At 41.1% G+C, this 115,343-nt stretch carries 108 protein-coding genes, 4 tRNA genes and 1 pseudogene (2 of these 113 only partly in view); 68 read left to right on the plus strand and 45 right to left on the minus strand.

What is annotated here, in order from left to right; translation table 11 throughout:
* Positions 1 to 105, minus strand: partial view of a nicotinate phosphoribosyltransferase gene (gene pncB / locus QS795_RS05645; protein WP_286272626.1) — the 5' portion only. 1,110 nt of this gene lie to the left of the window's left edge; the window shows 105 of its 1,215 coding nt (coding positions 1–105); the start codon lies at positions 103 to 105; its stop codon lies off the left edge, out of view.
* A 456-nt stretch (positions 106 to 561) separates the two neighbouring features.
* Here pncB and pepN point away from each other — a divergent pair, with 456 nt between their 5' ends.
* From pepN to QS795_RS05660, 3 genes are all read left to right on the plus strand, one after another.
* Positions 562 to 3,180 carry an aminopeptidase N gene (gene pepN / locus QS795_RS05650; protein ID WP_286272628.1) on the plus strand — a complete coding sequence of 873 codons (2,619 nt, stop codon included), beginning with the start codon at positions 562 to 564 and terminating at the stop codon, positions 3,178 to 3,180.
* A 305-nt stretch (positions 3,181 to 3,485) separates the two neighbouring features.
* Positions 3,486 to 4,496 (plus strand): quinone-dependent dihydroorotate dehydrogenase, encoded by a 1,011-nt coding sequence (pyrD, locus tag QS795_RS05655; RefSeq protein WP_286272629.1) that lies wholly within the window; start codon positions 3,486 to 3,488, stop codon positions 4,494 to 4,496.
* Positions 4,497 to 4,796: 300 nt separating this feature from the next.
* A complete protein-coding gene (locus QS795_RS05660; protein ID WP_154604232.1) occupies positions 4,797 to 5,342 on the plus strand; it encodes a cell division protein ZapC in 546 nt (181 codons plus the stop codon).
* 195 nt (positions 5,343 to 5,537) lie between these two features.
* On the opposite strand, the gene QS795_RS05665 is transcribed toward QS795_RS05660, so the two are convergent.
* Complete coding sequence (locus tag QS795_RS05665) at positions 5,538 to 6,659, minus strand: YcbX family protein (protein ID WP_154604231.1); 1,122 nt, start codon at positions 6,657 to 6,659, stop codon at positions 5,538 to 5,540.
* A 98-nt stretch (positions 6,660 to 6,757) separates the two neighbouring features.
* On the opposite strand from QS795_RS05665, the gene rlmKL reads away from it, so the two are divergent.
* The 6 genes from rlmKL (at position 6,758) to rmf (ending at position 14,777) form a co-directional block, all read left to right on the plus strand.
* On the plus strand, positions 6,758 to 8,866 hold the full coding sequence (gene rlmKL, locus QS795_RS05670) for a bifunctional 23S rRNA (guanine(2069)-N(7))-methyltransferase RlmK/23S rRNA (guanine(2445)-N(2))-methyltransferase RlmL (protein WP_286272633.1): 2,109 nt from the start codon (positions 6,758 to 6,760) through the stop codon (positions 8,864 to 8,866).
* A gap of 12 nt (positions 8,867 to 8,878) precedes the next feature.
* Entirely contained in the window at positions 8,879 to 10,786 is a 1,908-nt protein-coding gene (locus QS795_RS05675) for an ABC transporter ATP-binding protein (RefSeq protein ID WP_318627022.1), read from the plus strand.
* 34 nt (positions 10,787 to 10,820) lie between these two features.
* A complete protein-coding gene (gene pqiA / locus QS795_RS05680; protein WP_154604228.1) occupies positions 10,821 to 12,095 on the plus strand; it encodes a membrane integrity-associated transporter subunit PqiA in 1,275 nt (424 codons plus the stop codon).
* Positions 12,092 to 13,741, plus strand: coding sequence for an intermembrane transport protein PqiB (gene pqiB / locus QS795_RS05685; protein WP_181478305.1), 1,650 nt, complete (start codon positions 12,092 to 12,094; stop codon positions 13,739 to 13,741). The genes pqiA and pqiB overlap by 4 nt, the downstream gene beginning before the upstream one ends.
* A complete protein-coding gene (gene pqiC / locus QS795_RS05690) occupies positions 13,741 to 14,295 on the plus strand; it encodes a membrane integrity-associated transporter subunit PqiC (RefSeq protein ID WP_286272637.1) in 555 nt (184 codons plus the stop codon). The genes pqiB and pqiC overlap by 1 nt, the downstream gene beginning before the upstream one ends.
* A 311-nt stretch (positions 14,296 to 14,606) precedes the next feature.
* Complete coding sequence (rmf, locus tag QS795_RS05695; RefSeq protein WP_036951696.1) at positions 14,607 to 14,777, plus strand: ribosome modulation factor; 171 nt, start codon at positions 14,607 to 14,609, stop codon at positions 14,775 to 14,777.
* 123 nt (positions 14,778 to 14,900) lie between these two features.
* Here rmf and fabA read toward each other — a convergent pair whose 3' ends face one another.
* From fabA to QS795_RS05710, 3 genes are all read right to left on the minus strand, one after another.
* Positions 14,901 to 15,419 (minus strand): bifunctional 3-hydroxydecanoyl-ACP dehydratase/trans-2-decenoyl-ACP isomerase, encoded by a 519-nt coding sequence (fabA, locus tag QS795_RS05700; protein ID WP_036951692.1) that lies wholly within the window; start codon positions 15,417 to 15,419, stop codon positions 14,901 to 14,903.
* Between the two features lie 96 nt (positions 15,420 to 15,515).
* Positions 15,516 to 17,252: an AAA family ATPase gene (locus tag QS795_RS05705; RefSeq protein ID WP_286272641.1), complete on the minus strand. Its 1,737-nt coding sequence runs from the start codon at positions 17,250 to 17,252 to the stop codon at positions 15,516 to 15,518.
* 197 nt (positions 17,253 to 17,449) lie between these two features.
* Positions 17,450 to 17,626, minus strand: a complete 177-nt coding sequence (locus tag QS795_RS05710; protein ID WP_071992149.1) for a GhoT/OrtT family toxin — start codon at positions 17,624 to 17,626, stop codon at positions 17,450 to 17,452.
* 172 nt (positions 17,627 to 17,798) lie between these two features.
* On the opposite strand from QS795_RS05710, the gene matP reads away from it, so the two are divergent.
* On the plus strand, positions 17,799 to 18,260 hold the full coding sequence (gene matP, locus QS795_RS05715; RefSeq protein WP_154604226.1) for a macrodomain Ter protein MatP: 462 nt from the start codon (positions 17,799 to 17,801) through the stop codon (positions 18,258 to 18,260).
* Positions 18,261 to 18,378: 118 nt separating this feature from the next.
* Here matP and ompA read toward each other — a convergent pair whose 3' ends face one another.
* Positions 18,379 to 19,452 carry a porin OmpA gene (gene ompA, locus QS795_RS05720; protein ID WP_036951685.1) on the minus strand — a complete coding sequence of 358 codons (1,074 nt, stop codon included), beginning with the start codon at positions 19,450 to 19,452 and terminating at the stop codon, positions 18,379 to 18,381.
* 355 nt (positions 19,453 to 19,807) lie between these two features.
* On the minus strand, positions 19,808 to 20,374 hold the full coding sequence (gene sulA, locus QS795_RS05725) for an SOS-induced cell division inhibitor SulA (protein WP_286272644.1): 567 nt from the start codon (positions 20,372 to 20,374) through the stop codon (positions 19,808 to 19,810).
* A 251-nt stretch (positions 20,375 to 20,625) separates the two neighbouring features.
* Between sulA and QS795_RS05730 the strand changes: the two genes are divergently transcribed.
* Complete coding sequence (locus QS795_RS05730) at positions 20,626 to 21,228, plus strand: TfoX/Sxy family DNA transformation protein (RefSeq protein ID WP_181478311.1); 603 nt, start codon at positions 20,626 to 20,628, stop codon at positions 21,226 to 21,228.
* Positions 21,229 to 21,295: 67 nt separating this feature from the next.
* On the opposite strand, the gene yccS is transcribed toward QS795_RS05730, so the two are convergent.
* On the minus strand, positions 21,296 to 23,446 hold the full coding sequence (gene yccS / locus QS795_RS05735) for a YccS family putative transporter (protein WP_286272645.1): 2,151 nt from the start codon (positions 23,444 to 23,446) through the stop codon (positions 21,296 to 21,298).
* A 123-nt stretch (positions 23,447 to 23,569) separates the two neighbouring features.
* Between yccS and helD the strand changes: the two genes are divergently transcribed.
* Complete coding sequence (gene helD, locus QS795_RS05740; protein WP_286272647.1) at positions 23,570 to 25,624, plus strand: DNA helicase IV; 2,055 nt, start codon at positions 23,570 to 23,572, stop codon at positions 25,622 to 25,624.
* A gap of 103 nt (positions 25,625 to 25,727) precedes the next feature.
* Here helD and QS795_RS05745 read toward each other — a convergent pair whose 3' ends face one another.
* Positions 25,728 to 26,186, minus strand: coding sequence for a methylglyoxal synthase (locus QS795_RS05745; RefSeq protein ID WP_132494534.1), 459 nt, complete (start codon positions 26,184 to 26,186; stop codon positions 25,728 to 25,730).
* 130 nt (positions 26,187 to 26,316) lie between these two features.
* Between QS795_RS05745 and QS795_RS05750 the strand changes: the two genes are divergently transcribed.
* Entirely contained in the window at positions 26,317 to 26,730 is a 414-nt protein-coding gene (locus QS795_RS05750) for a CoA-binding protein (RefSeq protein ID WP_154628385.1), read from the plus strand.
* Positions 26,731 to 26,805: 75 nt separating this feature from the next.
* Here the strand turns inward: QS795_RS05750 and hspQ are convergent, their stop codons facing one another.
* A complete protein-coding gene (hspQ, locus tag QS795_RS05755) occupies positions 26,806 to 27,126 on the minus strand; it encodes a heat shock protein HspQ (protein ID WP_006813539.1) in 321 nt (106 codons plus the stop codon).
* Between the two features lie 217 nt (positions 27,127 to 27,343).
* On the opposite strand from hspQ, the gene QS795_RS05760 reads away from it, so the two are divergent.
* Positions 27,344 to 27,622, plus strand: coding sequence for an acylphosphatase (locus QS795_RS05760; protein ID WP_286272652.1), 279 nt, complete (start codon positions 27,344 to 27,346; stop codon positions 27,620 to 27,622).
* Between the two features lie 7 nt (positions 27,623 to 27,629).
* On the opposite strand, the gene QS795_RS05765 is transcribed toward QS795_RS05760, so the two are convergent.
* Positions 27,630 to 27,959 carry a TusE/DsrC/DsvC family sulfur relay protein gene (locus tag QS795_RS05765; protein WP_036951672.1) on the minus strand — a complete coding sequence of 110 codons (330 nt, stop codon included), beginning with the start codon at positions 27,957 to 27,959 and terminating at the stop codon, positions 27,630 to 27,632.
* A 194-nt stretch (positions 27,960 to 28,153) separates the two neighbouring features.
* On the opposite strand from QS795_RS05765, the gene QS795_RS05770 reads away from it, so the two are divergent.
* From QS795_RS05770 to QS795_RS05830, 13 genes are all read left to right on the plus strand, one after another.
* Positions 28,154 to 28,241: transfer RNA gene (locus tag QS795_RS05770), tRNA-Ser, on the plus strand.
* 164 nt (positions 28,242 to 28,405) lie between these two features.
* On the plus strand, positions 28,406 to 29,617 hold the full coding sequence (locus QS795_RS05775) for a tyrosine-type recombinase/integrase (RefSeq protein WP_286272654.1): 1,212 nt from the start codon (positions 28,406 to 28,408) through the stop codon (positions 29,615 to 29,617).
* A 217-nt stretch (positions 29,618 to 29,834) separates the two neighbouring features.
* On the plus strand, positions 29,835 to 30,752 hold the full coding sequence (locus QS795_RS05780) for a hypothetical protein (protein ID WP_265693607.1): 918 nt from the start codon (positions 29,835 to 29,837) through the stop codon (positions 30,750 to 30,752).
* A 116-nt stretch (positions 30,753 to 30,868) separates the two neighbouring features.
* Positions 30,869 to 31,087, plus strand: coding sequence for a helix-turn-helix transcriptional regulator (locus QS795_RS05785; RefSeq protein WP_036951665.1), 219 nt, complete (start codon positions 30,869 to 30,871; stop codon positions 31,085 to 31,087).
* Positions 31,087 to 31,482, plus strand: coding sequence for a hypothetical protein (locus QS795_RS05790; protein ID WP_286272660.1), 396 nt, complete (start codon positions 31,087 to 31,089; stop codon positions 31,480 to 31,482). Before QS795_RS05785 ends, QS795_RS05790 begins: the two co-directional genes overlap by 1 nt.
* Positions 31,483 to 31,494: 12 nt before the next feature.
* Entirely contained in the window at positions 31,495 to 32,190 is a 696-nt protein-coding gene (locus tag QS795_RS05795; protein ID WP_286272662.1) for a Rha family transcriptional regulator, read from the plus strand.
* Position 32,191: 1 nt separating this feature from the next.
* Entirely contained in the window at positions 32,192 to 33,283 is a 1,092-nt protein-coding gene (locus tag QS795_RS05800) for a host cell division inhibitor Icd-like protein (protein ID WP_318627024.1), read from the plus strand.
* Positions 33,280 to 33,474: a hypothetical protein gene (locus tag QS795_RS05805; RefSeq protein WP_036983497.1), complete on the plus strand. Its 195-nt coding sequence runs from the start codon at positions 33,280 to 33,282 to the stop codon at positions 33,472 to 33,474. The genes QS795_RS05800 and QS795_RS05805 overlap by 4 nt, the downstream gene beginning before the upstream one ends.
* Positions 33,471 to 33,650, plus strand: a complete 180-nt coding sequence (locus tag QS795_RS05810) for a hypothetical protein (RefSeq protein WP_318627025.1) — start codon at positions 33,471 to 33,473, stop codon at positions 33,648 to 33,650. Before QS795_RS05805 ends, QS795_RS05810 begins: the two co-directional genes overlap by 4 nt.
* Complete coding sequence (locus QS795_RS05815) at positions 33,647 to 33,856, plus strand: hypothetical protein (RefSeq protein WP_004906529.1); 210 nt, start codon at positions 33,647 to 33,649, stop codon at positions 33,854 to 33,856. The genes QS795_RS05810 and QS795_RS05815 overlap by 4 nt, the downstream gene beginning before the upstream one ends.
* On the plus strand, positions 33,853 to 34,326 hold the full coding sequence (locus QS795_RS05820) for an ORF6N domain-containing protein (protein WP_318627030.1): 474 nt from the start codon (positions 33,853 to 33,855) through the stop codon (positions 34,324 to 34,326). The genes QS795_RS05815 and QS795_RS05820 overlap by 4 nt, the downstream gene beginning before the upstream one ends.
* Positions 34,327 to 34,393: 67 nt before the next feature.
* Positions 34,394 to 35,562 (plus strand): IS3 family transposase gene (locus QS795_RS05825; protein WP_166685554.1). Its coding sequence is split into 2 segments (ribosomal slippage): positions 34,394 to 34,643 and positions 34,643 to 35,562, totalling 1,170 coding nucleotides; the frame shifts between segments, so codons are not numbered across the junction.
* Positions 35,492 to 36,511, plus strand: coding sequence for a hypothetical protein (locus tag QS795_RS05830; protein ID WP_318627031.1), 1,020 nt, complete (start codon positions 35,492 to 35,494; stop codon positions 36,509 to 36,511). The genes QS795_RS05825 and QS795_RS05830 overlap by 71 nt, the downstream gene beginning before the upstream one ends.
* A 1-nt stretch (position 36,512) precedes the next feature.
* Here the strand turns inward: QS795_RS05830 and QS795_RS05835 are convergent, their stop codons facing one another.
* A complete protein-coding gene (locus tag QS795_RS05835; RefSeq protein ID WP_286269179.1) occupies positions 36,513 to 36,875 on the minus strand; it encodes a hypothetical protein in 363 nt (120 codons plus the stop codon).
* Positions 36,876 to 37,326: 451 nt separating this feature from the next.
* On the opposite strand from QS795_RS05835, the gene QS795_RS05840 reads away from it, so the two are divergent.
* Positions 37,327 to 37,719 (plus strand): terminase small subunit, encoded by a 393-nt coding sequence (locus QS795_RS05840; protein WP_036983508.1) that lies wholly within the window; start codon positions 37,327 to 37,329, stop codon positions 37,717 to 37,719.
* Positions 37,720 to 37,982: 263 nt separating this feature from the next.
* On the opposite strand, the gene QS795_RS05845 is transcribed toward QS795_RS05840, so the two are convergent.
* Complete coding sequence (locus tag QS795_RS05845) at positions 37,983 to 38,615, minus strand: hypothetical protein (RefSeq protein WP_286269182.1); 633 nt, start codon at positions 38,613 to 38,615, stop codon at positions 37,983 to 37,985.
* A 57-nt stretch (positions 38,616 to 38,672) separates the two neighbouring features.
* Entirely contained in the window at positions 38,673 to 39,092 is a 420-nt protein-coding gene (locus QS795_RS05850) for a hypothetical protein (protein WP_286269183.1), read from the minus strand.
* Positions 39,093 to 39,889: 797 nt separating this feature from the next.
* Here QS795_RS05850 and QS795_RS05855 point away from each other — a divergent pair.
* The 3 genes from QS795_RS05855 to QS795_RS05865 all read left to right on the plus strand — a co-directional run bounded on the left by QS795_RS05855 (position 39,890) and on the right by QS795_RS05865 (position 41,547).
* Complete coding sequence (locus QS795_RS05855) at positions 39,890 to 40,078, plus strand: hypothetical protein (protein ID WP_036960459.1); 189 nt, start codon at positions 39,890 to 39,892, stop codon at positions 40,076 to 40,078.
* A gap of 425 nt (positions 40,079 to 40,503) precedes the next feature.
* Positions 40,504 to 41,118, plus strand: coding sequence for a hypothetical protein (locus QS795_RS05860; RefSeq protein WP_286269184.1), 615 nt, complete (start codon positions 40,504 to 40,506; stop codon positions 41,116 to 41,118).
* 243 nt (positions 41,119 to 41,361) lie between these two features.
* On the plus strand, positions 41,362 to 41,547 hold the full coding sequence (locus tag QS795_RS05865; RefSeq protein ID WP_286269185.1) for a hypothetical protein: 186 nt from the start codon (positions 41,362 to 41,364) through the stop codon (positions 41,545 to 41,547).
* A 62-nt stretch (positions 41,548 to 41,609) separates the two neighbouring features.
* Here the strand turns inward: QS795_RS05865 and QS795_RS05870 are convergent, their stop codons facing one another.
* Positions 41,610 to 42,173, minus strand: coding sequence for a hypothetical protein (locus QS795_RS05870; protein WP_286269186.1), 564 nt, complete (start codon positions 42,171 to 42,173; stop codon positions 41,610 to 41,612).
* 892 nt (positions 42,174 to 43,065) lie between these two features.
* Here QS795_RS05870 and QS795_RS05875 point away from each other — a divergent pair.
* From QS795_RS05875 to QS795_RS05885, 3 genes are all read left to right on the plus strand, one after another.
* Positions 43,066 to 43,611, plus strand: coding sequence for a GNAT family N-acetyltransferase (locus tag QS795_RS05875; protein WP_286269189.1), 546 nt, complete (start codon positions 43,066 to 43,068; stop codon positions 43,609 to 43,611).
* A gap of 59 nt (positions 43,612 to 43,670) precedes the next feature.
* Positions 43,671 to 44,135 carry a GNAT family N-acetyltransferase gene (locus QS795_RS05880; protein WP_286269191.1) on the plus strand — a complete coding sequence of 155 codons (465 nt, stop codon included), beginning with the start codon at positions 43,671 to 43,673 and terminating at the stop codon, positions 44,133 to 44,135.
* A gap of 532 nt (positions 44,136 to 44,667) precedes the next feature.
* The gene (locus QS795_RS05885) at positions 44,668 to 46,083 is read left to right on the plus strand and encodes an NAD(P)/FAD-dependent oxidoreductase (RefSeq protein ID WP_036951608.1); all 1,416 of its coding nucleotides are present in this window, start codon (positions 44,668 to 44,670) and stop codon (positions 46,081 to 46,083) included.
* Positions 46,084 to 46,221: 138 nt separating this feature from the next.
* On the opposite strand, the gene QS795_RS05890 is transcribed toward QS795_RS05885, so the two are convergent.
* Positions 46,222 to 46,719, minus strand: coding sequence for a hypothetical protein (locus QS795_RS05890; RefSeq protein WP_286269194.1), 498 nt, complete (start codon positions 46,717 to 46,719; stop codon positions 46,222 to 46,224).
* A 201-nt stretch (positions 46,720 to 46,920) separates the two neighbouring features.
* On the opposite strand from QS795_RS05890, the gene QS795_RS05895 reads away from it, so the two are divergent.
* The 3 genes and pseudogenes from QS795_RS05895 to QS795_RS05905 all read left to right on the plus strand — a co-directional run bounded on the left by QS795_RS05895 (position 46,921) and on the right by QS795_RS05905 (position 48,720).
* A complete protein-coding gene (locus tag QS795_RS05895) occupies positions 46,921 to 47,247 on the plus strand; it encodes a hypothetical protein (protein WP_286269196.1) in 327 nt (108 codons plus the stop codon).
* Between the two features lie 176 nt (positions 47,248 to 47,423).
* A pseudogene (gene can, locus QS795_RS05900) lies at positions 47,424 to 48,106 on the plus strand (carbonate dehydratase).
* Between the two features lie 185 nt (positions 48,107 to 48,291).
* Positions 48,292 to 48,720, plus strand: coding sequence for a TOBE domain-containing protein (locus QS795_RS05905; protein WP_272521226.1), 429 nt, complete (start codon positions 48,292 to 48,294; stop codon positions 48,718 to 48,720).
* Positions 48,721 to 48,768: 48 nt separating this feature from the next.
* Here QS795_RS05905 and QS795_RS05910 read toward each other — a convergent pair whose 3' ends face one another.
* On the minus strand, positions 48,769 to 49,368 hold the full coding sequence (locus QS795_RS05910; RefSeq protein ID WP_286269203.1) for a TetR/AcrR family transcriptional regulator: 600 nt from the start codon (positions 49,366 to 49,368) through the stop codon (positions 48,769 to 48,771).
* Between the two features lie 2 nt (positions 49,369 to 49,370).
* The gene (locus QS795_RS05915) at positions 49,371 to 49,925 is read right to left on the minus strand and encodes a dihydrofolate reductase family protein (RefSeq protein WP_286269541.1); all 555 of its coding nucleotides are present in this window, start codon (positions 49,923 to 49,925) and stop codon (positions 49,371 to 49,373) included.
* Between the two features lie 271 nt (positions 49,926 to 50,196).
* Here QS795_RS05915 and QS795_RS05920 point away from each other — a divergent pair, with 271 nt between their 5' ends.
* The 6 genes from QS795_RS05920 to QS795_RS05945 all read left to right on the plus strand — a co-directional run bounded on the left by QS795_RS05920 (position 50,197) and on the right by QS795_RS05945 (position 56,462).
* The gene (locus QS795_RS05920) at positions 50,197 to 50,463 is read left to right on the plus strand and encodes a DUF2798 domain-containing protein (protein WP_154604212.1); all 267 of its coding nucleotides are present in this window, start codon (positions 50,197 to 50,199) and stop codon (positions 50,461 to 50,463) included.
* Between the two features lie 61 nt (positions 50,464 to 50,524).
* A complete protein-coding gene (locus QS795_RS05925) occupies positions 50,525 to 50,848 on the plus strand; it encodes a YnfA family protein (protein ID WP_154604211.1) in 324 nt (107 codons plus the stop codon).
* Positions 50,849 to 51,199: 351 nt separating this feature from the next.
* Entirely contained in the window at positions 51,200 to 54,247 is a 3,048-nt protein-coding gene (fdnG, locus tag QS795_RS05930; protein ID WP_154604210.1) for a formate dehydrogenase-N subunit alpha, read from the plus strand.
* Between the two features lie 11 nt (positions 54,248 to 54,258).
* Complete coding sequence (fdxH, locus tag QS795_RS05935; RefSeq protein ID WP_165906918.1) at positions 54,259 to 55,146, plus strand: formate dehydrogenase subunit beta; 888 nt, start codon at positions 54,259 to 54,261, stop codon at positions 55,144 to 55,146.
* Entirely contained in the window at positions 55,139 to 55,795 is a 657-nt protein-coding gene (gene fdnI / locus QS795_RS05940; protein ID WP_154604209.1) for a formate dehydrogenase-N subunit gamma, read from the plus strand. The genes fdxH and fdnI overlap by 8 nt, the downstream gene beginning before the upstream one ends.
* A gap of 133 nt (positions 55,796 to 55,928) precedes the next feature.
* Entirely contained in the window at positions 55,929 to 56,462 is a 534-nt protein-coding gene (locus QS795_RS05945) for a GNAT family N-acetyltransferase (RefSeq protein ID WP_286269215.1), read from the plus strand.
* Between the two features lie 10 nt (positions 56,463 to 56,472).
* Here the strand turns inward: QS795_RS05945 and QS795_RS05950 are convergent, their stop codons facing one another.
* Positions 56,473 to 56,910 (minus strand): GNAT family N-acetyltransferase, encoded by a 438-nt coding sequence (locus tag QS795_RS05950; RefSeq protein WP_286269217.1) that lies wholly within the window; start codon positions 56,908 to 56,910, stop codon positions 56,473 to 56,475.
* Positions 56,911 to 57,147: 237 nt separating this feature from the next.
* Here QS795_RS05950 and agp point away from each other — a divergent pair, with 237 nt between their 5' ends.
* Positions 57,148 to 58,401: a bifunctional glucose-1-phosphatase/inositol phosphatase gene (gene agp, locus QS795_RS05955; RefSeq protein ID WP_154604206.1), complete on the plus strand. Its 1,254-nt coding sequence runs from the start codon at positions 57,148 to 57,150 to the stop codon at positions 58,399 to 58,401.
* A 224-nt stretch (positions 58,402 to 58,625) separates the two neighbouring features.
* Here the strand turns inward: agp and QS795_RS05960 are convergent, their stop codons facing one another.
* Both QS795_RS05960 and QS795_RS05965 read right to left on the minus strand, forming a co-directional pair.
* Positions 58,626 to 59,063, minus strand: a complete 438-nt coding sequence (locus tag QS795_RS05960) for a universal stress protein (protein WP_036951577.1) — start codon at positions 59,061 to 59,063, stop codon at positions 58,626 to 58,628.
* Positions 59,064 to 59,281: 218 nt separating this feature from the next.
* The gene (locus tag QS795_RS05965; protein ID WP_154604205.1) at positions 59,282 to 59,884 is read right to left on the minus strand and encodes a tetratricopeptide repeat protein; all 603 of its coding nucleotides are present in this window, start codon (positions 59,882 to 59,884) and stop codon (positions 59,282 to 59,284) included.
* 732 nt (positions 59,885 to 60,616) lie between these two features.
* On the opposite strand from QS795_RS05965, the gene QS795_RS05970 reads away from it, so the two are divergent.
* The gene (locus QS795_RS05970; protein WP_286269222.1) at positions 60,617 to 61,945 is read left to right on the plus strand and encodes an SLC5/6 family protein; all 1,329 of its coding nucleotides are present in this window, start codon (positions 60,617 to 60,619) and stop codon (positions 61,943 to 61,945) included.
* A gap of 108 nt (positions 61,946 to 62,053) precedes the next feature.
* Here the strand turns inward: QS795_RS05970 and QS795_RS05975 are convergent, their stop codons facing one another.
* The 7 genes from QS795_RS05975 to ttrS all read right to left on the minus strand — a co-directional run bounded on the left by QS795_RS05975 (position 62,054) and on the right by ttrS (position 70,343).
* Positions 62,054 to 62,461, minus strand: coding sequence for an acyl-CoA thioesterase (locus tag QS795_RS05975; RefSeq protein WP_154604203.1), 408 nt, complete (start codon positions 62,459 to 62,461; stop codon positions 62,054 to 62,056).
* Between the two features lie 140 nt (positions 62,462 to 62,601).
* The gene (locus tag QS795_RS05980; RefSeq protein ID WP_318627044.1) at positions 62,602 to 63,408 is read right to left on the minus strand and encodes a PhzF family phenazine biosynthesis protein; all 807 of its coding nucleotides are present in this window, start codon (positions 63,406 to 63,408) and stop codon (positions 62,602 to 62,604) included.
* 145 nt (positions 63,409 to 63,553) lie between these two features.
* Complete coding sequence (locus QS795_RS05985) at positions 63,554 to 65,086, minus strand: peptide MFS transporter (protein ID WP_286269227.1); 1,533 nt, start codon at positions 65,084 to 65,086, stop codon at positions 63,554 to 63,556.
* 378 nt (positions 65,087 to 65,464) lie between these two features.
* Positions 65,465 to 66,688: a multidrug efflux MFS transporter MdtG gene (mdtG, locus tag QS795_RS05990; protein ID WP_286269229.1), complete on the minus strand. Its 1,224-nt coding sequence runs from the start codon at positions 66,686 to 66,688 to the stop codon at positions 65,465 to 65,467.
* A 167-nt stretch (positions 66,689 to 66,855) separates the two neighbouring features.
* On the minus strand, positions 66,856 to 67,803 hold the full coding sequence (locus QS795_RS05995) for a Kdo(2)-lipid IV(A) acyltransferase (protein WP_286269231.1): 948 nt from the start codon (positions 67,801 to 67,803) through the stop codon (positions 66,856 to 66,858).
* Between the two features lie 67 nt (positions 67,804 to 67,870).
* Positions 67,871 to 68,467, minus strand: coding sequence for a tetrathionate respiration response regulator TtrR (gene ttrR, locus QS795_RS06000; RefSeq protein WP_181478365.1), 597 nt, complete (start codon positions 68,465 to 68,467; stop codon positions 67,871 to 67,873).
* 130 nt (positions 68,468 to 68,597) lie between these two features.
* Positions 68,598 to 70,343, minus strand: a complete 1,746-nt coding sequence (gene ttrS / locus QS795_RS06005) for a tetrathionate respiration histidine kinase TtrS (RefSeq protein WP_154639122.1) — start codon at positions 70,341 to 70,343, stop codon at positions 68,598 to 68,600.
* Positions 70,344 to 70,604: 261 nt separating this feature from the next.
* On the opposite strand from ttrS, the gene ttrB reads away from it, so the two are divergent.
* The 3 genes from ttrB to ttrA are packed head-to-tail and all read left to right on the plus strand — an operon-like array spanning position 70,605 to position 75,452.
* Positions 70,605 to 71,342, plus strand: coding sequence for a tetrathionate reductase subunit TtrB (ttrB, locus tag QS795_RS06010; RefSeq protein ID WP_154604198.1), 738 nt, complete (start codon positions 70,605 to 70,607; stop codon positions 71,340 to 71,342).
* Positions 71,342 to 72,370: a tetrathionate reductase subunit TtrC gene (gene ttrC, locus QS795_RS06015; protein WP_286269237.1), complete on the plus strand. Its 1,029-nt coding sequence runs from the start codon at positions 71,342 to 71,344 to the stop codon at positions 72,368 to 72,370. Before ttrB ends, ttrC begins: the two co-directional genes overlap by 1 nt.
* The gene (gene ttrA / locus QS795_RS06020) at positions 72,363 to 75,452 is read left to right on the plus strand and encodes a tetrathionate reductase subunit TtrA (RefSeq protein WP_286269238.1); all 3,090 of its coding nucleotides are present in this window, start codon (positions 72,363 to 72,365) and stop codon (positions 75,450 to 75,452) included. The genes ttrC and ttrA overlap by 8 nt, the downstream gene beginning before the upstream one ends.
* Before the next feature lie 267 nt (positions 75,453 to 75,719).
* Here ttrA and QS795_RS06025 read toward each other — a convergent pair whose 3' ends face one another.
* Entirely contained in the window at positions 75,720 to 76,235 is a 516-nt protein-coding gene (locus QS795_RS06025) for a DUF4760 domain-containing protein (protein WP_286269239.1), read from the minus strand.
* Between the two features lie 371 nt (positions 76,236 to 76,606).
* Between QS795_RS06025 and trhO the strand changes: the two genes are divergently transcribed.
* Complete coding sequence (gene trhO, locus QS795_RS06030; RefSeq protein WP_154604194.1) at positions 76,607 to 77,653, plus strand: oxygen-dependent tRNA uridine(34) hydroxylase TrhO; 1,047 nt, start codon at positions 76,607 to 76,609, stop codon at positions 77,651 to 77,653.
* 46 nt (positions 77,654 to 77,699) lie between these two features.
* On the opposite strand, the gene QS795_RS06035 is transcribed toward trhO, so the two are convergent.
* The 7 genes from QS795_RS06035 to QS795_RS06065 form a co-directional block, all read right to left on the minus strand.
* The gene (locus QS795_RS06035; RefSeq protein WP_154604193.1) at positions 77,700 to 78,293 is read right to left on the minus strand and encodes a LuxR C-terminal-related transcriptional regulator; all 594 of its coding nucleotides are present in this window, start codon (positions 78,291 to 78,293) and stop codon (positions 77,700 to 77,702) included.
* 240 nt (positions 78,294 to 78,533) lie between these two features.
* Positions 78,534 to 78,788, minus strand: a complete 255-nt coding sequence (gene bssS, locus QS795_RS06040) for a biofilm formation regulator BssS (RefSeq protein ID WP_154604192.1) — start codon at positions 78,786 to 78,788, stop codon at positions 78,534 to 78,536.
* Between the two features lie 218 nt (positions 78,789 to 79,006).
* A complete protein-coding gene (gene pyrC, locus QS795_RS06045; RefSeq protein ID WP_286269257.1) occupies positions 79,007 to 80,056 on the minus strand; it encodes a dihydroorotase in 1,050 nt (349 codons plus the stop codon).
* Positions 80,057 to 80,246: 190 nt separating this feature from the next.
* Positions 80,247 to 80,322, minus strand: a tRNA-Asn gene (locus tag QS795_RS06050).
* 307 nt (positions 80,323 to 80,629) lie between these two features.
* Positions 80,630 to 80,705: transfer RNA gene (locus tag QS795_RS06055), tRNA-Asn, on the minus strand.
* A gap of 326 nt (positions 80,706 to 81,031) precedes the next feature.
* Positions 81,032 to 81,107: transfer RNA gene (locus QS795_RS06060), tRNA-Asn, on the minus strand.
* A 136-nt stretch (positions 81,108 to 81,243) separates the two neighbouring features.
* Entirely contained in the window at positions 81,244 to 81,747 is a 504-nt protein-coding gene (locus QS795_RS06065; protein ID WP_286269259.1) for a YlaC family protein, read from the minus strand.
* Positions 81,748 to 82,226: 479 nt separating this feature from the next.
* Here QS795_RS06065 and cspE point away from each other — a divergent pair, with 479 nt between their 5' ends.
* The 3 genes from cspE (at position 82,227) to mgtA (ending at position 86,470) form a co-directional block, all read left to right on the plus strand.
* On the plus strand, positions 82,227 to 82,439 hold the full coding sequence (gene cspE / locus QS795_RS06070) for a transcription antiterminator/RNA stability regulator CspE (RefSeq protein ID WP_004909801.1): 213 nt from the start codon (positions 82,227 to 82,229) through the stop codon (positions 82,437 to 82,439).
* Between the two features lie 483 nt (positions 82,440 to 82,922).
* Positions 82,923 to 83,621, plus strand: a complete 699-nt coding sequence (locus QS795_RS06075) for an MgtC family protein (protein ID WP_036951537.1) — start codon at positions 82,923 to 82,925, stop codon at positions 83,619 to 83,621.
* A gap of 146 nt (positions 83,622 to 83,767) precedes the next feature.
* On the plus strand, positions 83,768 to 86,470 hold the full coding sequence (gene mgtA / locus QS795_RS06080; protein WP_286269266.1) for a magnesium-translocating P-type ATPase: 2,703 nt from the start codon (positions 83,768 to 83,770) through the stop codon (positions 86,468 to 86,470).
* Between the two features lie 91 nt (positions 86,471 to 86,561).
* Here the strand turns inward: mgtA and QS795_RS06085 are convergent, their stop codons facing one another.
* Positions 86,562 to 86,873: a DUF5339 domain-containing protein gene (locus QS795_RS06085; protein ID WP_006657479.1), complete on the minus strand. Its 312-nt coding sequence runs from the start codon at positions 86,871 to 86,873 to the stop codon at positions 86,562 to 86,564.
* Positions 86,874 to 87,897: 1,024 nt separating this feature from the next.
* On the opposite strand from QS795_RS06085, the gene fliZ reads away from it, so the two are divergent.
* Complete coding sequence (fliZ, locus tag QS795_RS06090; protein WP_154639126.1) at positions 87,898 to 88,410, plus strand: flagella biosynthesis regulatory protein FliZ; 513 nt, start codon at positions 87,898 to 87,900, stop codon at positions 88,408 to 88,410.
* Positions 88,411 to 88,790: 380 nt separating this feature from the next.
* On the opposite strand, the gene putA is transcribed toward fliZ, so the two are convergent.
* A complete protein-coding gene (putA, locus tag QS795_RS06095) occupies positions 88,791 to 92,774 on the minus strand; it encodes a trifunctional transcriptional regulator/proline dehydrogenase/L-glutamate gamma-semialdehyde dehydrogenase (protein WP_286269272.1) in 3,984 nt (1,327 codons plus the stop codon).
* 493 nt (positions 92,775 to 93,267) lie between these two features.
* Between putA and putP the strand changes: the two genes are divergently transcribed.
* Entirely contained in the window at positions 93,268 to 94,752 is a 1,485-nt protein-coding gene (putP, locus tag QS795_RS06100; protein ID WP_211885191.1) for a sodium/proline symporter PutP, read from the plus strand.
* A 103-nt stretch (positions 94,753 to 94,855) separates the two neighbouring features.
* Here the strand turns inward: putP and cycA are convergent, their stop codons facing one another.
* Both cycA and QS795_RS06110 read right to left on the minus strand, forming a co-directional pair.
* A complete protein-coding gene (gene cycA, locus QS795_RS06105; RefSeq protein ID WP_154604186.1) occupies positions 94,856 to 96,256 on the minus strand; it encodes a D-serine/D-alanine/glycine transporter in 1,401 nt (466 codons plus the stop codon).
* A 350-nt stretch (positions 96,257 to 96,606) separates the two neighbouring features.
* Positions 96,607 to 97,038 carry a type II toxin-antitoxin system HicB family antitoxin gene (locus QS795_RS06110; RefSeq protein ID WP_286269274.1) on the minus strand — a complete coding sequence of 144 codons (432 nt, stop codon included), beginning with the start codon at positions 97,036 to 97,038 and terminating at the stop codon, positions 96,607 to 96,609.
* A 1,641-nt stretch (positions 97,039 to 98,679) separates the two neighbouring features.
* Here QS795_RS06110 and flhD point away from each other — a divergent pair.
* From flhD to QS795_RS06170, 12 genes are all read left to right on the plus strand, one after another.
* On the plus strand, positions 98,680 to 99,030 hold the full coding sequence (gene flhD, locus QS795_RS06115; RefSeq protein WP_318627057.1) for a flagellar transcriptional regulator FlhD: 351 nt from the start codon (positions 98,680 to 98,682) through the stop codon (positions 99,028 to 99,030).
* Positions 99,027 to 99,617: a flagellar transcriptional regulator FlhC gene (gene flhC / locus QS795_RS06120; protein WP_154604184.1), complete on the plus strand. Its 591-nt coding sequence runs from the start codon at positions 99,027 to 99,029 to the stop codon at positions 99,615 to 99,617. The genes flhD and flhC overlap by 4 nt, the downstream gene beginning before the upstream one ends.
* A 96-nt stretch (positions 99,618 to 99,713) precedes the next feature.
* Positions 99,714 to 100,601 (plus strand): flagellar motor stator protein MotA, encoded by an 888-nt coding sequence (motA, locus tag QS795_RS06125; protein ID WP_181478378.1) that lies wholly within the window; start codon positions 99,714 to 99,716, stop codon positions 100,599 to 100,601.
* A 6-nt stretch (positions 100,602 to 100,607) separates the two neighbouring features.
* On the plus strand, positions 100,608 to 101,543 hold the full coding sequence (gene motB, locus QS795_RS06130; protein WP_154604183.1) for a flagellar motor protein MotB: 936 nt from the start codon (positions 100,608 to 100,610) through the stop codon (positions 101,541 to 101,543).
* A 92-nt stretch (positions 101,544 to 101,635) separates the two neighbouring features.
* Positions 101,636 to 103,840, plus strand: a complete 2,205-nt coding sequence (gene cheA, locus QS795_RS06135; RefSeq protein WP_286269281.1) for a chemotaxis protein CheA — start codon at positions 101,636 to 101,638, stop codon at positions 103,838 to 103,840.
* A 16-nt stretch (positions 103,841 to 103,856) separates the two neighbouring features.
* Positions 103,857 to 104,354 (plus strand): chemotaxis protein CheW, encoded by a 498-nt coding sequence (gene cheW, locus QS795_RS06140; RefSeq protein ID WP_006662059.1) that lies wholly within the window; start codon positions 103,857 to 103,859, stop codon positions 104,352 to 104,354.
* 120 nt (positions 104,355 to 104,474) lie between these two features.
* Positions 104,475 to 106,160 carry a methyl-accepting chemotaxis protein gene (locus tag QS795_RS06145; RefSeq protein WP_286269284.1) on the plus strand — a complete coding sequence of 562 codons (1,686 nt, stop codon included), beginning with the start codon at positions 104,475 to 104,477 and terminating at the stop codon, positions 106,158 to 106,160.
* Between the two features lie 112 nt (positions 106,161 to 106,272).
* Positions 106,273 to 107,838: a methyl-accepting chemotaxis protein gene (locus tag QS795_RS06150; protein WP_286269285.1), complete on the plus strand. Its 1,566-nt coding sequence runs from the start codon at positions 106,273 to 106,275 to the stop codon at positions 107,836 to 107,838.
* A gap of 158 nt (positions 107,839 to 107,996) precedes the next feature.
* Complete coding sequence (locus tag QS795_RS06155; protein WP_154604179.1) at positions 107,997 to 108,836, plus strand: CheR family methyltransferase; 840 nt, start codon at positions 107,997 to 107,999, stop codon at positions 108,834 to 108,836.
* Positions 108,833 to 109,900 carry a protein-glutamate methylesterase/protein-glutamine glutaminase gene (locus QS795_RS06160; protein ID WP_154604178.1) on the plus strand — a complete coding sequence of 356 codons (1,068 nt, stop codon included), beginning with the start codon at positions 108,833 to 108,835 and terminating at the stop codon, positions 109,898 to 109,900. Before QS795_RS06155 ends, QS795_RS06160 begins: the two co-directional genes overlap by 4 nt.
* 42 nt (positions 109,901 to 109,942) lie before the next feature.
* Positions 109,943 to 110,335 carry a chemotaxis response regulator CheY gene (gene cheY, locus QS795_RS06165; RefSeq protein WP_036951481.1) on the plus strand — a complete coding sequence of 131 codons (393 nt, stop codon included), beginning with the start codon at positions 109,943 to 109,945 and terminating at the stop codon, positions 110,333 to 110,335.
* Positions 110,336 to 110,359: 24 nt separating this feature from the next.
* Positions 110,360 to 111,004: a protein phosphatase CheZ gene (locus QS795_RS06170; protein ID WP_154604177.1), complete on the plus strand. Its 645-nt coding sequence runs from the start codon at positions 110,360 to 110,362 to the stop codon at positions 111,002 to 111,004.
* A gap of 117 nt (positions 111,005 to 111,121) precedes the next feature.
* On the opposite strand, the gene QS795_RS06175 is transcribed toward QS795_RS06170, so the two are convergent.
* The 5 genes from QS795_RS06175 to yajD all read right to left on the minus strand — a co-directional run bounded on the left by QS795_RS06175 (position 111,122) and on the right by yajD (position 113,398).
* Positions 111,122 to 111,430, minus strand: coding sequence for a CcdB family protein (locus QS795_RS06175; protein WP_318627064.1), 309 nt, complete (start codon positions 111,428 to 111,430; stop codon positions 111,122 to 111,124).
* Positions 111,430 to 111,666 carry a type II toxin-antitoxin system CcdA family antitoxin gene (locus QS795_RS06180; protein WP_286269290.1) on the minus strand — a complete coding sequence of 79 codons (237 nt, stop codon included), beginning with the start codon at positions 111,664 to 111,666 and terminating at the stop codon, positions 111,430 to 111,432. Before QS795_RS06180 ends, QS795_RS06175 begins: the two co-directional genes overlap by 1 nt.
* 143 nt (positions 111,667 to 111,809) lie before the next feature.
* Positions 111,810 to 112,310: a GNAT family N-acetyltransferase gene (locus QS795_RS06185; protein ID WP_286269543.1), complete on the minus strand. Its 501-nt coding sequence runs from the start codon at positions 112,308 to 112,310 to the stop codon at positions 111,810 to 111,812.
* Positions 112,311 to 112,331: 21 nt separating this feature from the next.
* The gene (locus tag QS795_RS06190; protein ID WP_286269292.1) at positions 112,332 to 112,604 is read right to left on the minus strand and encodes a type II toxin-antitoxin system TacA family antitoxin; all 273 of its coding nucleotides are present in this window, start codon (positions 112,602 to 112,604) and stop codon (positions 112,332 to 112,334) included.
* Between the two features lie 446 nt (positions 112,605 to 113,050).
* Entirely contained in the window at positions 113,051 to 113,398 is a 348-nt protein-coding gene (gene yajD / locus QS795_RS06195) for an HNH nuclease YajD (protein ID WP_006657500.1), read from the minus strand.
* Between the two features lie 284 nt (positions 113,399 to 113,682).
* On the opposite strand from yajD, the gene flhB reads away from it, so the two are divergent.
* Complete coding sequence (gene flhB / locus QS795_RS06200) at positions 113,683 to 114,834, plus strand: flagellar biosynthesis protein FlhB (protein ID WP_286269295.1); 1,152 nt, start codon at positions 113,683 to 113,685, stop codon at positions 114,832 to 114,834.
* Positions 114,827 to 115,343, plus strand: partial view of a flagellar biosynthesis protein FlhA gene (flhA, locus tag QS795_RS06205; protein WP_154604172.1) — the start only. It continues 1,580 nt past the right edge of the window; only the first 517 of its 2,097 coding nucleotides appear in the window; its start codon is at positions 114,827 to 114,829; its stop codon lies off the right edge, out of view. Before flhB ends, flhA begins: the two co-directional genes overlap by 8 nt.

Below are 115,343 nucleotides of genomic sequence, written 5' to 3' on the forward strand. Positions count from 1 at the left end.
AACGGGAACTTGGTTGTAGCGGTGAAAAACGGCTTGCTGCATATGAAGCTTATAAGCATCGGTATCCAGCAGTGATGTAATAATCGGTGTTACGTCTAAATTCATGCGCGCAGAGTTCCTCGCGGAGCTGACTAATTGCTAAATCGTTAAAGTTGAAAAAGTATACCCGCTTTAACAAAAGATAGAAGTTTTATTCTATCTGTATGTTGTTGGAAGATAATTCAACTTTAATCCACCCAATTAACTGTTGAGTTAAACGCGTTCAACGTGGTCATTATTCTAAACGAATCTTCATTTACTGTTCGATAACATACTCAGAACAATAATCACCGAATGATACTAACATGTAAATTTAGATTTAATAGATCTATAGCACCAACAGGCAAACCGCTCGCCCACAAAGTTGGATACTACTCTCATAAATTTGATGGGGAATAATAGAAAAACATCGCAATTTGTGATGAAAATGTTTCTCAAGTCGATTCACATTAGTTCATCTTATAGTATTGTATACAGTAGAAAGAGACTATGACACGGATATAACGAATAAAAAGGTTACCTATGACTCAGTTAAGACAAGCGAAATATCGTCAAGATTATCAAGCACCTGATTATACAATTACAGAAATATCCCTTGATTTTGACCTTGATCCCGCCAAAACCAAAGTGACCGCTATCAGTAAGGTAAAACGCCTTAATCCGCAATCTTCTACCTTAGAATTATTTGGTGAAGATTTAACTCTTATTAGCCTTGAAGTCGATGGTAAAGCGTGGACAAACTATAAAGAAGAATCCGGCAAGCTTATCATTGAATCGCTACCAGATGCGTTTACACTGAGTATTATTAATGAGATTAGCCCTGAAAAAAACAGTGCATTAGAAGGTTTATATGTTTCTGGTGAAGCTTTGTGTACTCAGTGCGAGGCTGAAGGTTTCCGCCACATTACTTATTACCAAGATCGCCCTGATGTTTTAGCGCGTTACACCACCAAAATTACAGCAGACAAATCCCGCTATCCTTATTTACTTTCTAACGGTAACCGCATCGCGGAAGGTGAACTGGATGATGGTCGCCATTGGGTAAAATGGGAAGACCCATTCCCGAAACCAAGTTACTTATTTGCATTGGTCGCCGGGGACTTTGATGTTTTACGTGATGAGTTTGTGACTCGTACTGGTCGCAAAGTCGCATTAGAGCTGTTTGTTGATAAAGGCAACCTAGACCGTGCGCCATGGGCAATGAAATCCCTGCAAAATGCAATGAAATGGGATGAAGAGCGTTTCGGTTTAGAATATGACCTTGATATCTATATGATTGTTGCTGTTGATTTCTTCAACATGGGCGCAATGGAAAATAAAGGCCTGAACGTATTTAACTCGAAGTACGTTTTAGCAAAAAGCGAAACCGCCACCGATAAAGATTATCTGAATATTGAATCTGTGATTGGTCACGAATATTTCCATAACTGGACAGGCAACCGAATTACTTGCCGTGACTGGTTCCAATTAAGTTTAAAAGAAGGGTTGACCGTCTTCCGTGATCAGGAATTTAGCTCTGATTTAGGCTCACGTTCAGTTAACCGTATTAATAATGTTAAAGTGATGCGTGCGGCGCAGTTTGCAGAAGATGCAAGCCCGATGGCTCACCCGATCCGACCTGAAAAAGTGATCGAAATGAACAACTTTTATACACTAACAGTGTATGAAAAAGGATCTGAAGTCATCCGCATGATCCACACTTTGCTTGGAGAAGAGATGTTCCAAGCTGGGATCCAGCTGTATGTTCATCGCCATGATGGCAGCGCAGCAACGTGTGATGATTTCGTACAGGCGATGGAAGATGCATCGAATGTGGATTTATCCCTATTCCGTCGCTGGTATAGCCAATCAGGAACGCCAGTGCTGACCGTTCGTGATGAATACTCGCCAGAGAAGCAACAATATACGCTGCATGTTAGCCAAATGACGCCACCAACTGCCGACCAAGCAGAAAAACAGCCTCTGCATATTCCATTGGATATCGAACTGTATGGTGAAGATGGTGCGGTGATCCCGCTTAAACGTGATGGAAGTTTGGTGAACTCAGTCTTAAATGTCACTCAAGCGTCACAAAGTTTTGTATTTGACCATGTGACTTCTCGCCCGGTGCCTTCTTTATTACGTGAGTTTTCTGCGCCAGTAAAACTGGATTATCCATACACGGATGCACAACTGGCATTTTTAATGCAGCATGCGAGCAATGAATTTTCTCGCTGGGATGCGGCGCAGCAACTGATTAATAACTATGCCAAAATTAACGTAGAAAAACTGCATAAAGGGGAAGCGCTAGTTCTGCCTGAGCATGTAGTGGATGCATTCCGCGCGGTATTACTCAGTGACAATATTGACCCTGCATTAGCCGCTTTAATTTTGACTCTGCCTTCAGAAAATGAAATTGCGGAGCTGTTTACGGTTATTGATCCTGTGGCAATCCATAACGCGATTGATTTTATCCACTCAACGCTAGCGAATGAAATGCACGATGAGTTCTTAACGGTCTATCGCTCGATTAATATTGATGGATATCGTGTTGATCACGGAGATATTGCGCTGCGTTCACTGCGTAATACTTGCTTGCAATATTTAGCGGCAGCGGACGACCGTGAGTTGGCGAATAAGCTGGTAGAAGCGCAATACCGCAGTGCGGATAATATGACGGACTCACTCGCGGCATTAACCGCTGCAAATGAAGCGGGCTTGCCATGTCATGCAACGCTTATGGCAGATTTTGATGATCGCTGGCACCATGATGGCTTGGTGATGGACAAATGGTTTACGCTGCAAGGTACCAATCCAGCTAAAAACACACTGGCAAAAGTCCGTGAATTATTAAATCATCGATCATTTAGCATGACTAACCCGAACCGTGTCCGTGCACTAGTGGGTTCATTTACGGCGGGTAATCCAGTGAACTTCCACGCGGAAGATAGCAGCGGTTATCAATTCCTGTATGAGATCTTAGTGGATCTGAATACCCGTAACCCGCAAGTGGCATCGCGATTAATTGAGCCATTAATCCGTTTTAAACGTTATGATGCGAAGCGCCAAGGTTTAATGCGCGAGGTTCTAGAAAAACTGAAAGGGTTAGAAAATCTCTCTGGGGATCTGTTTGAGAAGATAACCAAAGCGCTAGAAAGTTAATTCTTAGGATAGTAGGCAGTTAATTCTTAGAATAAATGCATGTAAGCCCTTAGATTTTCGAGTCTAAGGGCTTTTTTATGGTAGAAGATCAAAACAATTAGCACTTTTAGTGATATTTTCATGGATTATTACCCCACAGTTGGGGTAGCATATGTGCCGTTTTATCAAGCCAATCTCACTTGTATACTCACAAACCCTATTTGGTAAAACAGGTTTGGGGGTATTTTTGCACGCGCTGAGTTTGAGTGTGTCGTGTAGAGAAATGCATATTCAATCGTACTTAGACAGAAAGTAGGTTAATAGCTATGTTATATCACCTTGCCCGAAAGGCACTGTTTCAGCTCGACCCTGAAAAGGCCCATGAATTAACGTTTCGTCAGCTTCAGCGTTTAAACCACTCTCCTCTCCAATTCCTTCTTCGTCAATCCATTGCAACCAAACCCGTTACCTGTATGGGACTCTCCTTTAAAAATCCATTAGGCTTAGCCGCAGGACTCGACAAAAATGGCGAGTGCATTGATGCGTTTGGTGCAATGGGATTTGGTTTTGTCGAAATTGGAACCGTTACACCACGTCCTCAAGATGGAAATGACAAACCAAGATTATTCAGAGTTGTTGAAGCGGAAGGGATTATTAACCGCATGGGTTTCAACAATAAAGGGGTTGATAACCTGGTTGAGAACGTTAAAAAATCAACTTACGGCGGGATTATCGGGATTAATATTGGTAAAAATAAAGATACGCCCGTTGAGCATGGTAAAGACGATTATTTAATTTGTATGGATAAAGTGTATGCCCACGCAGGGTATATCGCGATTAATATTTCATCACCAAACACCCCTGGATTACGCACATTACAATATGGGGAAGCGCTGGATGATTTATTAAGTGGCATTAAAGAGAAGCAATTAGCACTGCAATCACTCCATCAGAAATATGTCCCTGTTGCGGTTAAAATTGCACCGGATTTAACTGAAGAAGAAATTGTGCAAGTTGCTGACAGTTTAGTGAGACATAATATTGATGGCGTTATTGCGACGAACACCACATTGGATCGCTCTTTAGTTCAAGGTTTAAATTACTGTAATGAAGCGGGTGGTTTAAGTGGTCGTCCGGTACAATTAAAAAGCACCCAAGTCATTAAACTTATTTCCCATGAATTAAATGGAAAGTTACCAATTATTGGTGTTGGCGGTATTGATTCATTAACTGCAGCCAGAGAAAAAATGGAAGCAGGGGCATCATTAGTCCAAATTTATTCTGGTTTTATTTACCACGGACCAAAGTTAATAAAGGATATTGTTAATCACATCTAAAAAATGGTGATTAATTATACAAGGGGGTTTATTTATTCCCCCTTTTATCCTATATTAAGATTGAACATAAATTATATCCATTAAATGACAAGTTATACGTGTAGTTGTGCGGCATATAGTTCACGCTCATCTGATTAATTCGTTATTAAAAAGTCGACATTGATGTTTGCTTATATTGATCAGTCTGTCGTGTATCTTTTTCTTTTAAGCTTTAGGATATAACAGAGATATGTTTAAAGGGATCTTAATAAAGGATCCAAACAAAGCTTATTTGCTTATAACATCGCTAAAGGATCGTTTATGAATATTAAACCTGATGATCATTGGCGTTGGTATTTTGATCGTGACCATGACAGAGTGATGTTAGATCTCGCCAACGGCATGATATTTCGGTCTTGTTTTCCAGCTAAAATGTTGACTGTTTCTGCACAAAATGAAATGCCTTTTAGTATTGAAGATGCAGCAGAGTTTTATTTATTTGATGAGCAAGCCAAGAGATTAAATATTAGTTATGAAGAGAGAGCGGAATTAGTCTTAAATAGCCTAGTTGCTTACCGCTTTTTAAAGCCGCAAATGCCAAAAAGTTGGTATTTTTCCAGTTTCCATTTTATGAGTGCACCAGAACGTGGTCAGTTAATTCAAGTGTGCTTAGAAAATAGCAATGTTTATTCAACATTTATTATTGCAGAAGCGGGCCATTCAGCAAGCTTGTGTTTATTAGCAGAAGCATCATTAGAATTACCGGATCGTACTTTGCGATTCTGTGATCCAATTAAGATCATGAACGATCGGATGATGCATTATCAGTCGAAAACCAAGCGCCTATTATATGGAAATGCCATGTAATTGATCACTGATGATCATATTCGTATTTTGATTGCTTTTATACTGAATAAAGTTTCCATGCAAAATAAATAAAATGAAAAAATAGGCATGATAAAATTTATACGATAAATGTAGCTGAAGAATATGAGATGAATTTATCTTTAATTAAGAGCCTCAACTAAAAAATTATTTTCTTAGTTGAGGCTTTATTTCTATTTAATCGGCTTGATTAAATGCAAGTTTGAGCGCAGTTTTTGGAATACAGCTACAAGCCAAAATATCCCCATTATCTTTGATAGCGCTTTGCTTTAGTGGAGTGACTTCCCCTTCAAGCAGTGAAATTCGGCAACGTCCACAAATTCCTGCACGGCATGAATAAGGGATTGAAAGCCCGTGAGATTCAAGCTGTTCAAGGATCACATGCTCTGTGTTTCCGATATATTCTATCTCTTCAAAAACCAAATTCACGGCAGTTGGAGTCGGTTTTGTGGTCTGGATAACAGGGGCTTCTCTATCGCGTAATGGATATTGTTTTGGCTGCTTAGTTTCTAATACGGTGAGAGTATCTCCTACGCGGATGATCCCCGTATTTTCAATTAATGCATTTTGCCCAAAGTCCACATCACCAGTGTCATCCATACGGAAAGTTTGCAGCGTAGCGAGCGGTTCTGCGTGTGGGTGCTTGATCCCTTTCTCTGGACTGACGGTGGTCAAAATACAGCGGCTACAAGGTTTATCTAAAGTGAAGATCACATCACCAATTTGAATGCGTTTCCAGCTATCTTCTTCGAACGGCTTAGCACCGGTAATAATTAAGTTACCGCGAAATTGTTCGAGTTTTACGCTGGCTGGGCAGCGGCGTTGTAGCTCTTGTACGGAGGCTTCATTGATAAGCAAAAATGGGTAGCCATCGGCAAAAGATAAGGGAATGTCTTGGTGCTTTTTGACTCGACGAGATAATTCAGGACTTAGCCATCTCAGTTGGACTGGCTCGTCAAAAAAGCTGCTTAACCAACTATTTATCTCATCAGGTGCAATAAGTGCATGAAAATGATTGCCCCAAACTTCTGTAGGACTCTGTTTCTCATTAAAGTCCTGATACAATACGGTGGCGCTTTCACCATTAGGTGCTTTTAGATAAAGCCCATTATTGAGCATAGCCGGGGTAAATAATAACATCTGCGGATATTTACGCGCAGTGATAAACTTACCTTCTAATGTGGTGACCATAAAGTTACGATCAAACGTCAATCCGCTGATATCAGCGTAACCATGAGATAGACGAATGCCCCTCATTGACTTGACTGGGTGTGTATACAGGCGCGAAAGCGTAATCATTTTTTAATCCTATAATTGTTGTGCAGCAACTTTATGACAAGTGCATGAGATTAGCTATAATGCGCAACAATTTTTCATCGAAATCGGTAATAAATACTATGAATTTTCTGTTTGCCAGCACAGCTCGAGGCCTGGAAGAACTACTGAAAACTGAATTGGAAGCGCTAGGCGCTAGCCAGTGCAAAGTGGCACAAGGGGGCGTCTATTTTCAGGCTGATGACCGTGTGATGTATCAAAGTCTGCTGTGGAGTCGACTGGCATCCCGTATTTTATTACCGCTGAATGATTTTGATGTCTATAGTGACCTTGATTTATATCTGGGTGTCCAAGCGATTGATTGGTCTGAAATCTTCGATGTGAATGACACATTTGTAGTGCATTTCACGGGAACCAATGAAGAGATCCGTAATAGCCAATACGGTGCATTAAAAGTGAAAGATGCCATCGTCGACAGCTTTGTGCGTAAGTTAGACCAACGCCCGAATGTTGCTCGCCAAGAAGCCGATATTCGCATTAACGTTTACCTAAATAAAGAACGCGCAAGCGTGGCACTCGACTTGAGCGGTGATTCACTGCACATTCGTGGCTATCGCGATTTAGCGGGTCAAGCACCACTAAAAGAGACGTTAGCGGCAGCAATTATTAGCCGTTCAGGTTGGCAGAAAAATACCCCAATGGTCGACCCAATGTGTGGTTCTGGGACACTATTAATTGAAGCGGCAATGATTGCAGCGGATAGAGCGCCGGGATTATATCGCCAGCATTGGGGATTCAATGCATGGCTGAAACATAACCCTGAATTATGGCGTGAAGTTGTTACTGAAGCTCAGGTACGTTTCCGTCAAGGCTTGAAAGATACCACTTCCCGCTTCTATGGTTTTGATATTGATAAGCGTGTGCTGGATATGGCGCGTGCCAATGCTCGTCGTGCAGGATTGCAAGATTTAATCACTTTCAATCATGGTGATGCTGCGGCGCTGGAAAACCCAGTCAAAACGGATATCAAGGGAACCATTATCAGTAACCCGCCATACGGCGAACGTCTAGAAAGTGAACCGGCATTAATCGCATTACATAGCCAATTTGGTCGTATTGTTAAAGCACGTTTCCCAGGCTGGCGTTTATCGATTTTCAGCGCATCTCCTGAATTATTAAGTTGCTTACAATTACGTTCTGAACGTGAATTTAAAGCGAAAAATGGTCCATTAGATTGCGTACAGAAAAACTATCAGTTAGCGGAAACGCCATCAGAAACCATTGCGGAAATTTCCCCAGATTTTGCTAACCGTTTACGTAAAAATCAGAAGAAACTGGCGAAATGGGCGAAGCAGCAAGGTGTCGATTGCTACCGTCTGTATGATGCGGATTTACCTGAATACAATGTGGCCGTGGATATTTATGGCGACAAAGTGGTTATTCAAGAATATGCACCGCCAAAAACTGTTGATGAGCGAAAAGCGCGTCAGCGCCTGTTCGATGTGATCACCGCGACAATGAATGTCCTTGAGTTAACGTCGAATCAATTAGTACTGAAAACCCGTCAGCGTCAAAAGGGTAAACAACAGTACGAAAAATTAGCGCAGAAAGATGATTTCTTCTTAGTGAATGAATATAACGCTAAATTGTTAGTTAACTTAACTGACTATCTGGATACTGGGTTATTCCTCGACCACCGTATTGCTCGCCGTATGTTAGGTGAAATGAGCCGTGGTAAAGACTTCTTAAACCTCTTTTGCTACACCGGTACTGCCACCGTTCACGCTGGGTTAGGTGGTGCTAAGAGCACAACCTCTGTAGATATGTCTCGTACCTATTTAGAGTGGGCAGAGAAAAACTTGCAAGCCAACCAGCTTACAGGTCGTCAGCACCGTCTAATGCAAGCGGATTGTTTGAATTGGTTAGCCAATACCGATGAGCAATTTGACTTGATTTTCATCGATCCACCGACGTTCTCAAACTCGAAACGTATGGATGGAACCTTTGACGTTCAACGTGACCATGTGCAATTAATCACCCATTTGAAACGCATGCTGCGTCGTGGTGGAACCGTGATGTTCTCCAACAACAAGCGCGGATTCAAAATGGATCTCGAAGCACTGACTGTACTTGGTTTAAAAGCACAAGAAATCACCGCTAAGACACTGTCAGAAGACTTCGCACGTAACCGTCAAATTCACAACTGCTGGTTAATTAGCCACGCAGAGTAAGGAACAGAATTAATGGCTTTAATTAATTTATCGGGCGCATACCTCGCGTTTAGTGATGCGCCGCTGTTAGACAATACTGAAATTCATATTGAAGATAATGAACGTGTCTGTTTAGTGGGTCGCAACGGGGCAGGGAAATCGACCTTGATGCGTGTCTTGACGAAAGAGCAGCCACTGGATGATGGTTCATTAACTTATGAACAAGATTTGATTGTTGCTCGCTTACAGCAAGATCCGCCGCGTAATGTGGAAGGCACTATTTTTGACTTTGTGGCAGAAGGTGTTGCTGAACAAGCACAATATTTAAAAGATTATCACCACGTTGCTAAGCTGGTGGAATCTGATCCAAGCGAGAAAAACTTAAATAAGCTGGCAGATCTTCAAGAAGTTCTGGATAACTTAAATCTCTGGTTATTAGACTCGCGTATTAACGATGTCCTGAAGAAACTGGGCTTACCAGCAGATGCAGAGTTATCTTCATTATCTGGTGGTTGGTTACGTAAAGCGGCATTAGGACGTGCTTTGGTCTGCAATCCTCGCGTGCTGTTCTTAGATGAGCCGACGAACCACTTGGATATTGAAACCATTTTATGGTTAGAAACCTTTTTGAAAGATTTCCAAGGTAGCATCGTCTTTATTTCCCATGACCGTTCTTTCATTCGTAATATGGCGACCCGTATTATCGATTTAGACCGCGGTCAGCTCGCTTCTTGGCCGGGTAATTATGATGATTATCTGATCAATAAAGAAGAAGCGCTGCGTGTTGAAGAGATGCAAAATGCGGAGTTTGATCGCAAATTAGCACAGGAAGAAGCCTGGATCCGACAAGGGATCAAAGCGCGCCGTACCCGTAATGAAGGGCGTGTTCGTGCGCTGAAAGCATTACGAGTAGAACGCTCAGAGCGCCGTGAAGTGATGGGTACTGCTCGTATGCAAGTGGGCGAAGCCGCGCGTTCCGGTAAAATTGTATTTGAGTTAGAAAACGTTAATTATCAAGTTGATAATAAAGTTTTAGTGAAGGATTTCTCTGCGCAAGTGATGCGTGGCGATAAAATTGCATTGGTAGGACCTAACGGTTGTGGTAAAACCACACTGTTACGTTTAATGCTCGGTGATTTGCAAGCAGATAGTGGACGCGTTCACTGTGGGACTAAACTTGAAGTTGCATATTTCGACCAGCACCGCGCTGTACTTGACCCAGACAAAACCGTGATGGATAACCTTGCGGAAGGTAAGCAAGAGGTCATGGTTAATGGTAAACCTCGTCATGTACTGGGTTACCTGCAAGACTTCATGTTCCCGCCAAAACGTGCGATGACGCCTGTAAGAGCGTTATCCGGTGGTGAGCGTAACCGCTTATTATTAGCGCGTTTGTTCTTAAAACCAAGTAACTTACTGATCCTCGATGAACCAACCAACGACCTCGATGTTGAAACATTGGAGTTACTGGAAGAGCTGGTGGATGGGTATCAAGGTACCGTTTTACTAGTTAGCCATGATAGGGAATTTGTGGATAACAGCGTAACAGAATGCTGGATTTTCGAAGGTAATGGCGAAATTAACCGCTTTGTAGGTGGCTATAAAGATGCTCAGCAGCAAAGAGCACAAACCGTACGTCTGAAATCGGAGCAAACCAGTAAAGTAGCTGCGTCAGAAAAAGAGGCTAAGCCAAAAGAAGCCCCTAAACGTGCAAATAAACTTAGCTATAATTTATTGCGTGAATTAGAGCAATTACCGGCGAAATTAGAGCAACTTGAAGGGGAAATTGAAACTCTTCAAGCACAAATTGGCGATGCAGATTTCTTTAATCAGCCACATGATGTGACTGAGCAAGCATTGACTGCACTTGCCGTTAAAGAACAAGAGTTAGAACAGGCGTTTGATCGTTGGCAGGAGCTAGAGCTGTTGAAAAACGGTTGATATGACGGCTTGAATCAAAAGGAGAGAAAACACCTTGTGTTCTCATGAGCCCCATGAACATGTGCTCTGTCCACAGTGCGACATGATGGTTGCTGTTCCTGAATTGGAACAAGGTAGTAAAGCCACATGTCCGCGTTGTGAAACAACACTCATATCCAAATGGCGTTATCCTTACAGGCAACCCGCAGCATATGCATTTAGTGCATTGATTATGCTGGTGATTGCCTGTCTTTTCCCATTTGTAAAAATGAGTGCAGCAGGCATTGAAAATGAAATCTCCATGTTTCAAATCATCGAGATTATTATGGGGACGCGTTACAGCGGTTTAGCGCTGTTTTTTCTCCTCTTTTCTTTGATTATCCCCGCGTTTTGCATGGTGACTATCATCTTGTTAGGACTGCGGGTTCACCTTCCCAAATCAATAAAAGTGCTTATAACCCGAATTCTCTTTCAGATGAAATCGTGGTGTATGGCGGAGATTTTTTTGGCGGGGGTATTAGTTAGTTTTGTTAAGTTAATTGCTTATGGTGATATTGGCATTGGGATGAGTTTTCTCCCTTATTGTGCATTTTGTATGATGCAAGTGCGAGCGTTTCAGTGCCTAGATCGACATTGGTTATGGAACCGAATTGAAGAGGCGCCCAAACTCAATAAGTCGCTGATTGTTGGGCAAACAGGGATTAGCCAAGATGTGCGTTTATGTCTAGTTTGTACGGCAATTTTGCCTGCAGACCAACATGAATGTCCGCGTTGCCATGCCCATGGTAGCGTACGTAAAAAGCAAAGTTTGCAGTGGACTTTGGCATTATTGTTAACTTCTATTTTGCTTTATATTCCCGCAAACGTTCTGCCGGTGATGACAACAAATGCGATAGGCAGTGAGCTACCGTCAACAATTATGGATGGGGTTATTCTTCTCTGGGAAGATGGTTCATTCCCTGTCGCTATGATTATTTTTATTGCCAGTATTATGGTGCCTTCCTTAAAAATGATTGGTATAGCGTGGCTATGCCTCGACTCTAAAGGGTTTGGTAACCGAGATCCTCATCGAATGCATTTTATTTATGAGCTGGTGGAGTATGTTGGTCGCTGGTCAATGATCGACGTGTTTGTGATTACCATTTTGACTGCACTGGTTCAAATGGGGCAACTGATGAGCATCGTACCGGCTCAAGGGGTGATATTCTTCGGTGTAGTGGTGATTTTAACGATGTTTGCCGCTATGACATTTGATCCTCGCTTAACATGGGATCGTTGTGAAAAGAGAGATGCAGTTAAGACTGTTGAACAAGAAGGAGCCGCAGGGTGACAGATCAAGAAACACCACAGGCCAATGCTAAAGTGAGTAAGTTAAAGAGCTGGTCACCGGTTTGGGTGATCCCGATTGTGACTCTACTCATCGGTGCTTGGATCATGTTTTACCATTTCAGCCATCAAGGCCCAGAAGTGACGCTAATCACTTACAGTGCGGAAGGGGTTGAAGCAGGTAAAACCAAAATTAAAAGTCGTAGCGTGGATATTGGGGTGGTTGAAAGCGTCACCCTCGATGCTAATTTTAGCCGCGTGATTATTAAAGCGCGCTTGAATCCTGAAATGGAAGGCTTACTACGCTCGGATTCTGCCTTTTGGATAGTGAAACCCACGATTGGCCGTGATGGGGTAACAGGGCTAGGTACTCTGTTATCCGGGGCTTATATTGAATTACAACCGGGCGTGGCTAAAAAAGAACACTTTGAATTCACGCTATTAGATACTCCACCTTTAGCCTCGCCAGATGCCAAAGGTAAACGCATTATTTTAACCAGTGACAAAGCTGGGCAGTTAAATGCTGGCGACCCTGTATTATTCCGTGGTTATCGTGTTGGCTCCGTTGAAACCAGTAATTTTGATATGGATAAACGCGATATGCGTTATCAGCTATTTATTAACGCGCCATATGACAAGCTGATCAGCACAAATGTGCGTTTCTGGAAAGATAGCGGTATTGCATTTGATATGTCCTCTCAAGGCGTCCACGTTTCCATGGGGTCAGTGGCGACATTATTGACTGGCGGTGTGAGTTTTGATGTCCCTGAGGGCTGGGTACCAGGTGAAGGTGTAAAAGAGAATGCAGAATTTGAACTCTTTGATAATCCTACCAGCATTCAAGATTCTCTATATACCAAATATCAAGATTTTGTGCTGTTCTTCTCTGACTCTGTGCGCGGTTTACAGCCGGGGGCACCAGTCGAATTCCGCGGCATTCGCTTAGGTACAGTGGCACAAGTGCCATTCTATACAGCGGGTCTGGATCAATCACTGGATAATAACTTCCGCATTCCTGTTCTTATTCATATCGAACCAGAGCGTTTTTCTAAGGATGTCGGTAAAGACTTTAACTTGAAAAATGAACTGAATCTGGCGATGAAAAATGGGTTAAGAGCCTCGTTAAAATCCGGTAATTTATTAACGGGTGCACTGTATATCGACCTCGACTTTATTCCAGATGTACCAGAGTATAAAGGCCCTTATGTGATTGCAGGCTATAAAATTATTCCAACACACAGTGGTGGTTTAGCGCAGATCCAACAGAAAGTGATCGCCGTGCTGGATAAAATCAACAATATGCCAATTGAGCCTATGTTAAAGCAAACAACTCAAACATTGGCTGAAGGTCAAAAACTGGTTCAAGAAGCGAATGTGATGTTCACGCAGTTGAATAAGTTGTTGTCGAGCAAAGAGTTCCAAAACTTGCCGACTGATATGCAAAAATCACTGCAAGAGATGAACAAAACCATGCAAGGCTTCCAACCGGGCTCACCAGCTTATAATAAGATGGTTGATGATATGCAGCGTTTAGATCAAGTACTGCGTGAAGTACAACCACTACTGCGTACGCTGAATAATAAGAGCAATGCACTCGTATTTGAAGCTGAGCCAAGTAAGGACGTTGTGCCTAAAGGAGTGAAAAAATAATGAGATATCTATTAGCCATAGGCGTTTTTTTACTGGCGGCTTGTAGTAGCAGCCCAGAGAAAATGTACTATCAATTACCTATGAAGGCCCCTGAAGTTCAATCTGTGGCCGTGATGGATAAAGGCCAAATCTGGCTGCAGCGTATTACGCTGGCGGATGTGCTGACATCAAACGGGATCACTTATCAAACGTCCGATGTGGCTTATTCAAACGCAAGTGCGCATTTATGGGCTAGTCCATTAGAGCAGCAATTGGGGCAATCAATGGTGCGAGAGCTATCTTCTGCGTTGCCAGATAGATTTATCTCTTTACAACCTTTGCAGAACTCACCTGAAACGTTAGATATCACTCTAACGGCATTTAACGGTCGTTATGATGGGAAAGTGTTAGTGCAGGGATTTTGGACATTGATGCGTGGCGACACAGTTGTACGCCGCAACTTTGATATCCAATTAGAACAGCAAGAAGATGGTTATCCTGAATTAGTCAGAACATTAGCGAGTGGTTGGCAGAAAGTGGCGGCAGATATTGCCCAAGAGATAAGTAAGCCATAATTTGATAATGATTTTGTTGTGAAATGAATGCACTACCGTAAAACGTAGTGCATTTTTTTGTTATTTTACAATTCAAAAAGAGGATAATAAAAAAACTTAATTAACTGATAAATAATGAATTTATTTTTAATCATTTGAATATCAGTAGGTTGTGATTATCTCGAAATGTAGGTCACATTTATCATAATTATGACAATAATATGAAATTCTTTACTTGCATTTCTTATGGACGGGCGTTATTTGTATAGTGTATCTATTAACAAAAATAGATGCTGTTTTCTTTTCCATTTAAATGATGAGGGAAGTAAGGCATGAAAAGACAGAAGCGAGACCGTTTAGAAAGAGCGTTATCCAGAGGTTATCAAGCAGGTTTAACTGGACGTTCCAAAGAGTTATGTCCTTATCAGGCTGTAGATGCCCGTTCGCATTGGCTAGGTGGTTGGCGAAAAGCGATGGAGGACAGAGCGGCAGTAGCCGTTTAATTGGTCATTCACGAGGATAATTAGATTAACTTGCGGAAATTATTCAACGCATAATTTAATATAATCCCCAAAAAATTAGAAACCTCCGCATTTGCGGAGGTTTGCATTTAAGGCAAGCTACGATTAGAACGCGCTTGTATCCTTAAATAAGCCGACTTTCAGGTCTGTTGCAGCATAAATCAGTTTGCCGTCTACCAGTACTTCACCATCCGCTAATCCCATAATTAACTTACGGTTAATCACGCGCTTAAAATTAATACGGTAAGTGACTTTTTTTGCAGTCGGTAATACTTGTCCAGTGAATTTCACTTCACCAACACCTAACGCACGACCTTTACCTTCGCCGCCTAACCAGCCGAGGTAAAAACCAACCAGTTGCCACATAGCATCAAGGCCTAAGCAACCAGGCATAACAGGGTCATTCGTGAAGTGGCAACCAAAGAACCATAAATCTGGATTGATATCCAGTTCAGCTTCAACGTAGCCTTTATCAAATGTACCGCCATCTTCGGTCATTTTGATGATGCGATCCATCATCAACATATTACCTGATGGCAATGGAGGACCATTTTCCCCAAATAATTCGCCTCTTCCAGAAGCCTCTAAATCTTCTTTCGTATAGGATTCGCGTTTATCAACCATGATCTTCAGATAGCCTTTATTATGTGTAGGTCAACAGAATAGCTTACACTTGTACGCTGAACAACTCCGATCAGCAAATATTTACTCAATCTTTACTTAGCCCATCCACTTTAAAAACCAAGGTAATCTAGACTTATCCGGTGAATTTGCTTGGTTTATGCGTTCTTGAATTAAAGCTAACAAGTGTACGTTATCACCTTCTACTTGTTGTTCAAAGTAAGGTTGTTTCGTTAGGATAGAAATTGCTTGAGCAACGTGTTCGACAGGCCAAATATGGAATTTCTCTTCTTTGACTGCCTCGATAACTTCTTGTTTCAAACATAGATGGCGCACATTAGACATTGGGATGATGACACCTTGATTACCTGTGAGCTCACGCTTATCGCAGATATCAAAAAATCCTTCAATCTTTTCGTTAACGCCGCCAATAGGTTGAACATAGCCAAATTGGTCAACAGCGCCAGTGACGGCAATTTGTTGGTCGATAGGCTGCAATGATAATGCGCTGATTAAGGCACACAGTTCAGCTAATGATGCGCTATCACCATCAACTTCACCATAAGACTGTTCAAATACAATAGAGGCAGAGAAGGGCTGCGGCTGCTCTAATTTTAATTCATAGTTAAGGTAGGCTTGCATAATCATCATGCCTTTTGCATGAATATTGCCACCTAATTCTGCCTTGCGCTCGACGTCAGTAAACTCACCATCGCCCAGATGTGCTACGCAGGTGATCCGTGATGGTTCACCAATTGTGTCAGGGTAGCCAGGATACTGTAAGACGGATAACCCGTTAATTTGCCCGACAACTTCCCCTTCAGTTTTAATCAAAACTTGCTCTTGCAGAATGTCGTCTTGATTACGCTCAACAAGGAAGGAATGGCGCCATAAACGATTTTCTTCGGCTTGAGAGAATGATTCCGCCGTTAAATGACCTTCGTTAGCGTATTGAGCTGCATTGGTTAATTTGCGAGTTAACCAATTAATATCAAGAGGTAAATTGTATTTATCTTCGCAACAACGTGTCGCTTGCAAAATAAACTCAGGCCAGCCGTCAGCTGCAATTTCAGGTAGCTGATTACTGTTCACTATGAATTTAATGAAATTCATCCATAAGCTTAATTGTTCTTCGTCTTCGAAAAACATGAGAGGCTCATATTCTGCATATATTGAACAGTCAAACAGCTCAGGAGCTGCAAATTCAAATTCTTCTAATATGAGTCTATCACCGACAACAATCACTTTAAGTTCAAGCGGCTGAGGCTCAATTTCAATTGGTAGTGTTTGATTTTCATTATGTGGCAGCCACTCTAACTGACGGCGAGTCACCATATTTTTTAGACGAGTCCACATTAATGGCTGAGTGACCAACGCAGTTGCAGAAATAATGAGGACTCCACCGTTAATTTGGTGTAGTAAACCTGGGACTAAATTTTGATTTGGCGTGATATAGCCAAACAGCTGTTCGGGTTCAATCCAGTGGCGGTAAGCAATTTTTTCATGTGAGGAAAAACGACCGGTAACATCGTTTTGCCACTGATATCGTTGCTTATCTTCAGATAATTGATAATCACCATTGATAGATTGGGTTTTATCCAATAGCGGGGTGATAGTGTCAGTAAATAGTTTGAGATACTCTTCACTTTCGTCAGACTTGATGAACATAAAGCGCGTTTGAGCATATTCACGAATGAAATGCTGCATCCCATCGAATAATCTTGGTTGAATATCAGTCAGTGTTGATGGAGTCAACGTCGCTGAAGAGACAAATTTTGTCTGAAAAGACGATAAGTTAGGAGTTAGGCCTTGCCATGTTAATTCTTGACTGATCACTATAATTATCTGCTATTAGTATGGTTATCAATAAATGCCTGCCAATCAGCAGGTCGCATGTGCCTGAGTTTATTTCTGTACCGTCTGTTTTATATACAATTTCAGGCTAATTTATTACCTTAAAATATCTTCGGCTTAAGAGTGTTATATTAGCCTCTGAGCGCTAATCTTGCAGCAATATTTGTCGAAATATCGAGTTAGAATAAAGAAAACATGAGGGCAACGGGTAAACTTAGTGGCCATGTAAAGCCAATCAGAAGCGCGCTCAATAATCTCATGCAAAAACTAGGATCTTTGGTTACTAGCAGGGCGAATAACGCTGAACATACTCCTCCAATCCCATAGATAAGAAGTATGTGTTCAAAAGTGGACATGCGATTTTAGTGGTTTGTTAACGTGTGGATGCGAATTGTACACTATTTTTTTATTTACTGTTATTTTCTTTGTGTTAATCAACAGATAATCGATTAAATAAAATCCACCTTGAGCATTTTTCCTATATTATTGCTAATATAATGATAGGTACGATTTTCTTCGGGAAAAAATATGAAATATCAGCAACTTGAAAATCTTGAATGTGGCTGGAAATGGGAATATCTAGTCAATAAAGCGAGAAGCGGGGAGCCTATTACCCGATATATAGAAAGAAGTGCGGAGCAAGAGGCAATTGAGCAGCTGTTAAAGCTGGAAAATACGCCAGTGGATGTATTGAAGTGGATTGCAGATCATATGTCCCCTCAATTGGATAACCGTATGAAACAGAGTATTCGTGCGCGTCGAAAACGACACTTTAATGCTGAGCATCCACATACTCGGAAAAAGTCGATCGATTTAAATTATTCGGTTTGGCAGCGACTATCTAATTTGGCAGTAAAACGGAATAAAACTTTATCAGAGACAATTATTCAGCTAATTGAAGATGCGGAACATAAAGATAAGTATGAGAGCCAAATGAGCTTATTGAAGCATGATCTTCAAGCGATCTTAGGTAAGTCGGAGAAAGAGTAACGATCTTTAGTTGACCAAATAGAAGATTGTGACGACCTTTCTTTCTGAGGATGAAAAAAAAGCCCCAATAAATTGGGGCTTTTTATGTTCAGTTCGAAATTCAAACTAGGGCTATAAATTAAGCGCCTGGTTGAGTTACAACTTCAGTTGTACCTTGGATTTCGATTTCAACGCGACGGTCTGGCGCTAAACACTCGATCAGAGCTGCACGGCCTTTAACTGCGTCACATTTGTTACCAGTTACTGGATCTTCTTTACCACGACCTTCAGCAGCGATTGCGCTTGCTGGAACGCCTTTAGATACTAAATAGTCTACTACTGACTGAGCACGTTTTTGTGACAGTGGCAGGTTGTAGTTTTGTGAACCGATACGGTCTGTGAAACCAACTACCAGCACGCGACCTTGAGTTGGGTCGATGTTGCTCAGTTCGTTGTACAGTTCGTTCAGTGCTTGCTGACCTTCTGGTTTCAGAGTTGCTTTGTTGAAGTTAAACAGAACGTCTGAACGCAGAGTGAAGCGTTTGTTTTCAACAACTGGAGCTGCTGGCTCAGCAACTACTGCTGGAGCAACAACTGGAGCTGCTTCTTGACCGAAACGGTATGCTAGACCAACGCTCAGCATGCCGTTGTCTGGGCTAACACCGATGTTGTCTTTGTCACCCATGCGGCTAACCCACTGGTAGTCTAAACGAGTAGCTAATTCTGGAGTGATAGCATACTCAAGACCCAGTGCGTAAACTGGAGAAACGCCAGTGTCAGTTTCTTTACCAACGCCGTTAACTTTAGCTTCTGTACGGTAAACCATACCACCCAGACGAGTATAAACGTCTAAGTCATCCATGATTGGATAGCTCAGTTTGGTAGTCAGAGAAACGCCCATTGAAGAAACGCTACCTGCGTTGTCACCTTTGTACTTCATTTTACCAAACCAGTCATAGCCCATTTCGAAGCCCATGTACTGGTTGTATTGGTAACCTGCGTACAGACCCGCACCTAATTGGTCACGAGTTTTTTTGCCAGTACCAACTGAAGTTTCATCTCCAGCAGCATCTTCAAAAGTAAATTTAGCGTGCTCGTAGTGAGACCAACCTAATTTACCACCAGTGTACCAAGTGTTATCTTTTGGAGCTGCTTGTGCAACAGTTGCAAATGCTGCCACTGCCACTGCTACCGCGATAGCTGTCTTTTTCATTTTTACGCCTCGTTATCATCCAATATTGGCTTGGCTTCGTGAGCCTTATTATTTGCCATTGGTTCAATTTAATTGCTAGGTTCAGCTGACATTATCCACAAAAATTTACGAAAAGTAAAAAAATAATGTCATAAGCTTAACAGGCTAAAGTCTACAACGAACTCCAAAAGATACAAGTATGGTAAGCAATAAAGGTTAAAAAAAGTCTTTTTTTGCCGTTGAAATCAGAGAGATAAATATATTACTCATTTTGTTGTTAATAAATGTATCTAATTGATTTTAAAGTATTTAAGTGTTTTTTATTTATAATTATCTTTATGAATGTAAAATTTCGTAAGAAAAATCTTATTGTTGTTTAGTGAATGTTATTGGAGTGAATCTTTAAAAGGTTTCGATGTCTAATATCCGCTGAGCTTGTATTATATGTTTTTTCTGGCCTCATAATGAATCCCATCGAATGACCTGCTTCTGCTGCATTTTGTAAAAGAACAAAATCTTGCTCGTTTATTTCTGGCAACCATCCTAATACGACACTGTAATTACCACTTCTTAATGCTTTTTCCATGGCATCAATGGTCGTAATTGAATTAACTTGATTAAGTTGCATGATTTTATTAACGGGTAAACCGGCTTGTTCTAACCAGTGTTTACTCAGTTTTTTATCTGGGCTCAACCATAATAGCCAACGTGATTGAATACCGAATTGGCGCAACATGGGTAGCAAGATGTAATCCATAATTGGATGTTGCTCGTTATAAACTAACTCGCTCACCATACCTTGCTGCATTAAGCCATTTGCAAAACTCATTGTTGAGTTTGCATCGCTTAAATTGCCATGTGTAAGACGGTCATGCGTGAAGCTATCATTAGTAAAATGATTAAGAGAATGTTCCGCTGCGTTGTTCCAAGAATAGATACTCATAATTCACCTCGCTACAATATTACATGGAGACAAGTGCTGTATGAACATACAGTAACTGTATATTTATACAATATCAAGGCTATTTTTACAAAGCGCTTCGCAACTTTGTGGTTTTTATGCGAGTTATACTTGGCATTTTTAACTGAAACTTTAAAATCAATTAAGCATAATTATATGTAAAAACAGTTGTTTTTTTATTGCTTGAGCTTCAAGGACGATTGTATTTTTTTTATTCATAAGGAGATGGAAAAGTGTCATTACAAAATGAAAGAAGTTCCCTTTTACAGCAAATTTTGGGTCAGTTTGGTGCACTGAAAAAGAAAAACCACTTTGGTGGATATTGCTTGTGTATTGATAATGCACTTGTGGGATTGGTACTGGATGGGCAATTTTATGTTCGTGGATGCCTATTTTCTCGTAGTTATTTTGAATCAGTTGGGTTTGAGCGGTTGGTATACAGTAAAAGAGGCATCCCGTTAGAGATGCGCTACTACCAACTTCCGGAAGAGGCTTGGTGTGACCCATTAATATTGAGTCACATCATTGAATTAGCGTACCGTTCAGCCATGGAAGAAACTCAACAAAGAGAGTCGGCGGCGGTACGCATCAAGGACTTGCCAAATATGAATATGGCAATGGAGAGGGCGCTTGGGAAGATTGGAATTTTCCATGCAGAAGATCTCATTATGATAGGTGCTAAAGCGTGCTTCTTGAAACTAAAACAGCATGGGAAGCTGATACCAAGTGTAAAACAGTTGATTGGATTGGCTGCGGCTATCGAGGGTTGCCATAGTGAAGTATTACCTTCTCGAACTCGGCAGGAGCTCATTAACTGGTTTAACAGTATGAATTAATTTTTTATTCTTTCAAATCAGCGGGCATGGCCATTTATAGGTTTTAATGCCCGCTCATCAGTTTATTTTATGACAAGCTAATTTGTTTAATCATTGATTTTATTTCAGGAATTAATTCAATCAGCAATTTAGTCTGTTCCATGATCAGTACGGTTTTCTCATCGTCATCGCTGGAGGCATGGTCAATGCGGTTCAGTAGGCTCACCCTTAGGCGCTCTGATTTTTCGTCAATCATTGCGGGATCTAAAGATGTGATTTGAATAGACGATTCGATATAGCAGATTGCATCATTTAATAAGGCAAGATTAGCTTCGTTTTGCATCTGCTCTCTATGGGCGCCGAGGGCTGAAATATAGCTCAGTAATGTATGGTTTAAACACAGTAAGCGGAACGCTTGTTCCTGCGTGATTTGGTATGACTTAGGATCCGATGCCATATTTGAAACAATTGAAGCGAATTCTGCGTCATTATTGTGGGCGTCACGTCTCGCAACACGGTACTCCAAGCTATTATCTTTACCTTGATAATATTGCTGTAAAATAGCATCCAAATAACGGCAGTTGCTATCCATCGTTTTCTGTACCACTTGCGGTAATTGTCGAAACTTCCAGTCAGGCCAAATAAAACTGACCGCCAGTAATGCGATAAAACAGCCAATGAGAGTGTCGATAATTCGAGGTAGTGCAACTTCGAAGCCTTCGCCGAGTAAATTGAAGCAAAATAGCACCAGCAATGTAATAAACAGCGTTGCTTGGGCATATTGGCTGCTACGGAACATGAAGAACAGGAGCCCGGTGATCACGATCAGCGTGAGTTGTCCCTCAATGGATGGCACGATATTGAGTAAAGGTAAGCCGATGGCGATCCCTAACAAAGTGCCTGTAATACGCAATGCTAGGCGGCGCTTAGTCGCATTATAGTTGGGTTGGCAAACAAATAAGCTCGTGAGTAATATCCAATAACCGCGTTCCAAATCAAACAGTTGAATAATCAAATACCCAGTACAAAGCAAGGCTGACATTCTCACTGCATGGCGAAACAGCGAGGATTTTGGGGTTAAATGATGTTTGAATCGAGCAAATACATCGCGAATACCAGAGACGGATTCATCAGATAACTGTTCAATTTGCTTATTATTCTGCTGCCAAGAGGCTTGACCGAGGCTCAAGCCTTTGAGTTGCACATCAATCCCTTTGAGATTTTTTAGCAAGTTTCGTAATGCTTTGATTTCATGTAATTCAGGAGATTGTTGCTGGAGTAGCTGCAAGGAGTTTTCAATATACGTAAATGTGCGCTCAAAGCGCGGATTATGTTGATATTGTTTGCGCCATAAGACGGATTGAGCGACCTGCTGGCAGGCTCTGGCCTGCATGGTTAATAAGCGTTGAAAGCGAAATAAAATATCACAATGGCGCAAACGGCGGCTAAGCTGTTGATATTGAATATGTGATGAACTAGCTCGTTCATGAATGTCTTGAGCGACAAAGTAATATTGTAATGTATTACGTGTGCCTCGCTGGCCTCTATCGCCTTTCAATCGGCTGAGTAGCGATATTTTTGCCTGATTCATCGTACTGACTAACGTACTGTTTACTAAGGCTAAATCATAGACTGACTGCTGATAGTCATCTTCGAGGTCAGGGTCAAATAAGTTTGCCTTTGCATCAAGATAAGCTGAAAGCTGCTGATAACATTGCGTAATGGCATCTTGTAGTGGGCGAACAGGGAAAAGGATATGCCCGATGAGAGTGAGAATGTTGTACCAAATGGCACCAGTTAATAAGAGCGCAGGTTGGATGTACCAAGTATCAAAAATAGGTACGCCAAGCATGGTGTATATTGCAATTAGCAGAGCACCGAAAGCGATAGTGGCATAGCGTTGCCCTAATGCGCCAAGTAAGATAAAACCGCAGGTTGAGAATGCTAACCCAAAAAAGAATAAAACAGGGTAAGGAAAAAGTAATTCAATAGAGACTGAGGCAATTAAAAAACAGAATAAAGTGATAATTAAATTTTTTATTCTGCCAGTCAATCTATCATCTAAGTCAGTGAGTGCGGCAGCGACAACGCCTAGAGTTAAAGGGATCGTGACTTTAGGCTCTAAGCCTAAAAGCCATGGAACCAAGGTTGTGCCTGTCAGCGCAATTAAGATTCGGATATAATATAAAATATGGCTGTTATAGAGCACACGACGATAACTGGTTAGCAGCGTTAGCACAAAGTACCTCAGTGGTAAGACAAATCCTTATCTATATAGAATAACGTGTTTACGTAGAATAAAAAACTATTAGCAATTATGCTTTGATTATTTTCACGAATGATTCACACAGGTGCAGAACGTATGGAACTGAAATCGACACAGATTGGACAGCGCCTGGCTCAGCATCCCTATAATCGGGTTCGCTTACTTAATGCAGGCATCGAAGTTAGTGGTGAAAACCATCAATACCTTATTCCCTTCAATGAGCTAGTAGATATTCGCTGTAAGCGTGGGATCGTCTGGGGAGAATTGGAATTTGAAATTTTAGATGAACAAGTCGTTCGTTTGCACGGTACAGAGTGGAAACAAACTCAGCGTTTCTACCATTTTTTGAATGAAAAATGGCAGCAATGGAGCGTTGAAATGAGCGAGGTCAGTGCTCAAGTATTGACGTCTTTAACTCAGTCGATTTTACAACAAACTCAGCAAGATGCGTGGTTAAGTTTACGTAGCTTGCAATCGATAAAAGAAAGGATCACTCAGCAGTTTTCATCACTTCCTTTACCCCTCGTTCGAATGCCTTTATTTGAAAACTGTGCCGCACATTACCAATTTTGCAGGCAGTGGCTAACGAATAGCGAACAATGTCGCAAACAAAATAACCAAAATTGGTGCCAGTCAGTTTTAACGCGCTATGATGATTTTTTCCAACATATTGAATCCTCTCCATTAAATTATTCTCAATCATTATCCGTCATTAATGGTGAAGATAATGTTTTAGTTTTAGCGGGAGCGGGTAGCGGAAAAACATCGGTGCTGGTTGCAAGGGCAGGATGGCTTCTATTAAGAGAGCTGGCTAAACCTGAGCAAATCTTATTATTGGCGTTTGGACGTAAAGCTGCGGAAGAGATGAATGAGCGGATTCAATCTCGTTTACAACAAAAAGAGATCGAGGCGAAGACATTTCACGCACTTGCATTGCAGATTATCCGCGAAGGTAGCAATAAGTCACCAATAATTAGTGCGCTAGAATCGGATACCGAAAAGCGCCAATCTCTCTTGTTGAATGAATGGCGAGAGCAGTGCTCCAGTAAAAAAGCCCAAGCGAAAGGTTGGCGAGAGTGGCTGTCAGAAGAATTGCAATGGGATATTCCTGACGGTGAATTTTGGAATGATGAAAAAATTAGTCGCAAACTAGTCGTTCGACTAGAGCGCTGGTTGAGTTTGATCCGCTCTCATGGCGGTAGCCAAAAAGAGATGATTGACAATACACGGGAAGAAATTCGTGCACTATTCCAAAAACGAATTCGTTTAATGGCTCCGCTATTGAAAGCTTGGAAGAGTGCTCTCAAAGATGAAGGCGCGATTGATTTCTCCGGCCTCATCCATCAAGCGGTCAACATTATTGAAAAAGGGCGCTTTATTAGCCCGTGGAAACATATTTTAGTTGATGAATTCCAAGATATTTCACCACTGAGAGCCAAATTATTACATGCATTACGCCAACAAAATAAGCAAACCTGTTTATTTGCAGTCGGTGATGATTGGCAGGCAATTTATCGCTTTAGTGGCGCTGAATTGGATTTGACTACGTCATTTAAAACGCATTTTGGTGAAGGGGATTTATGCGCATTAGATACAACATACCGGTTTAATGAGCGCATCGGTGATATTGCGAATCGCTTTGTATTACAGAACCCAAGTCAGTTAGATAAGCCATTAAATAGCCTGATAAAAGGTAATAAAAAATCTGTCGTTTTATTGTATGAAGATGCGCTAGAGCGTTTGCTGGATAAAATGAGCGGTTATGTTTTAGATGATGAAAATATCTTAATTTTGGCTCGTTACCACTATTTAAAGCCGGAAATTCTAAAGAAAGCGGAAACACGCTGGCCAAAATTGAAAATTCAATTTATGACCATGCATGCATCGAAGGGCCAACAGGCGGATCATGTCATTATTTGTGGTTTAAATGGTGGCAAAGAGGGATTCCCAGCGCCTGCTCGGGAGTCGATTATTGAAGACGCTTTATTGCCACAACCTGAACATTTTGAACATGCGGAAGAACGACGACTATTTTATGTGGCGTTGACGAGAGCGAAGCAGCAAGCATGGTTATTGTATAACCCTGATAATCCGTCTGAATTTGTTGAAGAGCTAAAGCAAATGGGTGTACCTAGGCAGAAAAAGCCTTAAAACTCGCGTATTAAAATTCAATTCATTAAAAATGAAAACTGCGCCATTGAGTATATCGATGGCGCAGTTTTTTATTCATTTACGGCTATTTTTCGGCGTACTATTAATTAGTGCGTTTATTTAAATAGCTTTGATAATCAGGGATCACAATATCAATTTCCCCATCAAAGAAAGGGGAGGTAATCAGAAAATCAGCGGTGGCAGGGTTGGTGGCCACAGGGATATTCCAAACAGTGGCTAATCGCAGAAGCGCCTTGACATCAGGATCGTGAGGAACGGCATTTAACGGATCCCAAAAGAAAATGAGTAGGTCGATTTTCTGCTCTGCAATCATGGCGCCAATTTGTTGGTCACCACCCATTGGGCCGCTCAACATACCGGTAACAGGTAAACCAGTTTCTTTATTAACCAAGCTCCCAGTGGTACCTGTTGCAAACAGTTTGTGTGAGCTTAATTTCGTTTTATTTTTGGTTACCCAACCGAGTAAGGATGATTTACAGTGGTCATGGGCAACTAAAGCAATATTTTTTGAAGCTGCGATTTTTCGGGTGGTAGATTCCATGAGGTTCCCTTAAACAAGATTGGCATCACAAATAGATAGCTGTCACGCATCTTAAAAATTGAGTGAACAAAGATGTACAACATATATCATAATGCATATGAATAGTTTACTGATTTTGGGAGATATTTTGATGAGAGATCAAGAAATTGCTGAAATTCTAACGAGCGTTAAGACAATTGCATTAGTTGGCGCGAGTGACCGTACAGACCGCCCAAGCTATGAAGTCATGGAATACCTCTTACACCAAGGGTATCAGGTTATTCCGGTGAGCCCGAAGCTCGCGGGACAATCATTATTAGGGCAGCGAGTTTATGCCCAACTGAGTGAAATCCCTAACCCTGTTGATATGGTTGATGTTTTTAGAAATGCTGATGCTGCAGTCGGTGTTGCTCATGAGGCCGTCGCTATTAAAGCTAAAGTCTTATGGCTGCAAAAAGGGGTTATTAGTGAAGAGGCGCAAAGAATTGCTGTGAATGCGGGGTTACAGTGCGTGATGGATAAATGCCCTAAACAAGAAATTCCAGCGTTAGGTTTGGAAAAATAAGTATCGCGTGTTCATCGACGGTCATGTAAAAAAATAAAGCAGCTGGTGGGCTGCTTTACTGGATTGCGTTCATGATCAGTTACGTAGACGCGGAGCTTGTAGTTGGGATCTTATCGATTCTGCTAACTCATCCATAGACGGTTGTTCTGGATGGTCATCAGTCATCTCATAAGTAATCTGTGCTTCTGCTAAATAAGTATGAACCGCTTCCCCATTATCATCTTCCATGACGACATGATACCAAGGCAGATCGCGTAATGTACTGTTGGATGCAATGTCATCATCATGTGGTTGGTCGAGCGAGTATTCAGGGTCAACATCAACAACTACCCCAAGGTAGCCGAGAAGTTTGTGTCTGACTTGTTGCCCGATTCCATATTTACTGGTGATCATCATAGCGACCTCCTTAAAAGCCTTGCTTGTGCTGTAAACTACATGTGGGCAGTGCTGTGCGTTTTCAAGCCAATGTGTGGACAATTACTCATAACGCAATACACTGTCTTTAAGTAATAACGAAAAGCAGTGCCTCAATAATCAGATTATCTGCTGAATGAATAAAAAACAACTGCGCCAGAGGGTTTTAATTGATTAAGTAATGACATCGGAGGCTTATATGGTAGCAACAGGTCGTTATTTCTATATTTATGGACGAGTCCAAGGTGTTGGGTTTCGGTACCAAACCTATCATTGGGCGAATCAAAATGGGATCAAAGGTTTTGTTTATAACCGGGATGATGGCAGTGTGAAACTGGCTATTTATGGTTCCGAGCAGGATATTGAATTTGTCGATGACTGGCTGAAAGCGGGCGGGCCTCCGGGGGCTAAAATCGACCACTACTTTAGTGAAAATTGGCATACGGAACCAATAGCGGATTTTTCCGTCCGCTATTAGTGTGTTCTTAAATACATTTTACGGGTTTAGGAAGACCTGCAAGTTTTGTCGCTTGCTTCGCAGGACCTTGAGGAAACAGTCGATATAAATAACGGCTGTTGCCTTTTTCTTCCCCAAACTGCTGAGAAACCGCTTTAACTAACATTCTGATCGCTGGTGATGTATTAAATTCTAAATAGAACGCACGAACGAAACGGATAATTTCGAGATGCTCATCAGTGAGTTCAATTTCTTCTTGCGCAGCGAGTAGCGGAATAAGATCTTCGCTCCATTGTTGGCTATCAAGTAGGTAGCCTTGCGAGTCTGTTTCAATTTCTTGATTATTAAAAACCAACATACTTAATTTCTATCCAAACAAAAGTAGACCGCAAATTTAGCAAAAAACCAGCAATAACCCAAGTAAACCCTGTTGGAATAGGAAAAAATGTTGATAATTTCATCCATTGAATCAATGTGCGTCTATTTTTAAAGCGAACGAACAAATTAGGGGTTTACATTGAAAGCGCAGATGATTATAGTGCTCGTCATTGCGGAGGGGTGGCCGAGCGGCTGAAGGCAGCGGTCTTGAAAACCGCCGATGGGAAACCATCCGAGAGTTCGAATCTCTCCTCCTCCGCCATATTCACTTCCAATCAAGTCTACTAAAGTCTCTCAATCCCAAGTAAATAAAACATTCAAGCTAAATCCCATTATTCCAACGTCTACTATCGTCTATTGAAAACTACCCCCTTTAGGTGGTACATATGGGGGTACATTTATACCCCATGATTTGAGTACCCCCAAATGAAGCTAACCGTTAAGCAAATTGATTCCAGCAAGCCTAAAGAAAAAGACTACAAACTATCTGATGGTGGTGGGCTGTACCTATTGGTTAAAACGAACGGCGGAAAGTATTGGCGGTTAAAATACCGAATCGATGGTAAAGAGAAGCTTTTAGCTATTGGAATTTATCCAACTGTTACACTCGCTGATGCCAGAAGAAAGCGTGATGATGCAAAGAGATTGCTGGCGGATGGAATTGACCCAAACCAACAACGCAAAGAACAAAAGCAAGCCTCAAAGATTGACAGTGTAAACACCTTTAAAAATATCGCCCTTGAATGGTATGGGGGAAGAAAGGATCGCTGGTCTGTTGGTTATCGTGATGACATGATGGACGCATTCGAAAAAGACGTCTTTCCTTATATAGGTAATCGCCCGATTGCCGAAATCAAACCAATGGAATTACTTGAAGTGCTTTCTATTATGGAAAAGCGCGGAGCAACCGAGAAGCTAAAGAAAGTGCGTCAACGTTGTGGTGAGGTATGGAAGTACGCCATTATTACTGGTAGGGCTGAGTATAACCCCGCGCCAGATTTAGCCAGTGCCTTTGTTCCACATAAGCGTGAGCATTACGCCCACCTTTCAGTAAGTGAATTACCAGAATTTCTTTCTTCTATTGATAAGTACATGGGAAGCCAGATTGTAAGAGTGGCATTAAGAGTGCTTATATTAACTGGAGTTCGACCAGGTGAATTGAGAAAGGCGGAATGGTCAGAAATTAACTTTGATACTGGGGTATGGGAAATACCGGCTGAAAAAATGAAGATGCGCCGCCCTCATATTGTACCGTTATCAGAGCAGGTTATTGATTTGCTGAAACAAATACACCCCATCAGTGGCAGTTATCAATATATATTCCCTAGCCGTACTGATTATAGAAAGCATATATCAGATATGGCATTGAATACGATGATTAGGCGCATGGGCTACAGTGGTAGAGCCACAGGTCACGGATTCAGGCATACAATGAGCACCATCCTACACGAACAAGGCTATAACACCGCATGGATTGAGACACAGCTAGCGCACGTTGATAAGAATTCTATCCGTGGAACGTATAACCATGCTCAGTATATTGATGGACGCAGAGAAATGCTTCAGTGGTATGCTGATTACATGGGGGCATTAGAGAACGGGGATAATGTTGTGCACGGTAACTTTAAACGTGCTTAAGTAGCCAGCGATCGAACACTGAACCAGACAGTTAAATGTCTGGTTTTTTTATGTTGGAACTGCTTGTTATTACAAAAAATATTTAAAATATTACAGAAGTTATCCACAATTACTATCTAATTAGTACACTTGATAATAAGCAGATATACGATAGACTTTACTTTAGTATTATTTAGTGGACGGTAATAGACCACATGGAAACTCAGGGAGATGAGGCGTGGACATATCTGCATATCGTGAATGGTTAAGCTATTCAGAAATAGTGACGCTTTTAGCGGATAAACAGGATATACAAGTATCTATTGGTGATATCGCAAGGCTCGTCGCAGACGAGGCAATTTCCCCATCTATATATTTTCAAGCCCCCACCCCCGCAAGAAAAGTTTCATTGAAAACTGTTCCATTATCGGTAGCACTTGATGATCCTGACGCATTGATAAAGGCTAATTTAGAAATGCTGAATACCGACGCAGTAATGCCAGAAACTTTAATTCAGCATGCAATACCAATAAATAATGAGATAGTTAGAATTGATGGACTGTGGGATGCTATGTTTTGCGGTGTAATTAAACACTTCAATGAATGCCTTTATAGCCAGGGTGTTGGGCTTAATGAACCACTGAGAAGTTTATATGGTGTAAGAGGGATTGTATTAATCAAGGGTAATGACTTGTATCAGGTATTATCCCCAGTTGATATTAGTGAGTCTCTAAAAATAGTAGAGGCTATGAAATTAGCGCATGCAGATCGTTTGAATCCCTTAGTTGACAAGCATATAGCGCAATTAACACATCTTCTCAATTTAGTTAACAATGGCGATTACGCTCATCAGCTTATGCCTTGCACAAGCGTTCCGAGTGGCGCATTGCCCGTAATTAAAAAATCTAATATTTTAAAATTAACAAATAAAGGTGCCTGTAAAGCAGATAAAAAAGAGTCTCCTAAGACTATTAATGCTATGGCTCAATATATATATGGATTAACTTGTGTGAGATACGGAAAAGATATTGCAGATAACCCTCGCTCTCATATTGAAAGTCCAGTAGGGGTAATAAGAAAAGATTTTGATGCTCAAGGTCTTCCTTTGCCTAGTGGAAATACAGTTTCTGGCTGGCTTAAAAATATTGATTCGTAATATTACGAACTATTTTTGTCATATTACGAAAACCTCCAACCTAAAAAAGTATATTCCCTCTTGAGATCTACGGACGTCTACTAAGGCGTATCATTAACTAGATAACAGGGGGCATCATGCCAACAGTAACAACCTTAAAAGAAAACCTCATTCGCTTACCTGAAGTTATGCGCCGTACTGGCTATGGTAAAGCGTGGATTTATCGCCTCATTGAAACAGGTCAATTCCCTAAATCAGTAAAAATCGGCACTCGTTCTATTGCTTTCGTTGAGTCAGAGGTGGATGAGTGGGTAGCAAATAAGATTGCTGAATCACGCACTGGTGAGGTGGCATAATGGAAAAGAAAAACCACCCGTCACAGGTGGCTTCTCAGAATAACGTAGCACCGTCTATTCTATCAAAGAACCCACCGAAAAAACACCGCGCCCGTTTATATATGTTAGGCACAGGCATTAATGGATTTACAGAGAATGAAATATTAATTCATTGTCGTTTATCGTCAGGTCGTAATTATCCAAATGAATTGGAACGTTTATTAAATATCGAACTGGAACGCATTGATGAGCTCAATCCTGATGGTATCGGGTCACACTACCGTTACCGCTTTAAGACGGCTCAGGATGCGCAGAAGGTTATCAATTTAATCAATGAACGCGCTGAACAAGGTAATTACCAGACGCTAGATAAAGCACTCGTAAATAACATTTTAAGCCTCTACCCGACAAAATAACGGAATAAGAAAATGAAACCAAAAAATTACAGCTTAATTGCTGGCGGATTCGCTCACCCTGAAATCAGCGACGAACCTATTTTAATTCAACACAGAACCGAGCCAAGAATAGATAGCCGCCTGTTTGCTAAACGTATCGGAATTAAACATAAGAACCTTTTTGAATTAATTAAAAAGCACATAAAACAGCTAAGAGAGTTCGGCTCACTGCCTACGTTTGAAACGGAGTCAGTGAAAGAAGTAGGGGCGCGAGGTATTAAACACAATCGTTATTACCTACTCAATGAAAACCAATTTGATTTTATGTGCCGTATTGTCCGTGGGCGTAATCATGAGCAGATGACACAATTCAAGATGGACGTAACCAAAGCATTTAGTAAGAAGCGCGCTGCTGAACCTATCCGTCGTGAATATCTGCCCCATTACCATGAGTCACGCGACGCACTCAGAGACTTGGGCGCAGAAAAATATCATTACATCAATCTAGCCCGTACAGAGAACCGATTAACAGGGTTGCTCACTGGCGAACGTGCCAGCGCAGACGAGCAACAATTAGGTTTATTAGTCTGTATGCAGAAAATCGAACAGGCAGCGTTTCAGGATGCTATTGATTCGGGTTTATCGGCTACTCAGGCATTGCGTGAAGTCAGTAAACGCATTGAGCAGTTCGCTAGCTTAATGAGTCCTACGGTGCGGATTGGTGGCTAATATGATGAATATCGCAGCTAATGCCTACCAAGTGAATGATTCCCTACTGGCAGGTAATAACGTATGTTCAACTTACACTAATCAGCCGATTACCGTAGCTTTAAACTACGGTATTACTGACAACCAATCAGACAAACTTTCGTCCGATCACTCGGTCAATATTTTGGCTCAGCAATCAGCTAAAACTTTAGCCGATGTATCAGCGAAAATTTACGCCAATCAATCGCCCAAATTTACGGGAAATCAATCAGGGAAATATTTCCTAGGTCAATCAGCAAAACATTTTGCCAATCTAAAACGTGGGGAATTTACACCATTTGCGAAAGGTGACTTTTCTCATCTTTCTAAAGAGGCTAATTATCCTCATTGGCAAGGTTTAATCGGGGTCACTACACAAGACAGAATTGAGTTTTGTCAGTCCATAAAAAAAGAACAAATTGAGTTTTTTGAGTCCATAAAAAAGGGCAGCCAATCGGCTACCCTTGGAAACGTCGATATTGAATACCGAGCAAGTGAGAACTATGAGGATAGTATTCATCTTGTTATCGGTAAAGATAATAACCTTGAGTTAATACAAAAATGTGCAATACATCACTTGCGCTTATGGGTAATTGTTGGCTATAGTAAAAACGCACTAGCAAAATCTAGTGTCAGGATTTGCACCCTGAACCCGTACAAGGCGACACATGACGCGCCTAGCGTCTTTTTTTGTGTCTATGCCTACGCATACCTACGATTTACGGTATTATATCGCCCAAATTCAATGGTGATGCTGGCAGGGCAACCGAAAGGTTGGCTGGTATCCTTGTACGCCAGTAGTGCAAACCCTGTCAGTGTCACCACCCCTATAGAGATTTGCACCTCTGGTGGTGACTCCTTAGCACAGTACAAGGAGATCATCGTTATGATGGCAACCCCTACCCAAACTCAATTCAAATTCCTGTTTTTGAGCATTAAGCGCTCAGATACTACTGCTAAACCTTGTCGCATTGCTGTTACAGCATCGAACGAACACGATGCAAGACTCATGCTTGTACGTGATTACATTCTGTCATTCGCTGGTCGCTTACCTGCTCAGGAGGTGACAGCATGAGCGCAGATATCACTATCCATCAAGCAGCTGAAAAAGCACAACAGCTAGAACTGATTAGCCTGATGCTTCCTAATTATCCTCGCAATTTTACGCCAAGCGATATCGTCGCTATTTCCTCACTTATGACGGAATTATCCGGTGATGTAGCGGCATTCTTGAACGATGTGGCAGCACAGGAGTGTAAGGAATGAGCAAGCCAATTTCTTTAGATGTAGCCGCATACAAGGCACAGCAAGCCAATTCATTAATCACAACGATATTAGAACAGGCTCAAGGGAACTGTTCGAGTGAGTTAGTGGATCTCATTTCTATTGCTTGCGATTTAAGCGGTGAAATATGCGAATCCCTCGAGGAGGCGACCAAATGAAAACAATCAAATTAAAAGTTGGTCACTTATCTACCTTGGAAGAGGTTGAGCATATCAACGAAGAACTCCAAGCATTGTTAATCCCACTGTTAACGGCTGTAGAGAATGAAGCTGATACAGATACACATTTTCTACTTAGAGCAGTTAATCGCCTTGTACATGCTCAAGGGAAAGAAATTACTCGGTTAGCGGAGGTGATGAAATGAGACAGGTCACTATCAATGCCACCAGCTTAAGCCCATTCATGTATCAAGGTAAGCGAGTAGTTACCTTTGCCATGATTGACAAGGTACACCAACGCCCGAAAGGTACAGCAAGGCGCACATTCACTAAGCATAAACGCCATTTTATTGATGGAGTTGATTACTTTTTGTTAGGTCAGGACGTATTACGTCCATACCTTGATGAAAATATCACCAAGTACACACCAGAAATAATGGTGTTGGCTGAATCTGGTTATCTCATGTTGGTTAAGCCATTTACCGATGATTTGTCGTGGCAGGTTCAGCGTTCAATGGTTAACAGCTACTTTCGTCTGTCTGAGTTTCCCGAAATTAAACATATTCAAATCCCCACGCTGGCGGAACTTGAGGCCATGCCAATTGGTGAGGCTCAGAACTTAATTAGCCGTTTAGAAGCTGACTCTTATCAAGGTCACGGTAGACGCGGTATGTAGTGGTTTAATAAATTTGGCCACCTGAACAGAGGTGATATGCTCACCTCAGAACAACACAGGTGCCTTAATGAAAAAACGAAATTTCAGTGCAGAATTCAGACGTGAATCAGCCCAGCTGGTTGTGGATCAGAACTATACAGTTGCAGATGCCGCGAAAGCCATGAATGTCGGGCTTTCCACCTTGACGCGGTGGGTAAAGCAATTACGGGACGAACGGGCAGGCAAAACACCGAAAGCATCCCCTATCACGCCGGAACAAATTGAGATACGTGAGCTGAAGAAAAAAATTCAACGTATTGAAATGGAAAACGAAATATTAAAAAAGGCTACCGCGCTCTTGATGTCAGACTCCCTGAACAGGTCTCGGTGATCGGGAAACTCAGAGCGCATTATCCTGTGGCCACTCTTTGCTGCGTGTTCGGAGTTCACCGCAGCAGCTATAGATACCGGGAAAACCGGCCTGACAATCCGGACGGCAGGAGAGCCGTATTACGTAGTCAGGTTCAGGAGCTGCACGGCCTCAGTCATGGCTCAGCAGGTGCAAGAAGTATCGCTGTAATGGCAACACACAGGGGCTTCCGGATGGGACGATGGCTTGCCGGACGGCTAATGAAGGAGATGGGGCTGGTGAGCTGTCAGCAGCCTGTTCACCGGTATAAACGTGGCGGTCATGAACACATTGCTATCCCGAACCACCTTGAGCGACAGTTCGCAGTGACAGAGCCCAATCAGGTATGGTGCGGCGACGTAACGTATATCTGGACCGGTAAACGCTGGGCATACCTGGCCGTTGTACTCGACCTGTTCGCAAGGAAACCCGTGGGCTGGGCAATGTCATTTTCTCCGGACAGCAAACTGACAACCAAAGCGCTGAAAATGGCATGGGAAATACGAAATAAGCCATCCGGGCTCATGTTCCACAGTGATCAGGGTAGCCACTATACAAGCAGGCAGTTCCGACAGTTACTGTGGCGATACCGGATAAAACAAAGTATGAGTAGGCGTGGTAACTGCTGGGATAACAGCCCGATGGAGCGCTTCTTCAGAAGTCTGAAAAATGAGTGGGTGCCGGTGACCGGCTACATCAGCTTCAGTGAAGCAGCCCATGCAATAACGGATTATATCGTCGGGTATTACAGCGAAGTCAGGCCGCATGAATATAACGGTGGATTACCACCAAACGAATCAGAAAACCAATACCGGAAAAACTCTAAAACCGTGGCCAATTTTAGTTGACCACTACACAACATGGGATGCTTTCGAAAGAGCCTTACAAGGTGATGGAGATGCTTACTGGAAAGATGGCAAGTGGATTGATAACCGTGGAAAAGGAAACGGGCAGTTATTATCTAGCGATACATTGGATATACCCACAGGTGACGCAACTAGGGATGCTTTAGCGGCTAAGGTTTCCCGTGGGGAGCTTTCACTTGATCAGGCTAATGAAAAGTTAGCTGGTAACAAGAGTGATGACAACAGTGTTTCATCGACGCATGGAGAGCGAGGACTAAGGTATAATAGTCCGCTAAATTTGGCCTATGCAAAACAGAATGGCGCATCAAATGATGGTGACGGATGGGCTAAATTTGATAGTCCTTATGATGGAATAAGAGCTAGTTCTAGGCAGCTAATGATGTACTACAATGGCACATCAGCAGCCGCGGAGTATAAAAAGTTACAGACCGTCTGGGATATTATCCATAAATGGGCACCAAAAGGTCATGGTAAGAATGATCCAGCGTCATACTCAAAAACCGTAGCTGGCAGAATGGGGGTAGATGTTGATTCTGTTTTAGATTTGAATAATCCGGCGGTCATGTACTCATTGATTAAAGAAATGTCTAAAGTAGAGAATAATAATAAATATCCATATTCTGAGGCTCTATCCATGGCGGCCATTCAAGGTACTGGCGACCCTATGCAGAACGCCATTAGCAATATTCAATCATTCAACAAGCAGATATCGACACCTTTTGCAGCGGGTGTGAATGGCTTAGCTAAGGGATTCTTAGATCAATCTAATGCGCTTAAATCACAAGCCCAAACAGTCAACAATAACCGCACGGATATTAACGTCGGCGGGGTGAGTGTAACCACAACCGCAGCAACCTTGACAGGGGTTAGTGAGGACGCAGTAGGCGCAGCCATGAGGCAGGTGTACCAATTAGTGCCGACACTTAGTTAGCTTACTTGCAAGAAATTGGGTTTGTTACTGGATCCCCTGGGTTTTCTGGGGTTCCATTTTCTCTTAGTTTGAATTTTTGGTGAGTGGTAATTTTAGTGTCACCTGAATTATAGAGCCTAGTCACGGTCTGATTGTTCGGGTAACCATATAGAAAATAGGTATCAACATTATTATTAACATTGACCTTATGGCTGGCAATTACCAATTTAGTCGGTTGATCATTAACTCTTACTTCATCAATCATCCCATTCGTATCATAAACTTGAATGAATTCATTACCACACGTAAGTGTCATCATGTTAGCTAATGATAGAGATGGAGCGATTAAAATTAATAAGGGTACTAAAGGAGATTTAAGGGGCATTATTCTTCTTCTTTCTCAAAAAAACAGAAAAGACATGATAGCTTAGTTTACAGATTAACTCATCAATGTTGACATATAGAGATAATCCTCATGGGGGCTCATGCAGCAAAGCATTAAGAAAAAACGCAATCGCTACTTTAACGGCACGCCGACAACGCGCTTAATCGTAACGTGTGAGCAATCCGTTATTGACGCAGTAGATGAGCATATATTGATAAACTATATCAGGGCTGGCAATCGTGCAGAGTTCGTGAGACAGGCGATAATTGAGAAGTTACAGCGTGAACTTTGATGATTAATGGAGAAGTACGCGCGCGCGCGAGGGAATGATGATTTTCGGGCACGTTATAGGTTATTTATTCGTATCGTAAAAAGTAACTTTGATGATTAAAGGAGTCCATAAAAAAGGGCTGAATTAGCGACAAATATAGACATTAAATGAGGGGGCTAGATGCTAACAACTAAACAAGAAAATTTCTGCCTTGCCTATATTGAAACGGGCAACGCAAGCGAAGCCTATAGAACGGCATACGACACGGCAAAAATGAAGCCTGAATCAATCAACAGGAAAGCTAAAGAGCTATTGGACAACGGCAAGATTACGGCAAGGGTGAACGAGCTACAGCAAGATATTAGAACAAAGCACGATATTACCGTTATGATGTTATTGGATGAGCTGGAAGCGGCTAGATTGAAAGCCCTGAATGCTGACACGCCTCAAGCATCGGCAGCAGTAGCGGCAACGATGGGGAAAGCCAGATTGACAGGGCTGGATAAGGTTCTGGTTGATTTAAGTGCCAATGTGAAAGTAGAGACACGCTCAATCAAGGATATTTTTGATTAAAACCTAAGAAATCCTAAGATTATTACTGGTTGGATATTAACAATTGTAAGCGTTCAGATGCTTACATTTGCTAACGTTACCAGATGGTAAGGCTTTTTGTTTAATTCGGGGCAAAGTAAAACAAAAAATAGCTTTGAATATACTATTAACATAGATGTTTTATATATTAACTACATGTATAAATTGTAACCAAATACGGAATGGATGGTGCGAAATTTGAGCTGGTTAAATGCCTCACCTTTCATGTATAGGTATCATTACAATTACTCGTTACATTTAGCTGGTTGCCATGAAAATCTATTTATATCATTCAGAGCAAAATCTCCGCAGTAATAAACATCCTTAGGAAATTGGCTTGTTCGTATTTCGTTAATAGAGTTAGATAATTTATGCCAAAAACCTGATTTTTTTGAGGCATTAATAGTGCTTAGTTTTAAATCCATTATTTTTTTAGTTAATGAAGCGAAGGTATTACAATCAGTATTTTTTTGAAAATTAATACCGTCGAGGCAATAACCAGTCATCATATGACAATTATTTTTCCTTATATGGTATTCGATTGTTTGGTTATGTATTTCAAGCGCTCTGCTTACTGCGTCCTTAAAGTAAATAACTTCACCATCAAAGCAAGGAGTGTAGATATTGATACCAGTTCGTAATGGGATATCTTGTTTGTATGCTCCGAAAAGGAATTTTTTAGTGGAAACTAAATTGATAGTGCCGTCGCCATATAACTCTATAACTTTATCATCGCCAACATATATGCCCGAGTGTTCAACAATAAGAGCCAATTTAACCACGACAGGACATCCAGGTACTAGGTCAACTTCATCTTTTAAAAAATTCCTTGTGAAAGAAAGTCTTGATTTATCATCGTAATAAGTGGTTATTGTCATTTGTGCACAGCATCCTATGTAAAATAAATTTAGTTCGGTAGTTGTTAATTTTAACAATTAATCAGCTAACTTATGGCAAATATCTTTATGACGCTTCCACGCTGAATAAATATCTTTATCCCACGCTTTACCACCTTTAGTTTGATATCCAGCCTCATTAATTCGCTCAGCAATAATGCGCCCGTTATCTATCCCCTCTGATAGCACCAAATTAACCACAGAAACGACAGCAGACTCATTATAGGTATAAGGTGGGATATCTGCCTTACCAGCAATCAAAGATGCTACAGACGATTCTAGGCGTTCCACCAGCGACAGCATACGAGCGTCTGGATTACTGTCTGGGCGGTTTAACTTCTCTTTGATAGCTGAGACTATCCACGCCGTTTTATCAGTACCTGAGTTCGATACAGCATCATTAAATAGGGCTTGCAGCTCAGCAGGTAAACGAAAGGCAATAAGATTAGATTTACTCATGATAATAGTCCGTTATTAACTCAATGATTGCTTATTATATCAGCGTATAACGGTGTTATACAGATTTGAAAATGTAAAATTGCTGGCGGATTTAACGAGTAATTCTATAACTTAAAGTTAGGGTAACTTTTTGTAGAATAAGCAAAGCTCAAAACTGCGCTTTGTACTGGGAGGATTATTCCCATAGTTGGAAAAGGTGACAGTTGAAATGCTACCCTTGATACTAAGGACGGCCTGAAATGAAGCTCTCATATCAAAACCACAAATTAGTGCCTTTAGCCAAAATAGCTAACCTATAAGAAAACACGGTGTAGTTATTTGATATCAAAAAGAATCGCATTAATAACGTACCAAAATGGTACTGGAATAAACCACGGTGGTGCTATGGTGTTGCTATAGTGATTGTAAGGTATCCGCTTTGGTATCCACCGAAAGGCTATATTTTACTGGATACTTCATCCACTGAATGTTGACAATTGTTGACATCAGAACCAGACAAAACCAGACATGAGAACAAAGTAAATGTTGTTAATTGTTGTGGACGAAAACTTGTCAAAACTTGTCATCGTGTCAAACAAATTTATAAGCCCGTCCAAAATTAAATAGGTACGCAGTAGGTATGTGTTTAATTCTCGCATTTCGCTATAATCAAATAAAATCATGATGTTGTGTAAAAGTACGCAGAATGGTACGCAGCAAAACAACATGTTTTATGCTAGTGGAATGATGGGCTTTGATTGTTCCAATTCAGCACAATCAAGGTATAGCGATAATCACAACACCTTTGAGGTATAGCCATGTTACAACGTGAAGCAATAGAAGCCGTTATGATGGAGTTAGCCCACCAGCAAGGTCAATCACTCAATGGACGCGATAGGTTAGCCATCAGAACAGGTGTAGCGCAGACAATACAGGCTAAAGAACGCCACAGACGAAGAATGACAGCACCAACCTACCAATGGACGAAGCCAGCACCAAAACGGTGATGCGAAGATAATCGCAATGGTCAAATATTAAGCGATGCAAGAAAAAGTGCGACGGTATACAGGCTATAGGTTCCCTTGAAATCAAGGAGTCATGAGGCTCTGAAATTGGAGGCTCGTCACTGGCTGGCAATATTCTAGTAATGACCATGAGATAAAAGTAACCACCAAAAGTAACCACAGGACAAATTTGTCCTCTGGGAATTAATCCCACAGTGCAAATAAGCACTCTGAATAAATATCAACAAGTTACTGTGACGCAAATATGCGTTACCTATGAAATCAAGCGCTTACATTGTGCTACCTTCATTAGTGAGGGAACCAAATTAAATGTTACCAATCAATCGTATTTTGGTTATAGAATTAAGTATGACAAACTTCCTGTAATTACTTTGCGTTATTTGGTTATGCTCCAAAAGGAAAATTAGATGATTCAATGGATTAAGGAGTCTTTAAAATTTAGTGATTTATTAATTCAAATCACTGCAATTTTAGGGATATTAGCGACCCTACGGGCAGCATATATTACACTTAGGAGTAAAAACATTAATGAACAGAGAATTATTTGGCGAGAGCATATACGAAAGTTGGCATTAATTGTTGCAGGGAATGGTAGCATAAAAAGTAAACAGGACGCATTGAATGAGCTGAGCACAAGACTTAACCCCTGTGATATGTTTGATAAACAAATTTTAGAAAAAGCTCATATTTTAGCTGCAAATAAAAATGGATCGCATAAAGATAAAAATGAATTTATCAACCTTGTTAGTTTGTTACTTAAGCATGACTGGGAAAGGTGTAAACGTGAAGCTGAATTCATTCCTTGGTGTTACGAAGTAGTAATAATGGATAGAAATAAAAAAGAAACTTTAACTTTAACTGAGAATACCACTCTAATAGAGGTACGCCTTAAATTGCGAGTTATGTTGCTATGCGGTGTTTGCAAAAACATTATTTTAGCATCAGTTATTTGTATTTTGATTACAATAGCTTTAGCGTGTATTTTATGGATTTTGAATACATTGGGTAGTTATACTATGTAACTTCATGATGCGGGATTATCCCGTATCATCATGGATAAATTAACGTTTAGATCTCATTAGAAATTGGAACTATTATCTTATTTTCCTGAATCTCACCAGCATTTTATTTTAATCAGTAGCTTATATTACGATGGTATTAAGATGAATAAACCAGATATGAGAAAAGCAAAATCAATTAGGATCACCACGTCAGGAACAGTAATAAAAGCCCCTGAGAGAGTTAAAACAGCCACAGGTAAAGTTATGGCTACAATGACTATTCAGGCGGAGAGTGACAAGCGTAGCCCGTACCCATTAAAGATAGTAGCATTCGATATTAACGCGTTGGAGCTTATGACCTACCAGAAAGGAAACAAAGTCACGGCTACAGGTCGCTATGAATGGTTTAATGGTTATCAGCTAACAGGGGCGCAGCTAGTTACTTGTTAGTAAATTTGAGATAAATGCCACATATGGGTGGCACTTAGTATAATTGCTTGTTCAATTGCGTTCTAATTTTTGGGTTTGTATACACCAAAAACTACTATTGGTAATACAGCCAATCCAACATTAGTTAAGCCCCAATAGTTGCGACCTTGGTTCCTGATAAAATTTGCACAACCTAACCTTTCGAGATTTTGAAGAAGCGATTGGGTATCTTCTATAGTAATGCTTAAGGATGTTGCGATATTCTCAATAGTTAAGCTTGGAAGAGGATTTAAACCTAAATACGTCAAAACACCTTCTAATTGATTGTTTTCTTTAATGCTTGCAGCTATTTCATCAATATTTATTTTGGGCGAGGCTTTTTCCACTTGTTTTGTAGCCTCCTGAATGTCTTGCATTACCGTTGCGCCAATTTCAAGTTTAGCACCAGGTAATCCAAGTTTAATATTTTGTACTATCTGTATTTTAGGAATTAAAATTCCTAGCACCCCAGTTATGACAGAAATTGCCATTTGCATCGGTTTATCGAAATATCCAAATAGGGATGAAAGTACAAATAAACAAAATATGGATAAAATTAAAACTATAGTATCAGTCCATTTTGAATCAATGTTATTAATGCCGTTCATTTTTCATACTCTCATTTGCTTAAGGGGTTAGATAGCTAATAATAAGGATATTATAATACATAATATTATATTCAGGTTTACCTAAGAGCCTATCTCAATAGGAGATAAATTCATGACCTTACCCATCCATATTAATGCTTAAAAGTTAGGCTGTATAAGGTTTTGGTTACAGTGATAATATATTTTTTATGCAGTAATTAAGCCCTATTGAGATGGTTCTAAGAATATAATTTATCTAGTTTAGGTAAAAAGATTCTTCGGTTGCTATCATTCCGTTTGAAACGGAGGAGTGGAAAACACGAATAGAACTATTTCTGGTTGGTGTTTCATTATCTGCAATGAAATCACCAATTGATGATATTTATGCAATTATGTTACTGGAAAGTGTAGGGCTAACATTGAGATTAAAAATCACCTCAAAACAGGCGTGACAAAAATATTAGGGGGTACATTTGGGGGTATCTATAAAATTAGAATTTAAATAACTATTTATTATCAATATATTGGTTATCATGTATAGTTCTCTCCTCCGCCATCTTCACTTCAAATCAAGTCTCCTGAAGTCTTTCAATTCCAAATAAATCCCAAAGTTTATCAAGCACTCTAGCAAAATTTCATTCTACCGACGTTTACTGATACTTTTCTAAATCGCTACGATTTCGCAATGCAATACCGGCGGTTTATGGAACTAACCAATAAAGCAATTAAGTGCGCCAAGCTAAAAGACATTGTCCATTCCCTATTAACTAAGTCCTCTATACTTAAACTAACACCAAATTATCTGAGAAATTCAAACCAATCCGCTGGATTTTAGTTACAAGCAAACTCAATTAAGACATAGTTAAATCTAATTATATTCTGTGTAACGGTATCTCTAATTTGAGGCCTCAATATGATAATTAATTGCTATGATAAAAAAATAAATGAAAATAAAATCGATGAGCTTGTTAATGTACTTTATAAGTGCGTCCTTGGAGGTGCGAGTGTTGGATATACTGATGCAGAAGCTCAAATTAATGAAATGAGAAACTATTGGATTGGCGTCAATCATTCGTTATCAACAAATAGTTTTAAGCTGATCTCAGCAGAGCTAGACGATCAAATCATTGGGGTTGTTGGTCTTGAATTATGTGCTAAACCAAATGGTAAACATCGAGGAGAAATCTGTAAGTTATTGGTGTTACCTGAATATAGGCGTAAAGGGCTTGCAAGAAAATTGATGCAAGAGGCCGAGCAAGTTGCATGGAACTCAGGATTGAGGCTTTTAACATTGGATACAAATACTAAAGGGATAACGGTTAGCTTATATAATTCCCTTGGATGGCAGATAAGTGGTGAAATTCCAGAATTCGCTCAATCGGTTGGTGGTGTTCTTGAATCCACGACTATTATGTTTAAGCGTAAACCCGAAAATGGAATTAACATACACTATCCCTAGAGATGTAGGATGATGTCTTATTTTTAAATATTATGATAAAAACTAACAATCTGATTTATATGAAAATAAAAATAAAACCCTACCAACCTCAGAATGCAGAAAAACTGCATGAAATATTTTATATCTCAGTTCATCGGGTTGCAGCTACATATTATACTGAAAAACAGCTTGAAGCTTGGGCGCCAGATTCATATGAGCGTGAGCAGTGGCAAAATAAAATGGATTCATTAAAGCCGTTTATTGCCTATATTGATGAAGAGATTGTTGGATATGCAGATCTTCAGGATGACGGGTATATTGACCATTTTTTTGTTGCTAAACCTCGCTATGGAATTGGCTCTGCACTTATGAATAAAATTCTTGAAGTGGCTAATACCAAAAGCATCAATAAGCTATGGTCACATGTCAGCCTGTCAGCTGAAGAATTTTTTAAAAATCATCAATTTGAAATAATTGAACGTCGAGAAGTTATTGTGAAGGGAGTGCTACTTCATAATGCAATGATGGTTCGATTGACATTATAGCTAAATGGCTCGAAGTATTGATTGATACCTTGATATGAAAAGTCGACCTCTAACGTTTTTGTTCTGTAGTCATAATTCACGAAATCCAACATCTATTCTGTAATATCAATATATAGCTTACCCATACGCTACTCATAAAACCTGTATTTCTTACTAAGATAGTGAGTGATTTAGATGTAATCACATAATGTTAGCCTTTAAGTGAGATTATTTCATAGCTATAAGCATTAGTTGCTAATGAATAATAATCTAAAAATGATGGATTTTTATGTATTTCCCTTTGAAATCAAAGGGCTATTGATTTCGCCAAAAAAATGCAATTAAATCAATGATTTTCAATGGGATAATAAGGTGTTTAAAAATTAACAAATGAAGTTTTTATTTATTTTGAACTGAGTAATTAGACAAAAAAATGGCAATACACACAAAATAAACATGATTTACTAATAGTTTACGAATGATTAACAAATAATATAAAATGGCGAAATTGTTAGGTAAGTAATATTGATCGTGTATAAGGAATAGTGTCGAAATGGCAATAACCAGAAGAAAATTTATTATTGGTGGTTCTGTAGTCGCTGTCGCAGCGGGAGCTGGTATTTTAACTCCGATGTTGACTCGTGAAGGGCGATTTGTTCCGGGTAAACCACGTGTTGGTTTTGTTGAAGGAACGCCTGGCGCATTGCCACAGCAATCTGATGTTGTTGTTATTGGGGCTGGTATCTTAGGTGTAATGACGGCGATTAACCTTGCTGAACGTGGCTTATCTGTCGTGATTGTAGAAAAAGGGAACATTGCGGGAGAGCAATCATCTCGATTCTATGGTCAAGCAATTACATACAAAATGACCGATGAAACCTTCTTATTACACCATTTAGGCAAACACCGCTGGCGTGATATGAATGCGAAAGTGGGTGTTGATACTACTTATCGTACTCAAGGCCGTGTAGAAGTTCCTCTGGATGAAGAAGATCTGGTTCACGTTCGCCAGTGGATGGATGAGCGCCATAAAAACGTTGGCTCTGATATTCCATTCAAAACACGCATGATCGAAGGAAGCGAGTTAAATCAGCGTCTTCGTGGTGCGAAGTCTGATTGGAAGATTGCAGGTTTCGAAGAAGATTCTGGTAGTTTCGATGCGGAAGTTACCGCATTCGTTATGGCAGAGTATGCGAAGAAAATTGGTATTAAGATCTATACCAACTGTGCAGCACGTGGCTTAGAAACTCAAGCGGGTGTGATCTCGGATGTTGTGACTGAGAAAGGCGCAATCAAAACTTCTCAAGTTGTTGTTGCGGGCGGCGTTTGGTCTCGTCTGTTCATGCAAAACCTGGGTGTAGATGTTCCAACATTACCAGCTTATCAATCACAACAATTGATTAGCGCGGCACCAAATGCACCGGGTGGAAACGTTGCTCTGCCGGGCAATATCTACTTCCGTGAACAAGCCGATGGAACCTATGCAACTTCTCCACGCGTGATCGTGGCTCCTGTTGTTAAAGAATCCTTCACTTATGGCTATAAATATCTGCCATTGTTAGCATTGCCTGACTTCCCTGTTCATATTTCATTAAACGAACAGCTGATTAATTCGTTTACTCAAGAAACCAGCTGGAAATTAGATGAAGTTTCTCCATTCGAGAAAAATCGTGATATGACGGCATTACCAGACTTACCAGAACTGAACTCATCTCTGGAAAAACTGAAAACTGAGTTCCCTGCATTTAAAGACTCTAAATTAATTGACCAGTGGAGTGGGGCGATGGCTATCGCACCAGATGAAAACCCAATTATTTCTGAAGTTAAGGAATATCCAGGTCTGGTTATCAACACGGCAACTGGTTGGGGTATGACTGAAAGCCCAGTTTCCTCTGAAATGACCGCAGATATCTTGTTAGGTAAAGAGCCAATCATTAACCCGAAAGCATTTAGCCTGTATCGTTTCTAAGTTAATACAGCCTTAAAAATATTAAAGCCCTCATATTGAGGGCTTTTTTGTATCGGCAGAAAGTTAAAATTAGATCAAAACAGTGCAACAGTTCTTTTATCATTTCTCAACGATATTAGGTTTGACTGAAAAGCAACCTTACTCTAAATCACCAAAATGCTGGGTAAACTGCGTTTCATATTGACCAATAAATTGCTCTAGTTTTACTGGGGTATCTCTGATATTGGTTTCGGTGATCCCTGATTTTGCCATTGCCGCTTTTAACTTGGCTTCAGTGCCATCATTGATATCAATATTTGCAATAACAAGGAAAATGGTTTTTAAATCATCACAACCGCTTTTTGTTTCACACACTTTCGCGATTTTTTGCTCATTAGACATATAGATAGAATAGCTAAAGGCATCTTTGGTACACACAACATCATTTCTCTCTTCTGAGGTCATATCTTTAGTTATGGCACTGAAAACGCTATTAGTGACCTCAGTGTAGTTTGCAAAAGAGGTACTATTTTTAGGGGTTGGTAAACCGCTTTTTGTTAAACTTTGATCCGTCACAGGTAAACAGCTTGAATTAGCCATTGCTCCAGAAACAACCGTACCGCTTAAAATAAGGGATAAAAGTAATTTTTTAAACATAACAAACCTTTCGTTTTTGAAATGATAAATTAACGTACAATTTAAGTGTCATGGAGGATATAGGATTAACGGTAATCTTTAGGTTTTATTTAGACTTTGTAATTGATATCTAATTATTTTACGGAGTTAAGATTTTTAGGTGTTTATAAAGATTGTTTAAGCATACCATTGGCACGATATTTTTATGGCAGAAATGAAACAATGTTAGCAAAATACATATTAGGCACCATGAAAAAGCAGGCCGCATGTGAAGTTATTTTTGATCAGCGCCAGCAAGATACCCAGTCGGAAGTTATGCAAGTTATCCGGCAGTGGCGTTTCCATGATGGTGTTATTCTTCAATGTACTGAAGAAATTGAGCTTTCCATTCCAGACAATGATAGCCAATGCCCTGAGCGCTGGATTATTTGGCAGGTTATTGATCCTGCGGAGCATCTTGTTTTACCTATCAGAAAAGAGTTTTTTAACGCATGCCAACAAGCCTTTTGGCTAAAAATGCAAATGGCGGAAGAATCAAGCGAAAAATAAGCAAATTAATGACGAATGTAATGTAGAGGCTATCATTGGTTATGAAGTGTTTTTTGCATATTAACCGATTGAGAGTAATCTTCTGGTAAATTTAGGTACATTAATTAAATTGACTGCGTTTTTATAAACAAGTTTTAAATATCATCTATAGCAAGATTTGTAAGTGAGCGTGCCACATGGCGATGGATAAAATTAAAGAACTATTTGTGAATAACAGGGAATGGGCAACGTCGATTAAAGAACAAGACCCCGGCTTTTTTCGACAATTATCAAAAGACCAACAACCTAAATTTTTATGGATTGGTTGCTCAGATAGCCGAGTACCTTCTGAAAAATTAATTAAAGTTGGCCCCGGTGATCTGTTTGTTCATCGAATATCGCGAATCTCGTGGTTCACACAGATCTCAATTGTTTATCTGCTATCCAATATGCTATTGATGTGCTTAAAGTGGAGCATATTATTGTCTGTGGACATTATGGCTGTGGTGGTGTTGAGGCTGCGATTAACAATAAGGAATTAGGTTTAATTGATAATTGGCTGCTGCACATTCGAGATATTTGGTTTAAACATAGCCGAATGTTAGGTGAGCTCAAACCAACAGAGCGTATTAATCGCTTATGTGAATTGAACGTAATTGAGCAAGTTTATAATCTGGGCCATTCCACTGTATTGCAATCTGCATGGAAAAGAGGGCAGGATATTATGGTTCACGGTTGGATCTACGGTATTAATGATGGTTATTTGGTGGATCTGGATATTACGGCGGATAGCCGAGCAAAACTGGAGCTTTGTTATCGCGAAGCGATAGCGGCTTTAACCACAAAAGCACCGTTTACGACAGGTTGTTCGGCAAATTAATGCCATAAAAGCGCATCACAGTTAAATTTATCAGCGATTTTTTCTACAAAATGACGGGGTTATAGCGTTAATTGTGATTCATTGCTGATTTGTAAAAATGAGGAAGCTGGGTAGTTTGTAAACTCTATTTAAAAAGCTTACTATCGTTTCAATATTCACTCGTCTTCCATTAAATGGGGTTTTCTATGTCAATTTCAGCACGTAATCAGCTGACAGGAACGGTCGAATCAGTTTTGGCTGGTGCCGTTAATGATGAAGTAGTTTTAAGCTTAGGTAATGGTGAAACAATTTCTGCAGTGATCACGAAAAATAGCACCCAGCTGCTAGGCTTGGCAAAAGGCAAGCAGGCTGTTGCCATTATTAAAGCGCCATGGGTTGTCTTAGTTTCGGATGATCACGAGTATCTCTTTTCGGCTCGTAACCAGTTCACTGGGCGTATTGATGCAATTGAAACGGGCAGTGTGAATGCGGTTGTCCATTTGACGACTGGGGCAGGCACTAAATTATCTGCAGTGGTAACAAATAACAGTGTTGCTGAGATGAAATTGGCGGCAGGCAGTAAAGTCACGGCTATCGTGAAAGCGTCTAGTGTGATTTTAGCAACGAAAAAGTAAGTTAATTCGATGAAGAGAAAGGGGAAACCGCACTTTCTCTTTTAATTTTTATTCTTTTATTCTTACCAATAAATTATCGATAGCTTGATGATAATAAATCAGCTCATTTTCCTTTCTATTTTCTTCAGTATTAGTTTTCCTTTTTGCTACTGCTAGTGCAGAACCATGAGTAAAATCAACCAAAATATGTACCCAAAGTGTGGCTTGCTCTAGAGAGTATTTTAATTCCATCGCAAGCTTGATAAGGGTATTGGTTATTCGCAGTGCCTCTTCAGGAAAAGCATTTGGGTGATAAAATATTGATAACGTTAATTCAGGATAACGCACAATACGTTCTCGATATTCAGTTAATAGGTACTTTATTTGTTCGATGGGTGTTCCCGATAAACAAGGTATTACCTTAGCGTAAACCTGGTTAGCAATCGCTTTGACTAAACACTCTTTGTCTTCAAAATAGTAATAAATTGTCATAGGGTTAATGCCCATTTCTTTGGCGAGCGCTCGCATACTGAGTGCTGAAAATCCATGGGAATCAATAAATATTATTGCCGCACTGACAATCGTCTCTGCTGATATTTTTGGTTGTTTCTTATTTGGGCGTCCTACCGACCTCACTGTTTGTGTTTTTGCTATCAATGCTTTATCCATTATTATTGACCTTCATTCGAGGACTTTTTTATTTCATAGTGGGATTGGATAAATCCAGAATCAAAGATTTTAGTTTGTGTATGGTATAAGTGAATATCGTTAGGAATTTTACCAAACAATGGGCGACCAGTACCCAATAAAATGGGGACTCGAGTGATGATAAGATCATGGATCAATCCTTCAGAAATAAAAGATTGAACCACTTTTCCGCCATCAATATAGGCGTGATGATATCCCTCTGCTTTTAGCATCTGCATGACTTCTTTAGGGGATAGGTCAACGAAGCGTACTTTTCCTATTAATTCTTTAGGGATAGCTTCTTGAGTGAGTATTTTTGATAGTACAATGACCGGACGATTATAAAACCAAGGTTGAATATGTTTTATTGTCTCGTAGGTGCCTCTACCCATAATAATCACATCAATATTAGCAATAAATGCATCATAACCGTGATCTTCACCAGTTGAATCTAATTCAAGTAACCAGCTGATATCGCCGTTTTCACGAGCTATAAAGCCATCAAGGCTGGTTGCAATAAAAACATGTCCAGTAGTCACCACTGCATTCTCTCTCTGATTTATTATACGATGTATAATAAATGGATAGGTAGAATTTGCAATAGTGAAGTGCTTAATTTCTTATCAGGATAATCTGCATAAAATTGAGTAAATAGGATGTTAAAAGGTGTATTGACAAAATATCATTAAAGATTAGAATGATTCTCAATTGGTCTCTATGACTCGTAAGCGTTTACGTTAATCAACGCATATAACTTTGTTGCACCAACAGTTATATGCTGTTGTGTATCCGCTGATTAATGGAGACTGTATGTCCTTTCAAGATCGTAACTATATTTTAGGTATTCCTAAACTTCCTATGCGTGCCCTGTTTTTTCTGGTGCCTTTCTTTTTATCTTTGGTGATGAGCGGCATTGTTTCGCTAATAAGTACTCTTCGTGCACTGGGATTCACCTCCGAAATTTATGCGCCTTGGATTAGTTCATGGGCTATTTCATGGATGATTGCATTCCCAACCGTATTATTTGTTTTGCCTATTGCAAGACGTGTATCACTGCTATTTGTTAAGCAAGCTTAAACAATATGCCGCCGATTATTAGGTGGCATAAATAGTGATTTTATTGAGAAGAAACATTTTTATGTCATTAAAAATTATTGGATTATTTTTTTTAACTGCGCTAGCAGAAATTTTAGGATGCTACTTCCCTTATTTATGGATGAAAAAACAGGGGAGTATTTGGTTGTTAGTACCCACAGTACTCAGCTTAATGCTGTTTGTTTGGTTGTTAACGTTACACCCTGAAGCCAGCGGACGTATTTATGCGACCTATGGAGGCATTTATATTGTGACGGCATTGATCTGGCTAAAAGTCGTTGATGGTGTTTCCCTTGCCGCTACAGATTGGATTGGTGCGCTGGTGGTTTTACTTGGTGCGGGTATTATTATTAGCGGTTGGAAATAATAATTATCCATATATTAAGTTAATTTTAAATATCTAGCTTAATATATGGATTGGTTATTTATTTTAATGTAGGTATAAACCACAATATAGAAAACATTTTCTAATCTAATTAAAATTCATTTGCATTATCTTTATTTAACTTAATTTGTTACTTAATTCAAATAATCTATCTAATTGATCCAAATCAATTTAACAATAATTACTCATTAAGTGGTATTTTTAATGGCTAATTAACTACCTAAATGACATTAATTAACCTTTATTTTCACTTTCATTGATTTTAGGCAATATCTAATTACAAGTGACTGATATTCTCTCCCGCGAATATACAAAAATAAAAAGAGGTTAATAATGAACGTCAGTCGCAGAAAGTTTTTTAAAATCTGCGCCGGCGGGATGGCAGGTACAACTGTAGCTGCGTTAGGTTTTATGCCAGGAATGGCAATGGCTAATGTACGTGAAAATAAATTATTGCGTTCGAAAGAAACGCGTAATACTTGTACCTATTGTTCCGTGGGTTGTGGATTGCTGATTTATAGTATGGGTGATGGGGCAATGAATGCTCGCTCTGCCATCTTCCACGTCGAGGGTGATGCGGATCATCCAGTGAATCGCGGTGCTCTGTGCCCGAAAGGGGCGGGGTTGCTGGATTACATTCGTAGTGACAGTCGTTTACGTTATCCTGAATATCGTGCACCAGGCTCGAATAAGTGGGAACGCATTAGCTGGGACGATGCCTTTACGCGTATTGCCCGCTTAATGAAAGATGACCGTGATGCCAACTTTATTGAAAAAAATGAACAAGGCGCCACTGTCAATCGCTGGTTATCGACAGGGATGCTTTGCGCCTCTGCGGCTAGCAATGAAACGGGGATGTTAACCCAAAAATTCGCACGATCGCTCGGTATGTTAGCGGTCGACAACCAAGCGCGTGTCTGACACGGACCAACGGTAGCAAGTCTTGCTCCAACATTTGGTCGCGGTGCGATGACCAACCACTGGGTTGATATTAAAAACGCCAATGTGATTATGGTGATGGGCGGTAACGCCGCTGAAGCTCACCCTGTCGGATTCCGTTGGGCGATTGAAGCGAAAAACAATAATGATGCAACTCTGATTGTGGTAGATCCGCGTTTCACGCGTACCGCATCGGTGGCCGATCATTACGTGCCAATTCGTTCAGGAACGGATATTACCTTCCTTTCTGGTGTTCTACTTTATCTAATCGAAAATAATAAGATAAACGCGGAATACGTTCAGAACTATACCAACGCATCTTTGATTGTCAGAGATGATTTTGACTTTAACGATGGCTTATTCAGTGGCTATGACGCTGAAAAAGGTCGTTATGACAAAACCAGTTGGAACTATAAGTTTGATGAAAATGGTCATGCATTACGTGATGACACGCTGCAAGATCCGCGCTGTGTTTGGAATCTGCTAAGAAAACACGTTTCCCGCTATACCCCTGAAATGGTTGAACGGATCTGTGGTACATCGCAAGCAGATTTCTTAAAAGTGTGTGAAATTCTAGCAACCACGAGCGCCGCAGATAAAGCGGGGACATTCCTGTATGCATTAGGTTGGACTCAGCATACAGTGGGCGCACAAAACATTCGTACCATGGCGATGATCCAGTTGCTTTTAGGCAACATGGGGATTTGTGGTGGTGGGGTGAATGCGCTGCGTGGACACTCAAACATTCAAGGTTTAACGGATTTAGGTCTGCTATCGACGAGCCTGCCGGGCTATTTAACACTGCCATCAGAAAAACAGTTAGATGTTGATAGTTATTTAGCCGCGAATACGCCAAAAGCCACATTACCTAATCAGGTTAACTACTGGAGCAATTATCCGAAATTCTTCGTCAGTTTGATGAAGTCATTCTACGGTGATGCCGCTCAACCAGAGAACCAATGGGGCTTTGATTGGCTACCTAAATGGGATCAAGCTTATGATGTCATGAAGTATTTCGACATGATGAGCAAAGATAAAGTCACCGGTTACATCTGCCAAGGCTTTAACCCAGTTGCCTCGTTCCCAGATAAAAACAAAGTGGTTAGCTGCTTAAGTAAGCTGAAATATTTAATCGTGGTTGACCCATTAACCACCGAAACAGCGAACTTCTGGCAGAATCACGGCGAAATGAATGACGTTGATCCTGCTTCCATTCAAACGGAAGTTTTCCGTCTACCTTCAACCTGTTTTGCGGAAGAAGATGGCTCCATTGCTAACTCCGGTCGCTGGCTACAGTGGCACTGGAAAGCGGCGGACGCCCCGGGTGAAGCACGTAACGATGGTCAGATCTTAACGGGTATTTTGCATAAAATCCGTGAGATGTATGAACAAGAAGGCGGTAAAGGTCGCGAGCCATTGTTGCAAATGCGTTGGGATTATAAACGTCAATTCCATCCGGAATCGGAAGAAGTGGCGAAAGAGAACAACGGGGTTGCACTGGTCGACTTATATGATGCTGATGGCAACTTACAAGCGAAAAAAGGCGAGCTTCTGAATTCATTCGCGTTGTTACGCGCTGATGGTTCAACGGCGTCTTCTTGCTGGATCTACACCGGTAGCTGGACTGAGAAAGGTAACCAGATGGCGAATCGCGATAACAGCGACCCATCCGGTATTGGTAATACATTGGGTTGGGCATGGGCATGGCCATTAAACCGCCGAGTTATCTATAACCGCGCCTCTTGTGATACCAAAGGTAAGCCATGGAATAAAGATCTGGTTCTGATTGAGTGGAACGGTAAGAAGTGGGTCGGAAACGATGTGCCTGACTTTAACGCGTCAGCTCCAGAAGTTGGTACTGGGCCATTTATTATGCAACCAGAAGGTTTAGGTCGTCTGTTTGCCATTGATAAGATGGCTGAAGGTCCATTCCCTGAGCACTACGAGCCATTTGAAACGCCATTGGGAACTAACCCTCTGCATCCAAATGTGGTCTCTAACCCTGCTGCGCGAATTTTTGAAGATGACAAGAAACGTCTTGGCGATCATAAAGAATTCCCGTATGTCGGAACCACTTATCGCTTAACGGAGCATTTCCACACTTGGACGAAGCATGCGCGCTTAAACGCCATTGCTCAGCCAGAGCAGTTTGTGGAAATCAGTGAAACCTTAGCCAAAGCCAAAGGCATCGCCTTAGGTGATAAGGTTAAAGTCAGCAGTAAACGTGGCTTTATTAAAGCGATTGCCGTGGTAACACCACGTCTGCAAACCCTGATGGTTGACGGTAAACCGATTGAAACAGTGGGTCTACCTATTCACTGGGGCTTTGAAGGTGCAACGCAAAAAGGCTTTATTACTAACACGTTAACGCCATCTGTAGGGGACGCTAACTCTCAGACTCCTGAGTATAAAGCGTTTTTAGTTAACATTGAGAAGGCGTAAGGGAGGGAACTATGTCCATGCAATCTCAAGACATTATTAAACGTTCCGCGACCAATAGCATTACGCCTCCACCACAGGCGCGTGACGATAAATTTGAAGTCTGCAAACTGATTGATGTGTCATCCTGCATCGGCTGTAAAGCCTGTCAGGTGGCATGTTCGGAATGGAACGATATCCGTGATGAAGTCGGGCACTGCGTTGGGGTTTACGATAACCCAACCGATTTAAGTGCTAAATCTTGGACGGTGATGCGTTTTAGCGAAGTCAGTGAGCAAGGCAAATTGGAATGGCTTATCCGTAAGGATGGCTGTATGCACTGTACCGATCCAGGTTGCTTGAAGTCATGCCCATCTGCGGGTGCGATTATTCAATATGCTAACGGTATTGTGGATTTCCAATCGGAACACTGTATTGGTTGTGGTTACTGTATCGCGGGTTGCCCGTTCAACATTCCACGATTAAATCCAAAAGATAATCGTGTGTACAAATGTACGTTATGCGTTGACCGTGTCGCTGTAGGACAAGAACCGGCTTGTGTGAAAACCTGCCCAACAGGTGCGATTCGTTTTGGTACGAAAAACGAAATGCTGGAATACGGCGCTGAGCGTGTTGAAAAACTGCAAAAACGGGGTTATGCCCAAGCTGGTATTTATGATCCTGAAGGTGTTGGGGGAACCCATGTGGTGTACGTGCTACATCATGCGGATAAACCTGAGCTTTATCACGGATTACCAAAAGACCCACAGATTGATACACCAATTAATCTATGGCAAAGCATCCTGAAACCATTATCGGTAGCGGGCTTTATCGCCACATTTGCAGGGCTGATTTTCCACTATGTGGGTATTGGTCCAAACAAAGAAGTGGATGATGAAGAGGAGAAAGATGACCATGAGTAAAAAGAGCAAAATGATCGTTCGGACTAAATTTATTGACCGAGCGTGCCACTGGACAGTGGTTATCAGCTTCTTCTTAGTCGCATTGTCGGGTATTGCACTGTTTTTCCCAACCTTGAAGTGGTTGACTGAAACCTTCGGTACGCCACAGATGGGACGAATTTTGCATCCTTTCTTCGGTGTACTTATTTTCGTCGTGCTGATGTTTATGTTTGTGCGCTTTGTAAAACACAATATTCCAGATAGAAAAGATGTTCCTTGGCTACTGAATATTGTTCAAGTTCTCAAAGGTAACGAACATAAAGTGGCTGATGTGGGCAAATACAACGCCGGTCAAAAAATGATGTTCTGGAGTATCATGAGTATGATTTTTGTACTTTTGATCACCGGGATTATCATGTGGCGTCCTTATTTCGCGCATTTATTCCCAATCTGGATGGTGCGTTGGAGTATTTTGGTTCACGCATTAGCGGCGATTATTTTGATCCATGCAATTTTAATCCACATGTATATGGCATTCTGGGTTAAAGGATCTATCAACGGCATGATTGAAGGTAAAGTTAGCCGTCGCTGGGCGAAGAAACATCACCCACGTTGGTATCGTGATGTTGAAGCGAAAGAAGCCAAAGCGGAAGCTGAAAAAAGCCAGTAATTTGGCTGTCAATTAAGTAATATAAGCCACTGTTGTTGACGTTACCGAAAAGGTTACACAATGACAGTGGCTTTTTTATGTTTAAAAAAAGTCTTATTTTAGATTGATTATCTTGAGTGATTTCGGAGGGGAAATGGTTGAACTGGTAAGAATTTCTGCAAATGATAAACACGATAATGAATTAATTAATGCGCTATACGATATTTCCTTCCCTGATCACGAACAACGTTCTTATGCAGGGCGAGCGGCATTACTTCCGCTAGAACAATACTATTTATATAAAATTACTGATAATAATCAGTTTGTTGGGTTTATCGGTGGGTGGGTTATTGATGCCTTTTTCTATATTGAACACTTTGCTATTGACCAACATATTCGTGGGTCAGGTTACGGTCAAAAATCGTTGACCGCACTGTGCCAGTTGTACCCACAGATAGTGTTAGAGATAGACCCATTAGTTGATGAAGTTGCGAAAAAACGCCTTCATTTCTATGAAAAAAATGGTTTTGTCAGAAATGACTATGTCCATCATCACCCATGCTATAACACCCAGTATTCACCTCATAAGCTGGAAATTTTAAGCTTAAATACGCCTTTCACACAGAGTCAGTATGACGTATTTAACCATTTTCTGGTGAATACAGTGATGAATAGCCAGTATCTATAACAATCTGTCGCTATTTAGCTAATCGCATATGCAGTAAAGGAAATGGATTTCCTTCCCCATCAAGTTCGGAACGCGCATATTGAACAAATCCCATGTGTTGATAAAAACCAACCGCTTGCGGATTTTGCTCATTCACATCGACTTCATTAACACCTAAGTGTTCAATGGCGTAATTCAGTAGTTGTTTACCGATGCCAGTCCCTCTTGCAAGCGGTGAAATAAACAACATTTCTAGACGATTTTCACCCGTACCTAAAAAGCCCGCTATTTTGCCATTAGGTTCAAAAGTCACAAAAACAGATAAATTAGGTAAGTATTGTTCCCTAATGGGTGTTTTTAGCATTTCAATGTTCTTTTCTGGCAGAAAATCATGAGTTGCTCTTACTGAGGCTTCCCAAAGATGAAGGATCTCATCGTAATGTTCGACAGTGGCGGGCTGAATATTCATTGCATTTTATCCTTATAGAGAAAATTCATCTTAAATTGTGGGTAGCGAATGTCAATATTTGATGGTTATTTTAGTTAAGGGACGTTTTTGGGATATTAATCGCAGAAAAAAAAGATAACTGCTTCATTATTAGAGGATATGTTCCCGAAATTCATATAAGCACTATACTTTATTTTATTGCAGTGTTTATTGCTTGATTATGTTAATCAATTTAAAAACCATGGTAGGAGTATGCTGATGAAATATAAAATGCTAACAGTGTGTTTATCGGCGGCGTTATTCGCACCAATAGCCCCCGCACTTGCAAGTACAGATAATTCACAAAATATGGAATTAGACCAAGTTTTAGTTCTAAGTCGTCATAATTTACGTACTCCTATTGTTAATACAGGGATCCTGACTGAAATAACGGATAAAAAGTGGCCCGCATGGGATGCTGAAAGTGGCTATTTAACGACAAAGGGCGGGGCGCTCGAAGTGTATATGGGGCACTATTTTAGAGAGTGGCTCGATAGCAATAAATTATTTGTGAATGAATTATGTCCAACCAGCAGCGATGATATCTATATTTACACGAATAGCCTACAGCGAACTATTGCAACTGCGCAGTTCTTTACTGCAGGGGCATTCCCAGGTTGTAAAGTGAATATCCATCATAAACCGGAAATTGGTACGATGGATCCCGTGTTTAATCCTATCATTACGAATAGCTCTCCTGAATTTAAAAAACAAGCACTTGAAGCGATGGAGTCCCACCTTAAAGGGTTAAACCTGAAGCCAGGTTACGATGAGCTTGACAATGTTCTCAATATAAAAGATTCGAAGAAGTGCGCGACAGACAAACTGTGTAATTTAGCCACGCCCAAAAATAGCTTTATCATTGAAGCCGATAAAGAGCCGGGTGTGAGTGGGCCTTTGAAGATGGCTAACTCTGCCGTCGATGCAATTGACCTGCAATATTATGAAGGCTTCCCTGAGAAAGATGTGGCATGGGGAATGGTCAATAGCGATGAAAAATGGCAAAAGCTGAATACCTTAAAAAATGGTTATCAAGAAACGTTATTTACACCGAAAATTATCGCAAAAAATGTGGCACATCCAATTTTGAGTTATATGGATAAAGGTTTTGTTTCTGTCAATAAAGGCGAAACCGCTAAATTTATTTTCTTAGTGGGACATGATTCAAATATTGCTTCAGTGTTGTCTGCGATGGATTTCAAACCATACCAATTACCTCAACAATATGAGCACACACCGATTGGCGGTAAATTAGTATTCCAACGCTGGACAGATAAAAAAGAGAAAAAGGACTATGTGAAGATTGAGTATGTGTATCAAACCGCAGATCAGTTGCGAGACAATGCTTACCTCTCTTTAGCAACTCCGCCAAAACACGTTACCCTTGAATTGAAAAATTGCCCGATTGATAAAAATGGGTATTGTTCATGGGAAGATTTTGAAAATGTAATGAAAGCGGCGTTGAAACAGTGATATCCAACTGCCAATAATGCCTGAATGAGGCATAAAAAACCCTGCTCTGAGGAGCAGGGTGTGAAATAGTCACGAAAATGTTTATGAGTCTCTAATTTACCTTAAATGTCGAATAAATGGGCTTATAAATTGTATGGAATTGCCCTTTAGTGTAACAAACTTTAACCCTAACCATTCGACGAGTTAAAATAGAGCTTTCTGCGGTTATTAACCCTTCGTATGGATTAGCGAACCACTAATACGCTCGTTTTCGCATAACGTACAACAGAAGCCGCATTGGAGCCTAATAAGTAGGTAGACATACTTGGGCGACGTGAGCCCAGTAAAATCACATCTGCTTTAATATCTTCAGCTGTTGCCAAAATTTCATCTTTAACTGAGCCTACAACCGCTTTTACTTGCACTTTATCTGCAGGGATAGAGAACAGTTTAACTTTCTCTTGCAGCTCTTTCAGAATGATATCAGCTTGTTTTTGATCATCCGGGAAGTCACCAGGCAAAATAGTGCCGCCATAGCGTAAGTAATTGGAAATGGGTGCAGTCACAGCTAAAAAATGAACAGTAGAATTGTTTAGTTTCTGCATTGCATTAACATGCGGAACTAACATTTTGGTGAGGTCGTCTTCGGTAACATCAATAGGAACTAAAATTGTATTGTACATAATATCTCCTTTTTTCTTTTATATTATAAGTTTAGAACATTTTAATCATTTTTCATATTGATTGTTAATAAATTAATATTAACTGAATTGGGTTAAAAATGATGTGAGCGGGAGTACGCAATTGACGGGAATAAAAAATAGATAATAGATAATAGAAATAATGACAATAGAAAAACGGCAATACATGAGGGGAGTATCACCGATTTTCAAAGAAAATATTATTTTTTAGGCGCTTTAGGTTTTGTGGTTTCTTTTTCTGGGCAGGCGGGTTTTAATCCACCTTTACAAGCTTTATCAATATATTCAGCACCGAGTTTTTCATTAAACTCAGTTCCTTCACCATTTTGTAGCATTTTTCCTAATTGATATTCAGCGGGTGGGAACTTTTTATCTGCTGCTTTTTGGAACCACTCAAAAGCTACGAGATAATTTTGTTTTACGCCAGCACCTTGGTAATAGAATTGGCCCATATAGTTTATGGCTTCAGGATTTCCCTTATTCGCCGATTTCTCAATCCAACCATAAGCTGTTTCAAAATCAGATTGAACGCCATTACCATTAAGATACATATCACCTAGAAATAGTTGAGCATCCGCATTGCCTTTATTGGCGGCCATCGTAAGCCATTTCTTGGCTTTCGGATAATCTTGCTTAATTTCGTTACCGACATAGTAACCAATGCCTAGCATAACCTGAGCTTTAACATCCCCTTTTTGTGCTTGTTGTTCAATTTGCTTAATGACTTCGGGAGGAACAGGGGCAGCGAAAGTTAAATTCGTTGAAAATATAAATAAAGAAATAAAGGTCAATAATCGTAACATAAGGCTTTCCGTATCTTAAGTTGGCTATGAATATCCTTATTTCAAGATAAACTCGAAACGGTGTTAACAGTTATTAACTACAGGATATAACTATCAACGCATCAAATACTCTACTTCTATAATTTATAAATATCAACGCTCCATCGAAAATACAGAGTAAACGAGCTTTTTACTCTTCAGGGGTGAATATTCAAAATGTTTTTCTTCATTAATAAGCCTGCAGCGATTCTCTTTCACTCGATAAATGGGTAAAAATTAAATGTTACTCCCAATAGCGAACTAGTTATTTATATCGAAAATTAACAAGAGAAATACAAAATACGGAGTTATTGCAAAGAATAGCAGTGGTTATCATGGTGTCTTGTGATGTTTAGCATGAAATAAAAGGATAATTGTTGAAATTGTTAATAATCACTAATGGGTTATTAAAAGACTAACGTCTTTAAAAACAAAGAGTTATAATTACTGCGTCCAAAAACAATTAATAGGGATTATTTCCGTCGATAGATAGAGATATTTACGTCGGATTGCTCTTTTTAGAGAAAAAAATTCTCTTTATCGGGGGTTTTATAGGTTAATAAAGAGATAATTTTTCTCTCACATATCCTCTATGATGGAATCATTATAATAGCCTGCAAATAATTAAGGTTATTGAAAGAAATAACCACTTAAGTCGCATCTAAAACAAAAAAAATTCTCTTTTAAGAGTTCAACAATATTAAGTGAGTAATTATGGCTACGATCCCTACAATAGATAATGTCGATGATGGAAAAGCTTCTACGGCTGCTTCTCGTGCAGGTATGACACAAGAACAATGGCGTGCTGCCACTAAGTTTGATGGCACAGATGTTGGTTGGGTGATTATGAGTATCGGGATGGCGATTGGTGCGGGGATTGTTTTTCTCCCCGTACAAGTTGGCTTGATGGGCTTATGGGTATTCTTGCTCTCATCCGTTGTCGGTTATCCTGCAATGTATTTGTTTCAGCGTCTGTTTATTAATACGCTGGCGGAATCACCAGAATGTAAAGATTATCCAAGTGTGATCAGCGGATATCTAGGTAAGAACTGGGGTATGCTGCTTGGCGCACTCTATTTTATTATGCTGGTAATTTGGATGTTTGTTTATTCAACGGCAATCACCAATGACAGCGCATCTTATTTTCAAACTTTCGGTGTAACGGATGAGTTATTATCTGAAAGTCCTTGGTATGGTTTAGTGCTCATTTGTATTTTAGTCGCCATTTCTTCTCGCGGTGAAAAACTGCTATTTAAGCTTTCAAGCTTTATGGTTCTGACTAAATTATTTGTGGTTGCCGCATTGGGCATTTCCATGGTCGGGATGTGGCACTTATATAATGTGGGCTCATTGCCACCAGTTGGACGCTTGTTTAAAGAGGCAATCATCACATTACCTTTCACATTAACATCGATTCTGTTTATTCAAACATTAAGCCCAATGGTGATTTCATTCCGTAGCCAAAACGTGAACCGCGAAGTGGCACGTTATAAAGCCCTGCGTGCAATGAATATTGCGTTTATTGTTTTATTCTGTACCGTCTTTTTCTACGCAGTATCATTCACGTTAGCGATGGGTCATGACGAAGCAGTGAAAGCCTATGAGCAAAATATTTCTGCATTAGCCATCGCGGCGAAATTCTTCCCGGGTGGTTGGGTGACTGTTGTCAGCGTCATGTTAAATATTTTTGCCGTCATGACCGCGTTCTTTGGGGTTTATTTAGGTTTCCGTGAAGCCACCCAAGGCATTGTGATGAACATATTACAACGCATGATGCCAGTTGAGCGTATTAATGAAAATTGGGTGAAGAACGGCATTATGATTTTTGCTGTGCTATTAGCATGGGGAGCGATTATCCTGAACGCACCAGTGCTGAGCTTCACATCCATCTGTAGCCCAATTTTCGGGATGGTGGGTTGTTTAATTCCAGCGTATTTAGTCTATAAAGTCCCAATGCTGCATAAATATAAAGGTATCTCTTTATATCTGATTATTTTTACCGGAATTTTACTGTGTATCTCTCCATTCTTAGCATTCGCTTAATGTCGAGAATATGAATAATGTGCGCTCTATCTTAATGATCGGGCGCACATTTTTTATTTACCAATGTGAATGGTGGTAAATAGAGAGCGGTGATTACTGTTCAAACATTTACCGCTCAAACAATGGGGTTGGTTTGCCATTTTCATCAATTGCCACGAAGTTAAATTGCCCGTGGATCACTTCTTCTCGTCCCTCAGCGTACATATCTTCTAAAAAGATAGAGACATTAACGGTAAGGCTAGTGCGACCAACTCGGATCACTTCCCCGACTAATTCAACGATGGTGCCTGATGGGATAGGGTGGGTAAAATTGATTTTTTCTGTGGAGACGGTCACCAATCTTTTGCGGCAAAAACGGGTCGCGGTAATGAAGGAAACTTCGTCCATCCATGCTAATGCAGTACCACCGAACAGGGTGCTATGGTGGTTAGTGGTGGTTGGGAATACCACTTTAGAAACATGGGTAACAGATTGTTCAATTTTTTGTTTGATTACATCATCAACATCGGAACGCATATTTAAGCCTTACTTTCTTTGAATTCTTACTATTTAAAAACTTGAACCAGTAAAAATAATTACTTACCGGAACATTAATGTACATATCATTAATGTTGCCGATAAGTGTAATCCTGATCACAAATAAATACAGTGATTAATCAAAAGTGAATCGTTCCGGCTAAAAAGAGTGTTGCTTTTCCGGTCATTTTGACGCGATTTTGTTCAATTAAGCAGTGTATTTTTCCACCTCGAGCCGAAATCTGGTGACCTAATACTGGGTTTTTCTGTAATCGTTTAGCCCAAAGTGGGGCAATCGCACAGTGAGAGGTGCCAGTGACGGGATCTTCATTAACACCTTTGGCTGGTGCAAAATAGCGAGATACAAAGTCACACTGTTCGTCGTGGGCTAGGCTATCGGTGCTTTTCGCGGTAATGGTTAATCCCTGCAAAGGTAATTGCGCAAGACGCAACATATCTGGATGGCAATTCTGCACTTGCTCTGGCGAATCAACAAAGCAGATATAACGGTCTTTGGCTAAATACAGTTCGGAAATAGGGGTACCGAGGATCTCGCTTAATTGTGGATACTGGCTTATATCGGCAGGTTCACAATCTAAAATAGGGAAATCTAATGTGAAGCCATCTTGATTTTTATGAACCGTCAGTTCTCCAGATAAGGACTGAAATACAATAGGGTTTGCCGGGTGCTGCTTAAACTTGTTTAGAATATACGAAGCGGCTAGGGTCGCATGACCACACAATTTAACTTCCATTACGGGTGTAAACCAGCGGATATGTTCACCGACCAGAAAGGCTGTTTCAGATAAGTTAATTTCGGCGGCGATAGCGATAAGCTTGTCATCAGGAAGCCACTCATCAAGTAAAACGATAGCGGCTGGGTTACCATGAAATAAGGTATCAGTGAACGTATCGACATAATAAACCGGAACAGACTGTGTGCTCATCGTAAAAGATCCTTGAACGGAAATAATTCATTATGATTAGAAAAGTGAGGGAAGAGTAGCACGAGATTTGCGGTATTGAGGAGAGGTTGGCGCAATAATTGTTGAGATTATTACGCCAACAACGACTATCTAATAACGAATAATATTATTTCGCTTTTGCTTCGTTTTTATCTGCGTTTTGCAGCATTTTTCTGACTGGAATAATCAGGGCTGCTAGCACAACAGCACAAATAACCAGTGCGATAGAAACGTGGGAGAACAGGTCTGGCATTGAATCCAGTTGGTCTTTACGGATATTACCACCCATGATACCTGCTGCTAAGTTACCCAGCGCACTTGCACAGAACCATAATCCCATCACCTGACCGCGCATTTTTTGTGGTGCAAGTAATGTCATGGTTGCCAGGCCAATTGGGCTTAAGCACAGTTCACCTAATGTCAGTAATAAAATACTGCCGACTAACCAGAATGGTGAAACGCCAGTTTGTGTTGCCAGAACGTGGTTAGCTGCAACCATCATGACCGCAAAGCCACCCGCGGCGAACAGGATACCAATAACGAACTTCGTCATGCTGCTTGGGTTCAGATTACGCTTAGCCAAAGAAGGCCAGAACCAGCTGAAAATAGGCGCTAACAGAATGATGAATAAGGCGTTGATTGACTGGAACCAAATCGTTGGGATTTCGAAGTTACCCCATTGGCGATCGGTATAGTCACGCGCAAAGATGTTAAATGATGTTGGCTTTTGTTCAAATGCAGACCAGAAGAACGCCGCAGCAATTAACAGAATTAAACATGCCAGTAAGCGAGAGCGTTCACTGCTGTTCAAACCTGCACAGAAGAACATGAAAATAAAGTAGATGCCCACACACGTAGAGATAATGTAAGCCGAGCTTTTTGCTATGACTGAAGGGTTGAATGGAATAGTGCCATTATTGATTAACACCACCAGTACAGCCAGTGCAGTCATGGCAACCGCAACCCATTTACCGACGTTTTTACGTTGAACGGTAGGGTGATTCCATGTGGAATCTAAGCCGACTTCTTTGTCATAACGACGCATTTGTGGGATCGCGTAGAAACGGAAGATAAGCAGGGCAACTAACATACCCAAACCACCTAAACCGAAGCCTAAATGCCAGCCGTATTTTTCATGTAATGGGCCGATAATTAATGGGGCAATAAATGAACCCATATTGATACCCATATAGAACAGAGAGAAACCACCATCACGACGTGTATCTTCTTTCTTATACAGGGTTCCAACCATTACAGTGATACAGGTTTTAAATAAACCGGTACCTAATACGATCAATAGCAGTCCCACGAAGAAGAAGGTATTGGTAAATAACGCAGACAGCGCTATCGATAAGTGACCCAATGCAATGATTAAAGAACCATACCAAACGGCACGACGCTGACCTAACCAGTTATCCGCGAGCCAGCCACCCGGTAATGATGTGATATAAACACCACCCGCGAAGATACCCACGATAGCAGACGCTTGTTCAATCGGTAGCCCCATGCCACCTTGCAACAAAGTTGCACTCATAAAGAGGATTAAAAGAGGACGAACACCATAGAAAGAAAAACGTTCCCACATTTCGGTGAGGAAAAGCGAACTCAACGGGTAAGGATGCCCGAAAAAAGTTTTAGTTTTAGTCGCAGAATGACTCATCTGTGAACTCCAATACGTTGTGACTTAAGAGGTTGTGCCGAATTGTGAATGTGGAGCAAAAGTTCCATCACTGTTTTTTATTGATATGTTAATGCTGTGTTGCAAACATATTTTCGGCATACATTATTATAAAATTGCTAATAAGCAGAATGAATTTATCGTAAGAAAGTCAGTTTTAAGATGAAAATTCGATGTAACTCTCATTCTTACGATAAGGGGGCACAGAATAACGGATTTTTATTGACAATAATAGAATGTTTTTTGAATCGATTAAGTTGATTAAAAACAGTATGTTACAAAATGTTTTTTGCGCTTATAAACTTTTCGTGGAAAAGATAATAAAAAGTTATGTTTTGGCGTAAAAGGGACACATTAACATTACTCTTTAGAGGGAGATGCTCTTAGACCATCAGATTGCTTCCTAATGATAAGCCAAGAGTAAATGAGGTTGACCAGCACTAATACGGCAGTGAAGAAGAACACGGCTCTAAACCCGTAAGTTGCTGCAACAAAGGAACCCATTAAAGGCCCAGTGACATTCCCCACATCCCGTAAAGCTTGGTTGTAGCTAAATATGCGTCCAGTGATTTGGTGAGAAATATTATAAATAATTAAAGTTTGTACGGCGGGTAACAGCGCGGCGTTAAGGGCGCCGAGTAAGAAGCGCAAAGTGCCTAATTCCCAATAACTGCTAACGAGCCCCATCGGAAATAGAACAAAAATTGAGGCGGCAAGTACCGCTAATAAAACACGGTCAGGTCCAATGCGGTCGCTCAGTTTACCGAGCATAGGGGCACTAATCAGCGCGGCAACGCCGGGAATGGATGCAATAATCCCACTGATAAAAGCAAGATTATCAATCGAGTCTGAAAGTTCCCGAACATACAAGGTGATCACCGGATTAATCGAACCAATTGATGCTTGGATGATCATGGTGGTGAAAAATAGGCTGATCACTAAGTTTTTATTACGTAAAGAGGCAAAAACTTGTTTTCCGGATAAGGCATCTTTGCGTGAAACGGGGGTAAAACGCTCACGGACGTAGAAAAGTGTGACAAAAAAGCAGATAAACAACACGCTAGCGGTAATAAAGAAAACTGGGCGCAATCCATATTGGTCGGCCAGTAATCCACCAATCAGTGGGCCAATCAATGCACCGCTCACCGCGCCAGTTGCCAAGACACCCATCGCCCAACCGCTTTTATTCACGGGGACTTGGGTGGCAATCAGCGCATTGGCATTCGGAACAAATCCTCCAAGTAAGCCTAAAAGTGCCCGTAAAGCCAAAAGCTGCCAAATATTCTGCGCAAAGCCAATCAGCACCATGACAATCGCCATACCAAGGGCAGAGCGCAGCAACATTAGTTTACGACCGTGGCGGTCAGAAAGGCGTCCCCAAAAAGGGGCAGCAATAGCGGAAAAGAGAAACGTAATACTGAAAACGGCACCCGTCCATAAATTCAAAGAGCCATGGTCAGTAATACCAAGTTCTTCGATATAAAGAGGAAGAAAAGGCATGATCAAGCTGAAGGCAGCGCCCGTTAGAAAGCAGCCGAACCAGACGATGTAGAGGTTTTTTTTCCAGTAAGTACTTTTCTTCATGTTCTCCCTTCATATTTCGCGCCGCAGCGTTGTTGGCTTCATTCGCGCACCCCAGTCACATACTTGTGTATGCTCCTGGGGATCCACTCATTTGCCGCCTAGCTGCAACACGAACTATTTTAGGATAACCGCATGTTTCAATGCGAATAATTTCGGGAATAGGCAGCCTAGTGGTGGTGGATTTTATCTAAATCGCCGTACAGGGAGGGTTCTCCCTTTGGACGCGTTTTAAAACGGCGGTGCATCCACATATATTGCTCTGGTGCCCGTAAAATTTCTTTCTCAATGACCTGGTTCATCATCGTTGCGGTGGCGACGTTGTCGTCCACAGGGAAATTGTCCACGGCAGGCTGGATCAGCAATTTATAACCTTTACCATCGGGTAAACGGATAGCTGAAAACGGCACAACGAGTGGGTTGCCAAGAGATAATAAGATTTGTGAGCCATTGGTGGTTGCCGCTTTTTCCACCGCAAATAATGGCGCGAATGAACTGTTTCGAGGGCCGTAATCATGGTCAGGGGCATACCATAAAATTTCCCCTTCTTTTAATGCGCGGATCATGCCTTTAACGTCTTTACGGTCGAGCATGTATTTATTGGATTTCAAACGTCCACGAGTTTGTAGCCAGTCCATCAGTTTATTATCGTTAGCGCGATAAACACCAATACCGGGGTTCAACATACCAAATGCGCGCCCCCCGATTTCCAACGTTAAGAAATGTACGCCTAACACAATAATGCCACGGCCGGTTTCTTGAGCGGCGAGCATATTTTCACGGCCTTCAACTTTAAACCAACGGCGCACTCGCCAATCGGGCCAGAACCACGCCATTCCCGTTTCGAAAAAGCCCATACCGACAGCTTCAAAGTTTTTATCCACCATTTTTTGGCGCTCTTCTTGGCTCATCTCAGGGAAACACAATTGCAGATTACGATCGGCAATTTGGACGCGTTTTTTTAAGAAGCGCTTGGAGAAACGCCCCAAACGGGTACCTATCCAATAAATGACGGGGTAAGGAAGCAGGACGAGCAGGTAGAGCACGCTAATGCCAAACCAAACTAGCCAGTAGCGAGGATGTAATAAACTTTTTTCAAATTTTGGTGCTGGGATCATTGTTTTTTCGGTTTCTACTTAAGTGGATTTCAATTAAAAATAGCTTGTTAATCTGAATGATATCAAATTAACCCGCAAAAAGTTGTGCTGTTTGCATGGTGCTCATTAATTCGGCAAGGTTTCTTACTGCCATTTTTTCCATCACTCGGGAGCGATGCACTTCAACGGTTCGCACAGATACGCAAGCCACTTCAGCGATTTCGCGGTTAATTAGCCCTTGAAGCACATAGGTGCAAACGTCTTTTTCTTTCGGCGTTAAGGTTTCATAACGCTGTTTAATTAATATGCGTTCAGTGGCTTTGATGGTTTGTAAGCGAGCTTGTTCAAGGGTTTCGGCAAGCTGCTGACTATCAATAGGTTTTTGTAAAAAATCGATAGCGCCCAATTTCACCTGTTCAACCGCCATCGGGATATCCCCATGACCAGAAAGGAAAATCACCGCGAGGGTGCTTTGCTGCTCTTTCAGGTATTGGTGCACTTGGCGCCCGTCAAATTTTGGCATGCGCATATCGAGCAATACAATGCCTTCCTCATGCAGAGGGGCTTGCTGGATAAACTGCTCACTGTCGTTCCAGACGGTAACGTTATAACCGAGCGTTTCGAGTAAAAATTGACAGGAATCAGTGACATCGGTGTCATCGTCGACAAGGTGAATGACTGGCATTAATTCATACCTCGTGGCTTATTTCTTGTTTGTATAAGTGTCTTGCTTATATAAATAGTATGCATAACATTGTCACATATAGTTATTGGGAATGTTATCTTTTGTGTGGCAAAACATGCGCTATTTCTGATTATCTCGAGTAATTAAAAATTAGCGTCACGCGCAGCCCATTCTTACCTTCATCATTATGTTGATTTTCAATGCGAATATCCCCACCTTGGCTTTGAATTAATCGCTGGCAAATCACCAATCCGAGTCCTAATCCTTCCTGTTTAGTGGTGGCGAATGGCATGATCCCTTGATTGAGCTGTTCGTCAGGCATTCCGCCAGCATCATCTTGTAATACCAGTAAAAAGCGTCCATCGGCAAAGTGAAAGCCAAAGGTTAATGTGGTGGCGCCTGCTTGTAGGCTATTACTGATCAAGTTTGAGAGTAACTGGTCGAGTAGGGTATCAGGTAGCAAGAGCTGGACATCGGGAGTTTCGGGTAATTGCAACCTAACGGTTGGAAAATGTTGCTCAACTTGCAACAGTTGCCAAATATGATTAATGGTCTGTTTGACGGATTGCTGGCGTAGGGTCAGACGGGATTCTTGCCCCGGTTTTCCAGCCCATAAGCGCAGGTTTTGAATAATATCAGCCCCCCGTTGAGCCTGTTCATCAATCTTACTGATAGCACCAAGAAGCGGGTGGTTTTCCGACTCTTTTTTCAATCGCAAAATAGAGCCTTGTGCATAATTTCGAATCGCGGATAACGGTTGGTTCAATTCATGGGCAAACCCAGAAGCCATTTCACCTAATATATTGAGTCGCTGCGCTTTTTGTAGATTAGCTTCTTGCTGACGTAGGCGATTATGTGCGACTTCAAGTTGTTGGCTACGACGGCGAACCAAGAAGGCTATCCAGACGTGGTTAATACCTAACAATAAGAAAATTAAAGCGATAATACCGATGGTAATTTGGTGCTGAATTGTCCAACTGACAATATCTTGCCAGATTTCCCGTTGCTGTGGGTGTTGGTTAACGTCACGCAGTAAGTTTTCAACTTGTGTGATGGATGCAGGAGCCCCCCAGCGCATATTGGGCGTATCGCCAGAAAGTAAAACTTTAGTGACTTTATCCACTAAATTGTCAGGAACTTCGCTTAACGCGGCGAATGACCAATTAGGGTAAAGTTCGGTACTGGTTAGGCAGGGTAACGCACTCTCTTTTTGAACAAGTGGACGGAATTGGTGTTTATCAATCAGTCCTTCACTGTCCATATTTTCTAATAAGCAGACAGGAACAATTGCCGCAGAGAGGGATTTATCCCGCAAAGCGTATAGCAGTGCATCCGCGGGGAAGCCCAAAAACTGCATCCGAAAGTCTTTTTCCGTGTCATACCCTAAATCTCTTAACACTTTATAACCTAATAGATATCCGCCAAATGCATCGGGGGATATTGCGCCGACTTTTTTGCCGATGAGCTGATCAGCGCTGTGAATGTCGCTATCTCCACGAACCAAAATAAGGCTACCGATCACGTTGCGCGTTGTGCTGTTTGGCTCCACATCCGAGCGTAAAGAGAGTAGCCAGCGTAGGTGGTAGCGATTATCGAGTTGGATAAATTGAGCTGGGTTAGTGAGTAGAAAATCAATTTTGCGATTCGAAATCGCCTCTTTCATCTCTTCAAGATTCAGGGGTTGCAGGGTAAAGCGCTCCCCCGGAATGGATTCATTGAGGGTGTCCACCAAAGGTTGCCAGTGCAACTGAGTGAAACTCGGCCCTCGCAGGGCGAGAACACCGATCGTCCATTGCGCCGCACCCGCCGGAATGCACCATAGCAGCAGGGTAACTAAAAGTATGTGATACAACGGGATAGACGTTTTTTTTAACATTTGGGGTTTATTCGTTGCGTTAGATCAAGATCCCTTCGGGTATGTGGAAAACCACAATAGGGGCACAAGGCTTTTCTTCTTACTATGAACTCAGAATTATTAGAGTAGCACAAAGATAACACACCGATTTTAAAGAGAAATAAGAATTTAGTGGTTATCAGGCATCGGTAACACGGTGTTACCAATACGTAAGATAAACCAATAATAGATTGATTATTAACTTTTATTTTCGCATTAGCAATGTCAATACTGGAGCCGATTATGGATCTGAGTAAACGAAAATTCCTACAACAGATTGGGGCCGTCACTGCGGGTGCCTCGCTGATCCCAATCGCCGAGGCGGGTTTGAATTTTTCCCCAACTCGCCGTGAAGGCAATCCCGAAAAACGCTATGGCATGTTGATTGACCTGCGTCGCTGCGTAGGCTGCCAATCATGTACTGTTAGCTGTTCTGTTGAAAACCAAACACCTCAAGGTCAATTTAGAACGACGGTTAACCAATATCAGGTCTCCTTAAAAGGAGAGGAAGGGTTCACTAACGTTCTACTGCCTCGCCTGTGTAACCATTGTGATAACCCGCCTTGCGTGCCAGTTTGCCCAGTGCAAGCAACATTTCAACGTGAAGATGGCATCGTGGTAATTGATAACGAGCGCTGTGTAGGTTGTGCGTATTGTGTTCAGGCTTGTCCGTACGATGCTCGCTTTATTAACCATTCAACGCAAACTGCAGATAAATGCACATTCTGTGCACACCGCTTAGAAGTTGGTTTATTGCCAGCATGTGTCGAATCCTGTGTGGGGGGCGCCCGTATTATTGGTGACTTAAAAGACCCTAACAGCACCATTCGTAAGATGCTTTCTGAGCACGAAGCGCAAATCAAAGTCTTGAAACCTGAAAGTGGCACGTTGCCGCAGGTATTTTATTTAGGGCTGGATGATGCGTTTGTGGAACCGTTGCAAGGTAAAGGGCAACCGGCATTATGGCAGGAGGTGTTCTGATGAGCGAACAAGTGACCTATATTTCCGAAATCATGGCGCAGCCACAAGAGTTTTTCTGGCTTCCTTGGGCAGTGCAATACTTTTTCTTTATTGGAATTGCCGCCTGTGCCGTGCTGTATGCCTGTTATCTTCATTGGCAAAACCGCAGTGGAAACGGCAGATTAGAAATGATCGCCGTGTTTATTGCTATCACGATGGGGATCACAGCGCCGTTAGCATTAACCGCTGACCTGCACCAAACCGCGCGTGTGTGGCACTTCTATGCACATCCAACAATGTGGTCTTGGATGTGGTGGGGCTCTGTGTTGCTACCGCTATTTACCACGTTTGTTGGGTTGTACTTTGTTGCGCTGTTAGTCAAATTGATTTGGAAGAAAGAGTATAAAGCGACTCGTTGGGTAGCATTACTCAGTGCGTTATCCTCCATTGGTTTACTGCTGTATACCGGTCGTGAAGCCTCTGTGCTAGTGGCTCGTCCAATTTGGTTTAGCTGGTGGATGCCAGTGTTGATGTTCTTAAGTGCAATGCAAGTGTTGCCTGCACTGATTAGCTTAGGCGCGCGTCGTGAGCCGCAATATCAAAACCGTTTAGCGCGCTTCCAAGTAATTACATTACTCCTGTTTGCAGTCTGTTTTGCACTGTGGATCTCCGGTGATACCACGTCAGGCATTGCAATTCGTCAACAGTTAGATGTCGCAAGCCCGGGCTGGTGGATGTTAATGGGGGTTTGTGCACTGTGGGCAATCACATTTGTAATGGCATTGAGTAACGTTAAAGCGGTGCGCTCAGTCCCTTACATTACGGTTTTAGCGTTAGTGTCGATGGCGTTAGCGTGGGTATTACGCTGGATTTTCCTGATGGAGATCCAAGCGGTACCAAAATACAACATCATCACCAATCCATACCATTTTCCATTAGGCAATGATGGGCTACTGGCGATTGTCGGTACATTTGGATTGTGGATTGCATTAACAATTATTGTTCGCGAAGGTGTTCGCTGGTTTGCGGGGAGAGTGCAACATGGCTAAATTCTCAAGACGTCAATGGCTTAAAGGTGGTTTAGTTGTCGGTGGTCTTGCTCTTTTTGGTGCAAGCTATCGTGAAGTTGCCAAACGTGCAGTAGATGGTTTAGTGGATGGCACCTCTGGCAAAGTGACGCTGGATCGCATCAATGGTAACTCACTGATCCCTGAAGGTTCAGCGATTGGTGGTTGGAAAGAGAACCCTGCGCAAGTTGTTTCAATGACTCAATGCTTTGGTTGCTGGACGCAGTGCGGTATTCGTGCCCGTGTGGACAGTGCGAAGAATGAAGTTTTGCGTATTGCAGGGAACCCATACCACCCTCTATCCCATGAAAAGCATTTCCCATACGGAATGCCGTTATCCACTGCATTCGCCAAAATGGGCGGTGAAAGTGGTTTAGAACATCGTTCAACGGCATGTGCTCGTGGCGCCACGCTGATGGAAGGGTTAACCAGTCCATTACGTATTCTCGAACCGATGAAGCGCGTTGGTAAACGTGGTGAAGGGAAGTGGGAGCGTATTAGCTTTGAACAGTTAATTAAAGAAGTGGTTGAAGGTGGGGACTTATTTGGCGAAGGTCATGTGGATGGTCTGCGTGCTATTCGTGATTTAGAAACGCCACTGGATCCATCTCAACCAAAATTAGGGCCTAAAGCCAACCAGTTACTGGTGACTAACGCCGGGGATGATGGTCGTGATGGTTTTATTCGTCGCTTTGCTCAAAACGCTTTTGGTAGTAAAAACTTCGGGGCTCACGGGGCTTACTGTGGTTTAGCATATCGTGCAGGTTCTGGTGCGTTGATGGATGACTTGGATAAGAATGCCCACGTCAAACCGGATTGGGATAATACGCGTTTCGCGCTGTTTATCGGAACATCGCCAGCGCAATCAGGTAACCCATTTAAACGCCAAGGTCGCCAGTTAGCGAGTGCTCGTTTACGTGATTCGTTTAACTATGTGGTTGTTTCTCCGGCACTGCCATTGACCACAACTTTGGCCAATGACCATGGTCACTGGGTACCAGTTCAACCGGGTACCGATGCCGCATTAGTGATGGGGATGATCCGCTGGATTATCGAAAATGACCGCTATAACGCGGCTTATCTGAGTGTGCCAAGTGAAAAATCCATGGAAGCGGCTGGCGAGAAAAGCTGGACGAACTCAACTCACTTAGTGATCACCGATGATACCCATCCTTTGGCGGGTAATCTGTTACAGCAATCTCACCTAACGGGTGTGGTGGCTGAAAAGGGTGAGGACGAGAAAAAAGCCTATTTGGTTCAGGATGCAAACGGCGAGCTGAAACTGGCGGATGAAGTGACGAATGCGGAGCTGTTTGTGACTCGTCAAGTCACGCTTCATGATGGTAGCGAAGTGACGGTGAAATCCAGCTTCCAATGTCTGAAAGAAGCCGCAGATCGCATGACGCTGGAAGAGTACAGTCAACGTTGTCAAGTGCCCGTGAAAACCATTGAATCACTGGGTAAAGCCTTAACCTCTTATGACAGAAAAGCGGCGGTGATTTCTCACGGCGGCATGATGAGTGGTAATGGTTTCTATACTGCATGGTCTGTGATTATGCTTAATGCGTTGATTGGTAACTTAAACTTAAAAGGTGGCGTTTCTGTCGGTGGCGGTAAATTTAACGGGGAGAATGATGGCCCTCGTTACAATATTGCAGGCTACAAAGGCAAGGTGAAACCGAAAGGTGTAGTGCTATCGCGCAGTAATGAAGTTTATGAAAAATCGGATGAATTCAAGGCAAGAGTAGCAGCGGGTGAAAAACCGTATCCAGCGAAAGCCCCTTGGTATCCGTTTGCGAAAGGTCAGTTAACTGAGCAGTTGGCTTCCGCATTGATGGGATATCCATATTCCCTGAAGGCGTGGATCACTAATATGACGAACCCAGTTTATGGTATTGCGGGTATTCGTCAGGTGATGGAAGAAAAACTGAAAGATCCGAAGCATCTGCCACTGATTATCGGTATCGATGCTTTCATGAATGAAACCACAGCGTTAGCGGACTATATTGTGCCAGATACCCACAACTTTGAGAGTTGGGGCTTCAGCGCACCATGGTCAGGTGTACAGGTGAAAGCGAGTACCGCGCGTTGGCCGATTGTAGAGCCTCGCACTGCGAAAACAGCGGATGGCCAGCCAGTTTCAATGGAGTCATTCTGTATCGCAGTCGCTAAAGCGCTGAATTTACCGGGCTTTGGTGACAATGTGATTGCGGATATGGATGGCAATATGTATCCGTTAAATACCGCTGAAGATTACTATCTGAGAGTGGCGGCTAACATGGCGTGGTTAGGTGAAAAACCGGTACCAGAGGCGGCAACAGAAGACATTACGATCAGTGGTGTCGAACGTATCATGCCGCAAATTACTCGCACATTGAAACCTGAAGAAGTTCGCCGTGTTGCGTATATCTTTACGCGTGGTGGTCGATTCGCGCCTTACGAGAAAGCGTGGGATGGAGATGCGACGGGTCCACAGTGGAAGAAAGGGTTACAAATTTGGAATCCTACGGTGGCGATTAACCGTCATGCTATCACTGGTGAGCGTTTTAGTGGTTGCCCGACCTACTATCCGCCTCGTATGGCGAATGGTGAAGATGTGAATGTGGTATTCCCAGAGAAAGAGTGGCCATTAAAAATGATGTCCTTTAAATCTCATGTGATGAGCAGTTCCACAACCATGATTGAACGTTTACGTCATGTGAAACCAACCAATATGGTGGCCATTCACCCTGATGATGCGGCGAAGGTGGGCGTTAAACATGGGGATTGGGTCAAAATCACCACACCAGGTGGCCATGTGGAAGCTCAAATTAGTGTGCTTGATGGTGTTATGCCGGGAGTTCTCGCGGTTGAACATGGTTATGGTCATACCGAAATGGGAGCTAAACAGCACTATTTAGACGGCGAAGCTATGCCGATGAATGCGGCAAATGGTTCAGGTATTAACTTGAATGATTTAGGGTTCGCGGATCCGACTCGTGAAGTGGCAAATACTTGGCTTGATTGGGTATCTGGTGCTTCCGTGAGACAAGGCTTGCCTGCTCGTATCGAGTTAATTGGCTAACACAGAAATCTATCCAGTAGGTTGAAAGTTGTACGTTAGTAAAGTGTAGGTAGTAAAGTGTAGGTAGTAATATAAGCAGTAAAGAGGTTTCTGACCTACTCCGTTCTGCATAGCGGAGTAGGGAAGTACCCCTAAAGCAGTTGACATTGCGCTCTACGATGTGGTTTACCCATCGTAATTTCGGCAAATGCCAGGGAGGGGGAGCCCTCCCTTTTTTCTTTTCTATTTAATACAGATAGCTAATACAAATATTGCTATAAAAACAGTTTATAAAAATATTGAGCTATTTTTCTTAAGTGGATATTTCTTCCAGCGAGCCACTAGCCATTCAAACTCTTGATAGGTCGTCTCTGATTTTCTTTTTTCTCTAATGGCTTTAATCAAAGGCTCGGCAATCTCATATGTTTCAATAACGGTTGAGTATGAGGCTATTTTGATCATTTGCTCGTTATAGATACCTTCTCTGATACTAACGGCAACGCGTTCATAAAAATTTAAAATATATTGGAATTTGAGACGCTCTGCGGTTTCACAACTTGTCATAGCGACCCCTTCAGCAGGGAAAACATAGGCACGAAATGATTTTCCAGAGTAATGGATTTGTTTTAAAACATGAAGAGACTCTACGTATTGCTGATCTAATCGACTTTCAAATAAAAATAGGGCAGTTTGTGTTTTTTTAGCCGTTTCTAAATTATAAATAATTGCGCCTATGGCAACAAAAACACCAAATAAAACCGTTGTATTACTAATAATTTGTAGAGTTGTCTGCATTAATGTCATGGGTTCCATCCATAAAAAAGGCGGGGTCAATCCCGCCTAGTTAAAAGTTTATTAGCTTAAAAGCCATCAAATTCGTCAAATTTTGTTCTCATATAGAACCTCTTCAAGTGGGGGATTTTTATTCAGAGGAAAATTAGCGCAATGGTATTTTTCTGTCAAAGGGCAAAGGAATTTATCAGACTAACTTTTTTAATTTAGTGATTTTTTCTTTAACATTATCATTAAGAGTTTGTGATAGGCGTAATATCCACTAAAAATAAATGGTTTTTTATTAACATAATAAAAGGGATAATAACCCACAATTAACGAGCAATTCTTTGCTGGTGATTTAAATTTTTTATATCAAAGCATTACATAGGAAAGCGAACACCATGCCAGTGTTACATAACCAAATTTCGAATAAAATCCTTAAAGAACGTATGTTGGCTGAAACTGAGCCGCGTACCACAATCTCTTTTTATAAATACTTCAATATTCAAGACCCTGCTGCATTTCGCAATGAATGGTACCAACAATTCAAAGCGTTGAGTGTATTTGGTCGTGTGTATATTGCTAAAGAAGGGATCAACGCACAAATTAGCGTACCTGCCTCTAATGTAGATGCGTTGCGTGAACTTATCTACGCAACAGACCCGGCCTTAAATGATCTGCGTTTGAACATTGCTATTGATGATGATGGCAAGTCCTTCTGGGTACTACGTATGAAAGTACGTGACCGTGTTGTTGCCGATGGTATTGATGACGAAACCTTTAATCCTGCCAATACTGGACAGTATCTGAAAGCAGATCAAGTCAATGCGATGATCGATGACCCAAATACTATTTTTGTCGATATGCGCAACCACTATGAATATGAAGTAGGTCACTTTGATAATGCGATTGAGGTGCCATCAGACACCTTTAGAGACCAACTGCCAATGGCGGTTGAAATGCTGCAAGACCAGAAAGATAAAAATGTGGTGATGTATTGCACGGGCGGTATCCGCTGTGAAAAAGCGAGCGCCTACATGCTACATAACGGTTTCCAAAATGTTTATCATGTGGAAGGCGGGATCATTGAATATGCGCGTAAAGCAAAAGAACAAGGCTTGCCACTGCGCTTCAAAGGTAAAAACTTTGTGTTCGATAACCGTATGGGTGAGCGTATTACGGATGACACCTTAGCGCATTGCCATCAGTGTGGGGAAGTCTGTGACACTCACACTAACTGCAAAAATGACGGTTGCCATTTACTGTTTATTCAATGCCCAAGCTGCGCTGAAAAATATGAAGGCTGCTGCAGTCATGCGTGTACTGAAGAGATGAAGTTGCCTGAAGAAGAGCAGCGTATTCGCCGCGCTGGTCGTGAAGTGAGTAATAAAATATTTAATAAATCTCGTCATCGTTTAGCGGACGGACTGTTAAATAGCGAAAAGTAGTATTATTTTAAAATGAAGAAAGCCCTTTTTTAAAGGGCTTTCTCTTTTAATAAAGATACTTAAAAACATTATAAATAAAAAATAATTCAATTCTATTTTTAACAAAGACTTTTGATGTAATATGCCTTTTTTGTGAATAAACGGTGCTGTTACTTATGCCTAATTTTCTAGAAATAATATGATTAGGAGTTTCATTCATCCAATTATTAATTATATTTTGCTCTTTCATCGTAAAAATGGATGAGTCATTATTATTAGCGAGCTTTGTTATTTTTTCTATTTGATCTGAATCAGTAATAACTTTGTCCAATATTTGAGTCATGATGTTTTTTGACATAATGAAAAAATTATCTTTTAGTAGCAAAGGCTTGTCTGTTAATGGGTATGCAGCATTGATGTAGATATAGAATCGAATGCTACTGGTTCTGTTTAGTAATGTTTTCAGGGTTGGGCAGTAACTCGAGTAATGACAATAGTATGTCAAATTAACTAGAACAATACTGGGTGAATATTTATTTATATATTTAATACCTTCATTAATGCACCCTGTGCTAATGAATTTTAATTTTCTATTAGAAGATAAATATTCAGTAATACCAAGGCGGGTATAATAACACTCATCAATAACTAATATTCTCATAGGGAACATCCTTGTCCGGAAAGAGTATTACAATAAATTGGAATTGATATTGAAGTCAATAAAGTAATAATAAAAATAATAAATTATCGCTTGTATTTGCAATTAATTCATAATTTATAGTTTTTATTTTATCTTTAATAATAAACAGCAAAGTATCATTTATTAATGATATGAATTAGAGCAGCGGAGTGATAATGAATGGATATTTGTTATGAGACAAATATCCATTCTGTTTACCTGCTAATGAGTTTTGAAATCAGATTCAAGATATTCGCCAGACTCAATCTTATCAATTCCAGCCTGAAGAATATTAATCAGCTGTTTGGCTACATCTGTTGTCAGCCACATGGTTTTATCAATTATTGCGCTATCCAGGCTATTGTTCTGTTCAGGGAGGTAATGTAAACGTAGCATCATCGCATCGTAGGCATCGACAGTACTGATATCCCAGCCAACAACAGGGTGAGTTTGGATTACATCGCTTTTTCTATTCATTTAGACCTCCTAATCAAACATCGTGATAAATAGTAAATATCTATTACTGACTAAGAGCAGGTGACTCAGAACGAGCTATATCTAGTATAAGAAGATTTTTTTAATATGGTAGTAGTAAAACTATTTTTTCTGTGAATTTTGATGAAAATTAACAAAATAGTTGGTGATTCTTTAAAAAAGAAGATGTGAAAAGGATAAAACCTTTCCACATCATAATGTTATTGGCCTACTTTGATAGTCCAACCGCAATCTTCACCTGCTAAGAATGGGATCAATTTATCTTTCCCACAGGCAATAGATTCGCAGGTTATATTCTCAGATTTTGTCAGTGTAATGTGGCCTTCATTGACGGGTAATTCGTAAAATTTAGGTCCATTTAGTGAACAAAATGCTTCGAAATGCGCTAAAGCGCCTAATTCTTCGAATACAGTCGCATAGGCAGCTAGTGCGGTTGGTGAGTTAAATACGCCTGCACAGCCACAGGATGTCTCTTTACGGGATTGAACGTGCGGTGCAGTATCGGTGCCTAAGAAGAAGCGATCACAGCCAGAAGCGACAGCTGCACGTAATGCTTCTTGATGAACATTACGTTTTAAAATCGGCAGGCAATATAGATGCGGTCGTACACCACCAACTAACATATGGTTGCGGTTAAACATCAAATGCTGTGGTGTTAAGGTCGCAGCTGTAAATTCGTTAGCCTCTAACACATATTGCGCGGCTTCTTTGGTTGTGATGTGTTCGAAAACCACTTTTAACTGAGGGAATTGAGCTCGTAATGGCAGCATGACTTGTTCGATAAACAGCGCTTCACGGTCGAAGATATCGATATGGCTGGCGGTCACTTCCCCATGAATGAGTAATGGCATTCCAGCTTGTTCCATGGCAGCAAGAACAGGGTAGATTTTTTTAATGTCAGACACGCCATGGCTAGAGTTTGTTGTGGCATTTGCGGGATACAATTTACAGGCTGTAAATACACCTTCATTGAAACCACGAATTAATTCATCAGCATCCGTTGTGTCAGTTAAATAGCAGGTCATTAGCGGTGTAAATTGGTGCCCAGCAGGTACCGCTTGTTTAATTCGTTCACGGTATGCTCTTGCGGCTTCTACCGTGGTAACAGGGGGTACAAGGTTAGGCATGACAATGGCACGACCAAAAAATTGGCTTGTGAACGGCACGACTGTATTTAACATTTCATTATCGCGAAAATGAACATGCCAATCATCAGGGCGGCGGATCGTTAGGGTAGTTACAGTTGTCATTAAACCGGCTCCAATAAGGGGGGAAGTGATGAGCAGATGCTCAGGCCGGGAAAGAATGATAAAACGAAAACGATTAAATAGCTATGATCAAGGACAATTAATATAGAAATTATTTTTCTGTGGCTTTTTTTAACATGTTGGAAAATAAAGGAATTAGAACAGAATAAAACAGAGAAAGGAAAGATTAAGTTGGCTCCTCCAGCTGGACTCGAACCAGCGACATACGGATTAACAGTCCGCCGTTCTACCGACTGAACTATGGAGGAACTCCCTTAACACGCAGAGGATATTAGCGTTCTGAATCGCTAATGTCAAAGGGGAAAATGATAAAATAAGTTCGTTTGCCTGTTATCTGCGCGAATCGATAAAATTTTGATCTGACTGATAAGATGTAAAAGGAATAAAGCCAAAAATAGCTTAAAAAAGAGTCGGTTAAAGAATGTGATATAAGATCATAGCGTGATTGTTATGTGTGAAAATTATTTTTGATGAGGAATTAATAGGAAGGATAAAAATGGCAGGATTAGAAAGCAAGAAGCCCGCTAGGATTAACCTGAGCGGGCTTCTTAAATTTGGCTCCTCCAGCTGGACTTGAACCAGCGACATACGGATTAACAGTCCGCCGTTCTACCGACTGAACTATGGAGGAATTGGTTGTTCCTGAGAACGAGGCGCATATTACCCACCGCGTACTCAGTTGTAAAGCATAAAATTAAAAAAAATGTTCAACAGGCTGTTAAATAAACAAGTTGGTGATTATTTATACCTAATCAATAGAGTTTCAGGGATTTACCCGTTGTTTTAAGCAGAACTGCTAAGATGTGAATAGCGAGCAAGCAATAGGGATTATTCTATTAATGAATAGGACAGGAATAAATAAAAGTGGCTGGGAATAGGGTGAGTGTGCATGAAATGGTTAAAGGGACTAGAAAGCAAAAAGCCCGCAAGAATTAATCTTAGCGGGCTTTTTAAATTTGGCTCCTCCAGCTGGACTTGAACCAGCGACATACGGATTAACAGTCCGCCGTTCTACCGACTGAACTATGGAGGAATTGGGTTGTTCCTGAGAACGAGGCGAATATTAACGATATCACCTCGGCCTGTCAACGATAAAAATAGAAAATAAATCTAATTGCTCACTCACTACTCATTACGAATAAAAACTACGCTATATTATTGATAATGTTTTAATTTTGAGCAGCTAAAGTAACTTGTGTTGGCAAAGAAACCTCTGGGTATGCAATATGGTAAATATCGTAAAAGGAAATATTACCCTTTAATGCTAATAAACGAGAAATTTCTTGCTTGATACCTGAGCTGACTTCTTGAGATTCAAGAACTTTATTTAAAGCATCTTCAGATACGACTTCAGTGACAAACCATTCGCCGTTATAGCAAACGCGCAAATCAAGCACGCCAATGTCTTCAAAATGGTAAACAGGCTTAATGTCAAACAACAGAACGCTAGCAAGTATAATGAATAAGAGGGTTATACCGAGCGTCCAATAAGGGCCAAAGTAGGGTGCGTACCATAAGATCACGGCAAGCGGTAAATAGGCTGCAATCATGCCAATACATAAATAAGGATGATTGGCGAGAAATTGGCTATTAAAGTAAGGTTTGCCATCACGTTGCTCACGCTGATTAATGGCATCTAAATCATCTATAAGTATTTGTTTGATAATATCCATGGTAAGTGACTCTCTGTCAGATATCTATACTAGGAGGGTATCACGGAGGGAATGAATTGTTATATATCAGTTAAAAAAAATATTTAACTGGATTGTCATCATCTGGGATTAATCCTGTCGACTTTTGAGGCTTGAAGAGGGTTTTATTTAAAAAAATCTTTAAAATATCAATAAAATGCAGTTTTTTTGTTAACATAATCCCGCCTAAAAGTGACGAAATCGAAAAAACATCAATATTTTCGGGATTGAATGTATAAAATAGTTGCTATTATCTCAAAGTCATGAGTTAATGTGCATCGGCCTGTTTAGCAGTCCTATTTGATGTATGATTACTGAGTTAGTGTGTTCTAAAGAAAAAAGTTATCACAGATAGCCTTTTACCGTGACGCTTCATCTTGGTGTTTCCCTGATTAAATAGCTGACTCTGGCCCATATATGCCAAAAGGCAAGTTTTTTTGATGTTATATAGGAAAAGTCAAATGTCCGACAAAATGAAAGGTCAAGTTAAGTGGTTCAACGAGTCTAAAGGCTTCGGTTTCATCACTCCAGCTGATGGTAGCAAAGACGTTTTCGTCCACTTCTCTGCCATTCAGGGCAATGGTTTCAAAACTCTGGCAGAAGGCCAGCAAGTTGAATTCACCATTGAAAACGGTGCAAAAGGCCCAGCAGCTGCTAACGTAACTGCTATCTAAGCTAATTGCTTAACTGATTTTCTAAAGCCCGTCCTTTTTAAGGACGGGCTTTTTCATTTCTGAAAATTAAAAAATATAGTGTAAAAATAATTAACATTTAAATCTTTACTTAATAATTAGCCGCATCTATACTCAGCTCACATTAACCTATTGGAGATAAATTACTTGGACAGTCAGAGTTGTAATAAAAACTTAATTTAATTGGCAAGTAATTAATAATCTCTTCTATTAACTGCTTGCCACTACGGCGGGCGGTGTCTGATGTTTCCATCACTCATACTCCCTGATTTATATAAGAATTTTTCATTTTTTGAATGAAATAATCACTGTTGCAGTGAGTGTGTATCATGCAAGTTTATATTTATTCTCTATTCCCTCCGGGCAATAGCCATTAATTACTGAATATTTATTTATTCAGCAATTTGGCATGGGCTTTTTATTCTGCTCATTAATTGTTATCCATTATTTGATGGAGGGATCATTATGTTTTTCACACCGGATATATTAAATCTTTTATCTGCAATGTGCCTTGGTGCATTAATTGGCGCAGAGCGTCAATGGCGCCAAAGAATGGCTGGATTGCGTACGAATGCATTAGTTGCGACGGGAGCTGCCGTATTTATTTTGAGTTCAGTGACGACTTCACCAGATAGCCCTGGCCGAATTGCTGCACAAATTGTGTCAGGGATTGGCTTCTTAGGTGCTGGAGTGATCATGCGTGAAGGCATGAATATTCGAGGTCTGAATACTGCCGCAACACTATGGTGTTCAGCAGGGATTGGTGTGTTATGCGGGTTAGGGCAATACTCACTAGCCACAATAGCTACATTATTGATTTTATGTGCAAACATTCTATTGCGAGAAGCTGCAGCAAAAATTAATCGCCAGCCGCAACAGCAGGCATTAGATGTTGAACAACGCTATAAAATACGGGTGATGTGTCACCAAGGTGATGAAATCCTTGTTAGAACGTTGATTTTACAAGCCATTAATGGGCTGCATATTCGCTTACAGTCATTGAGTAGCGCAGATACATTGAAACCAGAACAGCTGGAGGTGTGTGCAGAGTTTCTTGCCACTCCAGTAGAGCAAAAAGAGATAGAAGCATTGGTTTGCCGGATTAGTCTTGAGCAAAGTGTCAGTGCTATCAATTGGAAAGTGGCATCGGAGCTACCCGCTTGATTGCTAAAAATTAACTGATTAAAGGAGCCGAAATGGACGAGCACCCCCCGTCTTGGAGATATAAACAGGAGCTATCTGGCTAAAATACAATATTTTCAGTCAGATAGCGTTTAAAAAGTACAACTGTACTCTATAGAGATAACGTTATGACTGAAATAAGGCATCAGCGCAAAGGCGCAAAAGCCCCTGCACGCCAAAAATTCATTGTTGGCGAACAAGCGAGTAAAAACATTGAGCAGGTTCTCAATGAATATCAAACTAACCTTTTGGGCTTATCTGAGAATGAAGCTCTCGACCGCCTAGTGGTAGAAGGTGAAAATGAAGTTGCTCATGAAAAAGCGCCTCCTGCTTGGAAGCAATTACTCACTTCTTTTAAAAATCCATTTATTTTTGTTTTGATGATCCTCGCGATTGTGAGTTTCTTTACTGACTATGTGATCCCAGAGCGTCAAGGTGAAGAGACTGATTTAACGGGCGTTATCATCATTGTCACGATGGTTGTATTAAGCGGATTGCTACGTTTTTGGCAAGAATATCGAACCAATAAAGCGGCAGAAGCCTTGAAATCCTTGGTTAGAACCACGGCTACTGTATTCCGCCGCGATGATAGAACCGGACGTTCTATTCGTAAGGAAGTACCGATCAAATGCTTAGTACCAGGGGATATCGTTTTATTATCGGCAGGGGATATGGTTCCCGCGGATTTAAAACTAGTGGAATCTCGAGATCTATTTATCAGCCAAGCCATTTTAACGGGGGAATCTATCCCAGTTGAAAAATATGACACTCTCGCAAATGTGTCCGCAAAAAGCTTGGAGCCCGCATCACCGACAGAAAATGAATTACTTGAAATTTCCAATATTTGTTTGATGGGTACCAATGTGACGAGCGGGACGGCGAGGGGCATTGTGGTTGCAACGGGAAGCAAAACGTACCTAGGTTCGCTGGCCAAATCGATTGTTGGAACTCGAGCTCAAACTGCTTTTGATCGCGGTGTGAATAGTGTGAGTTGGTTACTGATCCGCTTTATGCTGGTAATGGTGCCGATTGTCTTATTAATCAATGGATTCACTAAAGGCGATTGGTTTGAGGCAACACTATTTTCATTGGCAGTTGCTGTAGGGTTAACCCCTGAAATGTTACCGATGATTGTGAGCTCGAACCTTGCAAAAGGGGCGATAGCCATGTCTAAGCATAAGGTTATCGTTAAACGGCTCAATGCGATTCAGAACTTTGGTGCGATGGATGTACTCTGTACGGATAAAACAGGAACGCTAACGCAAGATCGCATCATTTTAGAGCATTATCTCGACAGTAATGGGCAAAAAGATAGTCGAATTTTGCAATTGGCGTGGTTGAATAGTTTCCATCAAAGTGGTGCCAAAAACATGATGGATCAGGCAATTATTCGACGTGGCCGTGGCAATGATAAGGTCGAGCAGTTGAAGGCTTATCAAAAAATTGATGAACTACCGTTTGATTTTATTCGCCGAAAATTATCGGTCACAGTAAAAACCCCTGAAGGTGATGCTTTATTGATCTGTAAAGGGGCAGCGGAAGAGATGTTGGCTGTTTGTCATAGTTATCAGCATGATGGACATACCACCTTATTAGATGATCAAGCTAAAGCTAGGATTGAGGAGCTGGTCAGTGACTATAATAAACAGGGTTTCCGGGTATTATTGCTGGCAACGCGTTCATTAAATGATGCAGAAGCTTTGTTACCGTTATCAGCTCAGGCAGAGCAACAGCTTGAGTTACAAGGTATTCTTACATTTTTAGACCCTGCAAAAGAGAGTGCAATTTCGGCTATTGCTGCACTAAGAGAAAATGGTGTGATGGTCAAAGTTCTTACTGGCGATAATGCCGTGATCACTGAAAAAATTTGCGATGATGTAGGTTTGAATATTGATGAGATTATGACGGGTCTTGAAGTCGAGGCGATGAATGATGAGGAGCTGAAAACAAAAGTTGAACAAGTTTCCGTTTTCTGCAAATTAACCCCACTGCAAAAATCTCGGATCCTAAAATTACTACAAGCAAATGGGCATACGGTTGGTTTTCTGGGGGATGGGATCAATGATGCGCCGGCTTTACGGGATGCGGATGTCGGTATATCCGTGGATACAGGCACCGATATTGCGAAAGAATCTGCGGATATTATTCTGCTAGAAAAAGATTTAATGGTATTAGAACAAGGCGTTATCAAAGGAAGAGAAACGTTTGGGAATATTATTAAGTATTTAAATATGACCGCAAGCTCTAACTTTGGAAATGTGTTTTCCGTTCTGATTGCGAGTGCATTTATTCCGTTCTTACCGATGTTAGCTATTCATTTACTAGTTCAAAACCTGCTGTACGATATGTCCCAACTCGCATTACCGTGGGACAAAATGGACAAAGAGTTTTTAAAACGTCCACGTAAATGGGATGCGAAAAATATTGGGCGCTTTATGATTTGGATTGGTCCAACATCGTCCATTTTTGACATCACGACATTCGCCTTAATGTGGTATGTGTTCCAAGCTAATAGTATCGCCCATGAAGCGCTATTCCAATCCGGTTGGTTTGTTGAGGGATTACTGTCGCAAACCTTGGTTGTTCATATGTTACGGACACAAAAAATCCCATTCATTCAAAGTACGGCTGCGTTACCCGTGTTACTGACAACAGGGATCATTATGGCTCTTGGGCTTTATATTCCGTTCTCATCATTTGGTACGATGATTGGCTTGCAGCCTTTGCCAATGGAATATTTCCCTTGGTTAGTACTGACATTAGTGAGTTATTGCTTTGTCGCGCAAGGTATGAAGCACATCTATATTAAACGCTTTGGAACGTGGTTATAACCTGATTGGGTTACGTGACTTGAGCGGAATCTATCGCTTGAAGTTAAATAAAAAAGAGCCATATAGGCTCTTTTTTACAGAATAGGAAGGCTTATTGCAGACCTAAAGCTGTTTTCATTTGTTTCATCGCATCAATGCCTTGCTGGCAAGCTTGATCTTGTTGGTCTTTAGGTAAAGCAGCAACTTGTTTTTTACCTTCTTCTAACTGACCTTTCATCGCATCTAATTGAGCTTTGGCTTGTGGGTTCTCAGAAGCTTTAGCAATTAAGCTATCAACTTCAGCGAAGTAAGCATTACAGGTTTCAGTTGCACCAGCAACTTGACCTTTTTTCTCTTCTTCTGAGCACGCAGTGATTGTTAATGCCAATAAACCCAGTCCACAAGCTAAAATCATCTTTTTCATAATCAACCTTATTAAAATTATTTATATATAAAGCAAATTAAGTATATAAGAGGATCTTCTTTTATCAATGTAACAAATCCTAAAAAGGGAATTGATAATCAATTCAAATGATTAATCTCTACTATGAAAATTTATGCTTTATAAATGACTTTTGTAGTGATAATTATCTATCATATTTTTTGTTAGCCTATTATGACGAATGAAAAATAAAGATAGATTATTATTAATTAGTATAAATACGTAATTGACACTGAGTTCACATATTCATGAAATAAGAATAACAGCATAAAGTATCAAGTGAGTGGCAAACCGTTTTGTAAAAAATACGTTAAGTAAAAGTAACTAAATATTGTCTGTAATAAGAGAAAATTAAACTCCTTATAACTTTTCTAATGATATTAATAACTTTTTTTCATATGCAGTAAAAATAATTAAAATTGAGAATTGGTGTAAAAAATAATTTACATTATACGTATAAAACTAGATTATCGAATATTTATAGAATTAATGGCTGTACATTTAAAATGCGATTATAGAAGTGAAAGGTGAGCTGTATCACAAATTTATTAATAAAATGCTTTTCACTATATAATATTGATTTTTAAATTAAATTTCCTTTGAACCATTAGGGGGTTATCAGGTAAAGTCTCTGCCTCCAAGGGGGGCTCCCTTTCGAATCTTGGTTTTTTAAGTGATAAAACTTTGCTATTTAGGTTAACAACGATTAGGTTCGTTAGGTTGACGCTAGGTCAAATTTACGTGCAAAATTACTCTCATAAGAAATTCGCCAAAGTGTTTTAGACAGGTTAGAATGCTTCGGACAAAGGGAAATAAATTTTCTTACATTACATTCCCAGAAGGATCCACCTTACAAAGGGAAAGTAAGAAAATGAGATAAGGCAATTACGCTTATCTCGATATGCAACATAGCAGACAATCATTAATGCTATGGGCATGGTATGTATGTAACCGGATTTATCTTGTTACTTTTTATTTTTATAATTACACACAGGGCTTTACCATTATGTCTGCTTCTATTGTAAAGAAACGGCCGTTAAGTCGTTATATTAAAGATTTTAAACACAGCCAAACTCATTGTGCACACTGTAATAAAACTCTTGATCGTATCTCCCTCGTTTTCAACGATGGTATCTTGAATAAAGAAGCTATCGCTGACATGACCGATTTGGTTGATGAAGCGGCTTGGGGCGAACTTCAAGGGCAATTTACAGCACTTTGTCGTTTTTGTAGTGAAATTTTCTGTAATAGCAATACAGACTATTTCGATATTATGTCTTTTAAACAGTATTTGTTCTTACAGACAGAAATGAGTCATAGCACCGTCCGTGAGTACGTTGTTCGTCTGCGCCGCTTAGATGAACTGCTGTCATCCTCTAACTTTTCAATGAAAGACTTTACCGCAAGTAAAGTTCAAGAACAGTTGAGTGATAGAATGACTGATTCAGCATTTAGCAACTACAATATTGCACTACGTAAATATGAGCAGTATTTAAGCTGGCAGTCAGAAAAAAACTAATAATATTTTAAGTTAATAAAAATAGTTAGTTATACGATTATTTTTAATACTAAAATAGGCAAATAGGTGTCCAATAGGGCACCTTTTTTTATTTTTGAGTAATAGTCAGTATAAATGATATAAATTGAACAGATTTAGAGTTAAATTGCATCAGTTGTTATAGCTAATGCTTAATATATAATAATAAAAATTAATGGGAACTATTTAATTGAATTTATAGATAAATAAGGATGACAAAAAACAAAAAAGGCAGTGAATATTTGGACTTAATGAAAAAGGAATAGAATATTATGAATGTAGTTCAAGAGTTTATAGTGAGGGGAGAGCCTGAGTTAATCAACCTATATTATACTGGGCTGAAAAACTCAGGCTTTTGCATATTATCCGATAGTCATTAAGCTTGCATTACCACCCGCTGCGGCAGTATTCACACTTAAAGAACGTTCATGCACTAAGCGTTCAATGAGCAAGTTAGTTTCACCACGCTCAAAGCCTTGGACTGAAATAATCGGCCCTTTGCGTTTGGCAACAGCTTCACAAACGTGTTTTAGTTGATCGCAATCTCCGTGATAAATCACACCTTCAATTGGCTCCACGGTGTTTTGCCAATCTTTGGTGAATGATATAGTTTTGCGGACTTTTTCTGGCAGTGATTTAAATAGCTTCTGATGCAGTTCACTATTTTCCCACAGTGTTTGGCAACCACTTGCGAGCACGGCAGATAGCTGGATTAAACAATCTTGTTCATTATCACTAAGGCATAAAATAGTGCCGCGTGGGCGCAAGGTATAGGTGTTCTTTTCACCTGTTGGTCCCGGTAATAAACGCGTAGTACCGGCTTGCGTTAAACGTGCAAATTGTTCAATCACGGCTTGTTCAACATCAATATTCTGTTTTTGTACCCATGCAGAGAAAGCTTCAAATGGAGCGAGTAACTCAGCGCGAGCACTTGCATCCATTGGTAAATGGCTATCTTGCTGCTCCAGTGTTTGGCAAACAGCATTCTCAGGACGCTCGCTTAATAAACGGTAGAGATAAAGCGGCCCACCGGCTTTAGGTCCGGTACCTGAAAGTCCTTCACCACCAAATGGCTGTACTCCGACAACAGCACCGACCATATTGCGGTTAACATATAAGTTGCCCACTTTCGCTTTAGCAATTACTTGATTGATGGTTTCATCAATGCGGGTGTGAACACCTAATGTTAATCCGTAACCAGCCGCGTTAATTTGGTCAACTAATTGGTCTAATTCATCACGTTTGAAGCGAACAACATGCAGAACCGGTCCGAAAATTTCTTTTTTCAACTCACCAATACTATCTAACTCAATCAGAGTTGGCTTAACGTAGGTTCCTTCGGCTTGTTCTTGCTGATCTTGGCTGTCTGCAAAGACGGCTTGGAAAACGTTTTTGCCTTTACTGCGCATTTGTTGAATGTGCTGGTCAATATTCTCTTTGGCTTCACTATCAATGACAGGACCAATATCGGTGGAGATGTGTTCAGGATTCCCCATCCGGCACTCTTCCATTGCACCTTTCAACATGCGAATTGTTCGGTCAGCGACATCTTCTTGAACACAAAGAATACGCAATGCGGAGCAGCGTTGACCAGCACTGTCGAATGCAGAGGCGACGACATCGGTGACAACTTGCTCAGTGAGTGCTGAAGAATCAACAATCATCGCATTTAATCCACCAGTTTCTGCAATCAGAGGCGTTGGGCGACCTTGAGCATCTAAGCGACCCGCAATATTACGCTGCAATAAGCCCGCTACTTCGGTTGAACCAGTGAACATCACGCCACGAACGCGCTGATCGCCAACCAATTTTGCTCCGATAGTTTCACCTTTACCCGGTAAAAATTGCAGAACATCACGCGGAATGCCCGCTTGGTGCATAATGGATACCGCGATAGCACCAATTAATGGTGTTTGTTCCGCAGGTTTAGCTAGCACAGTGTTACCTGCGGCTAATGCCGCTGCGATTTGTCCAGAGAAAATGGCTAATGGGAAGTTCCATGGGCTGATACAAACAACAGGGCCAAGAGGGCGGTGGGTGTTATTATCAAAATCTTCACGGACTTGGGTAGCGTAATAGTTTAAAAAATCAACCGCTTCACGCACTTCAGCAATCGCATTGGCGTAAGTTTTTCCAGCTTCACGCACCAGCACATCCAATAATGTCTGCAACTGTTGCTCCATAATATCGGCAGCACGTAACAGGATAGCTGCACGTTCAGATGGTGGTGTTGCAAACCAAATCGCACCTGCATCAGTGGCGATATTCAGCGCATGTTCAGCTTCTTGTTCGCTGGCTTCACGCACTTTACCCACGATATCGCGATGGCAGGCTGGGTTGATAATTGCGACGGCTTCAGGTAGCGCTTGTTGTGCCACAAATTCGCCACCCAATAGTGGCTCTGCGATTTTCTCTTGCGCCGCGGCATTGAGTAATGCGCTCGAGAGTGATGCTAAGCGGTGTTCGTTAGATAAATCTAAGCCCATTGAGTTAACACGGCGAGTTCCATACAGCTCACGCGGTAATGGAATTTTAGGGTGTGGTAAGCCAATTTGCCCTTCAGTTTTAGATAGTTCACGAACGTCTTGAACCGGATCAGCAACCAACTCATCTAATGGGATCGTGGCATCCGCAATTCGGTTAACAAACGAAGTGTTTGCCCCGTTCTCTAAGAGGCGGCGAACTAAGTAAGCTAATAATGTTTCGTGGGTACCGACTGGGGCATAAATGCGACATGGTCGGTTGAGTTTACCGTCTGCCACTTTACCAACGACTTGTTCATATAATGGTTCACCCATGCCATGTAGGCATTGGAATTCATATTGACCAGGGTAGTAGTTTTTACCTGCAATTTGGTAGATAGCCGATAATGTATGTGCGTTATGCGTCGCAAATTGTGGGTAAATTAAGTTAGGTACGGACAGTAATTTACGCGCGCAAGCAATATAAGAAACGTCGGTATACACTTTGCGGGTATAAACTGGATAACCTTCTAGGCCGTCAATTTGCGCACGTTTAATTTCGCTATCCCAATAAGCGCCTTTTACAAGACGGATCATCAGGCGGCGTTGGCTGCGTTCGGCTAAATTGATAATTGAGTCGATAACAAATGGGCAGCGTTTTTGGTAAGCCTGAATGACAAAACCAATACCGTTCCAGCCTGCTAATTTCGGTTCAAAACACAATTTTTCGAGTAAATCTAACGAAATTTCTAAGCGGTCAGCTTCTTCAGCATCAATGTTGATGCCAACATCGTATTGGTGAGCTTGCAAGACTAAAGAGAGTAAGCGCGGATACAGTTCTTCCATCACGCGCTCGTATTGCGCGCGACTATAGCGCGGATGCAGGGCGGATAATTTTATGGAAATACCCGGCCCTTCATAGATCCCGCGTCCATTCGAGGCTTTACCAATTGCGTGGATTGCTTGTTGGTAAGAGACCATATAATCTTGGGCATCTTTCTCGGTTAATGCGGCTTCACCCAGCATATCGTAGGAGTAGCGGAAACCTTTATCTTCTAATTTACGTGCGTTGGCAAGGGCTTGGGCGATGGTTTCGCCGGTGACAAATTGTTCACCCATCAAACGCATTGCCATATCCACGCCTTTGCGTACCAGCGGCTCACCACTTTTGCTGATAATGCGATTTAGCGAGGAGGATAGTTTTGCTTCATTGTGGGTAGAGACTAATTTACCCGTAAATAAAAGCCCCCATGTTGCCGCGTTCACAAACATTGAGCTGCTTTGACCAACATGGGATTGCCAGTTACCTGTACTGATTTTGTCTCGGATCAGTGCATCGCGAGTAGCTTTATCGGGGATACGTAATAGTGCTTCGGCAAGGCACATTAATGCCACGCCTTCTTGAGAAGACAGGGAAAATTCTTGTAATAACCCTTGGACTAAGCCAGAGCGACCAACCCCATTTTTTTGATTACGTAATTTTTCCGCAATGGAGTAAGCCAATTTATGAGCCGCATCAGCTTGCTCAGGAGGCAGCTCTGCTTGTTGTAAAAGCATTGGTACAGCTTGAGTTTCAGGAATGCGGTACGCCGATGTAATTGCAGAGCGTTTCACCGATTGGGGCAAAATATGCTCAGCGAACTCAAGGAATGGCTGATAAAGGGTCTCAGGAGACGAAATTTCATCACCAGAATGCTGATCTTTTGTATCCAAAACCGTTGATAATTCAGGTATAATTTGGTTGTTATCGAGTTGCTCTAAATAATTATATATAGCTTGTTTAATAAGCCAATGGGATGTGCGATCAAGACGTTGAGCGGCGGCTTTAATGCGGTCACGAGTTTCTTCATCAAGTCTCACACCCATAGTTGTTGTGCTACTCATCTTAATTCCTTCCTTTTCACAGGTGTTAAATACCAAAAGTTACACACCATTATGATGATGTTGCAACTTTGTGCAACATTGTTAATGTGTCATGTGAAGAAAATGTGAAACAACTCTTATTTTTATGAGTAATTTATGAGGCTCATTGATTGAGTTTTTATAATTTACTTATAAATCAATGTGTTGATTTTTATTTAGGGATGATGGCAAGTTAAACGCTTAATTAAGAATTTGACTTAAAAGTTTAACATTTGTGATGTGTCTTTTATTTATTGAACAAAAAATAGTTAATTTCTTGTTAAAAGCATCTGAGTCTGTCTAGCATGATGTGGCAAAGTTATTGAGTTATTGCAACACAAACAATCACAACATAGATAAGGTGTGCATCAAAAAATGCAAAATTGTGCAATTAAGTGCAACACCTTGAGATTAAAAGTTATCAAAGAAAATTATAAAGATAACGACAAAATAGACGCACTATGGAGACGACAGGATGACTGTAAGCACTCCGATGATCATTATGTTCATCGTATATATCACGGGTATGTTATTGATCGGCTATTTAGCCTATCGCTCAACGAAAAACTTTGATGATTACATTTTAGGGGGACGAAGTTTAGGTAGTGTGGTAACCGCATTATCTGCAGGGGCTTCAGATATGAGTGGCTGGTTATTGATGGGGTTACCAGGCGCTATTTTCCTCGCTGGGATTTCTGAAAGCTGGATTGCAATTGGTTTATGTTTAGGGGCTTATTTAAACTGGTTGTTTGTTGCAGGGCGTTTACGTGTACAAACTGAAAAAAATAATAATGCCTTAACGCTGCCAGACTATTTCACAAGTCGTTTTGAAGATAATAGTAAGATTTTACGTATTATTTCTGCGGTTGTTATTTTAGTTTTCTTTACTATCTATTGTGCATCTGGGGTTGTCGCAGGGGGCTTGCTGTTTGAAAGCACCTTTAATATAAGTTACGACAAAGCTCTGTGGTTAGGAGCACTGGCGACCATTGCTTATACTTTCTTAGGTGGTTTCTTAGCGGTAAGCTGGACAGATACTGTTCAAGCATCGTTGATGATTTTTGCCCTGATCTTAACGCCAATTGTCGTGATTTTATCCCTCGGCGGGTTAGATACCTCGATTGAAGTGATTAAAGCGAAAAACCCTGAATATCTTGATATGTTTAAGGGCATGAACTTTGTTGCCATCCTGTCATTGCTAGGCTGGGGACTGGGTTATTTTGGTCAACCTCATATTCTGGCGCGTTTTATGGCGGCAGATTCACATCGTACGATCCGTTCAGCACGCCGTATCAGTATGACATGGATGGCTCTTTGCTTAGGTGGAACGATTGCCGTTGGTTTCTTTGGTATCGCTTATTTTGAAAACAACCCTGCATTAGCAGGCTCTGTGATGAAAAATAACGAGCGTATTTTCATGGAATTAGCCGGATTACTGTTTAACCCATGGATTGCAGGTATCTTATTGTCTGCGATTTTGGCGGCGGTAATGAGTACATTAAGTTGCCAATTATTAGTGTGTGCCAGCGCATTAACCGAAGACTTATATAAGCCATTCTTCCGTAAATCAGCTAGCCAGAAAGAGCTAGTGTGGGTAGGGCGAGGAATGGTGCTGTTAGTGGCGGCGATCGCAATCTATATTGCCCAAGACCCAAATAACAAAGTCTTAGGATTGGTGAGTAACGCGTGGGCAGGTTTTGGTGCCGCGTTTGGTCCAGTCGTTTTACTCTCTGTTATGTGGAAACGTATGACACGTACTGGGGCATTAGCAGGGATGATTGTCGGTGCGGTAACGGTATTAGTTTGGATGAAATTCAAATGGTTAGGTTTATATGAAATCATTCCAGGCTTTATCTTTGCGACCATCGCTATCATAGTTATCAGCTTGATAACTAAGGCGCCAAGTGCAGCAGCACAAGCCCGCTTTGATGAAGCAGAAGCTGAATACAATACAAAATAATTGATAGATTTTATAGATAGGTCTAGTTATAGATAGTAAAAAGGCTGAAAGGGAAACCTTCCAGCCTTTTGTTTTGTTTGTTAATTGCGTATCCGTCAAATAATTAACGCGGTTTGCGGCGTTTGACGACTTGGTAGCCAATAAACAGAATAACAAACCACAGTGGCGTCGCAATTAAAGCTTGTCGGGTGTCATGTTGGAACGCGAGTAATACAACCATAAAAGCAAAGAAGGCAAGACTGACCCATGACATAAAAATACCCCAAGGCATCTTATAGCGAGATGCGGCATGTTTTTCTGGGCGATTCTTACGGAAATTCAGGTAGCTTAATAAAATCATACTCCAGATAAACATGAACAAAATCGCAGACACGGTTGTGACTAAGGTGAATGCATGCATGATATCGGGAATAAAGTAGATCAAAACAATACCGAAACTTAGGCAGATACAGGTGAAAATTAAGCCTGTTGCAGGTACCGCTTTTTTCGATAACTGACTAAATTGTTTCGGCGCATCTCCCTCTTTAGATAACCCAAACAGCATACGGCTGGTGGAGAAAACACCACTGTTTGCCGATGAAGCCGCAGAGGTAAGTACCACAAAGTTCACGATACTGGCAGCTGCAGGCAGGCTGATTAGCACGAACATTTCCACAAAAGGACTTTTGTCCGCCAAAATGGTGCGCCAAGGGGTAACGGCCATAATCACAATCAGGGATAATACATAGAAAGCAATGATCCTAATCGGGATTGCATTAATGGCTTTTGGTAGGGATTTTTCAGGATCACGAGTTTCTGCTGCTGCGGTTCCCACTAATTCAATTCCCACAAAGGCGAAAATCGCAATTTGGAATCCAGCAAAGAACCCACTGAGTCCCATTGGGAACATACCACCATCGTTCCAAATATTACTTAAAGAGGCCGTGTGTCCGGTCGGTGATTGGAAATTCATCGCAATCAACGTACCGCCGACGGCAATTAGCGTGACAATAGCGACAATTTTGATCATCGCGAACCAGAACTCCAGTTCACCAAACAGTCGAACAGAAACTAAGTTAAGCGTCAGTAGCGTGGCAACACAGATAAATGAAGTCACCCATTCCGGGAAATTAGGTACCCAGAAACTGACATACGAGGTGATCGCGATAATATCGGCTATTCCCGTGATCACCCAGCAAAACCAGTAAGTCCATCCCACAAAGAACCCTGCCCATGGACCGATTAAATCCGCAGAAAAATCACTGAACGATTTATAGTCTAGGTTGGAAAGCAGTAATTCCCCCATGGCTCGCATGACAAAAAACAGCACAAAGCCGATGATCATGTAGACAAAGATAATAGAGGGACCTGCAAGGGAGATGGTCTTTCCTGATCCCATAAATAGCCCTGTACCAATGGCTCCACCAATGGCAATTAACTGAATATGACGGTTACTGAGGCTACGTTTTAGTTGATTTCGGTCAGAAGATGGCCGAGAGGTGGTTGTCGTTGCATTTTCTTCCATATTGTTATTTATCCGATAGTCATTGTGATATTAGCCCACACTATTTTTTTTAGTTTGTGGCTGTGTTTGCTTGAAATATTGTGACATAAATCTCAATTAGAGTAAGAGAAAATTTACAAATGGCTGAGAGACCGCTGGTTTAACCAACGGATCTACCTAGGTCATTAACACTATTAACGAAAAATTAACCTAAAATTAAAAATAGCAGAATAAGTTGAAATGAACCAAATGCTTCATTCTAAATAATGACAGTTGTGGTGTGGGAAATGCATAAAGGTGATGTAGCTCATTTTTTAACTGAAAATATCTCGGTTTTTCTTATTTTTAACAGTTATCTTTATTGGCTATTTCTAAATGATAGGGCTAACTGTCACTTTCACATCATATCCCACGACAAATAAGGCTTGTTCTAAGGCTTCAATTTTTGAAGCGTATTGAAGGTCTAGTAGCCGTTCTATTTGTTGGGCACTGATATTGAGTGTTCGAGCAAGTTTGCTGCGCGAGGTTTGAGTTTCAAGAATGGCATTGTGCAGTGCGATTTTTAAGCAGCTCAATACAGGCAAATGAATAACAAACGCATCAGCGACTGAATTTTGGGGAAGAGGAATAGGGTTTCTTGATGTGATCAGCTCAGAAAGCGTGGCTAGCAATGTTTCTTGAGCTTCTAATTCGACATCTTCTGCGCAATAAGTCACACCTTGAATATCGGGGAAGTCACAAAAATTAATTTCGTATACACCTTCATCTTCGATAAATTCAACCGTTGCTAAATAATTAAACATAGTAAACCTCAAAAATTAGTTTCTTCATAAGATAAATAGTACAAAACGTCACAGAATAAACAATGAGTAGCATGTTAATAAAATGAAAAACGGATAGTGATAGTTTGTAGATTGAACATTTTTTACCACCTACAAGTCTGATTGGTTAAAGAATAGATGCGTTTCATAATGAAACAGTCATGTAAACCCATTACCTCTTTGTGAGCCAAGTCTCAGTTTTAACAATATTTTATTCACCTCTTGTCCCAGTATTAATATGCCAATTTTACCCTTTTAGTCATCATATAATTTTTTAAATAAAACATATGAGAACGCATATGCATCCTAATTCGAATAAGCAGTTATACGTAATTTTGTCATTGTGGTTAAGTAATTTGTTAAAATAAAAGTATATAGTAACGTTTCGGTATCATCATTTTGAGTTACTAACTAGTAAATAAACAGCGATATGTACGCGGGGATAATAAGTTAAATTACTTATTTACATAAGTCATATTTTCGATGCAAGGCAGTCGTATTTACACATATATGTAGTGAACTTGGATGACCATCTTATTGTTTATAAATTCGCTAGCAGAATGGTGCTTAGTTTTTTTATTTTTTCCTTTTATCAATAACTCAGTGCGCTAACTAATGCTGTGGCTTGAATTTTTTATACAAAAAACAATAGCGAAATAGGTTAATCAAATGTTTGAAAAGTTAATTTAATTAAAATGAGTTTGTCATACAAAAATAACAATCTTGCTTATTAATATGGCAATACTCGATGAGAATTCATGACAATTTTATCTGAAATCTTTAATGGTATTGCCTGTGTATAAAATGGGTTTAATTAGAATTTTTAATGTTAATGTTAATGTTATTGTCATTGGTTAATAATAAGACAGTTAAATTTAATTAATATAAAATTACTGTGGAATAATAATATGTATGACAAATTTAACTTTAATCTAGTCGAGAAAAAATTGAATTAATTTGATTAAGATTTGTGGTTTTGATTAAACACATTGAAAAATAATGTTTAATTTTTATTCCTAAGTTACCGATATTACTAAGCCTTTAAACAAATTGCATTTTTGCGGGAGTAAGAAAGATTGATTTAGATCAATATGTAGGTTCTTTCGTTATGCTTGGTGTTTATCGCTTATAAATTCCCTCATATGGGTGAGTTTTTTACTTAAAATGCTAGTATTTGACTTAGGAAAAATCTAAATGTTGCGAATATTTGAGATAAGTAGGATTAAGATATAGTTGTAATAAAGAATTGCTAATATATAGATGGATAATTATCCCGATAGACCAAAAAGAAACATAAGTGTCTTGAATAGTTAATTTAGTGGTGCATAATAATTAACGGCTAATAATGAAATCGGTATATTCTGAGATTTACAGGAAATGCTAACTTTTTAGCCACTCGTTATTGTTGTAGGTAATCAGGAAATATATTTAATTTAAGTTTGAACCTGTGTGTTTATATACTCCAAACTGGGTATTTCAATGGACCTCATGGGATAGTAATGGACTACACTATCCAGCTTTAATTATTTTCATATTTAAAACTTTGGTTAACACATTCGGCTCAAATTGATATTTGTTCTTTCTGCATGCAGATGTTAATAATTATTCGAAAGGTATAAAAAAATGAGCTCTACCACTGATTTTCTGAAGCATATATACGATATTAATCTTTCATATTTGCTTTTAGCTCAAAAGCTTATCTCCCAGGAAAAAGCCACTGCCATGTTCCGTCTCGGAATTTCCGATTCGATGGCGAACACTTTAGCAGAACTTTCTTTACCTCAATTGGTTAAATTAGCGGAAACAAACCAGCTAATCTGTCAATTTAGATTTGAAAACAGCGACACGATTGAGAAGCTTACCCGAGATTCTCGAGTTGATGAATTGCAGCAAATTCATACGGGTATCCTCCTTTCGACCCGACTATTGCAAACGCATAATGAGTCCGATTCAGATATAGCGAGAAAAAGATGAGTAGCGTAGCTGAAAAAAGTATCGTCAAGGAAGCTAATGATATTCGTTTGGCAATGGAATTGATTTCGCTTGGGGCTCGCCTGCAGATGTTGGAAAGCGAAACTCAAATTAGTCGTGGACGCTTAGTGCGTTTATACAAAGAACTCAGAGGTTGCCCACCACCAAAAGGGATGCTCCCTTTTTCAACCGATTGGTTTATGACATGGGAACAAAATATTCACTCATCCATGTTCTATAACGCCTATCAATTTTTACTGCAAACCGGTCAATGCGAAGGGGTTGATGCTATTCTCAAAGCCTATCGACTCTACCTAGAACAGTGCTCACCTAATGCTGGAGACGAGCCAATTTTGGCATTGACCCGAGCGTGGACATTAGTTCGTTTTGTGGAAAGTGGCATGTTGCAAAGCTCCGATTGCAATTGCTGTAGTGGTTCATTTATCACCTATGCTCACATTCCTGAAAATAGCTTTACGTGCAGCTTGTGCCAGCCTCCATCACGAGCAATAAAAAAACGTAAACTTTCCGAGCATCTCGCCGATATTACGGAATATCGACAAGATGGCATTACCAAAGCGGTAATGTAATTGGATTAATTTGGTTTACAGGCAATTTCATTGCCTGTCCTTCCTCATATTCCCTTTGACTGCCATCTGTTAACCAACGGAGTGAAAGGGAATACTGTGTTAATACTCATCGGATATATCATTGTTACAGCTGCCGTTATCGGTGGCTATGTCATGGTCGGTGGTCATCTTGGCGCGCTGTACCAACCAGCTGAATTTGTCATTATTTTGGGGGCTGGTTTAGGCGCATTTGTTGTGGGTAACAGTGGTAAAGCCATCGTTGCATTATGCAAAGTATTACCAAGACTCTTCCGTCGCTCTTCTTACAACAAAGCCATGTCAATGGACTTAATGGCTTTGTTATTTCAGCTTTTGAATAAATCTCGCCAACAAGGCCTACTTGCACTCGAAAAAGATATTGAAAACCCGCAAGAGAGTGAGATTTTCTCCCAGTATCCTCGCATTATCAAAGATCAAACTGCCATGATGTTTATCGTGGATTATTTACGCTTAATGGTGACAAGCAACTTACAAGCCCATGAAATCGAAGCATTAATGGATGAAGAGCTAGAAACATTCCGTCAAGAAAATGAAGTGCCAGCATCCGGTTTGAACATGGTGGGTGAATCCATGCCTGCGTTTGGGATCGTGGCGGCCGTTCTGGGAGTGGTAAATGCACTTGCAGCTGCAGACCGACCAGCGGGTGAATTGGGCGCCTTGATTGCACATGCAATGGTAGGAACTTTCCTCGGTATTTTAGTGGCTTATGGTTTTATTTTACCACTGGCTAGTTTGATTCGTCAGCGCAGTAGCGAACAATTAAAAATGATGGAGTGCATTAAAGTTACTTTCCTCTCTTCGTTGCAAGGGTATGCGCCTCAAATTGCGGTTGAGTTTGGTCGTAAAGTCTTATTTAGCGTTGATAGACCATCATTCCTTGAGCTGGAAGATAAAGTCCGCGAAGTCAAAGTCGGTAATCGCGCAACAGAAACCACTGAGGAGTAATCGCTAATGGCAGCCAATGGCCCTCAAATTATTCGTGTTAAGAAAAAAGGCGGTCATCAGCAGCACGCCCACGGCGGTGCATGGAAAATCGCATACGCTGATTTTATGACTGCGATGATGGCATTCTTTCTGGTTATGTGGCTGATCTCCATCTCCAGTCCTCAAGAATTAACCAAGATAGCGGAGTATTTTCGTACTCCGCTCAGTACTGCCATCAACCCAGGAACGAAAAGCGGAGATGCCACTAACCCCATTCCCGGCGGTGGAAAAGATCCGATTTTTCGTGATGGCGACGTGATGCCAGAGCCAAATAACATCATTTCCGGTGATGCAAATTATCGCTTTGAAAAATTAAAAGAAAATCTTGAGCAAGCGATTTTACAAGACCCGCGTTTGAATGAATTAAAACCCCATTTGTTGATTGACATGATCAACGATGGTTTACGAATTCAAATCGTAGATAGCGCCAATCGCCCTATGTTTAAAGTAGGTTCTGCCACCGTTGAACCTTACATGCGCGATATTCTGCGCGCGATTGCACCACTACTCAATGATGTTCCGAATCGCATTAGTATTTCTGGACATACGGATGATTTGCCGTATGCCAGCGAAGCCTATTACAGCAACTGGGAACTCTCATCCGATAGAGCCAACGCTTCTCGCCGTGAGCTGATCATGGGGGGAATGGATGAGCGCAAAGTTTTACGCGTAGTGGGGATGGCTTCATCCATCCATCTAGACAAAGAAAACGGCTTAGCACCCGTCAACCGGCGGATCAGCATCATCGTATTGAATGAAGATGAAACAAATCAAATTTTACATGAATACGATGGCGCAACACCGATTAACGATGTGCTGAAAAAAGGCCCACAAGATGTGCCAATACCGGCAAACAGTGATGTCGTAACTGTGAAGGTGACAAAGTCACCCGATAAACAGTGATGACAAAAACCATAATCACCCGAATCTCACTACTGCCGGATTTATCCGGCAGTCAGTGTTAAGTGAAACTTAAGCGAAATTGGATAAAAAGCATGGATATTACCGAGTTTTATCAAACATTTTTCGATGAAGCCGATGAGTTGCTTAGGGATATGGAACAGCATTTGCTTGAGCTTGATCCTATTGACCCAGATAGCGAGCAGCTCAATGCCATATTCCGTAGTGCCCACTCAATTAAAGGTGGGGCGGCAACCTTTGGTTTCACTCATCTGCAAAATACCACACATACCTTAGAAAACTTGCTCGATAAGGCACGTCACGATGAGCTGACATTAACGCCAGATATTATTGACGTTTTCTTAGATGCAAAAGATGTGATGGTGTCCCAATTGGATGCCTATAAAAATGACTCATTACCGGATGATGAGACATTCAAACGCATTTGTGATGTGCTCAAAAGTATTGAACATGATGTCAGCGAGATCGGCCCGGAAGAGGTTGCCGCGATTGTTAACGCGAGTACCAAAGAGACTGACGATGCTGTGGATGACAATGTTGTAGATGACGATGCTGCGACGGATGAGCCTTCCTCAGAAACCGCGATGCAAACTCATGCCGCATTGACAAATAACGAATTCTCTCACTATTTCATCATTACGTTGAACGGTCTGAAATCAACGGAAGTGGATGTATTAGCAGATGAATTAGGCTTATTCGGTAGCTTATTTGGCTCTGAAAAAAGTGATTCCAGCTTAAAAGCGTGGCTAGGAACCAATACGGATATCGACGATATCTGTGGTGTGCTGTGTTTCGTCGTGGATGAGTCTCAAATCCAGCATAGCGAAATCAGTTTTGAAGAGTGCCAGCGTGCAACACAAGGTAGTAACCAGAAAAGTAAAGTTGCTGCAACTCTCGAAGAACTGGAAGCAACGGTGGAAGAGTTGGCGGCAATGGTTGAAACACCAACCGAGCCAGTTGAATTGCCTAAAGTGGCGGTTGCGGCACCGACACCTGTTACAGCGCCAACGCCATCATCTGCATCGTCATCCGCTGCCGCTAAAAAAGCAGCTGCAGCGAAGCCCAAAGGGGATTCAAGCAGTATCCGTGTTGCCGTTGAAAAAGTTGACCAATTGATCAACTTAGTGGGCGAACTGGTGATCATCCAGTCAATGCTAACTCAGCATAGCCAACAAGTTGACCAAAACGAATATGCAGATTTACTCAGTTCTATCGTTCAATTAGAGCGTAACTCACGGGCTCTACAAGAGTCAGTCATGTCTATTCGTATGATGCCGATGGATTATGTCTTCAGTCGCTTCCCACGTATGGTGCGCGATATTGCCTCTAAACTGGGTAAGAAAATCGAACTGAAAGTGGAAGGTAGCTCAACTGAATTAGACAAGAGCCTTATCGAACGCATCGTCGATCCACTCAATCACCTTGTCCGTAACAGTCTCGATCATGGTATTGAAAAACCAGAAGTTCGTTTGGCAAATGGTAAGCCTGAAGCGGGAACATTGACGCTGTCTGCGGCGCATCAAAGCGGCAATATCTGCATCGAAGTACGCGATGATGGAGCCGGGCTAAACCGCGAACGAATTCTGGCTAAAGCTCGCTCTCAAGGCATGAATGTTCACGATGGCATGACCAATGACGAAGTTGCGATGTTGATTATGGCACCGGGCTTCTCAACCGCCGAAGTCGTGACTGATGTATCAGGCCGAGGTGTCGGAATGGACGTGGTTAAACGAAACATTCAAGACATGGGCGGACGCATTCAAATCGGTTTCACGGAAGGTAAAGGCACCATTATTCGCATTTTGCTGCCATTAACCTTAGCCATTCTTGATGGGATGTCAGTCAAAGTCTCTGACGATGTATTTATCGTTCCACTTAGCGCGATTATTAGCACATTACAGCCACGGCCAGAGGATATCTATCGCCTTGCAGGTGAAGAAAAAATGCTGCTCGTTCGCGGTGAATATTTACCACTGGTCGAATTGCATCACGTCTTTTCTATCGAAAACGCCGAACCAAATCTCGCCAATAGTATTGCGCTGATCATCCAAAATGCAGGGCATCGCTTTGCTTTATTGGTTGACAAGCTGGTGGGGCAGCAGCAGGTCGTGGTGAAAAACATCGAAAGTAATTATCGCAAAATTCCGGGAATTTCGGCTGCCACCATCATGGGCGATGGTTCTGTTTCGCTGATTTTAGACGTCGCAGAATTGCAGAGAATGAACAACAACATTTTGATTAATAAGAAACAGCCTGTTTCTCAACCAGTAATGCACTAAATAGAGGTTATATACCATGTCTATGTTAGATGACGATTTAAACAAGCTTGAAGAAGAAAAGAATGGCGAAGGCTACCTCATTTTTACGCTTGGTGAAGAAGAGTACGGAATCGAAATTTTAAAAGTGCAGGAAATTCGTGGTTATGAGCAAGTGACTCGTATCGCGAACACCCCTGACTTTATTAAAGGCGTCACCAACTTGCGTGGCGTCATTATTCCGATCATCGATCTGCGCATTAAGTTTTCCCATGAAAATGTGGTTTACAACGACAACACCGTTGTCATCGTTGTGAACTTAAAAGACCGTGTTGTGGGAATTGTGGTTGATGGTGTTTCTGATGTGCTAGTGCTGCATGAAGAACAAATTGCACCGCCGCCAGATTTCGCGGTGACATTATCCACTCAGTATCTGACCGGGTTAGGAACGGTAGGCGAACGTATGTTGATTCTGGTTGATATTGAAAAATTATTGACCAGTGAAGAGATGGCGTTAATCGACAATATCGCGGAATAACGTGTCATTAGATGCGTTAAATACGCTGATAATTTGCTCAAAAATGGTAAGCGTATGACTAAAGTTTTTGAGCAACTGTCCGATATCCAAACTACAACAACACTATGTTAGTAAAACACCATGTACAGTCGAATTAAAATCGTATCAGGACTTTTGTCCGTTATTTTTGTATTTATTTTATTGCAGCTGGTATCAAGTGGTTTGATGTTTACCAAACTCGGCGATAACAGCGACAGTATTAATTATTTGAATTCTCTCCAACGCCAAAGACTCGTTCTGACTCAAAGCTGGGTTAACTTATTGCAAGCTCGTTCTGACTTAAACCGTTCTATTAACGCGTATTTATTAGAAGAGTTAAGCATTAAAGATGATGCCTCTGCTGCGGATCTTATTGCTTCAGCAAAAGGTAAATTTAAAGCTGCCGATGAAGCGTATGACAGCTACAGAAAGTTGATGGCAAACGCAGAGGTGGATAAGGGGTTATTTGATAACTTACTGAAATCCTATGAGGATTACCGTACTGCATTAACCAAACTGTCAGAATATGCAGAGAAAGGGGACTTAAACGGTTTCTATGCGCATAGAACGTCAGGACTACAAGCCAAATTTGAAGAGCAATTTGGTCTCTATTTTGCTGAAATTTCTTCAGATTTTGAAAATGAAGTCGTGAATGCAGAATCCAATTACCGCCAAGCTCTGTATTTGCTGGTTATTTTATCGGTACTGTTAGCAGTGATCAGCGTGATTAGCTATCGCTATGTGCGTAAAGGGATCACTGAGCCATTAAATACGCTGATCGAGCGCATTAAAGTGTTCGCTTCAGGGGATTTAACACCAAAAATTGATACTTCAGCGAACAATGAAATTGGTGAACTTGCGCGTGGTGCTCAGCACATGCAACAAGAGCTGATCAATACGGTTCGTGGTGTACTGGATGGTAGTGAAACTATCTATCAAGGTACCACTGAAATCGCAGCGGATAACAATGACTTATCTTCACGTACTGAGCAGCAAGTGGCTTGCTTAGAAGAGACGTCTGCTAGCATGAGTGAGCTGACAGCAACCGTTAAGCAAAACACTGAATATGCTCATCAAGCCAGTGAGTTTGCAAGCCAAGCTTCTGTTATTGCAAAAGAAGGCGGCAAAGTGGTGTCTAACGTGGTTCATACCATGCGTAACATCGCCGATAGCTCACAAAAAATCTCTGATATTACCGCGGTTATCGACAGCATTGCTTTCCAAACCAATATTCTTGCACTGAACGCTGCCGTTGAAGCTGCGCGTGCAGGTGAACATGGTCGTGGATTTGCGGTGGTTGCCGATGAAGTTCGTAGCCTTGCTCAACGCAGTGCAGATGCAGCAAAAGAGATTAAAGGCTTGATTGAAGACTCTGTTTCTAGAACAGACGTCGGGGCTCGCCAAGCAGAAGATGCTGGTGAAACAATGACAAAAATTGTCGACTCAGTCACACGTGTTACTGACATCATGACGCACATCGCAACCGCGTCTGATGAACAGAGCAAAGGTATTGCTCAAGTGAGTATTGCCGTGGAAGAGATGGACAAAGTGACTCAGCAAAATGCCTCACTCGTTGAGCAATCCACTGTTGCTGCAAATGTACTGGAAGAGCAAGTCGCTAAGCTTTCTCAGTTGATCTCCATTTTCCGTTTACCGGCAATGGATCAAGCAAAAGTACGCAACGCACAACCTGCACCAAGAACAGTATCTAATATTGTTAAAACACCAGATTTATCTAAAATCGCATCGAAAAATCATAAAGATGACGATAACTGGGAAACCTTTTAAGGGTAAATCTGTTCGAGCGCTGTGAGAGTTTCTCTCGCAGCGCTTTTATATGTTTAAGCTCGATAATTAAAAAAGGGCCAAACTTTTGGCTGGCATAAGTAGGGGATTAAATATGTTAGGAAAGAATATCCGAATTTCAGTGAGTTTATACTTACTCCTGATTTTATTTTGTGGCATGCAGTTAACCTCAAGCGGCGTCTCTGTCGGTATCGTTAACAGCGAATTAAAAGCGCTAGAAAGAATCGATATGGGTTCTAAAAAACGCGCATTACTGGAAGAGACCAGTAAAAACTTAATGCAGGCGCGTAATAGCCTGACCCAAATTGCCTTACTGATGAAAGTGGGCGACCACGTCCCATTAATCGAAGAAACCCGTATTGTTTTCGATAACTACTTAGTTTCAGCTAACAAATCGTATAACGAATTCAAAACTCAGCCAGTGCTAAGCGAAAAAGAAAACTTAGCGGCATTGGAAGAGAAATTTAATGCCTTCGTCGTCACGTTAAATGCATTGAAAGGCAATCTTGATAACAACGATGTTGCGGCTTATATCAATCTGCCAGCACAACAAAACCAAGATGAATTAATCAGTGTTATTAATAACTACCTTTCTGTTTTAAACGACGAAAGCAACGCTTCTATTGCGGATGCAAGATTTTATAACCAATTTGCATGGGGCTCATTCTTCACCGTTATTATCATTATTTTCGGTGTGATTGCCGTTGTACACCTATGGTTAAAACGCAAGGTCATTTCACCATTAAACAGCATGAGTGAGCACTTTATGCACGTTGCGGAAGGGAAACTAAATCAGAATATTGAAATTAACTTCCGTGATGAAATCGGTGATGTATTCGAAAAATTAAAAGTCATGCAGCAGTCACTGGCAAAAACCGTCACCTCTATTCGTTCTAATACAGACCAAATGTATACGGGTATTCGTGAGATTGCTTTAGGGAATAATAATTTATCATCAAGAACAGAACAGCAGGCTGCCTCGTTAGAAGAGACTGCGGCGAGCATGGAAGAATTAACGGCGACGGTGAAACAAAACGCGGATAACGCCCGTCAAGCTAGCGAACTCGCTGTAACTGCATCGCGTACGGCGACCAAAGGCGGTGAAATCACGGAAGGAGTGATTGACACCATGACCGCAATTTCGAACAGCTCTCAGAAAATTAGCGCCATTATCAGTGTTATTGATGGCATCGCTTTCCAGACCAATATTCTTGCATTGAATGCAGCAGTAGAAGCGGCGCGTGCGGGTGAACAAGGTCGTGGATTCTCGGTAGTTGCAGGTGAAGTTCGCGCATTAGCGCAGCGAAGCGCTGAAGCGGCGAAAGAGATTAAAGGCTTGATTGACGAGTCGGTTGGACGCGTCAACCAAGGTTCTCAGTTGGTGAATGAAGCAGGTCAAACTATGAATGAATTGGTTGCCGCCGTTAATCAGGTGACCGAATTGATGGGCAACATTGCGTCTGCATCGAATGAACAGAGCCGAGGTATTGAGCAAGTCGCGATTGCGGTAACCCAAATGGATTCTGTTACACAACAAAACGCCGCATTAGTAGAGCAATCAACGAGTGCAACAGCGGCACTTGAAGACCAAGCCAATAATCTGGTCGAGACAGTGGAATTTTTCGAATTACCAGAACAATCCACCCGAGTTAGACGGTAATGGGGATCCACGCAATAGCGTGAATAATGAAGTCTCAATCTAGATAACGTGAGTTAAGGTGAGACGGTTAGCTAGACAATTCACAAGTTAGATGATGATAGTTAGGCAGCCACTTTCGGCTGCCTCGCCGGTTTTTATTGAATAGGACGACAAGTACGATGCTATTAGTACCACAGATAGAACCTTTGACTGATGACGAGTTTGGTCGGGTTTGTCGATTTATTCATAAAAAGTCTGGAATAGTCCTTACGATGAATAAGAAAAATATGGTCTATAACCGCTTATTGAAGCGTTTACGTGACTGTAATATCGACAATTTTTCTGACTACTTACGAATGTTAGAACGTGAACCGTTGAATGCGGAATGGCAAGCATTTATCAATGCACTAACCACAAACTTAACGGCATTCTTTCGAGAGCCTCACCACTTTGCGACATTGACGGATTTTTTAAAAAGCCGTCGAAATAGCAATATCAATATTTGGTGTTCGGCCTCTTCGACAGGGGAAGAACCTTATTCTATCGCCATGACAGTGAGTGATGTTCTGGGAGCCAACGCCATCAATGCCAAGGTCGTTGCCAGCGATATTGACACGGAAGTATTAGAGAAAGCGAAGCAAGGGATCTATCGAATCGAAGAGCTCAAAACCCTGACAGCATTGCAGCGGCAGCGCTATTTCATGAAAGGGGTGGGTGAATACGAAGGGTTTGCTCGCGTAAAACCCGCACTTAGCAACATGATTGAGTTTCGTTACTTAAACCTGACGGAAGGCGATTGGCAATTACAACATCGCTTCGATGCGATTTTTTGTCGTAACGTCATGATTTATTTTGACAAGGAAATGCAGATAAAACTGCTAGAGCGCTTTGCGCCACTGCTCAAGCCGGATGGCTTATTGTTTATTGGTCACTCTGAAAATATTTCGCAACTGACAAAACAGTTCGTGATCAATGGGCAGACTGTCTACAGCTTAGCGTCGGCGAGGAGAGGACAATGAAAAAAATAAAAGTATTGTGCGTCGATGACTCTGCACTAATGCGCCAATTGATGCGTGAAATTATCAACAGTCACTCTGATATGGAAGTGGTCGACACGGCGCCAGATCCGTATGTTGCTCGGGATTTGATTAAGCAACTGGAGCCAGATGTTATCACCCTCGATGTTGAAATGCCGAGAATGGATGGCATTGATTTTTTAGAAAAATTGATGCGGCTACATCCAATTCCGGTGGTCATGGTATCCACATTAACCTCTAAAGGTTCTGAAGTGACATTAAAGGCTTTAGAGCTGGGTGCCGTGGATTTTGTGACAAAACCACAGATTGGTATTCGCGAAACCATGATGAGTTATCGCGATATGATCGGTGAAAAAATTCGCGCAGCGGCGATGTCTAAAATGTCGCAGCGTAACCGTTTTGCTCGCACAGAGAAAAAAGCAGCTGAACCAACAACTCTTGCTAAACCGCTGACGCCATACGTGTGCAACAACCGCGTGATAGCAGTGGGCGCATCAACCGGTGGAACAGAAGCAATCCGTCAATTTTTAGAGATGCTGCCTAGAGAGTGCCCTCCTGTGGTGATCACTCAGCATATGCCTGCAGGCTTCACCCGCTCTTTTGCTGAACGCTTAAATAAACTGTGTGCACTCACAGTTAAAGAGGCAGAGCACAACGAAGTTTTACAAAAAGGCTGCGCGTATATTGCACCAGGTGATTCACATATGCTGATTGCCGATAAAGGCAAAGGCTACCAAGTGGTGTTGGAGCAGAGCGAGCCGGTTAACCGCCATCGTCCTTCCGTTGATGTGCTATTTGACTCAGTCGCTAAGCATGTCGGACGTAAATGTATTGGTATTTTGTTGACGGGGATGGGAATGGATGGTGCCAAAGGCCTACTCAACCTGCGTCAACAAGGGGCTTTCACTTACGCTCAAAACGAAAGCAGCTGCGTAGTATTTGGTATGCCGCGTGCCGCAATCGAAATGAATGCGGCAGATGAAGTGCTGGATCTACTGAAAATTGCCCCTAGCGTATTAACAAAACTTTCTACTGTCACCGTTTAGTGGTGACAGTTTATTTATCATTGTATTTTTGAAGGAGTGGTTATGGCCGCTAAAGATCTGAGCTTTCTGGTTGTCGATGACTTTTCTACTATGCGTCGCATCGTCCGTAACTTATTAAAAGAACTTGGTTTTAACAAAATTGAAGAAGCGGAAGATGGCGTTGATGCCCTCGAGAAAATCCGTGCTGGGAATATTGATTTTGTGGTTGCAGACTGGAATATGCCAAACATGGATGGCTTAGAGTTACTTAAAACCATTCGTGGTGATGATGCACTAAAACATATCCCCGTCTTAATGGTGACCGCAGAAGCGAAGAAAGAAAACATCATTGCGGCAGCACAAGCCGGCGCAAGCGGCTATGTTGTGAAACCGTTTACCGCCGCTATCCTCGAAGAAAAATTAAATAAAGTATTTGAAAAAATGGGGCTGCAATAATCGCGGGCGGTAAAGGAGACAGTGATGATTGAACAAGTAGCAATGAATGGCAGCCGTAGTGGCACTGGCAACGAAGATCTAAAACACGTCATTACACGCATTGGAACTCTGATGAGAACCTTACGTGAAAGTATGCGTGAGTTGGGTCTTGAGAAAAGTGTTCAGCAGGCAGTAGCAAGTATTCCAGACGGTAAAGATCGCCTGCGTTATATTGCCCAAATGACAGCCCAAGCGGCAGAAAAAACACTCAACGGCATTGATGTTATCAAGCCGCTGCAAGTGGAAATGAACAAAAATGCGATTGCGTTGCAGCAACAGTGGGAAGAGGCGGCATCCGGTGAAGTCTCCGAAGCGTTACGCGGCTCCACTCAAGCATTTTTGGGACAAGTTATCCAAGATAGCGAAGTGACTAAAGCTGAATTACTAGAAATCATGATGGCGCAAGACTTCCAAGACTTAACGGGTCAAGTCGTCAAAAAAATGATGGAAGTGGTTGAAGAAGCAGAGAAACAGCTATTAGCGTTGCTGATGGAAAATACGCCACCAGAAATGCGAGTGAAGACTCAAAGTGAAAGCTTGCTCAATGGTCCTCAGATTAATAAAGAAGGTGTGAATGTGATGGCATCACAGTCACAGGTAGATGATCTGTTAGATGAGTTAGGTTTCTAATTCGTTCGCTCCTTCATGATAGTTTGAGCTATAGCGTTATTGGCTGCGTTTGCCTTGTTGCTATGGCTCAAATTATTTAAGGCAGTTGTGCATCATTATTTTATTAGCGATTTTTAATCAAAACCCATCGACCAGTAGGTCTATCGCACTTTTGATTTTATCTCTTTGGTACTCAATGCAAATAATCTCTTTTCCTAGCATGGATTTAGAGATGGCAGACATCAAATGAGTCATAAGTACAAAGGGTTGCTCTTCAATATCAATAATTGGGTTAAGTCGAAGCGGCAGGGCAGCTTGCAGATGACGTGTATCAAATAAAGGAATGATAAGGCGTGTTGTTAGGTCATCAATAATGTCACTTTGTACATCCAAAAGATAAGGATAGTTGGTTAGCTCTTTTTTAGCTTGATAGACACAATATTGCATTAAAGCTGCTTATATTCCTCTGAAAAAATTCCATATTCTTCACTGATCCTATTGAGTTCCTGAAAACCATCTTGGTTATCCGCTTTCCATTTTAACGTCTCAAGTTTTTTGAGTTCAGCCAGTAAAGCATTGGATAACACGAGGGAGAAATTCAAATTGGCTTTTCTCGCTTGTTCATAAAGTTCAGGGGAGACTGTCACACTCACCGTCTTTTTCATTTTATTGGCTACCGTCATCGCAACTCCTTTTTGATATATATGCTAAATTTACTGATGTATCTGAATACACGTGCTCGAACACGGGTAAATGTAGCATGTATTTTGAGCGGGGAATCAATTTACCTCCATTTATTGAAAAATTCAGACACTCTGTTCTCTTTTTACATATCAAAAAGCGCTTCAATGGACTTTATTGGATAAAAAAAGCTATCAGCGTTATCTCCTGTTAATTGGATAAAACCGAGTCCGAGATAAAATTGTTTGGCTTTATCATTTAAGGCCTCGACAAATAGGCCGTAAATACCTACTGCATGCGATGCTTGATAGACAATTCTCATTGCATGAACAACGAGTAACTCACCATAACCTTGTCGTTGAATACTTTTATCAATGGCCAAACGACCGAGCGTGACACTGGGCGCATTTTCGTAAGGTACTGCTATTTGCCGCTGGCGACTTGGTAAAGTTCTTTTTTCAAAACTACTCCCTGATAAGGTGTAGTAGCCCATTACACGCGGCTTTTCTTCTTTGGTTAACAGCATGTACCCACGTAAAATTTGGTTTTTATGCTGCCGTTTTAAATGTTCGGTGAGAAACGTATTCATATAGGGTTCACCGCAATCAAAATGTGTTAAATCATAGTCGATTTCCTCTGAATACATCACGATTTTAAAGTCCTTCACTTATTCCTCCGTGTCTTGTAGACGTTTAGCAGCCTGCTTCAAGCGGCTGTTTACAGCTGGTGGGTTATTGATAGCATTTTGAACTAAATTCCATGAGTTCTCGTTTAGAATAAGGCGTCGATGGTGATTAACAATTTCACTGGCTCGTTCTGATGCAATATTAATCATGAACTGAGATATAGACAGGTTGGTAATTGCTGCAGCTTCTTCAATCAAGTTTTTGTCCTCTTCATTAAGTCTTAAGTCGATTCGTTTGGTTTTGGGGGCCAACATGGTATTTCTCCTAGCCTAAATAGCGGTCAGTTTTTCATGTTCAAACGTTCAATAACCCTTTACTGGGTTATCATTCCATCACATCCGTATTGTACGGTTTTGTACCGTACTTGAATGATAAATGTACACTGAGGTAAGTTCAACTAGATTTTGAACACCAAACTAAAAGAAATACGCAATGTGGTTTTATACATGGTTAGCTTTGTTCACAGGTAGTTTTATATAGAGCCACAAACAGATCGAATGTGTTTATTTGGGTTTGCGAAGCGCTTCGCAGAGGGTATGCAATAAGCTGCAATTGCTGATGAATGGAGGGATAGCGTGCCGAAAAATGAAATTATAATGCTGGAATAGAGAGACGAAGGCTGGAAAGGCAAGGCTAACAGTCGGAAGAAACGCAGGCTTGAATAGCATTTCAAACCTGCGAGAACAAAATGCGGATGCGATTATTTCTTTTTATTTAACATCGCTTTTAAATCTGCAAACGGGTTATAAGTGGCTTCACCCACATCTTTTTGTGCATCTTCACCGGCAACCACATTCGTTCCATACTGGTCGGCTTCTGTATACTTAGAATGTTCATGGTCATGGCAGAAGAGACATAATAATTCCCAGTTACTACCATCTTCAGGGTTATTGGTATGATCATGATCGATATGATGAACGGTTAATTCTCTCAGATTCGAATAAACGAATTCCCGCGTGCAGCGCCCGCATATCCATGGATAAATTTTAAGTGCTTTTTCACGGTAACCACTTTCTAAGCGAGCATAGTTTTTAGGGATCAAAGCCATAACGAATATCACCTGTTATAAATAGAGCGTTTTACATTGATGTTATCAATATACCCCATTTTACAGCACGGGTATTATAGGAAGTGATTTTTTAGCTCATCCTTTTTGACTTTTTCTCTTGTTACCTTTTATTTGCCTCTTTGCGAAGCGCTTCGCAAAGTTGTTGCCATATTGCTCAATAGCCAAAAAACCCCTGCGAAGTACGTCTATTTTCCACCATTGATTTTTTTACACTCTGTCATGCTATAGCGACTATGCGTATAGGCTAATTTTTTGGAAGTCACGTGTCCGACGAAAGTGATGTAGAAAAAACAGAAGAACCCACGCCCCATAAAAAGCAGAAAGCGAAAGATGATGGGCAAATTGTTCGCTCCAAAGAATTAAGCTCCCTCATGATGATGCTGGCTGGAGTCAGTTTGCTGTGGCTAAGTGGCGGGCATTTGGCAAACCAGCTACGACAAATCATGCGCCAAGGATTTATCTTTGACGGGCATTACCTGCAAAACACCGGGTTAATGCTCAGTTATTTGGGGAGAGTGGTTAGTGAGGCGCTATTTGCTCTATTTCCAATTATCGGAGGGTTAGCGCTGGTGGGGATCTCTGCATCGTCACTGGTAGGTGGGCTGTTATTTAATAGCAAATTGATTAAGTTTGATTTGAAAAAATTAAACCTAATCAAAGGATTAAAACGAATTTTCTCCATGAATGCCTTATCTGAATTGTTTAAGGCGATATTAAAATCACTGTTTGTGGGGTTAGGAGCATCCATTTTCCTCTGGCAAAGTTGGCCATCATTACTCCATTTGGTGATGGAATCGCCGACAACGGCATTGGCGAATGCACTCGAGAAGGTAATTTTTGCGGGTTATTTAATTGTCTTTCTATTAATCCCGATGGTGGCATTTGATGTGTTTTATCAATTTCGCTCTCACTTGAAAAAGTTACGGATGAGCCGCCAAGAAATTAAAGACGAATTTAAGCAACAAGAGGGCGATCCTCACATTAAAGCCAAAATTCGTCAGCAACAACGAGCGATTGCACGTAACCGAATGATGGCAGATGTACCCAGTGCGGATGTGATTGTCACCAACCCGACTCACTACGCTGTCGCCCTAAAATATGACGATAAAAAAATGGGAGCGCCGAAAGTCTTGGCAAAAGGCGCGGGGGTGATTGCCCAACGTATTAAAGAAATTGGTGCAGAGCACCGTATTTTACAACTTGAAGCTCCACCGCTCGCGCGTGCGTTATATCGCCATGCGGAGATTGGACAAAGTATCCCTGTTGCGCTGTATGCAGCTGTAGCAGAAGTTTTAGCATGGGTTTACCAATTACGCCGCTGGCGTCGTGAAGGTGGCCTGAAACCAAAGAAACCGAAAAATTTACCAGTGCCACCGACGCTGGATTTTGCTGGAGATAACAATCGCGATGGCTAATTTGGCTGCACTTTTAAAATTGCCGAAAAACTTACAAGGAACTCAGTGGCAAATCCTCGCTGGACCCGTGCTGATATTACTGATTCTGTCGATGATGGTTTTACCATTACCGGCATTCCTGCTGGATTTACTGTTCACCTTTAACATCGCGCTGTCCATTATGGTGTTGTTAGTGGCGATGTTCACCAAACGAACACTCGACTTCGCAGCATTCCCGACTATTTTGCTGTTCGCAACCTTATTGCGTCTATCGTTGAATATCGCTTCAACGCGTATCATTTTGTTGGATGGTCATACTGGGCCTGATGCAGCTGGGCGAGTTGTCGAAGCTTTTGGTCATTTCTTGGTTGGCGGTAACTTTGCCATTGGTATCGTCGTTTTCATTATCTTGGTTCTGATTAACTTTATGGTTATCACCAAGGGTGCGGGGCGTATTGCTGAAGTGGGAGCTCGCTTTGTACTTGATGGTATGCCAGGTAAGCAAATGGCTATCGATGCCGATTTAAACG

It is taken from the genome of Providencia zhijiangensis (assembly GCF_030315915.2).
In the GTDB taxonomy this organism is placed as follows: Bacteria; Pseudomonadota; Gammaproteobacteria; order Enterobacterales; family Enterobacteriaceae; genus Providencia; species Providencia zhijiangensis.

Excerpts from the sequence above, each read along its gene's own strand:
- QS795_RS06180 (WP_286269290.1), bottom strand. The coding sequence starts at position 111,666 with ATGACGGTAGCCAATAAAATGAAAAAGACGGTGAGTGTGACAGTCTCC.
- QS795_RS06025 (WP_286269239.1), bottom strand. The coding sequence starts at position 76,235 with ATGACATTAATGCAGACAACTCTACAAATTATTAGTAATACAACGGTT.
- sulA (WP_286272644.1), bottom strand. The coding sequence starts at position 20,374 with ATGAGTATCTATTCTTGGAACAACGCAGCGGAACATTCTCTTAATCAT.
- QS795_RS05675 (WP_318627022.1), top strand. The coding sequence starts at position 8,879 with ATGGCTTTAATTAATTTATCGGGCGCATACCTCGCGTTTAGTGATGCG.
- QS795_RS05970 (WP_286269222.1), top strand. The coding sequence starts at position 60,617 with ATGGCTACGATCCCTACAATAGATAATGTCGATGATGGAAAAGCTTCT.
- QS795_RS05865 (WP_286269185.1), top strand. The coding sequence starts at position 41,362 with ATGGCTACAATGACTATTCAGGCGGAGAGTGACAAGCGTAGCCCGTAC.
- cspE (WP_004909801.1), top strand. The coding sequence starts at position 82,227 with ATGTCCGACAAAATGAAAGGTCAAGTTAAGTGGTTCAACGAGTCTAAA.
- fdxH (WP_165906918.1), top strand. The coding sequence starts at position 54,259 with ATGTCCATGCAATCTCAAGACATTATTAAACGTTCCGCGACCAATAGC.
- flhC (WP_154604184.1), top strand. The coding sequence starts at position 99,027 with ATGAGTAGCGTAGCTGAAAAAAGTATCGTCAAGGAAGCTAATGATATT.
- QS795_RS05765 (WP_036951672.1), bottom strand. The coding sequence starts at position 27,959 with ATGTTGGTTTTTAATAATCAAGAAATTGAAACAGACTCGCAAGGCTAC.
- QS795_RS05980 (WP_318627044.1), bottom strand. The coding sequence starts at position 63,408 with ATGAGCACACAGTCTGTTCCGGTTTATTATGTCGATACGTTCACTGAT.
- cheW (WP_006662059.1), top strand. The coding sequence starts at position 103,857 with ATGTCTATGTTAGATGACGATTTAAACAAGCTTGAAGAAGAAAAGAAT.
- QS795_RS05855 (WP_036960459.1), top strand. The coding sequence starts at position 39,890 with ATGTTACAACGTGAAGCAATAGAAGCCGTTATGATGGAGTTAGCCCAC.
- QS795_RS05860 (WP_286269184.1), top strand. The coding sequence starts at position 40,504 with ATGATTCAATGGATTAAGGAGTCTTTAAAATTTAGTGATTTATTAATT.
- matP (WP_154604226.1), top strand. The coding sequence starts at position 17,799 with ATGAAATATCAGCAACTTGAAAATCTTGAATGTGGCTGGAAATGGGAA.
- QS795_RS05790 (WP_286272660.1), top strand. The coding sequence starts at position 31,087 with ATGGAAAAGAAAAACCACCCGTCACAGGTGGCTTCTCAGAATAACGTA.
- QS795_RS05890 (WP_286269194.1), bottom strand. The coding sequence starts at position 46,719 with ATGTTTAAAAAATTACTTTTATCCCTTATTTTAAGCGGTACGGTTGTT.
- QS795_RS06170 (WP_154604177.1), top strand. The coding sequence starts at position 110,360 with ATGATTGAACAAGTAGCAATGAATGGCAGCCGTAGTGGCACTGGCAAC.
- motB (WP_154604183.1), top strand. The coding sequence starts at position 100,608 with ATGGCAGCCAATGGCCCTCAAATTATTCGTGTTAAGAAAAAAGGCGGT.
- QS795_RS05810 (WP_318627025.1), top strand. The coding sequence starts at position 33,471 with ATGAGCAAGCCAATTTCTTTAGATGTAGCCGCATACAAGGCACAGCAA.
- fdnI (WP_154604209.1), top strand. The coding sequence starts at position 55,139 with ATGAGTAAAAAGAGCAAAATGATCGTTCGGACTAAATTTATTGACCGA.
- QS795_RS05910 (WP_286269203.1), bottom strand. The coding sequence starts at position 49,368 with ATGGATAAAGCATTGATAGCAAAAACACAAACAGTGAGGTCGGTAGGA.
- ttrA (WP_286269238.1), top strand. The coding sequence starts at position 72,363 with ATGGCTAAATTCTCAAGACGTCAATGGCTTAAAGGTGGTTTAGTTGTC.
- QS795_RS05785 (WP_036951665.1), top strand. The coding sequence starts at position 30,869 with ATGCCAACAGTAACAACCTTAAAAGAAAACCTCATTCGCTTACCTGAA.
- QS795_RS05750 (WP_154628385.1), top strand. The coding sequence starts at position 26,317 with ATGAGAGATCAAGAAATTGCTGAAATTCTAACGAGCGTTAAGACAATT.
- QS795_RS05995 (WP_286269231.1), bottom strand. The coding sequence starts at position 67,803 with ATGATCCCAGCACCAAAATTTGAAAAAAGTTTATTACATCCTCGCTAC.
- mdtG (WP_286269229.1), bottom strand. The coding sequence starts at position 66,688 with ATGAAGAAAAGTACTTACTGGAAAAAAAACCTCTACATCGTCTGGTTC.
- QS795_RS06155 (WP_154604179.1), top strand. The coding sequence starts at position 107,997 with ATGCTATTAGTACCACAGATAGAACCTTTGACTGATGACGAGTTTGGT.
- QS795_RS05800 (WP_318627024.1), top strand. The coding sequence starts at position 32,192 with ATGATGAATATCGCAGCTAATGCCTACCAAGTGAATGATTCCCTACTG.
- QS795_RS05870 (WP_286269186.1), bottom strand. The coding sequence starts at position 42,173 with ATGAACGGCATTAATAACATTGATTCAAAATGGACTGATACTATAGTT.
- QS795_RS05820 (WP_318627030.1), top strand. The coding sequence starts at position 33,853 with ATGAGACAGGTCACTATCAATGCCACCAGCTTAAGCCCATTCATGTAT.
- QS795_RS05895 (WP_286269196.1), top strand. The coding sequence starts at position 46,921 with ATGTTAGCAAAATACATATTAGGCACCATGAAAAAGCAGGCCGCATGT.
- hspQ (WP_006813539.1), bottom strand. The coding sequence starts at position 27,126 with ATGATGATCACCAGTAAATATGGAATCGGGCAACAAGTCAGACACAAA.
- QS795_RS05835 (WP_286269179.1), bottom strand. The coding sequence starts at position 36,875 with ATGCCCCTTAAATCTCCTTTAGTACCCTTATTAATTTTAATCGCTCCA.
- pqiC (WP_286272637.1), top strand. The coding sequence starts at position 13,741 with ATGAGATATCTATTAGCCATAGGCGTTTTTTTACTGGCGGCTTGTAGT.
- QS795_RS06150 (WP_286269285.1), top strand. The coding sequence starts at position 106,273 with ATGTTAGGAAAGAATATCCGAATTTCAGTGAGTTTATACTTACTCCTG.
- QS795_RS05850 (WP_286269183.1), bottom strand. The coding sequence starts at position 39,092 with ATGAGTAAATCTAATCTTATTGCCTTTCGTTTACCTGCTGAGCTGCAA.
- QS795_RS05965 (WP_154604205.1), bottom strand. The coding sequence starts at position 59,884 with ATGTTACGATTATTGACCTTTATTTCTTTATTTATATTTTCAACGAAT.
- pyrC (WP_286269257.1), bottom strand. The coding sequence starts at position 80,056 with ATGACAACTGTAACTACCCTAACGATCCGCCGCCCTGATGATTGGCAT.
- ttrS (WP_154639122.1), bottom strand. The coding sequence starts at position 70,343 with ATGTTAAAAAAAACGTCTATCCCGTTGTATCACATACTTTTAGTTACC.
- QS795_RS06085 (WP_006657479.1), bottom strand. The coding sequence starts at position 86,873 with ATGAAAAAGATGATTTTAGCTTGTGGACTGGGTTTATTGGCATTAACA.
- QS795_RS06160 (WP_154604178.1), top strand. The coding sequence starts at position 108,833 with ATGAAAAAAATAAAAGTATTGTGCGTCGATGACTCTGCACTAATGCGC.
- QS795_RS06110 (WP_286269274.1), bottom strand. The coding sequence starts at position 97,038 with ATGTTTAATTATTTAGCAACGGTTGAATTTATCGAAGATGAAGGTGTA.
- QS795_RS05760 (WP_286272652.1), top strand. The coding sequence starts at position 27,344 with ATGGTAGCAACAGGTCGTTATTTCTATATTTATGGACGAGTCCAAGGT.
- fabA (WP_036951692.1), bottom strand. The coding sequence starts at position 15,419 with ATGGTTGATAAACGCGAATCCTATACGAAAGAAGATTTAGAGGCTTCT.
- QS795_RS05880 (WP_286269191.1), top strand. The coding sequence starts at position 43,671 with ATGAAAATAAAAATAAAACCCTACCAACCTCAGAATGCAGAAAAACTG.
- QS795_RS05840 (WP_036983508.1), top strand. The coding sequence starts at position 37,327 with ATGCTAACAACTAAACAAGAAAATTTCTGCCTTGCCTATATTGAAACG.
- QS795_RS05975 (WP_154604203.1), bottom strand. The coding sequence starts at position 62,461 with ATGCGTTCCGATGTTGATGATGTAATCAAACAAAAAATTGAACAATCT.
- ompA (WP_036951685.1), bottom strand. The coding sequence starts at position 19,452 with ATGAAAAAGACAGCTATCGCGGTAGCAGTGGCAGTGGCAGCATTTGCA.
- QS795_RS05805 (WP_036983497.1), top strand. The coding sequence starts at position 33,280 with ATGAGCGCAGATATCACTATCCATCAAGCAGCTGAAAAAGCACAACAG.
- QS795_RS05710 (WP_071992149.1), bottom strand. The coding sequence starts at position 17,626 with ATGTCCACTTTTGAACACATACTTCTTATCTATGGGATTGGAGGAGTA.
- agp (WP_154604206.1), top strand. The coding sequence starts at position 57,148 with ATGAAATATAAAATGCTAACAGTGTGTTTATCGGCGGCGTTATTCGCA.
- yajD (WP_006657500.1), bottom strand. The coding sequence starts at position 113,398 with ATGGCTTTGATCCCTAAAAACTATGCTCGCTTAGAAAGTGGTTACCGT.
- ttrB (WP_154604198.1), top strand. The coding sequence starts at position 70,605 with ATGGATCTGAGTAAACGAAAATTCCTACAACAGATTGGGGCCGTCACT.
- QS795_RS05925 (WP_154604211.1), top strand. The coding sequence starts at position 50,525 with ATGTCATTAAAAATTATTGGATTATTTTTTTTAACTGCGCTAGCAGAA.
- QS795_RS05945 (WP_286269215.1), top strand. The coding sequence starts at position 55,929 with ATGGTTGAACTGGTAAGAATTTCTGCAAATGATAAACACGATAATGAA.
- QS795_RS05905 (WP_272521226.1), top strand. The coding sequence starts at position 48,292 with ATGTCAATTTCAGCACGTAATCAGCTGACAGGAACGGTCGAATCAGTT.
- fliZ (WP_154639126.1), top strand. The coding sequence starts at position 87,898 with ATGTCTGCTTCTATTGTAAAGAAACGGCCGTTAAGTCGTTATATTAAA.
- QS795_RS05985 (WP_286269227.1), bottom strand. The coding sequence starts at position 65,086 with ATGAGTCATTCTGCGACTAAAACTAAAACTTTTTTCGGGCATCCTTAC.
- mgtA (WP_286269266.1), top strand. The coding sequence starts at position 83,768 with ATGACTGAAATAAGGCATCAGCGCAAAGGCGCAAAAGCCCCTGCACGC.
- pyrD (WP_286272629.1), top strand. The coding sequence starts at position 3,486 with ATGTTATATCACCTTGCCCGAAAGGCACTGTTTCAGCTCGACCCTGAA.
- trhO (WP_154604194.1), top strand. The coding sequence starts at position 76,607 with ATGCCAGTGTTACATAACCAAATTTCGAATAAAATCCTTAAAGAACGT.
- QS795_RS05950 (WP_286269217.1), bottom strand. The coding sequence starts at position 56,910 with ATGAATATTCAGCCCGCCACTGTCGAACATTACGATGAGATCCTTCAT.
- QS795_RS05745 (WP_132494534.1), bottom strand. The coding sequence starts at position 26,186 with ATGGAATCTACCACCCGAAAAATCGCAGCTTCAAAAAATATTGCTTTA.
- QS795_RS05845 (WP_286269182.1), bottom strand. The coding sequence starts at position 38,615 with ATGACAATAACCACTTATTACGATGATAAATCAAGACTTTCTTTCACA.
- putA (WP_286269272.1), bottom strand. The coding sequence starts at position 92,774 with ATGAGTAGCACAACAACTATGGGTGTGAGACTTGATGAAGAAACTCGT.
- bssS (WP_154604192.1), bottom strand. The coding sequence starts at position 78,788 with ATGAATAGAAAAAGCGATGTAATCCAAACTCACCCTGTTGTTGGCTGG.
- QS795_RS06190 (WP_286269292.1), bottom strand. The coding sequence starts at position 112,604 with ATGTTGGCCCCCAAAACCAAACGAATCGACTTAAGACTTAATGAAGAG.
- QS795_RS06065 (WP_286269259.1), bottom strand. The coding sequence starts at position 81,747 with ATGGATATTATCAAACAAATACTTATAGATGATTTAGATGCCATTAAT.
- ttrC (WP_286269237.1), top strand. The coding sequence starts at position 71,342 with ATGAGCGAACAAGTGACCTATATTTCCGAAATCATGGCGCAGCCACAA.
- flhD (WP_318627057.1), top strand. The coding sequence starts at position 98,680 with ATGAGCTCTACCACTGATTTTCTGAAGCATATATACGATATTAATCTT.
- cheA (WP_286269281.1), top strand. The coding sequence starts at position 101,636 with ATGGATATTACCGAGTTTTATCAAACATTTTTCGATGAAGCCGATGAG.
- helD (WP_286272647.1), top strand. The coding sequence starts at position 23,570 with ATGGAACTGAAATCGACACAGATTGGACAGCGCCTGGCTCAGCATCCC.
- ttrR (WP_181478365.1), bottom strand. The coding sequence starts at position 68,467 with ATGCCAGTCATTCACCTTGTCGACGATGACACCGATGTCACTGATTCC.
- QS795_RS05795 (WP_286272662.1), top strand. The coding sequence starts at position 31,495 with ATGAAACCAAAAAATTACAGCTTAATTGCTGGCGGATTCGCTCACCCT.
- QS795_RS06075 (WP_036951537.1), top strand. The coding sequence starts at position 82,923 with ATGTTTTTCACACCGGATATATTAAATCTTTTATCTGCAATGTGCCTT.
- rmf (WP_036951696.1), top strand. The coding sequence starts at position 14,607 with ATGAAAAGACAGAAGCGAGACCGTTTAGAAAGAGCGTTATCCAGAGGT.
- cycA (WP_154604186.1), bottom strand. The coding sequence starts at position 96,256 with ATGGAAGAAAATGCAACGACAACCACCTCTCGGCCATCTTCTGACCGA.
- QS795_RS06035 (WP_154604193.1), bottom strand. The coding sequence starts at position 78,293 with ATGAGAATATTAGTTATTGATGAGTGTTATTATACCCGCCTTGGTATT.
- QS795_RS05920 (WP_154604212.1), top strand. The coding sequence starts at position 50,197 with ATGTCCTTTCAAGATCGTAACTATATTTTAGGTATTCCTAAACTTCCT.
- QS795_RS05660 (WP_154604232.1), top strand. The coding sequence starts at position 4,797 with ATGAATATTAAACCTGATGATCATTGGCGTTGGTATTTTGATCGTGAC.
- QS795_RS06145 (WP_286269284.1), top strand. The coding sequence starts at position 104,475 with ATGTACAGTCGAATTAAAATCGTATCAGGACTTTTGTCCGTTATTTTT.
- QS795_RS05875 (WP_286269189.1), top strand. The coding sequence starts at position 43,066 with ATGATAATTAATTGCTATGATAAAAAAATAAATGAAAATAAAATCGAT.
- putP (WP_211885191.1), top strand. The coding sequence starts at position 93,268 with ATGACTGTAAGCACTCCGATGATCATTATGTTCATCGTATATATCACG.
- QS795_RS05885 (WP_036951608.1), top strand. The coding sequence starts at position 44,668 with ATGGCAATAACCAGAAGAAAATTTATTATTGGTGGTTCTGTAGTCGCT.
- QS795_RS05815 (WP_004906529.1), top strand. The coding sequence starts at position 33,647 with ATGAAAACAATCAAATTAAAAGTTGGTCACTTATCTACCTTGGAAGAG.
- QS795_RS06175 (WP_318627064.1), bottom strand. The coding sequence starts at position 111,430 with ATGCAATATTGTGTCTATCAAGCTAAAAAAGAGCTAACCAACTATCCT.
- cheY (WP_036951481.1), top strand. The coding sequence starts at position 109,943 with ATGGCCGCTAAAGATCTGAGCTTTCTGGTTGTCGATGACTTTTCTACT.
- QS795_RS05775 (WP_286272654.1), top strand. The coding sequence starts at position 28,406 with ATGAAGCTAACCGTTAAGCAAATTGATTCCAGCAAGCCTAAAGAAAAA.
- rlmKL (WP_286272633.1), top strand. The coding sequence starts at position 6,758 with ATGAATTTTCTGTTTGCCAGCACAGCTCGAGGCCTGGAAGAACTACTG.
- pepN (WP_286272628.1), top strand. The coding sequence starts at position 562 with ATGACTCAGTTAAGACAAGCGAAATATCGTCAAGATTATCAAGCACCT.
- QS795_RS05960 (WP_036951577.1), bottom strand. The coding sequence starts at position 59,063 with ATGTACAATACAATTTTAGTTCCTATTGATGTTACCGAAGACGACCTC.
- QS795_RS05665 (WP_154604231.1), bottom strand. The coding sequence starts at position 6,659 with ATGATTACGCTTTCGCGCCTGTATACACACCCAGTCAAGTCAATGAGG.
- QS795_RS06185 (WP_286269543.1), bottom strand. The coding sequence starts at position 112,310 with ATGTATTCAGAGGAAATCGACTATGATTTAACACATTTTGATTGCGGT.